Raw genomic sequence first — 92,375 nt, forward strand, 5'->3', positions numbered from 1 at the left:
CCGTGTGTAATATGAGTATCGAAATGGGAGCAAGAGGAGGTATGATTGCTCCTGATAAAACCACTTTTGAATATATTAAAGAACGTGAGTTTGCACCAAAAGGAGACGAGTTTGATAACAAAGTAGCTTATTGGAACACATTAAAGACTGATAAAAGTGCAAAATTTGATAAAGAATACACTTTTAAGGCAGAAGACATAGAACCAATGCTTACTTACGGAACCAACCCAGGAATGGGTATAAAAATTTCAGAAAACATTCCCAAATTTAATGATGCTTCCTTTGAAAAGTCGTTACAGTATATGAACTTTAAAAAGGGAACATCATTAATTAATACACCTGTTAATTATGTATTTATAGGAAGTTGTACAAACTCTAGGATAGAAGATTTTAGAGTAGCAGCAAACTATATAAAAGGAAAGCAAAAAGCAGTGAATGTAAATGCGTGGTTAGTACCAGGATCACAACAAGTAGCAAAACAAATAAAACGAGAAGGTTTACAAGAAGTTTTTGAAGCAGCAGGATTTCAGTTACGACAACCAGGTTGCTCAGCATGTTTAGCAATGAATGACGATAAAATACCAGAAGGAGAATACTGTGTATCAACTTCAAATAGAAACTTTGAAGGACGTCAAGGACAAGGAGCAAGAACCATTTTAGCAAGTCCGTTAATGGCTGCTGCAACAGCAGTAGAAGGAAAAATAACTGACTTTACAAAACAATTAAACTAATGGAGAAATTTGTTAAACTAATAGATACGGCCATACCATTACCGACGGAGAACATAGATACCGATCAAATTATACCCGCACGATTTTTAAAATCAACCAATAAAGAAGGATTTGGAAACAATGTGTTTAGAGATTGGCGCTACAATAAAAATGGTAGTTTAAATGAAGACTTTGTTTTAAACAATACAAATTATACAGGAAGCATTTTAATAGCAGGAGATAATTTCGGATGTGGCTCAAGTAGGGAACATGCTGCATGGGCATTAGCAGGCTACGGATTTAAAGTAGTTATCAGTAGTTTTTTTGCAGATATTTTTAAAGGAAATGCGCTTAATAACGGAATATTACCAGTACAAGTACCCAAAGAATATTTAGCAAAACTATTAAAAAAAGTAACTGAATTACCAGACACAACTATTATAGTTGATTTAGAAAATCAAAAACTAAAAACCCCCATAGGTAATGTAGATTTTGAAATAAACCCGTACAAAAAACTATGTATGATAAATGGTTATGACGATATAGATTTTTTAATCAGTAAAAAAGATACAATAACAGCTTTTGAAGCAACAATGATATAAAAAGTAAAAAGATGAAGTACAATATAGCGGTAATACCAGGAGATGGAATAGGACCAGAAGTAACAGAGCAAGCAAAAAAAGTGCTTAGAGCTGTTGGTAATGTGTTTGATCACACATTCTTATTTAAAGAAACATTAATGGGAGCCTGTGCTATTGATAAAACAGGAAATCCATTGCCTGATGAAACCATTGAGTTGTGTAAAAAGAGTGATGCTATTTTATTTGGAGCCATTGGAGATCCAAAATATGATAATGATCCTACAGCAAAAGTACGTCCAGAGCAAGGATTACTACGTTTAAGAAAAGAGTTAGGACTATTTTGTAATATTCGCCCTGTAAAAGCGTATGACACGTTAATTCATAAGTCACCTTTAAAGAAAGATAGAATTGAAGGAACAGATATTGTTATTTATAGAGAACTAACAGGAGGAATCTATTTTGGTATTAAAGAACTGAGTGATGATGGAAAGCATGCTTTTGATGGTTGTTCTTATACTGTAGAAGAAATAGAGCGAATGGCACATTTAGCTTTTCAAGCAGCTCAAAAAAGACGTAAAAAACTAACGTTGGTAGATAAAGCCAATGTATTAGAAACCTCAAGGCTGTGGCGTAAAACTGTTGGAGATTTAGCAACTCAATATCCTGACGTTGAAGTAGACTATTTATTTGTTGATAATGCAGCGATGAAGTTAATTTTAAACCCAAAAGATTTTGATGTTATTTTAACCGAAAACCTTTTTGGAGACATTCTTTCTGATGAAGCAAGTGTTATAGGAGGTTCTATAGGTTTGTTAGCTTCCGCTTCAGTAGGAAAAGAAAATGCGTTATTTGAACCTATTCACGGATCTTTTCCACAAGCAAAAGGAAAAGACATCGCTAACCCATTGGCATCTATACTATCATCTGCGTTATTGTTAAGACATTTAGAATTACATACAGAGGCAGATACAGTAGAGAGTGCTGTTCAAAAATCATTAGAACTGGGTATTACTACAGAAGATATTAATTCAGAAAACCCATTTTCAACTTCTAAAGTAGGAGATTTTATAGCAGACTATATCTATAATCAAGAAGATAGTGATATGAATTTCCAAAACATACATATGGGGCAAAGCACCATTATATAGGTAGTAAAAACTATAAATAATTATGTAAACTTCCTTTAACCACCATGGTTAAAGGAAGTTCTGTTTATAAGTGTTTGGTAGTCTGTTTGTTAGTTGTTTAAAATTATTATGTATTGTTTAATATTTAATATTTTATGATTTTTCTGTTTAAATATTCTTTTTTTTAACGTTTTTTTTAGTTTTGTTTTAAAAACATGAATCTAAAGTGTAGATTTACAGCGAATTAAAAAACCCTTCATATTATGAGAAAAGCAAAGTTAGCCCTAATTATGGGCTTGTCTGCAGGTGTATTCTTCACCTCATGTTCAAGTGAAAACGAACAAATTAAAAACCCTGAAGCTATAGAGCAATCTGGCGACAACCCAGGACTTAAACCAATACCTCAAGAGGTAGTTGATGCAGTAGCCAAATTAGAGCTAAATGTAGATCATATTCGTTATGACAATTTTTACTTCCCTGATGGAACTTCAGAAGTACGTTTATTTTTAGAGGAAGATGTAGTAATGACAGAAGATCAGTTGTTTGCTATGGCTAAAGCTAAAGATCAATCTGCTCGTCAATACTCTACCAACAATTTGGTATCTCAGGGTAGAAATATTTCTATCGTAGGATACACAGGTGGTGGTGGATATGGTCTTTCTAGTAAAGAGCAAACAGCATTACAATGGGCGGTAGACAATTACAACCGTTTAAGTGGTGTATCTATTAGCTTTACATTAAGTTTTGGAACCAACTACAGTAACAAAGATATGGTAGTATACCATAACCCAACTCAATCTGGAGCAGGTGGTAGTGCAGGTTTCCCAAGCAATGGTTTACCTTACAAGTTTGTACAAATATATGGTTTGAACAACTACGATACGAATGTTGTTGAGCATGTAATTACACATGAAATTGGACACTCAGTTGGATTTAGACATACAGATTGGTTTAGCCGTCAAAGTTGTGGACAAAATACCAATGAAGGTACTGCAGGTGTTGGAGCTAACCATGTATCTGGTACACCAACAGGATACGATTCAACTTCAGTTATGTTAGCGTGCTTTAGCTCTAACGAAGACGGAGAGTTTAATGGTAACGACATTACAGCATTACAAAACATGTACTAAGAAATAACTAACCTTAATACATAGTGTAAACCACCGATTTTTAATCGGTGGTTTTTTTATTGCTAATATTCCTTAGTTTATTATTTATTTTCCTGAGCTTATAAAAAAATATTTTTAAAAACGTGAGTCCAAAATACTTTTGAGGCATCTAATAATAAAAACATACCATGATGAACACAAAAAGAGAACTTATTTTTTTAAGAACATTTGCAGTAAGTATAACAGCATTAATAGGAGTTTTAACTACTGTAGCCTTTAAAAATAAAGAGAATACACAATTTGATACTATTGATGTAAAAAGAATTAATATCATAGAAAATGATGGAACAGTAAAAATGTTAATTACAAATGCAGCAAACTTTCCTAGTAAAGGCGATAAGATTAATGGAAGAGTTTATCACGAAAGAAAAAAGAGAGCAGGAATGCTTTTTTATAATGAAGAAGGTATAGAGTGTGGCGGATTTATTTATGATGGTAAAAAAACTGAAAAAGGACATAGTTCGGGATTATCATTAACGTTTGATCAGTATGATGGAGACCAAGTAATGCAGCTCATAACTACTGATGCAAAGAGAGATGGAAAAAGATACAAAGCAGGTAGGTTAGTTTTTAATGATAGAGGAGATAATGAAACCCAAGAAATGACTCAAAAAATAAGTAAAGAATTAAGAGCTATTAATAATCCTGCTGAGAGAAGAGCGAAGTTTAAAGAGTATCAACAAAAAGGAATGATAGGTGGAGTGCCAAGAGTAGCTTTAGGGCAAACACCAGGAAAACAAAATGGATTATTTTTATACGATTCTAACGGAAAAACAAGAGCTAAGTTTATTATAGATGAGGATAATAAAATAAAATTAGAAGCCTATGATGAGAAAGGAAATACAGTAAGTACTTGGCCAGGAGTTAAATAGAAATACTAGAGTTTGCGGTGAGATTCAATCAAAAGTTTCATCGCAAATTTGATATATTTGTGAGTACTGATATGAAAACAAACACATCCTTTTTTAGAGAAAATGCTACATTTTTAATCTTTCTCTTTACCTTTTGCTTAATATTTATTTTAAAAAATCAATTTGGGAATTCAGATTCTTGGAAAGATTTTATCTTTTATCCTGATGCTCCCTTTTGGTATTTTTTTAAAGCAGTTTTTATTTTTTGGTGGGTTAGTTTTATCAAAAAGAGTATTAATAAAAGCTCAAAAAAACAAACTTCATTAAGTAGAAGATATGTGCATTTTTTTGGAATAGGTTTGTTAACATATTTAGTGATAGGAAATAGTTTCGGATTAATTGTTGCGTTCATTTTTGATACCTATTCCAGAAACTTTGGTTCTGTTTATCATGTAATATATGTCAATATAAATTCTGTAATTGACTTTATTATTTTTGGAGGATTTTCATTAGCCTACTTGTATTATAAAGAAAATGTTGCTTATCAAAAACAGGTAGCTGCCTATGAAATAAGTAAAGCTAAAAATGAAATAACACAATTAAAAACACAATTAAACCCTCACTTTTTGTTTAATAATCTAAATATTTTAGATCAACTTATTGAAGAAGATACTCAAAGAGCTTCTTTATTTTTAAATCGTTTTGCAGAATTATATAGATATAGCTTACATAGTGCAGATAAACAACTGGTTACATTAAAAGAAGAGTTGTTTTTTACAGAGGGATACTTTAAGCTAATGGAAGAAAAGTATGAAGGTTATTATAAACTAAATATAGCACCAACTTTATACACAAAAAACATTGTAGTACCCCCATTTTGTTTACAAGTTCTTATAGAAAATGCAATCACTCACAATAAAGGAACCTCCGAATCACCTGTAGATATTACTATAACAGAGGATGAAGGAATTAAGGTAACAAATAATAAAGCACTATACACTACAAGAAGAAAAGGTAATGGAATGGCGTTGATTAACTTATCAAAACAATTTGAGTTACTTGCTGAAAATACTATTAAAATACGTGAAACTAAAAAGGAGTTTGAAGTCGTTTTACCATTAATACCATCTCATAAATCTGTATAAAAATGATAAAAGCACTTATTGTTGAAGACGAATTACCAGCTAGAAAAAAGCTAAAAAAATATATAGAAAGTTATCATGAACCTATCACTGTGGTAGATGAGTTTGAAACGGTAGAAGAGGTGCTTCAGTTTTTTGAATCAACTTCTGATATTGACTTAATTTTTTCTGATATAGAATTACGAGACGGCAATGTTTTTGATGCTTATAATAAGCTACAAATTCAAGTACCAATTATTTTTATAACAGCATACAATCAATTTTGGATGCATGCTTTTGAAACCAGTGGTATAGAGTATTTATTAAAACCTTATTCGTTTGAACGTTTTGAAAAAGCAGTAAATAAGTATTCAAACTTAAAGAGTTCAATGAAGGATGAAAGTAACCATAATGTTTTGCAAAAATTAGATGCTTATCTAGCAAATCAAACAACTCAAACACCTAAAAGCTATCAAGATTTTATTGCTGTTAAATCTTCTCAGTATACCTACTTCTTAAAGATGGAAGAGGTAATGTATTTTCAAGCAGATTATGGAATTGTAACAGCATACGATATAAATAATAAAAAACATGTATTAAATCAATCTTCTTTAAAAGCATTAGAAGAAATAATAAACCCTAGCGTGTTTTTTAAAATTAATAGAGGCGAACTACTTAATAGAAACTATATAGAAAAGATAAGTAGGTATAATAAAAATGTAGTAGCCATCAATCTAAAAAACAGCAAAACAGTTTTAAAAACCAGTCAAAATAAAACAGCAGAGTTTACGAAGTGGTTAGGATTATAAAATAGGCGATTACCGTCATTCCGAAAGATAATGAGGAATCTCTCTCAAACGAAAAAAATTATTTGGCTTGTTGTTCATAATAAAAACAAAGCAGCTTAGATAAACACCCAAACTGCTTTTGTTTATAGCATTATTCTACATGCGTAAAAATCTTAGCTACAATTTTCCAATCATTTCCTATTTTAGTTAGAGATAGGTAGTCGTAATAATTATAACCCAACATAGGTACATGTAACTTTGCCATGGCAATTTTCCCCATAATATCAACTCCAATAATTTTCATGTTAAAAGATTCCTTCAAATCATTTGGACTTTGTCTGTTGGCAACACCTTCAATATAGGCTTCAGCACTTTTAAAATAGTCAGTCCCTTTAATATCTCCATAAATAGGAGTATTGTTATGAAAGCATGCTCGAAGTTTTTCAGTATCTTCATAAAAAATACCCTCAAAGTAGTTAGTTACTAAATGTTCTATTGCTGTTATATTCTCTTTATACATCTTTTTTAGTTTTTAAATAGCATGTCCAACAGTATGTCCACCAGCCACATTCATAGTTTCACCTGTAACAAAATTTGAAAAAGCTAAATAATAAGCAGCTTCAGCAATATCAGTTACCTCACCAATACGGTTTAGTAAGTGTAATCCTGCCAAACTATCAGCATCTTCAATACCTATTTTACTTTGCAACGGACTTCTAATAATACCAGGAGCAATAGTGTTTACTTTAATATTATCATTCCCAAACTCAGCAGCTAACTGTCTGGTTAAGGCATGAATTGCACCTTTGCTCATTAAAGGAGCAGTAGCAGGAAAACCAGCAATAGCATGGTCTACCAATACGGTTCCTATATTTATAATCGCCCCGTTTTTTTGTGCTACCATACTTGGAATAACAGCTTGAGAAGCAAAGTAAGTTCCTTTTAAATTTACGTTCCAATACAACTCTAAATCGCTTTCTTCAACCTCTAAAAAAGGTTTAGGAGCAAAGATTCCAGCGTTGTTAATTAATACATCTATACTGTTGAATTTTTCTAAAGCTAAGGCCACTAATCGCTTACTTGTTTCTTGTTTACTAATATCTCCAACAAGAAGCGCTGCGTTTGAAGGACTTCCTAACTCTTTATAAGCTTTTTGTAAGTTTTCTTCGCTAGAAGCATTCATTACCACATTGCATCCTTTTTCTATAAAAAGTTTAGCAATTTCTTTACCAATACCAGTTGAAGCTCCTGTAATAATTGCAGTTTTATTTTTCATGAGTCTTATTTTTTAGTTCCTAAATATTGTTTACCATCATGTCCCCAATTACCCATAGGAACTTCTTCAATAACAATATGGGTAGTTGCAGGATTTTTCTGAAGTACATCAACTAAAAGCTGTGTAGTTCCTTCAATAAGTTGACGTTTTTGTTCTTGAGTTACTTGTTCGTCAGTAACTTTAATGTTTACAAAAGGCATAATAATATGTTTTAAAATTATTTTACAAAGTTGCAATGCAAGCACAACTTTACACAGGAGCTATGTCACACCTTTAAAGTGATGTATGTCACATACAAACAATAAGAAATATTAAAAACTAAGAATTAAGCCTGCTAAGAGTTTCTCTAGAAACCCCTAAATAAGCAGCAATCATTTTTTTAGGAACACGTTGAAAAAGGGTAGGGTATTGTTCTAAAAGTTGGTCATATCGTTCTTTTGCAGAATTTTGTAAGAGCGATACAATTCTTTTTTGAAGAGCTATTCTACCCATTTTACTCTTTTTAGCCCAAAAGCGTTCCATTTTGTGCATGGTAGCAGTAAGTTTATCACGGTTTTCATAAGTGATATATAGTAGCTCAGAATCCTCAATGCAATCAATAGCCGTTTTAGACGGTAGTTGCTTTACAAATGACTCGTAATCAGTAATCCACCAATTTTCCATAGCAAACTGTAAAATATGTTCTTTACCGCTATCTTCAATAAAATAACTCTTTACACAACCTTTTATCACCCAATACTCTTTATTGGCAGTTTCGCCTTCTTGCAGTAAGTATTGATGTTTACGCTTAGTAACAGGCTGAAAAAAACTTAGGATATAAGTAAATTCCTCATCGGTAAGAGGAATAATTTCTTCAATATGTTGTCGTAAAGGATGTGTCATTTAATAAAGAGTATGCTATTTTCTTTTTATTGTATGCAAATATACTTGTAAAGTAAGTAGTATTTAGAAAATGTTTTTACATACCGTCATTACAATGAGGGATTTATTTAGAACTCCAAACAAAAAGATTACCACGCTTTATTCATAATGACTATATATTTTATGACCTTCAAGAAAATCTTTGAAAATCAAGACAGCAGCGATGGATGTAAGATAAAAAGCTGTTTGAGCGATAGCGAAATCGTTAGATTCGTGAGTTCTTTGATAAAAAATAAAAATAACACGAACAATTCTTTTTATCAGGGGTAGGTGTCGTAGTATTTTCTTACGATTTTATTGTACGTCTTGATTTTTGCTTCTTTTTATCAAGAAAAAGAATATAAAAATCCTTTTTATCGTTATCACTCTCAATGACGTAAACCTATATATACAATAGTATACGGTCATTCCGAACGATAGTGAGCAATCTCACTCCAAAGTATTACACTTATTCTTTTATTATAATCACTGTCAGTTCGAGTGATTTTTATTGAGTGATAACGAAGTAAAAATTGTATCGAGAACTATTAGAAAACTTCTCGATACAAAATTATTTTTATTTCATTTCAATAATTTTACTCGAAGTGACACTGGATGATAAAAAGAATATAGAAAAAAGAGAATAGAACAAAGACCTATAAATAAGTCAATACTCTAACAGCGAAGTAGTCTTTTGTTAAAGATCGAATACTAAAACAGAGTTAACAAAAGTACCTTATAAGTACAAACAAAGTACACGCTCCGTATTTACTTAGTACAAAGAGATTTAATGAAAAATATTCTAGTTTTTTAAGTGGAAAAATTGTAGGTTTGATACGTTGAAATTGCTAAGGATTACTTCAACAAGAAAAAAATATAACTAAAAAGCGATGCTATGAAATATAGAACTATGCTGTTGTTTAACAACAGAGAGATAGAAGTACTAACCTATAACTTTGGTTTTAATAGAAACATCAATACTTCTGATCAACCTACAAGCTCTGCTAACTTTGCAGGTTTAGAATTAGAAATTGAATCTGGTGGTAATACAGATATTGAAGAATGGGCATGTAAAGAAAATGCTATAGACCAATTAGAATTAAAAATCTACTATCCGTATTTAAAAGGAGGCTCTAAAACAATGACTTTCTTTGATTGCTATCTTAAAAAGTTTGAAACTATTTTTTCTAGTACAAACGATCAACCGATAAAAGACCGATTAATTATTACATGTGCTGGAGTAAAAACACCTAACTCTTCGATAGAATATACAACACATTGGAGAAAAACACTATCTGGTACACAAAATGAAGTAACCAATAATGGTAGTACTGTTTCAAGTGACGGCACAAACTTTAGTGTAACCCCAAAATTATCGTAATATGCCAAGTTTTGTCCCCCTAGGAATTGCTGATTACAGCGGAAATAGTGAAAGAGGCTTTGTACAATTTACTTACCAAATAGCCGATAATAATGCCAAAGAACTAACGCTACAAATTAGAGATGGAAGCTCGGTGATATATGAAGAAAAAATAACCGATGCCAACAAACTAAAACAAGGAGAACACATTTGGAAATGGGATGGGTTTGATAGCGGCGGAATTTTAGATACTGCTAAACTAACACAATACGAAAATTTAAACCTGTATACTATTGGCGTAGATAACTCAAATAACTACAGTAGAAAAAAGTTAGATTTTAGTATGCGTTATGATGAGGTTAAATGGGTAGATGTAAAGATTGATAAAAACTCTAAAAGAATAGATGTTACACTACGTGTTAACCTAAAAGATGGAGGAGCAAAAGGAATAGAGTGTTATGAAAAAGATATTGACCCTGATCCAAAACTTAGAGTTCCAATGAAAGTATGTCCGTGGGATAAAATACCACAGGGAGACTTAATTACTGGTAAACCTCCTTTAACAGCACGTACAAGAAGTTTTGAAGATTTAGAAAGGTTGGCTTTAGAAGGCTTAAATTACCATTGGGGAAGAAACAGGAACCATTACGTAGCCAAAGATGTTGATATTGATGGAGAAAAATATGAAGTTTATGTAAACGCAATAAATACAACGGAGAAAACAATGGATGATGTTAGTTTAATCTTTAATACAAATGGTGATTGGATGCGCTCAGGAAACCCAGGAACTGTGGAAGACCCTATTTCTTTTGTAGGAAATATTGTTTCTAGAGAAGCTGTATGCTATAATGTAGGGTATATTTATGAGTATTTTTATTTAGAAAATTGGGATTATCAAACTTTAGCTAATGAAGATAATGAGTTTAGGGAGACATCTGCACATGAAATAGGACACACTATTTTAAAAGCATATGGAGGAACTTTTTATAGCTATGGTCATAAAGGAAGCGTAAATACTATTACTCAAAAACAAAAATCATCAGCCCCAGCTTACCCAGTTTCTGGAGAAATTGATATTATGCCATATTTGAAAAAGAATAAATATGGAGGAAAACGAAGACAACCTAACATATATAAAAGACTTGTAGCTTCAGAAAAAGATGTGTTAAGTTTACTTTGGTTAACTAAATTAAAATTGAAATGAGAAAGCTGTTTTTAATAATTTTATTGATTGTAATAACTCAATCTTGTTCAACAAAATATCACGGTTATGTTTATGATTTTGATAAAGAAACCCCTTTAAATAAAGTGAAAGTTTATTATAAAGATTCTACAGATTTTGTTCTTAGTAATAAAGAAGGATATTTTGAGGTAAAAAAAAGCGCTACAATAAAATACCTTCTCTTTGAAAAAGAAGATTATCGAAGATTTAGTTTAAGTACATTCGATAGACAAAATGAATTTATAAAAGAACAACCATTTGGAGATACTATCTATTTAATATCAAAAAATAGTAAACATAGAAGACCTCAAATAGCATTACCTATTAAAAACTAAAAAATGAGGCTTTGTTACTTACTAATAATGACGTTTATTTTAAACTCATGTTCATCAAGAATAGAAAGACCCGAAATTAAAGGAACACTATACGATTCTTTAACATACAAATCAGTTAAAGGTGTATTAATACAGATTGATGATGAACAAATAAAGTCCGATAACCAAGGAAAGTTTACCATACAGAGAGTAAAGAAAAGAGTGATGTTTAATTTTGAAGGAGGGCGTGTTCCTTTATTTTATTCAATGGAATTAAAACATCCAAAATATAAGAGTATCAAAATTGAAAAAGGAACAAGAGGGAGTTTTGGAGAAGAAACAATATTGTATGATTCAATTTTCCTAAAGCCACTTGAAAAGTAAACGTATTCTACAGATGTTATGCAGCTAAAATGAAAAAACTAATTATTCTCTTCAGTCTAATTTATTTAGCAAGTTGTACTAATCATGTAAATGTGAAGATTAAAGGACATATTACTACAAGTAATGACTATAAAATAAAAAAGATAGAGGTTGGTCAAAAAATAGTACACTCTCCGATGGATTCCAGTTATTCAAAAATATTAGATATAAAGTTAACAAAGGATGGTTATTTTGAATTTGAAATTCAAAGAAAGGAAATGAAAGGAGACAGTAATTTTGCTGTCATATTTAAAGAGGAAAGATATGAAACGGAATACAAGTTTGTAGATATAAGAAAAGAGAAAGAAATTGATTTAGGTACAGTTCTTTTAAAATTAAAAGGATAACATTAATGTGGTATGAAAATGAGAAGAATAGTTTATGTATGTATCCTTTTACTCGCTGTATCTTGTTCTAAACATAAGTATTATTTCTCGCCTTTTATTCAAGGAAGTATTTATGATGCTAAATCTAAGAAGCCTATAGATAGTGTGAAGTTATCAATAAATTTATTAGAGAAAAGTACTTTAAAAGTAGTTTCACAAAGGGAGACTTTATCTAACAGCGATGGTTTTTTCTCATTAAACTCAGACCATATACTGTATACAGGAGATGGAAGAGAAGAATCTTCTCTTTTTGATGGGAGGTATACGAGTTTTTTAATACTTGAAAAAAGAGGATGTAAAAAAGACACTATACAAATAGAAAAATACTGGAAACGAAATGACACAATTGCTAAACTGGATTCAATCTTCCTAAAGCCAATTGAAAAGTAAGTGTGTTCTAGGCATGTCATGTAGCTAAAATGAGAAAACAAATATTATTAATAGTATTAATTACATTTTTTACTTCTTGTACTGAAGGTACAAAAGAGTATTTTGAGGGGTATGTTTATTATAAAGAAATTCCCCTCAAAGGTGCAGTAATAACTGAGGGACACTCTGAGCCTAATAACGTGTTTTCAACAACAGATAGTTTAGGGTATTTTAAACTAAAGCGATTTTCACAAACTTATGCAGATAAACTAATATTTAGTAAAAAAGGATTTAAAACAGATACCGTTTACCTATTAAGAGGTAGAAACTCCCCACCTCTATATACACTATTTTTACGTGAACAATCAGACACTTTATTTATGAAGAGGATAGAATAAAATGAAAAAAGTAGTATTCATATTTATAATAGTAACATTAACAAGCTGTTTTGTTAAAAGAGTTAGTAGACCTCCTATAATAGGTTATATATATAACTCTAAAACATTACAAAAAATAGATAGTGTTGATGTAGTAACTTGGGATTCAGTAAAAAAAGATTATTCTACTGAAACCATTAGTGATGTAAACGGGAGCTTCTTTTTAAAAATGAAAACTTACTACGATAAAATGGCTATAGGAGGTGAAGCTCCCATGGGCTTTTTTAAGTTTAGTTTAATAAAAAAAGGATATGAAAAAAGAAGTATTGAGAGAAGAGGTAGGTATGGTTTTACAAAAGACACTATAAGGTTCGACTCAATCTTCTTAAAACCACTTGAAAAGTAATAGTTACAACTTAAAAAGGCAACTAAATTAATGGTTAATGTAATTATTCTAAAGTCTATATTTTAACAGTAAACATTCTTTCATCTAACTTCAAAATCAACCGTCATTCCGAACGATAGCGAGAAACCGTAAGGTTCAGCGTAGCTAAATCTAACTCAAAAGAGTTACCCTTGTTCTTTATATTATAATCACTGTCAGTTCGAGTGATTTTTATTGAGTGATAACGAAGTAAAAATTGTATCGAGAACTATTAGAAAACTTCTCGACACAAAATTATTTTTATTTCATTTCAATAATTTTACTCGAAGTGACACTGGATGATAAAAAGAATATAGAACGAAGACCTATAAATAAGTCTTTACTCTAACAGCGAAGCGGTCTATTCTCTTAGCTCTAAAATAACCGTCATAACGAAGAACGATAAAACACCCTATAAAACATTGAGAATTTTGTTAGTTATACTAGTTAACATCTCATACCCATTAAAAAACATAACAAAAAGAGTATAAAACATAAAAAAGTACGAGCATATAGCTCGTACTTTTTACGTTATAAAATTTTGTTTGAAACATCAAACACTACTGTTGCCTGTTACATAACAGTAGTGTTTGGTGTTAAACAACAGTACTGTTATTACTTAAGCAACAGTAAGACTAAATGTAGAATCACCTACCATAATATCTTTTAAAAAGCGTTCAGAGTTTCCTGTTGCCTGCGTTTTAACCCTAACACGATAGTTACCAGCAGCAAGAGCAGGAGCTTGACCAATAATCTTCTTATAGCTGTTTTGTGCTAAATAAGAAACTTTGGTTTCGGTACCATCTTCGGCAACAAAATACAAACCAACCTCAGGTAAGTCTCCAGCAACTTTTAAACGCAAACCATTCAGCTCAAACAATCCGTTGGCAGATAAGATAGTATTCGTAGTTGCTGTGGTAATATCTTTTAAATTATTAATAACCGTGTTGGTAATAGGAGCAGTTACTTTTTGTAGCGGAATATCGTCTTTAATTTCGTTGATTAGCTTTCCGCTGTTGAGGTTAACGTGTAGTTTATGAGTTTCAGGATTAAAACCATCTTCCTCGGTATCAAAAACCCCAGAAATAGAGTACCCAATATTTAATAAAGGTAGATTAATGTTATCACCATCTTCTATCGACTCGATAATTTCTTCATAGTAAGAATTAAGCACCGCCACAATATCGGTTTTACTTACTAGGTTACGTTTGCTCAACATTTTATCTATCAACTCGTCTTGATTAATAGTACGCTCTGTTAATACGCGTGCTGAGTAGTTAGTTTCATCGGTTAACTTGTTTTCAATTAAATAGTACTTCATCATATCGATTTTTAAAATTACTTACTTTTTCTTTTGAATCCTTTTTGGGGTAGTAACAGCTAGCGTATTGGAGCAATAACCAATACATGCCAAAACAATTACTAACCTTGGTGTTATTCATCACCAAATAGTCAGGTATAAGAGTACCTTAATAGCATTAACTTCGTAAAGATGTTGTAAAATTGAATGTGATTGAATAGTAATAAGAGATAGCAATTTACTTTTTACAAACAATTTTTATAGCTGACACTAAAATAGTTTTTTTTCGTTTTAACCCTCTGACTTTATGAGTTTTTTAACGTTTTAGGAAGCGTAGGGGAGGTATGGAAAAAGAAAACGCGGATGTGGAATCCGCGTTTTCAGTTATAAAGCGATTTTTATTGAGTAAAATAGACTGTTGAGGTAACTTAATCATATGTGTTTTTAGAAACCTAATAGAAGTAGAGTTAATTTGGATTACTAAAATAAATTATTGGCTATTTTCTTTTTAATAAGAATCGTTTAGGTATTTGTGATCTTTGTTCAATTTTTTGATGCTCTTTAAATCCCATACTGTGAGTTTGACAATGGTTTACTATTTTATGTTCCATTATGCGTTTAGCTGTTTTTGAAAAACCATCAGAATCAATTTTATCGTATATTTCATCGATTTGTAAACTTTTATTATACCACATTAGAATTCCATGTTTAATGATGAAAGTGGAAGGAGTATTTTCTAAGTCACAAACATTCTCAACTACATTTGTTAGTCTATTTGAACCTAAAGAATGGATGATTTTACTATTAAAACCATAGATAATACCGAAATTTAGATTCCAGAATATATTCCTTGCTATTTTCTTTAGTTTTTCTTCATTTCCTAGTAATTTCTTTTTTTCTTCTTCTGTCTCTTTTTCATGAATTATTTGTTCTAGTTTCTTTGTTATGAGTTCTTCAACAAAATTCTGAGAATCTTTGTTTTTTATTAATTCTATAAATGATGTCAAAACTCTGAGATGTACATTCATCCCTTCTTTAAAAATAGATTCTAGTTGTTCTTTTTTTAGTGAACCTGCACGATTTTTTATAATCCTACCCATTACTTCCACAGTCTTAATGCTTCTGCGTAATTCTATGGCTAGTTCATCATCTTCAAATTCATTATCAATTTCACTCTTTTGATTTGTTGAATGAGATTTTTCAATTTCATCTTTCATTTTTAACTCTTCATTTCTTTGATTTTCAGCTGATTCTGATGCTTGTGGTAATACTGCTTGAACTACTTCGTCTATCCGATCATCAAAAAAATTCAATTCGTCAGCACTAAGGGTGGCTGGAGAATATTTTTCAAATAGTGTCATTGCATTCAAAATAACTTCATCAAGGACAGTAGTGCTTTTATCATGATGCGAAATAAATATTGCGATATAAGCAAATTCATCAATATGTAAGTTGCTAAGAATTTCATTAATGTTTTTTGATTGTTTACTAGCGTTGTCGGCAAAATACTTTGCAGCAAAGAAGTAATATAAATATGGGTAACTAAAAGAGTAGTTACCTAAACCGTCCAAGTGAAGAATATTGGTGTTTCTAAGATTTCTAATTACTTCTTCTATTCCTATAGTAAGATTGAAATTAGATTTATACACTTCAATATATTTTTCAAATTCTATTTTATTAACTACTGTTTTTCCTTTTTCAAAATAGAAAAAAGCTAATTCTGTAAGGAAATTAAAGTAAGTGTCAAAATCATCATTTTTCACTCCTTCTTTTCGGAGATATATGTATACTAATGTTTGATAAAAATATCCTTGTGATGTAATATTTTGGTCTAATGGTTTACTAACTGTATCGGAGCTACTTATAAATGATAAAATGAAAAAAGGATAAGAAGGCATTATTCCTTTACCAATAATTTTTCCTAAAGCGGAATCAACAAGTTCAGTTTTATTATCTATTTCCTGATATATTTCATTGTCTGTTGTCCAATTATTTTCAGAAAGTAAAACCCAATTTTTGATTAATTCATTCCGTTGAGAAGGACTGAATTCATTAATCTTGTATTGTTTATACTGGTCCATTAATGTTTCATTCTTAAAGTTGAAACCAAAAATATCATCAACTATTATGACTTGCTTTTCAAAGTTAATGATTTGACTAACTATTTTTTCTTTGTGTTTAGCGAAATGAAAATCGTCTAATATTAAAACAACTTTGTGTTTGTCAATTTCTGAAGGCTTAATATCTGAACCACTATACTGTTCTTTAAATGCTTTCTCAATTTTTGAATATATAGATCCAAGATAGTTATTTTTACCATCAGAAAGATAAATGGGTACTAAACCTTGATTAAATAATTTCAAGAACAAACGTTTACACAATGTAGTTTTTCCGGATTGACCTTCACCTGCGATTAGAATTTTTTTATTCTCACTTAGAGTTCCAATCATCTCGCTACAATTAATGTCATCTAATTCATCCTTTGAATCATCAAATTCTTTTAGTAGTGGAGATACATAAATATCACTCAGTAATACTGATTGTTTGCTTGAATGCGCCTTTGATAGCATTTCACTATCTTCTAAGAATACCTGAAACTCGTCAGTTAATTTTATATCTATTGATTCATTTGTTTTTATTGGTTGTTGCATAGCTTTGATTGTTAAATCGTAGAGTAATTCAAATAATAGTAGATGGCTTTTTTGACTAAGAGTGTTTTTTTCTTTAGAATTACTTCGTCCACCATTTCTGTCGTCAATCCAAGTATATAAATCTAGATACTCTTCAATATTTCTATTTAATCTGAGGTTTTGCTTAATAAAGTCACAACCAAAAGATGTGTTTAGTTCATCTCCAAGTTTATAGCTTTCTTCGAAAAATGAAGCTGTTTTTGCAGCTTCTCTAGCTAGTGTTTTTGGAATAATATCTTCTCCTTCCCATTCTAATTTTTGATAATCCACCATGGCTGAATTAGTGAGATAACTATTTCTAGCTTTTTGAATACTTTTAAGCACCTGAATAATAAATTCACTTTCACAGACTTTGAATTTAAATTGCTCGCACCCCTTGAATATAGTTTTTGTGTCAATATCCAGAAATTCGTTTATTTCAAAAAAGTTTCTTGTTTCACCTTTGTGAATATTATAGTCTAATTCAGTTTTTGTTATTGGAACAATACTTACAATTTGTTCATTGGTATCTTCTTTTTGTAGTAAAAACAAAGCATTCTTTTCTAGTTTTTTTTTGTGTATTTTAATTTTTTCTATCCAATTTCTTCTTTCAATAGCGTCTTGGATATTTTCAGGAATAAGGACAATTAAATCTAAATCACTTTTACTTGGTTTAAACATCCTGCCATCCATATAAATCGAGCTACCGAATAAATATATGGCATCAATCCTAACATCTTTAGATGTTTCTTTTTTCCAGTCTTGGATTAGTTCAATTATTTCGTTTTTCATTTTTATACTATTAGGTAATATATGAATAAGCACAATTGTGTTTATCCTAAATAATTATAAATAAGTCGACAAATTATAAAACTAAAGACGTAAGGTCTTACGGTTTTCCGCAACCCAAATTGCAGATATCCGCAAAACATACATTATTACACATATAATTACCATTTAATAACACAATAGTTGTTATTACTAATGATATTTTACTACTTTTAAAATGTTAATATGCAGTTATATAGTGTTTTAATACATGTTGTACTACCAACATAAAAACAAGTATAGTTGCATATAACAACAACCAACAAACTAAACTTTATAAATATTATGAAAACCCTAAGCACTTGCTTAGCACTCTTTTTTTATGTGCTATGCATTAACGGACAAACACAAACTATTAACTGTGAATCCGAAATAAAAAAGTTGAGTAGTACCTATGAAAACTACAACAAAACATTAGAAAAAAAGAAGCAAGAAATAGACGAAACTAAAAAGTCGATAACCCAAGAAAGCTTAGACAAGCTCAGCCTATTAATTAATGACAGAAAAACGTATATAGATTCACTAAACCTTACGTACGCTAAATTTACTAGCTATAAAAACGTGTGTACCAATATTCATGCTGATTCAATAGCTAGTTGGTTTCCTCATAAAGAACCACCAACACAAGAAACCATAGCAAGAGATACAGCGCAAGAAGAAACGGTAGAAGAACCTGTAACCTATAGCTATTTTAACGAAGATGTAATTATTAGTGAAGATGTTAACGGAGTCGAGAGAACGTCTAGAGAGAAAAAAGTGTTCAATCAGGTATTAAAACAAGTAAACCAAGAAGCTTACTTTGGAGACATTACCATACCTAAAGAAGGGCAAGAGTTTTGTTTTTATAACAATGAGCATAAGCGTCAAGATACCCTAAAGTATAAGTTTAAAAAGATAGATATTGAAATCCGCGATGGTAGCTTAGCTGATATTCAAGTATTGGTAGAATACAAAGGAAGCATGCTGTTGTTTGAAAACTACGTAGGGGTAAGCTTTTTACGATACGGATATTGGGCATCTAAAAACTATCTTTTTTACTCACAAAAACAACCAACAACTAATGTTGATGAAGCCGAGTTTGAAAACCTTCGTATTCGTTTAAGCGATGTATTAATGTATAAGTATAAAATAGGAAACAACTACGTGCCACACGACTTAACGTTGGAACTGCCTAAAGAAGATATTGACGGAAACGAAACCAACCTAACAGCACCGGCAACCTACCAAATAAAACAAGACACTTATTTAGATAAAATAGTAGAATTACGTGCTTATACCGACTTTTTAGCACTCTTTGGAGAGTCTGACAACGGATTGGTGCAGTTAGAAGGAAGTGCAAAGTTTTATGTATTTCCTTTTTCAAGACAAATCTTTAGTTCCTCAATGCAGTTTGAGTTTTTAAAGTCGATTACACCTTATGTACACTACGCTAAGTTTGAAGAAGATAAAGGATTGGTTGCTGCAACAGGTGGTGTAATAGGAAATACGTTAGATTTGGTAGAAAAACGTTTTTTAACCGTTGGTGGAGAAGTGAACCTATTTGAAGTATATCAAAAAAATTACCCGATGAAAATGAACTTCTTTGGTACGGTAGATTACAACCTAACAAGAGTTCAAAACGACAACCAAGGAGTAGAAAACCTAAAAGCATTGAGTTATGGAGGAGGAATAAGCTTGTCATCAAAACGATTTAACAACTTCGGATTCAATTATAAATTAGGACTTCATTGGTTTGATTATAAAAGCTATAACGGATCTAGCGCCATAGATTTAGACTTTAAAGTACCTGTAGTAAAGAACCAAGCAGAAGTATTTTATCATCCTAACAAAAACCCAAACCAAGCCATTTTTGCAAGATTAGTAACCTATAACTACAAAGGAAACGAAAGCGATGAAGCTTTTTATCAATTTCAATTTGGATATAAGTTCTCCATAGGGTCAAGAACAGTAAAGAAATAAAGTAAAAAGAGGTTATTTGTTAAGAATAACCTCTTTTTATATAACAGTTTTATGAGTTCTATTAAAATCTAACAAAATTCTAATTTCATCGTGTCACCTCGAACCTGTGGGAGAGGTCTCAAGGTTATGAGTTACTTCTTTTAATAAGATTTAGTTACGCTGAACCTTACGGTTTCTCTCTATCGTTCGGAATGACAGAAGATTTAAAACCAAGAAGCAAGACCGCTTCGCTGTTAGAATATAGATTTATAAGCGTCATTTCGACCAGCGGGAGAAATCTTATAATTGTATGTTAGGTACTGTTAAGAATGTTCTAGACTTAAATTAAGCAGATTCCTCTCTATCGTTCGGAATGACGACTTTTTTTAGTATTTACCACTAACCAAGCTTCTCACGTATTTTATCCAAACACAAATTATCAATACTCCCTATATGTGTATGTTTTTTAGAAGTATCAGGAGTATATGTACCGTTGACAACTTCGCCACCAATTTTTTGGTAAGCCTCTCTAAAACTCATTCCATTTTCTACTAAAGTATTCATGTTATCTACCGTAAATAAGTATTTATACTTTTCATCCTGTAGGTTAATATCCTTCACAATAACTTGCTGAATAGCATAATCAAAAATATCTAGCACATCTTTTAACTCTTCAAAAGCATTGATGATATTTTCTTTTAATAACTGATAATCTCTATGATAACCACTTGGTAAATTGTTAGTGATTAATAAGGTTTCGGTATACAACGCTTGAATTTTATTGCACTTACCTCTAATGAGTTCAAACACATCAGGATTCTTTTTATGCGGCATAATGCTGCTGCCTGTGGTTAATTCATCAGGAAAAGAAATAAAATCAAAATTCTGACTCATATACAGGCAAATATCCATGGAAAAACGAGCTAAGGTGTTACTTACACTTCCTAATGCCATGGTAAGCGTACGCTCACTTTTTCCTCTGCTCATTTGTGCTGCCACTACATTGTATTTTAAGGTTTCAAACCCAAGTTCTTTAGTGGTAAACTCTCTATCAATAGGGAAGGAACTACCATAACCAGCCGCAGAACCCAACGGGTTTTGATCTACCGTTTTTAGTGCAGCATCTACCATGTACAAATCGTCAATTAGCAATTCAGCATACGCAGAAAACCATAACCCGAAAGAAGAAGGCATTGCCACTTGTAAGTGGGTGTACCCAGGTAATAACTTGGTTTTATGTTCTTCTGCCAACTGTAATAACGTATTGAAAAGTGTTTTAGTTTTATCAGAAATCAGCTGTAAATTGTCTTTATAATACAACTGCAAAGCCACTAAAACTTGATCGTTTCTGGAACGTGCTGTGTGTATCTTTTTACCAACTTCACCATATATGTTGGTTAATTCGAACTCAATTTTAGAATGTACATCTTCAAACTGAGGATCAATTACAAAAGTACCGTCTGCCACTTTCTGTTGTAGTGTAGCAATTCCACTAGTTACTTGCGCTAATTCTTCCGAAGTAATAATACCGATGGAAGCCAGCATTTTTGCATGTGCTAGTGATGCTTTCAAGTCGTACGGTGCAATGTGTATGTCTATTTCTCTATCGTTTCCAACAGTAAAATGCTCTATTTTTTTATCTATGGATAATCCTTTGTCCCAAAGTTTCATGTTTTTATATTTTTTAATTAGTACTGAGTATTGAGAAGTTAGTATTGAGTGTTAAACACTATAACTAACAAAATTCTCATTGTTTGTTTGTCACCTCGAACGTATGTGAGAGGTCTCAAACTTATGAGTTACTCTTTTTAATGAGATTTAGCTACGCTGAACCTTACGGTTTCTCTCTATCGTTCGGAATGACGATTGTTTTTTAGAGCCAAGAGAATAGACCGCTTCGCTACTAGAATAAAGACTTTCTATAATTAAGTCTTTTTTCTTTTCTCTTTTTTCTCGTTTCTTTCTTATAATACTTTCTCTAATAATTGAATATACAATTCAATCCCTTCCTCAATTTCTTGAAGGTAAATAAACTCATCAGCGGTGTGTGAGCGAGTACTATCACCAGGTCCTAATTTTAATGACGGACAACTCAACACTGCTTGGTCAGATAGGGTAGGAGAACCATAGGTTTTTCTTCCTAAAGCAACACCTGCTTGTACTAATGGATGTTCTTTTGGTATTGATGATGAATTCAAATTCAAACTTCTTGGTTGCATGTTACAAGGTGCATTTTGCTGTAAATAATCGCTAACTTCTTGATTGGTGTATTTATCGTTTACGCGAACATCTACCACTAATTTTACTTCGGAAGGAACAGCGTTGTGTTGTTTCCCCGCATTGATTTGTGTAACTGTTAACTTAACCTCACCCAAGGTTTCCGAGGTTTTTTCAAACGACACTTCTTTAAACCACTGTAATACATCAATGGTGTTATAAATAGCATTATCGTGGTTCGGATGTGCGGCATGACTTGGGGTTCCTTTTACCTCAGCATCAAAAACAACCAAGCCTTTTTCGGCAATAGCTAATTGCATTAAGGTAGGTTCTCCCACAATCGCTACATCAATGTTAGGTAAGGTTTTTAGTAATCCATTTAAACCGTTAGGACCGCTGCTTTCTTCTTCGGCAGTTCCTGCAAATACCAAATTATACGCTAAGTTTTCTTTTTGATAGAAATAGGTATAGGTTGCTAGTAATGATACCAAACAGCCTCCCGCATCGTTACTTCCCAAACCATAGAGTTTTCCTTCTTCCACAATCGCTTTAAAAGGATCTTTGGTATAGCCGTTATTAGGTTTTACGGTATCGTGGTGAGAGTTTAGTAACAGCGTAGGTTTGCTATCATCAAAATGTTTGTTTACCGACCATACATTGTTCTGTGTTCTGGTATACGGAATATCAAATTCTTGAAACCAGTTTTCCAATAGTAGGGCAGTAGCATTTTCTTCCGAAGAAAAAGAAGGTGTTTCTATCAAGTTTTTTAATAGGCTGATAGCTTTTGTAGTGAGTCTCTGTATCATGATAGTTGTAATGAGGTGTGTTTGTTTTTTGAGTTAAATACCATAGCTGTATTGCCTATGTGTACTTTTTGAACATTGTTTTTGAGGGCATGAAAGCAATTGTCTAACTTAGGAAGCATTCCTTCAAAAATGATTCCGTCAGTTTTTAGTTGAGTATAGGTTTCTAACGTGATTTGTTCAATAACAGAAGTATCATCAGCTACATCACTTAATACTCCTGGTTTTTCAAAACAGTAGTACAATTCTGTATTAAAATCAGCAGATAATCCTATAGCCAATTCAGCAGCAATAGTATCGGCATTGGTATTGAGTAATTGTCCGTTTGCATCGTGCGTAATTGCACAAAATACTGGAGTTACTTCATTATTAATTAATATCGTTACTACTTGCGGATTCACGATAACAACGTCGCCTGCAAATCCGTAATCTATAGGTTCAGCAGGACGTTTGGTTGATACAATGGTGTTTCCGTCAGCCCCTGTAAATCCCACAGCATTTGTATTGTTTGCTTGTAACTGCGCAACAATTTGCTTGTTGATTTTACCTGCATATACCATAGTAATTAAATCTAAAGTTTGCGTATCGGTTACACGCCTGCCATCAATCATAGTTACAGGAATATTCAATTCTTTAGCCAATTCAGAAGCTAATTTTCCACCACCGTGTATCAATACTTTAGGTCCTTTTAACTGAGCGAAATCAGCTAAGAAGCTATGTAGGGCTGTCTCATCATTAATGATGTTTCCGCCAATTTTAACAATCTTTATGGTTTTCATTTTTAGTTTTAAGTTTAATTTATTGTTCATTTTTTCTTGATAAAAAACGAACCAAAAAATCAAGTCTGTAAAGAGGAAATTGCTACGCACCACTCATTTTCAAAGCTTCATGCTTAAAGCTACGCTTAGCACTTCCGCTTTTTCACTCGTTATTTCTTTATACAGACAGTTTTCATATTTTAATTCTCTTTTAATTAAATGTCACGTCGAGTGATTTTTAGTACTGAAAGGGAGAAAAATTGTATCGAGACGTTTTCAAGTAGTTCTCGATACATCTCCCTCAGGTCGACACTCGAACTGACAAGTCAAAATTTAAATTCAGCTTAAATGAGTTAAAATCTCTTTTAATACTATTTGAGTTGCAAAAGTTCTGTTGTTGGCTTGTTCAATAACAAGAGAATTATCACTATCTAAAACAGCGTCTTCCGCTACTACATTTCTTCTAATAGGCAAACAGTGCATAAACTTAGCATCTCCAATTTTTTCTTTGGTAATCATCCAGTTGGGGTCTTCATTTAGTATGTTACCATACTCATTAAAAGAACTCCAGTTTTTAGCATAGATAAAGTCGGCATTTTCAAAAGCTTTCTCTTGATTGTATTCTATAGGAAACTCTTTCGTAATTTCAGAATCTAACTCGTATCCTTTTGGATGCGTTATAACAAATTCTACATCCATTTTGTGCATCAAGTGAACAAAAGCATTGGCAACCGAATGTGGTAATGCTTTCGGGTGTGGAGCCCAAGACAACACAACTTTAGGTTTGTCAACTTTTTTAGTTTCCGTAATAGTAATCGCATCTGCCAAGGCTTGCAACGGATGGTCAGTAGCGCTTTCCATATTGATAACAGGTACCGTAGCGTATTTTATAAAACTGTTGAGTACAATTTCAGAAGTGTCTTTTTCTTTGTCTTTCAACGTTGGAAAAGCTCTTACTGCAATCATATCTGCATACTGAGAAATTACCATGGCAGCTTCTTTAATATGCTCTGAAGTGCTTAAATTCATCACAGTACCGTCTTCAAACTCCATATTCCAAGCATTGGTAATGTTTAACACGCTTACCTCCATACCTAAGTTTTTAGCCGCTTTTTCGGTACTTAACCTTGTACGTAAACTAGCATTGAAAAAAAGGATGACTAAAGTTTTATGTTGTCCTAAATCAGCAAACTGATGGGGATTTTCTTTTAATTGAATTGCCTTTTGAATGGTATCTGAAAGGTTTTCAATGTCGTTTAGGCTGGTGTATTTTTTCATGACAGTTCCTTTTTTAAAGCTTCAAAAAACACATTGATATGTTGCTTTTGAATGGTTAATGGGGGAAGGATTCTTAATAAGTTAGGGTTCTTAGCGCTCCCTGTGAAAATATGATGTTTGAATATTAGGTTCTTTCTTAGCTCAGCAATAGGGAAATTGAATTCTAATCCTAACATTAAACCTCTTCCTTTTACAGTTGTTATCTGCGGAATAGAAGCTGCTTGTTCCATAAAATACGCAGCAATTTGTTGTGCATTTTCCATCAATTGCTCTTTTTTAATGGTTTCAAGAACAGCTAAGGAAGCAGCACAGGCTAAGTGATTTCCACCAAAAGTAGTTCCAAGTAAACCGTAAGATGCCTCAATACTTGGATGGATTAAGATTCCCCCAATAGGGAATCCATTCCCCATTCCTTTTGCCATGGAAATGATATGCGGAGTAATGCCGTGTTTTTGAAAAGCAAAGAAATCACCCGTTCTACCAAATCCGCACTGAATTTCATCAGCAATAAGTAAGGTGTTGTATTGTTTACATAGGTTTTCTAATCCTTGGTAAAAAGCAGTTGAAGCTTCGTCCAATCCGCCAATACCTTGAATAGTTTCTATAATAATAGCACAAACATCGTTGCCTTGTAACGCTTTTTCAACACCTACTAAATCTTCAAATTCTAAAAAGATAACTTCTTGCTGCGCATTTATGGGTGCTACAATCTTAGGATTGTCGGTTGCTGCTACTGCAGCAGAAGTACGCCCGTGAAACGAGTTCTTAAAAGCGATTACCTTTTGTTTACCAGTATGAAAAGACGCTAGTTTTAAAGCATTTTCATTGGCTTCAGCTCCCGAATTGCATAAAAATAGTTGATAATCTTTACAGCTAGATATGTTTTCTAGTTGTGAAGCTAACTCAACTTGTAACGGATTTTGAATCGCGTTGCTATAAAAGCCTAGTTTGCTTACTTGCTCACTGATGTTTTTTACATAGGTAGGATGTGAGTGCCCGATAGAAATTACGGCATGTCCGCCATATAAATCTAAATATTCTGCGCCTTTATCGTCGTACACATATACATCGTTGGCGGTTATTGGGGTTATATCAAATAGAGGATATACATTAAATAAACTCATTAGTTTTCTTTTTTTATGGTGTTAATCTTGTTGAATGAGGCTACCATCCCTTGTATTAAAGCGGCACTTAAGCCTTTGTGTTCCATTTCATTCAAACCTTCAATGGTACAGCCTTTTGGAGTGGTAACTTTATCGATTTCTTCTTCAGGATGATTTCCTGTGGCTATGAGTAGGTTGGCAGCACCTTCACTGGTATGCATAGCGAGTTCTTGTGCTTCTTTTGCATCGAAACCTAACTGAATAGCGGCTTGTGTAGTTGCCCGTATTAAGCGCATCCAAAAAGCAATTCCACTAGCACATATTACGGTGGCTGCTTGCATTTGATCTTCAGGAATAATCATAGAAGTTCCTAGCTGATTGAAAATAGCTGTAGCTATTTTTAAATCTTCCTTCTTTTGAGTATTACCACTAAGACAAGTCATCGATTTTCCAACGGCAATAGCAGTATTAGGCATGGCTCTGATAATAGTAGTATCTGAACCAATCAGCGTTTCCATTTTTTCAATAGAAAAACCAGCAACTGTAGAAATTACTTTATGATTGTCTGATAACAGAGGAGCAGTTTCTTTTAAAAGAGCTTCTAAATGTGTTGGTTGTACAGCAAAAATTAATACATCAGATGCTGTGATTGCTTCCTTGTTATTAGAACTAATGAAAACGTTGGGTACCTCTTTAAGTTCATTGAGTTCTTCAATATTTCTCTTGGTTAAGAAAAGTTGAGAAAACGAATTGTTTTGTATTAATCCTTTAGCGATTGATTTTCCTAAGTTACCTGTTCCTATAATTGCTATTTTCATTTGAGAAAGTTTAGATTATATATTTTGTATTATTCATTTCTTGTATTAAGACATTCATCTTGGTTTACCTAATCCCTCTGTGAGGGTTAGAAATAAGTTGCCTTTAACTGTAAACCCGTATCTTCTTTAAAACTAAACATTAGGTTCATATTCTGAACTGCTTGTCCAGAAGCTCCTTTTAATAGGTTGTCAATAATACTTGTTATCAGTAGTTTATCTTCATGTTTGTGTAAGTGAATTAAACACTTATTTGTGTTTACCACTTGTTTTAAATGCAGGTCATTATCAGCAACATGCGTAAAAACTGCATTCTTGTAATAGTCAGCATACAGTTGCTGTGCCTCTTTTAAACTCCCTTCAAAATGTGTGTATAACGTAGCATAGATACCTCTAGAAAAGTCCCCTCTGTTAGGAAGAAATAATACTTCTGAATTAAAACTAGATTGAAGTGTATCTAACGTCTGATTAATTTCTCCCAAATGCTGATGGGTAAAAGGTTTGTAATAGGAAAAATTATTATCTCTCCACGTAAAATGTGTGGTAGCTGATAATGAAGTTCCCGCACCCGTTGCACCAGTAACTGCATTGATGTGTACATCACCTTGTAACAAATTAGCATCTGCCAGTGGAAGCAATCCTAATTGAATTGCGGTAGCAAAACACCCCGGATTTGCTATGTAAGAAGCACCTTGTATCGCTGTTTTTTGAAGTTCAGGTAAACCGTATACAAACTCTTTTCTTTGAAAAGAGTTATCAGTTTTTAATCTGAAATCATTTCCTAAATCAATAATCTTTGTGTGGTCTGAAAAGGTATGAGCTTCTAAAAACTTTTTAGAATTTCCATGTCCTAAGCATAAGAATAGTACATCTATGTTCTCATTGATTGTATTTGTAAATGTTAGCTCAGTGCTACCCACTAAATCCTGATGTATGTTCGCTATTTTATTACCAGCATTGGAAGTGCTATACACAAAATTGATAGTAGCTTTTGGATGTTGTAACAATAGTCTTACTAACTCACCAGCTGTATATCCTGCACCACCTATAATTCCTACTTGTATCATATTGTTTGTTGTTTTAAATAGTAGAATCAGTTTCCATTTATAAGATCATCACGTCGTTATCACTCCTCATGATGACAGTTTTGTCATTGTGAGCCTTTCGACTGTCGCTCAAGACAGGCTCAAGCGTGGCAATCTGCTCATTGTTTATCGATAACTGTTTACTGTCTATTGATTCACTTGTTGATATATCTTATTTTGGTTTCCTAAGATTTTAATAAAACCTTTAGCATCTTCAGCGGTCCAACCTTTGTTAAGCTCTCCATAGCTACCAAATTTGGCATTCATTAAATCGTGTGGAGAAGCAATTCCGTCTAATGTAAAGTGATAAGGTTTTAGTGTAACAAAAACATCACCCGTAACTTTTGATTGACTGCTTTCTAAAAAAGCTTCCATGTCTCTCATCACAGGGTCTAAATATTGACCTTCATGCAAGTGCATTCCGTAAAAATTAGCCAAATACTCTTTGTGTTGTAATTGCCATTTGGTTAAGGTGTGTTTCTCTAACAAATGATGCGCTTTGATAGTAATTAACGCAGCAGCAGCTTCAAAGCCAACTCTTCCTTTAATTCCTACAATGGTGTCACCCACATGAATATCTCTTCCAATCCCGAATTTTGAGGCTATAATATTTAGCTCCTCTATATTTTGTACAGGGGGCTTTTTGTCGTCATTAATAGCAACGAGTTCGCCTTTAACAAAAGAAAGTTTTACCTGTTCTGGTGTTGTTTTGGTTATTTGTGAAGGGTAGGCATATTCAGGTAATGGTAGTTCAGAAGTTAAAGTTTCCTCACCACCAACACTAGTTCCCCACAACCCTTTATTTACAGAGTATTTAGCCTTTTCCCACGAAAGATCGATTCCATTATTCTTTAAATATTCAATTTCTTCCTGTCTTGAAAGTTGTAAATCTCTAATAGGTGTGATGATTTCAATTTCTGGAGCTATCGTTTGAAAAATCATATCAAATCTTACCTGATCGTTTCCTGCACCTGTACTACCATGAGCGATACAGTCAGCACCTATACTTTTGGCATAGTTTACAATTTCAATAGCTTGTACAATTCTTTCAGCACTTACAGAAAGGGGATAGGTATTATTTTTTAATACATTTCCAAAGATTAAATACTTTACTACCTTCTTGTAAAAATCATTAACAGCATTAATGTTTTTATAGGTAGCTACTCCCATTGTATAGGCATTTTCTTCAATTTTTTTAATTTCTTCGGAAGAAAATCCACCAGTATTCACACTAACAGCATGAACTTCGTATCCTTGTTTTGATAAGCTTACCGCGCAGTATGAAGTATCTAAACCTCCACTGTATGCAATTACTAATTTTTTCATTTTTTGTCTTTTTTTAGGAAGATGCTCTCCTTAATTCTTTTAAGTCTTTGAAAGACTTTCTCCTTTACTTTTATGTTTTGAGATTTTTTGTTAGGATCGTATAACATACCAGTACACAAGCACATTTTTTGTTGTGTACGTTGTAAGACATCGTAGTTTTTGCAGGTTTGACAACCATTCCAAAAAGATTGATCTTCTGTAAGTTCAGAAAAGGTAACAGGCTTATAACCCAATTCGCTATTGAGCTTCATAACTGCTAAGCCTGTAGTGATACTAAATATTTTAGCGTTAGGGAATTTTGCTCTGGAATGTTCAAAAACTACTTTTTTTATTTGCTTGGCTAAACCAATACCTCTGTAATCTGGATGAACAATTAATCCTGAATTAGCTACAAATTTGCCATGACTCCAAGCTTCGATATAGCAAAAGCCAGCAAACTTATCGTCATCTAAAGCAATAACTGCGTTACCATTTTCTAGTTTTGTAATAATATATTCTGGTTTTCTTTTAGCAATTCCTGTGCCTCTAACCAGAGCAGCTTCGTCAATAGTTTGACAAATAATTTCAGCATACTTACTATGCGATTGATCAGCAATAACAATTCTCATTGAAATTGATTTTAGATAAACATTTTGTTATAAATCGGTGGTTTGAAAAGAAGAACCGGACGCACCTAGGTTCCCAAAAGAAGTAGCACCCTTACGGGCGACGTCGGATAAAAATAGGTCGTACAACAACTGCGTTATTGAAAACAATAACAAGAGTTAGTAACGATATAAAAATGTAGATTATAGAAATCAAAAGGATAAAAATAAAATTATACAATACTCAGTTTTGTGCAAGGAAAGACTAGCGTCGGTTGAAAAACCGCACTAAGAAACTGGGTATATTGTTGTATATTTTATTTGTTTGCATAATGGCGCAAATCTATAAAATAAATTTTGATTAATGCTATATAAAAAATAAAAAGTTTTATAAGTGTAAGTAATACAGAGGGTTAGTGAGTGTTTTTTCTAGAAGGGGAATAAAAAAGTTAAAAAAATATTAGGATAACTAAAAAATAATTTCAAATATTTGTGGCAACAGATGAAAAAACAAATTTTAAATATCATTTCTATTATTGTCATTGTGATTATTTCACAAGGATAAGGAAGCGGTATTTAATAGTTTAACATATAAATTATAAGAAGGCTTCCTAAATTTAGGAAGCCTTTTTTGTTGCAAAAAGCATGAATCAATTTTTTAACATCGTGGTAATTATTATTGTCATTATTAGCTCTCCACCGAGTTGATACAGATGGTTATTACCTATAAAAAAGCCTGTATCTAACTCAAGATACAGGCTTTTTTTATGCTTCTGAATATCATAATGAATAGGTGTTAAATATTTGGTTTTGAGTTTTTTAAGTGTTTTTGTGAGTAAATGAGAATCATTGAAGCCTTAAAATAGAAGAAAGTAAAGTAAAAAGCGAAAAATAATTTTGAACAGTAAAAACAACTAAAAATGTACTATAACGAGGAAACAGTAATTTTTTTCAACGGAGAGTTTATCAAAGCAAAAGATGCTAGCGCTAATTTGTATAGCCAGAGTTTACACTACGGAAACGGAGTTTTCGAGGGAATTAGAGCTTACAATACAACCGAGGGAGCTAGAGTCTTTAAGTCTTATGAGCATTACAAAAGACTAAAGTTTGGCGCAGAAGTAATGAATATTCAATTAGATTATTCAGAAGAAGAACTCACACAAATTACGTATGAATTATTAGAGCGTAATGGTTTGAAAGATGCATACATCCGTCCGTTAGTCACTACTGGAGCCGATATGAGTTTGTTGACTTCTAAAGAAACAAACCTAATTATCCAGTGTTGGGAATGGGGAAAATACATGGGCGATAAATTACTACGTGTAAAAACGTCTTCATTCCAACGCCCGAATCCGAAATCATGTTTTGTAGAGGCTAAAGTAACAGGACACTACACAAATTCAATATTATCAACCAACGAAGCAAAAAATAATGGGTATGATGAAGCACTATTATTAGACATGAACGGTAATGTAGCAGAGTGCTCAGGAGCCAATGTTTTTATGCAAAAAGATGGAAAGTTATACACTCCACCAAGAGGTCATATCATGGCTGGAATTACACGTGCTACGGTTATCGATTTGTGTAAGGAAGAAGGAATACCTGTTGAAGAAAAGCACTTTAAGTTAGAAGAATTAAAACAGGCAGATGCTTGTTTTTTTACAGGAACAGCAGCCGAAGTAGTAGGATTACAATCGTTAGACGATTATCAATTTCCACTAGCGTGGGAAAAGTCACACGGACACAAATTAATGAAATTATATAAAGACGAAGTATTGGGCTTACGTCAAAAAAGAAAAGCAAGTTAACATGGAACTAAACAAATTTAGTAAACAAGTAACACAAGATGATACACAACCTGCTGCACAAGCAATGTTGCATGCCATAGGCTTATCAAAAGCAGATTTAGAAAAACCGTTGGTAGGAATAGCAAGTACAGGGTATGAAGGAAATCCGTGTAATATGCACCTAAACGATTTGGCAAAATTGGTAAAAGAAGGAACCGAAAATGCTGATTTGGTTGGATTGATATTTAATACCATTGGTGTTTCTGATGGAATTTCTATGGGAACTCCGGGGATGCGCTATTCACTACCATCTCGTGATGTAATTGCCGACTCTATGGAAACCGTAGTGCAAGCAATGTCGTATGACGGACTGGTAACCGTAGTAGGATGTGATAAAAACATGCCAGGAGCATTAATGGCAATGTTGCGTTTAAATCGCCCTTCTGTTTTAGTGTACGGAGGAACAATTGCTTCAGGGTGTCATGAAGGAAAAAAATTAGATGTAGTATCAGCTTTTGAAGCATGGGGAGAGAAAGTTGCAGGAACGATTACAAAAAAAGAATATCAAAGTGTAATTGAAAAAGCATGCCCAGGAGCAGGTGCTTGCGGAGGAATGTACACTGCAAATACCATGGCATCAGCGATTGAAGCGTTGGGAATGAGTTTACCATACAATTCATCCAATCCTGCAATTAGTGATAACAAAGAGCAAGAATGTGTAAAAGCAGGTGAAGCACTACGTGTATTACTTGAAAAAGATATCAAACCATCAGACATTGTTACTAAAAAATCTTTAGAAAATGCGGTACGATTGGTAACAGTTATGGGAGGTTCTACTAATGCGGTATTACACTTTTTAGCGATAGCAAGAGCTGCAGGAGTGAAGTTTACCTTAGAAGATTTTCAACGTATTTCTGATGAAACTCCATTTTTAGCCGATTTAAAACCTAGTGGGAAATATCTAATGGAAGACGTACACAGAGTAGGTGGAACACCTGCAGTTTTAAAATATCTACTAGAAAAAGGTTTGTTGCATGGAGAGTGCTTAACAGTAACAGGTAAAACATTAGCCGAAAATTTAACTGCAGTTCCGAGTTTAACAGACGGACAAGATGTAATTAAACCTACAGAACAGCCTATCAAAGCTACTGGACATTTACGAATGCTCTACGGAAATTTAGCTAAAGAAGGTTCTGTAGCAAAAATAACAGGAAAAGAAGGATTGTATTTTTCTGGAAAAGCAAAAGTATTTGAAGGAGAATATGAAGCTAATGACGGAATACGAGACGGAAAAGTAGCAAAAGGTGATGTTGTAGTAATCCGTTACGAAGGCCCAAAAGGAGGTCCTGGAATGCCAGAAATGCTAAAACCAACTGCTGCTATTATGGGAGCAGGGTTAGGTAAAGAGGTTGCTCTAATTACTGATGGTCGTTTTTCAGGAGGAACTCACGGATTTGTAGTAGGGCATATTACACCAGAAGCACAAGAAGGTGGTGTAATTGCTTTGGTAAAAGATGGAGATACCATAACCATCAATGCAGAAACCAATACAATAAACTTAGCTGTTTCTGAAGAAGAATTAGCAAAGAGAAAACAAGAGTGGACAGCTCCTCCTTTAAAAGTAAAAAGAGGAGTACTATATAAATATGCAAGAACAGTAGCATCAGCGTCCAACGGATGTGTAACAGACGAATTTTAATCGCAGGGCGATAGCCAGAGTCTTGCCTAAAAGTTTGATTTTTAGAAAAAGACATGAGAATTAAGATTCAATACTAGACCTAGTAGTCTTAAAAAATCAATAAAATAACTAAGCATATAGCTAAAAGCTAAAAGCATAAAGCTGAGTTTATGGAAACAAAAACGAAACAACAAACAGAACAAGAAACAACACAAAAAGTAACCATTACAGGTGCAGAAGCTGTAATCAAATGTTTATTAGCTGAAGGAGTCGACTTGTTATACGGATATCCTGGTGGTGCTATTATGCCAGTTTATGATGAGTTGTATAAATATCAAGATAAATTGCATCATGTATTAACACGTCACGAGCAAGGAGCCACACATGCAGCACAAGGATATGCAAGAGCTACAGGTAAAGTTGGTGTAGCCATGGCAACTTCGGGTCCAGGAGCAACGAATTTAATTACAGGTATTGCCGATGCACAAATTGATTCTACTCCAATGGTATGTATTACAGGGCAAGTAGGAGCACACTTATTAGGATCTGACGCGTTTCAAGAAACGGATATTGTAGGTATTTCTACTCCTGTTACCAAATGGAATTATCAGATAACGAAAGCTAGTGAAATTCCTGAAGTAATGGCGAAAGCATTTTACATTGCTCGCTCAGGACGACCAGGACCGGTGTTGGTTGATATCACTAAAAATGCACAGTTTGAAGAGTTTGATTTTGAATATAAAAAATGCACTTCAGTGCGAAGTTATCAACCTGTTCCAAATATGGATATTCTAAGTGTTGAAGCAGCGGTTGAGTTAATTAATAATGCAGAAAAACCGTTTGTAGTTTGGGGGCAAGGTGTGATTTTAGGTGAAGCAGAAGAAGAATTTAAAGCGTTTATAGAAAAAGCAGGAATTCCATCAGCAAGTACTTTGTTAGGCTTATCTGCTTTACCAACTAAGCACCCGTTACACGTTGGTATGGTAGGAATGCATGGTAATTATAGTCCGAATAAACTTACCAATGAGTGTGATGTGTTAATTGCCATAGGAATGCGTTTTGATGATCGTGTTACAGGTGATTTAAACCGTTATGCGAAGCAAGCAAAAGTTATTCACTTTGAAATAGACCCTGCGGAAGTTGATAAAAATGTAAAAACTGATGTAGCTGTTTTAGGAAATGTAAAACAAACTTTAGCAGCAGCGCTTCCTCTTTTAGAAGAAAATTCACACAAAGAGTGGTTGCAAGAGTTTAGAAATTTAGATGCGGTAGAATTTGATAATGTCATAAAAAACGACCTGTTTCCAACCAAAGATGGTTTAACAATGGGAGAGGTTATCAAGCAAATTAATGAAGCATCAAAAGGGAAGGCTATCGTAGTTACCGATGTAGGGCAACATCAAATGATAGCGAGTCGCTATGCAGAATTTAACCAAACTAAAAGTAATATTACTTCAGGCGGATTAGGAACCATGGGATTTGCTTTACCTGCAGCTATTGGTGCTAAAATGGGAATGCCAGAGCGTGAAGTAGTAGCAGTAATAGGTGATGGTGGTTATCAAATGACCATACAAGAGCTAGGAACTATTTTACAAACCAAAGCAGCAGTTAAAATTGTGGTGCTAAACAATGAGTTTTTAGGCATGGTACGTCAATGGCAACAGTTATTTTTTGATAAACGATATGCTTCAACTGTAATGACCAACCCTGATTTTGTTGCGATAGCTAAAGGGTACCATATGGCAGCGAATAGAGTAACTAAAAGAGAAGATTTGGCAACTGCTGTTCAAGAAATGATACAATCTAAAGAAGCTTACTTCTTAGAGGTTTGTGTAGAAAAAGAAGATAATGTATTTCCTATGATTCCAACAGGGGCGTCAGTATCAGAAGTTCGATTAAAATAAGAAAATATGAATACAAAAAACACCTATACAATCTCAATATACACAGAAAATAATATTGGATTATTGAATAGAATATCAGCAATATTTCAACGAAGACATATTAATATAGAAAGTATTAATAGTTCTTCATCAGAAATAAAAAGTGTTTCTAGAATTACACTTTTAGTAAAGATTACTGAAGAACAAATGAAAAAAATTATCGGGCAGATAGAAAAGCAAGTGGAAGTAATTAAAGCTTTTTACCATACTGATGAAGAAACGGTGTATCAAGAATCGTGTTTGTTTAAACTAAGTACAGACTTATTGACCGATAACGACGATATCCAAACAATTATCAATCAAAGTAAATCAAGAGTCATTAATGTGAACAAAAACTTTTTTGTCCTTGAAAAATCAGGAAGTAAAGAAGAGGTAGAAGAACTCTATCACATTTTAGACAAACATGGTATTAAGCAATTTGTTCGTTCAGGAAGAATAGCTATTACGAAAGAAGAAATGCCAGTATCAAAACTATTACAATTAATAACAGCATAAACAAACAACACAAATAAAAATGAAAAATTATTTCAACCAATTATCATTAAGAGAACAATTAGAACAATTAGGAAAATGTAGATTTATGAAAGCTGATGAGTTTTCAGACGGAACAGCAGCATTAGAAGGTAAAAAAGTGGTAATTGTAGGATGTGGAGCACAAGGATTGAATCAAGGATTAAATATGCGCGATTCTGGTTTAGATATTTCATACGCATTACGAGAAGCAGCAATTAAAGAACAACGTCAATCGTATAAAAACGCAACTGAACACGGTTTTACTGTAGGAACTTACGAAGAGTTGATTCCAACTGCTGATTTGGTGTGTAACTTAACACCAGACAAACAACATACGCAGGTAGTAAATGCAGTAATGCCATTAATGAAATCTGGGGCGACTTTATCATACTCTCACGGATTTAATATTGTTGAAGAAGGTATGCAAGTACGTAAGGATTTAACAGTAATTATGGTAGCCCCTAAGTGTCCTGGAACAGAAGTAAGAGAAGAATACAAACGCGGATTTGGAGTACCAACGTTAATCGCTGTACATCCTGAAAATGATCCTGAAAATAAAGGTTTAGCACAAGCAAAAGCCTATGCATTTGCTACAGGTGGTAATAAAGCAGGTGTGTTAGAATCATCGTTTGTTGCTGAGGTAAAATCAGACTTAATGGGAGAGCAAACCATTTTATGTGGGGTGTTACAAACAGGGTCTATCTTATCATTCAATAAAATGGTTGAAGAAGGAGTAGCACCAGCATATGCTTCTAAATTAATTCAATACGGATGGGAAACTATTACCGAGGCTTTAAAACATGGAGGAATTACCAATATGATGGATCGTTTATCGAATCCTGCAAAAATTAAAGCCTACCAACTTTCCGAAGAATTAAAAGAGGTACTAGAGCCTTTGTTTAATAAACACATGGATGATATTATGTCTGGTCATTTTTCAAAAACGATGATGGAAGATTGGGCGAATGACGATGTAAATTTACTAACATGGCGAGCAGCGACAGGAGAAACTCAGTTTGAAAAAACAGCGGCAACTTCCGAAGAAATTTTAGATCAAGAGTATTTTGATAAAGGAACTTTGTTAGTAGCTTTTGTAAAAGCAGGAGTAGAATTAGCCTTTGAAACCATGGTGAAATCAGGAATCATTTCTGCATCGGCTTATTACGAATCACTACATGAGTTACCACTAATAGCAAACACTGTTGCTCGTAAGAAATTATTTGAAATGAACAGAATTATTTCTGATACTGCTGAATACGGATGTTATTTATTTGATCATGCAGCGAAACCGTTGTTGACTGATTTTATGAAACAAGTAAGTACTGATGTTATTGGAAAAGAGTACAGCACTTCCAATGAAGTAGATAATCTTGAATTAATTAAAGTGAATAAAGCAATTCGAAATCATCCTATTGAAGAAGTAGGAGCAGAGTTGCGTGAGGCAATGACTGCAATGAAAGTAATCAAAACAAGCGTCAATCAAGAAGAACCTGTTTTAGCATAACACTATGGAAGTTCAAAAAGAAACTTATTTTCCAAAATTAGAAGCAATACAACAAGCTGCTGCGACTTTACAAGAAGTCGTAGCAGTTACCCCGCTGCAAGAAAACTTTAACTTATCGCAACAATTCAATGCAAATATCTTTTTGAAGAGAGAAGATTTACAGCAAGTCCGTTCATATAAAATAAGAGGAGCCTATAATAAAATTAGTTCCTTAACAGAAGATGAATTAGCAAACGGAATCGTATGTGCTAGCGCAGGTAATCATGCACAAGGAGTTGCCTTAGCGTGTAGAAAAAAAGAAATCTATGGTACTATATACATGCCAGCACCTACACCAAAACAAAAGGTAGAACAAGTAAAAATGTTTGGTGGCGATTTTGTAGATATTCAGTTAATAGGAGATACATTTGATGATGCTTACAAGGCAGCAAAACTTTTATGCGATAGTTTACAAAAGACTTTTGTACATCCATTTGATGATGAAAAAATTATAGAAGGACAAGCAACCGTTGGCTTAGAAATTTTAGAGCAATCACAACAACCTATCGACTATGTTTTTGTACCTGTTGGAGGTGGTGGATTGGCTTCTGGTTTGTCAAGTGTTTTTAAATTATTGTCTCCAAAAACGAAGATTATAGGAGTAGAGCCTGCTGGAGCACCTTCGATGAAAAAATCGTTAGAGGAAAATAACAATATTAAGCTTGATAGCATTGATAAGTTTGTAGATGGTGCAGCAGTTCAGCAAGTAGGGGAGTTAACCTACAGAATTTGTCGAGAAAATTTGTCAGATATGATTACCGTTCCTGAAGGAAAAGTGTGTCAAACGATATTAGAAATGTATAATAAAGAAGCCATTGTAGTAGAACCTGCAGGAGCTTTGACCATAAGTGCACTTGATTTTTACCAAGACGAATTAAAAGATAAAAATGTAGTATGTGTTATTAGTGGAAGTAATAATGATATCACTCGTACTGCCGAAATAAAAGAACGCGCATTGTTGTACGGTAAATTGAAGCATTATTTTATTGTTCGTTTTCCACAACGTGCTGGAGCTTTAAAAGAGTTTGTAGCTGAGGTGTTAGGAGAAAATGATGACATAACTTTTTTTGAATACTCTAAAAAGACGAACAGAGAAAACGGACCAGCTGTGGTAGGAATTGAGTTAGAGAAAAAAGAAGATTTGCAACCATTAATTCGTAGAATGAAAGAGCGCAGTTTTTATGGTGAATACCTAAACGATAAACCGAATTTATTTGAGTTCTTAGTGTAATTTTTATTAGGACTGTCTAAAAAACAGCGTCATTTCAAATGAAATAAAGCAATCTTATGTAAAATCCAAAATAGGATTAACAGATTACTTCGAAATTAAAATTTCTCGTAATGACAGTAGAAACAATGTTTATTAGACAGTCTTATTTTTGACCAAGATATACCCAATGGTCATTCTCTTTACAAAAAAGAGAGTTTTCGTGAATCACATCGATATTGCCATTCTCCATAAAGAAAGCCTTGAATTCAACTGTAGTTTCTGTTGTGTGTAGCACCTCTAGTTTTATCCAGTTAACAGATTTTGTCCATGCTAAAATTTCTTTCTTTTCTCTTTTAGAAGGTCTGGTGCTACTATGGTGACTTTTTTGTAGGTAGTCAATGTTAGCTAGTACAAAAGCACTGTATCTTGAACGCATTAAAGCTTCAGCTGAGGTAACTGAATGAATGTTTTGATGTGCTTTTTGGCAGCAATCACTGTATTTTTTATTTGAGTTGCAAGGACATTGCATAGCTTAAAATATTTGTTTCAAAAGTAGGTGAAAAAAGTAAAAAATCAATTCGTCTATAGTAAAGCGCATTTCATCTATAGATAAATAGTTCTTTATCAAAGAAAAAAATTATAACTTTAGATTTGATTTATTTTTATCAAGTTAGTTTTTAATCTAAGGTTTTGAATAAAAAAATAAAAATACTTTTAATAGAAGATGATAAGATAGAGGTGCTTAAGTTTAATAGAGCTATTACTCCTGTTTTAGAAAATCATATAATCACACAAGCTAATAATGGAAAAGAAGCCTTATCTTTATTGGAAAAAGATTTACCAAATATAATTTTATTAGATTTGAATATGCCTGATACTAACGGGATTGAGTTTTTATCCATTCTAAAAAACGATGAAAAGTTAAAACATATTCCCACCATAGTACTAACAACATCAGATAATGATAAAGACATTACAGAATGTTATAGATTGGGAATAGCAGGGTATGTTTTAAAGCCTTTAAAGTATCAAGATTATGAAAAAAAAATAGGAACAATAATAGAGTATTGGAGCCTTAATGAATTTAAAAAATAAAATATGAAAGGGATTGTTTTTACAGAGTTCTTGGATTTAGTTGAAGATAAGTTTGGTATCGAAATGGTAGATAAAATTATAGAACAATCTGAGTTAGATTCTGGTGGAGTATACACTGCTATTGGTACATACAAATTTTCTGAAATGCTACAATTATTAGAGAATTTGAGTAATAACACAGGAGTTTCAACAGATGATTTGTTGTTAGTATACGCAGAACATTTCTTTTCAGTTATAGAAGACAGTTACCCTGGACTTTTAGCTACATATAATGATCCTATAGAGATGCTGTCATCTATTGAAGATCATATTCATGTAGAAGTAAAAAAGATTTATCCAGATGCAGAATTACCAACATTTCTTGTAGAAGAGAAAACCGAAAATTCACTTGTAATGCTATACAAATCAAGCAGAGCAATGCATCATTTTGGATTAGGTTTAATGAATAAAACGTTTGAACATTTTAATAGTTCAGCAGAAATTATTTTAGAAAAAATTAAAAATGACGGAACTGAAGTAAGGTTTATTATCAATAAAAATTAGTGAGTATAAAAGAAATAGAAATACTACAAAGAGCGCTAGAAAGACAAAAAAAAGCTAGAAAACAAGCAGAGAAAATACTAGAAGAAAAATCGCTAGAATTATTTAATATTTCTCAAGAGCTAAAGGTAGTTAATGAACAATTAGAAGACCTTTTAGATGAGAAAGATTCACAATTAAAAGGAATTTTTGAAAATATTAATGATGCTTATCTAGTAATGGATATTAATGGCAATGTGTTAAAAATGAACGATGTTGCCGTAGAGTTATTTGGTTTTGATGTAAATGAAGAAGATGTAAATGTTGTAAGCCTTATTTATCCTGAACAAGAAGATTATGATTATGCGATGAATTCTTACGCACAATTATTAAAAAATGGATACTTCACCAATTATGTAGCTAGAGTTATTACTAAAAAAGAAGAAGTAAAATGGGTAAATATTAACTCAAGCGTAGTTTTTGATAAAAATAATACTCCAATAGCTGCACAAGGAATTATTAGAGATATAACTAACCAAAGAAAAGAACGGCAAGTAATTGAAGTTATAAATAACACAGCCAAATCAATTTTAGGAAAAGAAGATATCTACGAAATAGCATGGGAAGTATCAAACAGCGTTGCTAACTATTTAAATACTGACGATTGTGTTGTTTACTTAGTAAACGAGAAGAAAAAACAATTAGAATTAGTAGCTTCATTTGATAAAAGAGAAAGAGAGAGCAAAGAAATTTACGAAAAAATGCGATTACCTTTTGAAAAAGGTGTGGTTGGAAGCGTAGCAAAATCAGGTGTTTCAGAAATTATAGATAATACAAATTTAGATGATAGATACGTGGTTTATATTACCCCAAAACTATCAGAATTAACAGTACCTATAAAGAATGAAGATAAGGTAATAGGAGTTATAAATGCAGAGCATCAAGAGAAAAACTATTTTACAGAAGAGCACTTAAAAACGATAGAAGGTATTGCAGGTTTAGTATCGCTTCAGTTAAAAAGTGCAATAAACATAAAAAAACGTAAAAAAGTAGAAAAGAAAAATACTGACTTATTAAAAAAGGTAGCAAAAAGTAATCAAGAGCTTGAAGAATACGCACACATAGTATCTCATGATTTAAAATCTCCTATTAGAAGTATTCATGCGTTAACCAGTTGGATTAAAACTGATAATGAAGGAGTTTTTGATGAAGCTAGTCTCCAAAATTTTGAGCATATTGAAAATACTCTTGAAAAAATGGAACAACTCATTACTGATGTGCTAGAATACTCTAGTGTAGTTAATGGAGTTAAAGAAGACGATGATGTAGATTTAAATTTGCTAATTGAAGAAGTTAAGAAAGTAATATATGTACCAAAAAACATTTCAATAAAAGTTTTACAGAAATTACCCATTATAAAAGGAGACAAAACAAAGTTTTTACAATTATTTCAAAACCTGATAAATAATGCAATTAAGTTTAACGATAAAGAAAAAGGGATTATTGAAATTGATGTGAAAGACCAAAACTCTTTTTATAAGTTTTCAATAAAGGATAATGGAATTGGTATTGAAAAAGAACACTTTGATAAAATTTTTAAAATTTTCCAATCTTTAAAAAAGTCTAAAGACTCTTCGGGTATCGGTTTATCTATCGTCAAAAAAATTGTAAATCTATATAAAGGAGAAATATGGTTAGAGTCTGAAATAAATAAAGGAACAACCTTCTTTTTTACAATAAAAAAGTAATTATGGAGCAACCAAATTTATCGTATATAAATGCACTTTCTAAAGGAGATGAGGAGTTTAAAAAACAAGTTACAGCAGTTTTAAAAGAGGAGCTTTCAGGTGAAATAGAAAGCTATTTTTTATACATTAAAAATAACGATTTTAAGAAAACTAAAGAAATTGTTCATAGAATTAAGCATAAAATGAGTATTTTAGGCTTAGAAAAAAGCTATAAAATAACCAACGAGTTTGAAAACAACCTTGCAGACAATAGCATAGAAAACAAAGAACATTTTGAAAGTGTATTGCCTGTAATGCTTGCTTTTTTAAAGGAACTTTAAAAGATTAACTATGAACTGTATTGTTATTGATGATGAACTAATGTCAAGAATGATTCTCAAAAAAGTGAGTGAACAAGTAGAAGGATTAAAACTTGTAGGAGAATTTTCTAATGCAATACAAGCAATAAAATTTTTAAACAATAATAAAGTAGATGCTATCTTTTTAGATATTCATATGCCAGATTTTACAGGGTTTGACCTTATTCAAACGTTAAAAGATCCACCTAAAATTGTTTTGACTACCTCTGATAGAAATTTTGCTGTTGAAGCTTTTGAGTATGATTTTGTTGTAGACTACATAGTAAAACCAATAGAGTTAGAACGTTTTAAAAAATCAGTAGAGAAAATTATTGCAGCCATAGAAAAAGATAATAATGTAAAACCAGTAAAGAAAGATCAACCCACAGATGTAAATACACTATATGTAAATATTGATAGACGATTAGTAAAAATTGATATTCCGAGTATTTATGTTGTAGAAGCTAAAGGCGATTATATTAAAGTTAAAACAGAAGAAAAAAACTACATTGTTCATAGTCCTTTAAAAAAGATTGAAGAAAAACTACCTTCAGAGTCATTTTTAAAAGTACACAGGTCTTATATTATAAATACAAATGAAATTATAGATATAGAGGATAATAGTGTGCTTATAAAACAAGATGTAATTCCTGTAAGTAGATCTAATAGAAATGAGCTTAAAAGAAGACTAAACTTACTATAATTACCTTATTTAAGTTAATTAACTAACTCATTTTGTTCTTGAACTCTAAAACAACGTTCTTCTCCAAGAAATAATGGGTTTCCGTGCTTTTCAGACCAAAACCCGTCTAAAATATTTTTAGAAAGACAAGAGTATACAGCAACACCTTTGTAGGTAGTATTGTCGTCACCATTATAATTAAAGTTGATAATAAGAATATTATTCTTAAAAAAGCCAGTTCCAAACTGTTCTTGTTCGTTGTTAATTATCCATTTTGCAATAATTCTACTATTTTCATCAAGAGTTAAAGAAAGAGTACCTTTATAAGTGTTCTCACTTTCATCTTGGTTACTACCAATAATATTGTATGTTCCTACTAAATCTTCTACTGTCATTCAATCTTCAAATAAAGGTGCAAAAATACATTAAAAAGAAGTAGGGTTAAAGCATTGGTTTTATGTTATTAAATTTCGTAATTTTAGTGTGTTAGGTCAATCGAATTGATATGGAATTTATAGATTATTACAAAGTTTTAGGAATAAATAAAAAAGCAACTGCTGTCGATATAAAAAAAGCCTATCGGAAGTTAGCAAGAAAATATCATCCAGATACAAACCCGAATGATGAAGAAGCTAAAAAGAAGTTTCAGCAAATAAATGAAGCCAATGAAGTATTAAGTAACCCTGAAAATCGTAAAAAGTACGATGAGTACGGAGAAAACTGGAAACATGCAGAAGCATATGAGGAGGCTAAAAAACAACGCGCTAGTCAAAGTGGATTTGGAAGAGGAGGGGCTTATCAGCAATATTCATCCTCAGATTTTGATGGAACTGATTTTTCTGATTTTTTTAATGCTGCCTTTGGTGGTGGAAGAAGTTCAGGAAGACGTACAGCACAATTTAGAGGTCAAGATTTTAACGCTTCATTACAATTAAACTTAAGAGATGTTTATACTTCGCAAAAACAAGTATTAACTGTAAATGGGAAAAAAATACGAATAACGATTCCTGCTGGGGTAGAAAATGGTCAAACAATTAAAATAAAAGGGCATGGAGGAGAAGGTATAAACGGAGGCCCTAAAGGAGATTTATACATCACTTTTGATATTAAACCTGATATTAATTTTAAACGTGATGGCGCTAATTTATACACGGAACAGGCTATTGATTTATACACCGCAGTATTGGGTGGAGAGGTAGTGATTAATACTTTTGTTGATAAAGCTAAATTAAAAGTAAAAGCTGGTACCCAAAATGGAACCAAAATTCGATTGAAAGGAAAGGGATTTCCGAAGTATAAAAAAGAAGGTCAGTTTGGAGATTTATATGTTACTTACAAAATAGAGATTCCAACCAATTTAACAGATGAACAACGAGAGTTATTTACAAAACTTTCTAAATTGAAATAAATATGGGCAATACAGAACTAATAAGTGTACAAAAAGTTATTGTTCATCACAATTTAGATGAACAATTTATAGAAAGTATTGAATCTTTTCAGCTCATAGAGTTTGTAGTAAAAGATTCCAATAAATATTTATATACAGAACAGTTACCTATTTTAGAGAAAATAATCAGATTACACTACGATTTAGAGGTAAACATGCAAGGTATAGACGTGATTAACAATATGCTTGATAGAATGGATTCTATGCATAAAACAATTAAACAACTAGAAAATAAATTAAAATTATACGAGTAAATTTTTATGAATTGGATTTCTTATGAAGAACTCCCTCTATTTTATCATAGATATTCGGATTGTGTTTTTTAATTTTAATTTTAATATGTTTTGAAGCTGGCATATTACTTCCTTTTACGGTATTATGGATTGAAACAAGTACGTTAGTTTCAGGAAAATAAGTAACCGTGTTTTTTTCAGGGATAGGATATTCAACAATAATAAATAGCGGAGCGATACGCTCTGTGTCATTATCATAATTATATAAATCTACCTTATCACCAGATGTAAAACCTGCTTTTTCAATATCTTTTTTATTCATGAAAATTACACGACGCTCATTATGAATTCCACGGTAACGATCATTTAATCCATAAATAGTAGTATTGAATTGGTCGTGAGTTCTTACTGTGGCCATTAAATACTCATCATCAGCTAATGTGTTTTGTGGTAATGTGGTTATAGAAAATGGAGCACGATTTCCAAACTCTTTTGTTTTAAAGTTCCCTTCACGAGCCGCATTAGGTAAGTAAAATCCGCCTTTTTGTTTTACACGAACATTGTAGTTGTCAAAACCAGGAATACATTTTTCTATATCATCTCTTACAGCATTGTAACTATTCATATATCGATCCCAATCAACCACACTTTTATTTCCTAAAGTAGCTTTTGCCATACGACACACAATATGAGTTTCGTTGATAAGTTTGTCAGATATTGGTTTTAATACTCCTTTAGACCACTCTACAATTCCCATGGCATTTTCAGCACTTGTATACTGATGCTCACCATTAACGATATCAATTTCACTTTTCGAAATAGTAGGTAAAATTAAAGCTTCTTTTCCATGAATCAAATGGGTTCGGTTTAACTTAGTTGAAACAGAAACAGACAAATCAAGCTGTCTCATTCCATTTGCAGTATATGTGGTGTCAGGAGTTGCTGATAAGAAATTTCCACCCATGCTAAAATGGACTTTAATTTTTCCTTCATTCATAGCCTTTATGGTATTCACAACATCATAACCATTATTTCTTGGTGGATTAAAGCCGAAAACCTCTTGTAATTTATCAAGTTGCTCTACAGAAGGACTGTGGTTAATAAGCATTGTTCTATTCCCTTGTACATTACTATGTCCACGTACAGGGCAAGAACCAGCTCCAGGCTTACCAATACTTCCTTTTAAGAATAACAGGTTTAAAACTTCTTTTAAAATATCAACACCGTTAGGTTGTTGCGTAAGTCCCATACCCCAGCAAATAATAATTCGGTTTTTGTGAGCTAGTATTTCTGCAGCTTTTTGAATATCTTCTTTTAAAACACCAGATGCATTTGCTAATTCATCTATGTCATAATTTTCAATTTGCTTAATTAAATCTTCATAACCAACTGTTTTATTTTTGATAAATTTTTGATCAAAAACTTTACCCGGGCTTTCTTTTTCAAAATGTAATAGTAATTGTTCAATTGCTTTTAAGAGAGCTAAATCTCCATTAATTTTAACAGGAAGATGTAAATCGGCAAGTTGGATCCCTTTTCCTAAAATACCACTTATTTTTTGAGGATCTCGGAATCCCATTAAACCAGCTTCGGGAAGAGGGTTAACAGCAATAATTTTAGCTCCGTTCTTTTTTCCTTTTTCTAAAGCACTTAACATTCGTGGAGAGTTCGTCCCTGGGTTTTGACCAATAATCATAATGATATCGGTATCGTAGAAGTCTTTTAAAGTAGCAGTTCCTTTTCCTATACCCGTAACTGAGGCTAAGGTAAAACCAGATGTTTCGTGACACATATTAGAACAATCAGGGAAGTTGTTTGTTCCAAATTCACGTACGAAAAGTTGATATGCAAAAGAAGCTTCATTACTTGTTCTTCCAGAAGTGTAAAAAGCAGCATTATCTGGAGACTCTAACCTATTTAAGTGTTCGGCAATTTTTGCAAAAGCATTGTTCCAGCTAATAGGTTCATAATGTGTACCATTTTTAGGAAGGTACATAGGCTCAGAAAGTCTACCTAGATGTCCAATTTCATAATCAGTTAATTGAGAAAGCTCATAAATAGAATTTTGTTTAAAAAAATCTGAAGTAATTCTTTTACTGGTAGCTTCTTCAGCTATAGCTTTTGCACCATTTTCGCAATATTCAGCAATAGTTGATCGCTCATCATCAGGATCAGGCCAACCACAACTAGGACAATCAAAACCATCAAACTGATTCATTTTAAACAAAGCTTTTCCACCTCTTACCAATGCTCTATCATTGATTAAACTCTTTATAGTATTTGTAACTCCAGGAATACCTGCAGCCCAATCTTTTGGTTTACCAGTTCTTAAGCTTAATAATTTGTATGGAGGTTCAGCAGAAGGTTGTTTATTGGCTTGTTTATTGGGTTTGTTATCCATTGTTTTTTCTATGATTTGAGAAGTATAAAGTTAAGAAAAAAAGAGAATAAGCAGAGTGTGAATATTTTTGTTAAAAAAATGTAAATTTTTTTATTCTTCAACTTTGGATAACAGTAAATTACTGCATATGTTTGCACGGCTAAAATGAAATTGTTAACCCCTTATTGCTTATGAAAAAAATTACTTTTTTCTTTTTTATTGTATTTTCTCAATTAGTTTTTTCTTCAACAGATAATCCTTTAGATAGTATTTCTAGGTCGGAAAAAGCACTTCCTAAATTAATAGAGTTTTCTTCTAAAGCAAAAGGAGAGTTTGATTTTGATTATGTAAAAGAAAATTACTCTGATCCTAAGATAGATACACTTATAAGTAGAGCAACCTCTGTTTTTGAGGCGATAGAAAAAACAGGTAGCTATGTAGATGTTTTAGGCTCTGATGATATGATTACTTTACCGGTTGGTGTTAAAAAAAGATTCGGTAAATACACAGCTTTATTAGGTGTAAGTAAAGCTAAGTTTTATCCAGATTACACAGAGGTAACTCTTTTTGCAAAATTAACAGTTGGTCAACTTGGTGCAAACGGGAAGCAACAAGAGCTATTTTTTGGAGCAGATAATATAAAAATATCTCATAATGGGGGAATTTATGGTGATACCAATATATCCTTGTTTGGTGATGTAGCAATACCAATACAAGGTAACAAAGGTTTACTGGAATTGAAGGGAGGTTTTAATATGAAAACAGGTATTGTAGAAAACAAAACCTATATAACCATTGATTGTTCTGGAATTAAAGAAATAGGGATAGCGGCCGATGTATTGTTCTCAAGAGAACTATTAGAGCCATTGGACGCCAACTACAAAGTTATTCAAGATACAAAAACAAGGGTTAAAGGCTCTTTTAAAACAGTAGTGTCAGATTGGAACGATATTATTGCAGAGATAAATTTAAGTCATCCATTTCAATTAAAAGATAAAAAATCTACAACAGGTAGAGGTAAAGGAGGGTTAGTCTTTGAAGTTAAAAATGCTGTTTTTGATTTTAGTGATTTAAGAAACTCTACAAATATGAGTTTTCCTAACTCGTATAAAGAAAAGTACCTAGTTCCTGGGAATGAAGAATTGTGGAGAGGAGTATCTATAGAAGAAATAAAAATTATTGCACCTAAGGAGTTTATGAAAAGAAATGAACAAAATAGGCTTAGCTTTTCAGCAAAAGAATTTTTAATTGACGGCGAAGGAATAACGGGGCAATTCTCAGTAGAAAATCTTTTTTCTATCGAAGAAGGAATAGCTTCAGGTTGGCCTATTTCTGTAACTGATCTGCATGCTTCTTTTATAGCAAACAAAATAACAGGAGCTGGCTTTGGTGGGCATATAGCTTTGCCTACTTCAGGAAAAGTTACAAAGGAAGATATTATTAATCAAACAGAGCTTGTTAAAGGAGTTAGGAAAGCTATTAAATATACAGCTATAATTGATGTAGGGAATGATGATTATAGTTTAGCTCTGGAACCCATAGCAAAAAAAGGATTACACTTTCCTGTTTTTATGGCAGAGGCACACTTAAAATCAAATTCCAGTGTAACTCTTAAAGTTAAGGAGGGTAAGTTTAGACCGAAAGCTAATTTACATGGTAGTTTAACAATCAAAGGAGGTAGCGGAGCAGCGAGTAAAATGATTAATTTCAAAGGCATCACTTTTGAAAATTTACAATTACAAACAGAAAAACCTTTAATATCAGTAGATCATATGGGGTATGAAGGTGAGGCTTTTAGTTTTTCAAATTTTCCTGTCACCATATCAGATATCAATGTAACAGCAAACGATCAAAAAGCTTCTTTAGGTTTTACTCTTGATGTCAACTTAATGGGAAAGGGATTTTCTGGAAACACTCAATTAGAAATTATAGGAAAGTTTAAAGAAGAAGAAAAAATTCATAGTTGGAAATTCGAAAAAATTAAAATACATAAAATTGATGTTGCTGCTGATTTAGGAAGTGTTAAGTTTAAAGGACTAGTTGAAGTTAAAGATAACGACCCAGTTTACGGTAATGGTTTTTACGGAGAGTTAGAAGCAGATTTTAATAGCATTAATGTAAAAGCAACAGCTTGGTTTGGTAAAACAGATGTAAGGTATTGGTATGTTGATGCCTATGCAGATTTATCTTCAATGAGAGCAAAACCTATGATAGGACCTGTTGAAATTAACGGTTTTGGAGGTGGTGCTTATTACCATATGAAAAAGACATCTAATCCGCCTAAATTAGTATACCAGGGAGAGTTAGATGAAAATGGAAATCCTGTGCCAGTTAAGACTCCAAAACCTCCTTCAGGAATGGATTATACTCCAGACGCTAACTCAGGCCTAGGGTTCAGAGCAATGTTAGGATTTGCATTAGCGAACGAAGGTGCTTTTAATGGTAAGGTTGGTTTTGAAATGGCTTTCAATACTCATGGAGGTTTGAATAGGATATTTTTCTTCGGGGAAGCTCATATAATGCAAGGCTATAAATTAGAGTTTACAGATAAGTTCAAAGAAAAACTTAACAAGCTTGAAAATAAAATAAATGATTTAGCCGATAATCAGTTAGTTAAAGACTTAAAAGAAACAAACCTAGTAGAATACAGTAAGGTCTCTTTTCCACAAGATGGATTAACTTTTGATGTGGGGATTGATGCGCATTTTTCTATGGAAATGGATTTTGTAAATAATTCTTTTCATAGTGAGATGGAAGTATATGTAAATACACCAGGAAACTTTTTTAGTGGTGTAGGGCCTAGAGGAAGAGCAGGATGGGCGGTTTTCCATACTGGGCCAGATGGCTGGTATTTACACATGGGAACTCCAAAAGATCGTATAGGTCTTCGAGTAGGGATAGGTGGTTTTAGTGTATCAGCAACAACCTATTTAATGATTGGAGATAATATACCGGGTAGCCCACCACCACCACAAGCAGTAGCTGATATTTTAGGAGTAAACCTAAATAGTCTAGACTATATGAGAGATTTAAATGCATTAGGAGATGGAAGAGGTTTTGCTATAGGTATGGACTTTAGTCTAGACACAGGAAATATGAATTTCTTAATGTTTTATGCCCGATTTAGAGCTGGATTAGGGTTTGATATTATGATTAAAGATTATGGGGAAACCGCTTGTAAAGGAAGTGGACAAATAGGTGTTGATGGTTGGTACGCAAACGGGCAAGCTTATGCATATTTAGAAGGAGAATTAGGGATACGAATTAACCTATGGTTTTATAAAGCAAAAATACCAATAGTAAAAGCAGGTGCAGCGGTATTGTTACAAGCAAAACTGCCAAATCCTAGTTGGTTTAGAGGATATGTAGGAGGTCATTTTAGTGTTTTAGGAGGGATGATAAAAGGACGCTTTAGATTTAAAATTGAGTTAGGAGAAGAATGTGAGATAATAGGAGGAGCTCCATTAGGAGGGATAAAGATAATTTCGGGAGTTACACCTGATAATGATGCTACAGAGGTCGATGTTTTCACGGCACCACAATCAGCATTTAATATGAAAATAAATAAATCTTTTGAACTCGAAGATGATAAAGGAGTAAAGACTTATAGAATTTTACTAGATGAGTTTACCGTAAAAAGTGATGGAAAAGTAATTGAAGGAGAATTAGAATGGAATGAGTCACAAGATGTAGTGAATTTTATTTCTTTTGATGTTTTACCTCCCCAAAAAGCTATTCAGGTAAAAGTGGCGGTTAGTTTTCAAGAGTTAAAATCAGGAAGTTGGATTACATTAATGCACAACGGTAAAAAAGCTCAAGAAATAGAAGAAAGAACTTTTACTACAGGTATAGCGCCAGATTATATTCCGGTTGAAAATATAGAATATACATACCCTGTAATAGATCAGAAATATTTTTATCAAGATGAAAGTACAACTGGTTATGTGAAATTAAAAAGAGGTCAACCATACTTGTTTGCGCCTGAAACAAATTGGAAACAAAATGTAGTTTATAGTAACGAAGAAGGGCATAGTTTTGTAAATACTGCATCTTACAATAAAGGTGAAAGACAAGTTAATTTTAAATTAGGAGAATTCAATAATCAAAAGAAATATACATTGAAATTGATTAGTTCACCAGATGCAGGAGAAGGTTCTGTAAATGAAACTTCTTACACTAAACAAGATACCGGTTATGAAGGTAATACGGTAGAGGTTAAAAATAAAGAGGTACAAAGTGTTGTTAATAACGAAGCAGTAACTGAGTTATTGACCTATGAGTTTACTACAAGTGAATACAATACATTTGCTAAGAAAGTAGATGATAAGAGAGTAGTGAAACACTATCTAGAGCCTATTTATTCAGATGTACATGCTATTCAAACAGATGTTAGAGAATCTGAAAGATTTGATAGAATTGAATTAGAAGGAGGTAAGTATTCAGGAAAGCAACCTTTAATTGAAACTGAAGCAGTTCTTGATGATAATTATTATGAAGATAGAATTTATCAGTTAATATATGAAAAGTACCCTTTAGAACCTGAATTTACAGTAGACAGAGATGTAAAAGATTTAGGTATTCCACCTAAAAAGGGAATTGATATCTTAACTTGGTATGTACCATATTTAAGAAATAACCCTACATTTTCATTATTAAGCAAACGAATTCCTTATAGATATAATTTACCTTATCATTATAAAAGAGATTTTATGGATATACAATATAAAGTGGTAAATAAATATTTAAATGATCCTACTGAATATGCATCGAAAATTCAGAAGTATAATTACATCATTAATGGGGTATTCCCAGCGATATGGTCTGGTAAATATAAGGTTAAAATGCAATATGTAATGCCAGGAGGAGTATTAGGAACAAGTACAGTATTTAAATATAAAAATCCTTTTTAATGCTATTTATTAAGAAAAGAAATATAATAGTACTATTAATTTTTGTGTTCTCAACTTTAGTAGCTTTTTCACAAGTTAAAGAAGTAAACAAGAATGCCATTAAAGTATTAGCAAGACCCCATAGTAGCCATAAAATTATGTTGAGATGGGGAGCAACAACTCCAATGTCGTTTAGAAAATTGGCAAAGTATGGTTACAGGTTAAAACGATATACTATTAGTATTAGTGGGCAAACATTGTCAAAGCCTATAGAGAAAGATTTAGGAATTTTTAAACCAGCAGAACCACAAAAATGGATTAGTATAATAGAGAAAAATAACAATGCAGCTATTATGGCTCAATCGTTATTTGGAGAAAGTTTTGATGTGGAAGGAGTTGGTTCTTTACAAGGAATTATAAATATGTCTCAAGAGCAAGAACAGCGATTTACTTGGGCATTATATGTGGCTGATCAGGACTTTGAAGTAGCAAAATTAGCAGGACTAGGTTTCGAAGATTTAAAGGTGAAGTCTACAGAAAAATATGTTTATAAAGTTTTTCCTTTAGTACCAAAAGAAGAAATGAAAATCAAAGACGGAGGAGTTTTTGTAGGGCTTCAAGACTATCAGGATTTACCTAAACCGTTAGACTTAGCTGCTATTTTTGATGATCAAAAGGTAATGTTAAACTGGAACTATGCAATCCATAAAAATGAATTTAATAGTTATTTTATAGAACGTTCAGAAGATGGAGTAAATTTTAATCAACTTAATAAGCTGCCGTACACTACATTAAATAGCGGTGGTAGGGTAGATACTAAGAGAATTTACTACACAGATTCCATTAAAAATAACAAAACCTATTACTATAGGGTAAAAGGGAGAACCCCTTTTGGAGAGTTAAGCCCACCTTCTGATATTATTTCAGGAAAAGGAGTGAAAGTTTTGCCTTATGTGCCCAAAATATCAAGTAAAAAAGTAGTAAATAATAATAAAAGTGTAGTTCTAAAATGGGAGTTTTTAGAAGAGGGGGGTGAATTTATCAAAGGCTTTGAGCTTAATAAAAGTAATAAAGCGAATGGTACGTATAAAACCGTTATTAAAGGTATATCTACAAAAACAAGAAAAATTCAATACGATGAATTAGATCCTACGAACTATTTTACAATTACCGCTATAGGTAAGCAAGGAAATAGTAGAACATCATATCCAGTGTTGGTACAACCAGTAGACTCTATTCCTCCAGTTAAGCCTACAGGATTAGAAGGAAAGGTAGATAGTTTAGGAGTGGTTACCTTACAATGGAAAAAGAATATTGAACCAGATATGTTAGGGTATCGAGTTTTTAAGGGAAATAATGCTAAAGAAGAGTTTTCTCAAATTACAGTTAGTCCGCATCTTGCAGCAACTTTTTATGATAGTGTTTCAGTAAAAAGTTTAAATGATAAAGTATATTATAAAATTGTAGCGGTAGACAAAAGATATAATATGTCTGAATATTCAGATGTTTTAGTATTGAAAAAACCAGACTTTATTCCGCCAGCACCACCTGTAATAACATCTTATAATGTTAAAAAAGAGACTGTGAATTTAACTTGGGCTAACAGTCAGAGTAATGACATAGCAAAACATGAAGTATATAGACGAGTTAGGGATAGTATTCAATGGAATTTAATAGCAACTTTACCAAAAGACACCTTACATATTGAATATACAGACTGGAAAGATACCAATGTAGAAGGGGCTACAGCTTACCAATATTTAATAAAAGCGGTAGATGATAGTAATTTACAATCTATCAATACAAAACATACAACTATAGAAGTACCAAGATTTACTTTGCTTAAAGGTATTAAGGGACTGAACACTTATGTTGACAGAACGAATTCTTTTATAGAATTGTTTTGGAAAACAGTAAATAAAGAAGCTATTGTTGAAATAATGGTTTATAAAGGGAAAAAAGATGAAAAAGTTTCCTTGTTAAAAAATGTTTTACCGAGTACAAATAGAATAGTGGATGAAAATGTAAAACCGAATAATATATACACTTATATATTACGTCCAGTATTTATAGATGGTAGCTTAGGACAGATAAGAAAAATAGAAGTGAAATATTAAAATTGCCTATGAAAAGAAAATTACTATTAAGTGCAGCTTTCTTGTTAATCAGTTTTTTAAGCTATTCTCAACAGTATAACTATCAAGTCAAAATTACTGATTTTAATTATTGGTATAAAGCTAAAAGTGGTTTATGTGGAGATGCTAAGCATATAACTTTATCAATAACATTTGAAGATAACACAACAAACACACTTTATAAAACTTCTAATATCAAAAAAATTGATAAAGCTGATTTTATAGATAGGTTTTTTGTGAAAAAACCTAAAAGTATTCATGTTTCTTCTTTCATTCATGAAGAAGATAAGGTAGGTTTGTGTAATGGGTATACAGCTAAAGTAACAGAAGATACAGGAAGTCTTAGTTATATAGGTGGGGTTGCTTCTGGAAGCTTATCCGGTTATGATAATGGAGGTAATCAAGCGATTATTGATGTTAAATTTAATTATGAAGTTTCAAAAGTAGAAAAAAACTACAATTACAAAATTGAGTATGATATAGATTTGTATAATGAGTCTTTGAATACTCATATGGAGTACGATAATTATTCGGGTACATATTCTCTTTATTTAAAGGGAGATAAAGAGAGTAAGAGAGTTTACAGAGGAAGAGTTATGGAGTTTATTCCTGACCCCTTAACAAATACAAAGTATGACAGTATTGTTCGTTTCATGGAGCCTTTAACTAAGTTAAATGGGAAAATGAATATATCTTTTAGGACGAGTTCCCAATTAAGGTGTGAAGGTCAAGTGAATGAATTTGGAGATTTCTATAGCATAGATACAGAGCAAAACACAACCATAAACGATGTAAATGGATGTTTGAGTCAAAAATACTTGTTTCCTTGGTGCGGTACAACAAAGATAAATTATTTCAATTTTTATAGAATTTATAAAAAGCTTGGAGATATAGAATTAAATAAACCAAACTTTGGAGAAAAAGGTATTAGTCCAGAATTGAAGGACTGTGAACCTTTTAGAGTTTATGTAAATGATTGTAATGAAGAATCTAGTTATGCTGTTGAATATTCGATAGGAGGTAATTTTAAAACCTATTTACCTTATGCAAGGAGAGAGAGTTATTTTGATTTAGACTATAGTAAATTAGAAGGAGTTGAAATAGGGGGTGGAGTAAGTCTGAGGATTAAATATTACAATTCAGGCGATTATTCGAGTAATCCTTATTTGTATTCTGATTTAGTAAATTTTACAATATTTGGTTGTTCACCAAAACTAACACAAGAACCTACTCCTATAAAAACCACCTGTAGTTACACAGAAGATGGTAGTTTCACATTTACTGTAGGACGAAATTTGATTGAGAGTGAAAATGAAAAAATGATCGCAACACTATATTATGAATTTACTTCTAATAATTATGATGTAGCAGAAAATGGTCAAGAAGAAATTACAAGTTTAATAGATAATAAAAATGGTACTTATAGTTATACTTGGAAAGGTGGTTTACCTCCTGGAAATTACAAGTTAAAGTATCAAACTTACAATGGTACAGGAGGAATTTCACCAGATGATTCAAGTTGGGACGATTTAAGATTTTCAGAAATATTTGAAATAAAAGCACCCCTAAATATCATATTTGAAGCTGAAAGGTTTAGTGATGAAAACTGTGTAAAATCAGGAGATGGAAAGATAAGAGTTTTCAATGTTAGTGGAGGAACAGGAGAAGGGTATGAATATGAATTGAATGAAAGTACTGATTGGATTCCTTTTGATCCTTCTAATATAAAAGCAAATGAAGTAATAATAGGAGGTCGAGGGAAAGGAACTTATAAAGTAAAAGTAAGAGACAGTAAAAAATGTGTAGCAAAAGAATAATATTACAGTTTATAATTATAATTTTTTCTACTATCAATGCTTTTGGGCAATCTGATAAGTATGCTCTTTTATTTAAGTCTACTCTAGAAGAAGAAAGTTCTTATTATGACTCAGAGTTTAGTTGTCAAATAAAATATAGTTGGAGGACTTTTAGTTTTCAATATAAATCAACTTCTTTAAATAAGAAAGAACCACAGTATGATTTTTACTATTTACCAGATGATTTTACTGAGGTGAATTTACTATTTGAAGGAGAAGTTGATTATAGGGAATACTCAGTACCAGATTGCTTTATGATACCTGAAATATCTTTTGATAAAACAAACTTTAATATAATGCCTTTATTTGGCTGTAATTTTACAGTTATAGTTTACCCTCTTCATGTTGAAGGGACAGATAATACAGAGCCAGTTTGTTCAATTACAACTTTAGAGTTAAAAGGAGGCTATGATTGGGAATATCTTATAGGTGATGTAGATAATAAATTATTAGAATGGAAAACTTTAGCTATTTCAACTCCATCAATAAGCCCCAATATAGGGGATATTTATACTAGTGAGAATATTAATATTGATGAGCTAGATGTTAATTCACCAAAAAGAAGTATTCATTTTAGGGCTGGTCATATTGCTAGTGACAAGTATGTGGCGCCAATAACTTATACAGTCACGGGGTGTTCACCAACATTTGAAGGATATTATGATCAAATAAAAACATCATGTTCATATTATAAAGATGGTAATATATCTTTAAAAATAGGAAGAAATTTAGACCCTTCCGAACAGTTAGCAGTAACTTTATTTAAGGAAGATAGTAACGGAGATATATTAGTAAGTCAATACAGTACCAAACAGCTCAGTGCTACAGATCCAAACGTTATAGTATTAAATGATCTCGGAGAAGGTATTTTTGGGTTTAAATGGCCCGGAGGTATCGATGTAGGTACATACTATTTTAGGTACCAAACATTAAACGAGGTAGATATGCCACCTAAACCAGATGCTTCAGATTCATCGTTTTGGGATAAGTTAGTAAAAACAGAACCTTCCTTTACCATCGAGAAAGCAACAAATGTTGATTTTACAGCTGCACCCTTAAATGATGAAAATTGTTTTAAAGCTGGAGACGGTAAAATCCAATTGAATGTTACGAGTGGAGAAACAGGAAGATCGTACCTCTACATAGTGTATAAAATAGAAGGAACAACAGAGACCTTAGAAAGAGATTGGACAAGTTTTTCAGGAATCACAACAGTAATAAGTGGATTAGGAAAAGGAGAGTATAAAATAAAAGTAAAAGACAGCCAAGGTTGTTTAGCAAAATAAAGTTGTATGAAAAAAAATAGTTTATTAAATATTGTGAAGGTAAAAAAGCTATTAGTACTAGCTGTGTTTTTATTGTTAGGAATAAATTCTTGGGCACAGGAACCAGTTGATAAATTTGAGTTGGTAACCATTGAAGGACCACAAGATTATTTGTCTTTAAAATCTGAGGTTTCAGAAGAAATTTTATTTTTTGGAGGTGAAGGGAAAATAAGTATTGTACCAAAAGGAGGAACTTTACCTTATACTTATTTCTTGTATGAGGTAACTTCTGGTGGAGACGTATTATTAAACTCAGGAGGTACTGAAATTAATCAAGCGGTAGAGAAAACACTATTTGCAGGGAAATATAAAGTAGTACTCCGAGATGCTAATTACGATAGTAATAGTACAAGAACCTGTAATGAAGTAACGAGTGTTGAAATTCCGTTAATAGAACCAGATAAATTAGAAGTAACTCCAAACGTAACCCAAATTAAATGTAACGACGGAATAGGAAATATATCAATTGGTGTGTCAGGAGGAAAAACACCTGACTATACTTATACATGGTATGTGAAAAATGCATCTGGAAATTGGGTTGAGGATCAAACTTTATCAGGAAAAGCCAATGATTTAGATGCTGGTACTTATAAAGTAAAAATAGACGTTAACTATAATGGAGGAATTGTAGAAACAGAAGAAACAGGTTTATTAATAATAGGAGAAAGGCCAGAGTTAATAAATATTGAACCAAGTATAACTAATGTTTCTTGTTTTAACAAAGCCGATGGAAGTATTAACTTAAACGTTGTAGGAGGAACACCAGGAACAGGAGGTTATACTTATAAATGGTCTAATGGAGAGGAAACAAAACAAATTAATAAATTAAAAGCAGGTAAATATACAGTAACGGTAAAAGATAGTAATGAGTGTTCAGCTACAAGCGAAATTACAATATCACAGCCCAGTGAAATAAATGTTATAAAAATAAATGATGGTACGACGACAAAAAAAGATGGAGTAGATGGATTTGTAGAGCTAAAAGTCACTGGAGGGGTACCAGGGTATTCATATTCGTTTAAAGGAGCTTCCGAAACAGACGATAAAACTCGAAAAGGAACTATTAGTACCGAAGGAGGTACAGTAAAGTTTGAGGGGTTAAAAAAAGATATGTATACATTTTTAGTAGAAGATAAGAATGTTGGTTGTATTGTTTCAGAAGAAGTTGTGATAAATGACCCTACTCCATTAAGTATTGTCTTAGATAGTACAAATGTAAAATGTTATGGAGAAAAAACAGGAACCATATCTGCAACGGTTAAAGGAGGGTATAGCTCTTTTTATGAATATATATGGGAGAAAAAAGAGGGAACTTCATGGGGTACAATATCAGGAACAGCTTCTATAATAGATAATTTACCAGCAGGAGAATATAGAGTACATGTATCAGTAATTTATAATGGTGATGTTGTAGAAGATGGGTATTCAGAAAGTAAGATCATTTCACAACCAGCAGCTCCATTGTCAATAGGAGAAACTATAAAAAATGTTGCTTGTAAAGGAGGTAATGACGGAGTGATAACGTTAACTGTTGATGGAGGAACTTCACCATACACCTATGCATGGTCAAACGGAGCTACTACAAAAGGTTTATCAGGATTGTCAATAGGTTCATATACGGTAACTGTAACGGATGCAAATGACTGTACTTTAGAAAAAACATATAATGTAACTGAACCTTCGGAAAGTTTGAGTGTTTCTTATGTAAGTCACGAAGACCCGTTGGCCTTTGGAAGTGAAGATGGAAGTATTACTATTTCTGTATCAGGAGGAACTCCGCCATATTCCTATAAATGGTTGAACGAAGCAGATAATGTAGTAGGAATTTTACAAAATATTTCAAAAATTGGAGATGGTATTTATAGGGTATTAGTAACGGATGCAAAAAGATGTACTAATGAGGAAGACATGTTTTATTACACGCTTATACAACCTGGTAAACTTATAGGAACTATAAACATTCCAGATGATGGAATACTATTTTGTAATGGAGATACCGATGGTAAATTAGAGGTAGCTGTTGAGGGCGGTATTTCTCCTTATACATATCATTGGTATGAAATAGATAGTAGTGGTGGAAAAGTATTTATTTCGGGAGCTACTAATAATACTATTGGAGGTTTATCTGCAGGAGATTATGGTGTAGAAATAACAGATAGTAATAATATAAAATCGTATGCTGATGGAATTGTAGTAAATCCAACTAAAGTTGAAATTAGTAATGTTACTGTAAATCACGTTGCTTGTTATGGAGATTCAACAGGAAATATAGATGTTGATGTAATTGGAGGTACAGATACTTATATTTATAAATGGTATAAAGTAGGAAATAGTACTGTAATAGGAACAGAAAAAAACATATTAAATCTTAGTACTGGAGAGTATAAAGTGGTAATTACAGATACCAATAACTGTCCAAATCCGCCAATTGAAAGAATAATTACAATAAATCAACCAGCTGCACCTTTAACCATTGTTAAAGATTCTCAAAAAAACTTAACTGGTTTTGAAACGGCAAACGGAGAAATTAATATTGAAGAAGTATCAGGAGGAACTGCCCCTTATACCTATGAATTTAGAGTAAAAGGAAATACAACAGTTATCAGTAACCTAAGCAATTCAACAGGATTGGACGCAGGTACTTATGTCATGACCATTCTTGATGCTAATAACTGTTCAATAGAAAAAGAATTTACACTTATTCAACCTGACAAATTAGAACTAAACTTAGCAGTTACAAAAGCAATAGCTTGTAACGGAGAAACAGGAACGATTGGTTCAACAGTAATTGGAGGATATGTATTATCAGGTGAAGACTATAACTATCAATGGTATAGTAGTAGTGATTTAACAAAAGTTATAGGAACAGAAGCTACTTTAACAGCTTTAGTAGGAACGTATAGATTGGTAGTTACCGACTCTAACGGAAATACAACTTACAAAGAACAAGAGCTAAGAGAAAATCCTCCTCTTGCAATCACTTTCACAAAAACAGAAGTAACCTGTTATAATGGTAATGATGGAAGCATTGATATTTCTGTTACAGGAGGTACAGGAGTGTATACTTACGAATGGAGTAATGGTGATAAAACAGAAGATGTTACTGCTTTACGAGAAGGAGTGTATACTGTAACTGTAAAAGATGAAAATGGATGTGAATTACAAGAAGCAATTACCATAACGCAACCGAGTATATACAGAGTATTAGTAACAACTTTTGAAGAACCTAGCGGAGCAGGGTTGTCAGATGGAAGTATATCAGTAGATATTGAAGGTGGGGTAGCACCGTATACATATGAGTGGAAAGATGAAGTAACTAATAGTATAAGCAATACTGCTTCAATAAATAATGTACCTACCGGAAAGTATTATTTAAAAGTGGTAGATGCTAAAGGGTGTGAGTTAAATGAAGTTTATAACTTAGATGAACCAGACCCATTAGTAGTTGTAATCGAACAAGTAGAAACGATTAAATGTAATGGAGACATATCGGCAGTACTAAATGCGGTAGCAACAGGTGGTGTTGGAGGTAATAATTATGTATGGTATGATGCAACTACAGGAAATAGCATAGGAAGTTCTCAGGTTATTTATAATTTACCAATAGGAAGATATTTTGTAAAAGTAACCGATTTAAAAGGGATAGAGGATACTAGTGAAATTTTCACAGTAGTACAGCCTGAGATACTAGAAGTTGCAGGGGATGTGTCAAACGTAACTTGTTCTGGTAATGATTACGGCGTAATAAGTTTAAATGTTGAAGGAGGAACACCACCATATTCTTATTCATGGAGTTCAGGTGAAACAACAGCAGAAATTACTGTAGCAGCAGGAAGTCATTTCGTTTTAGTTACCGATGCAAATGGTTGTCAAACTACAGGAAGTTTTACAGTAGAAAAAGCAAGCTCATTAACAATTACAGAAACTATAAAAGATGTTGTTTGTTATAATAGCTGTACAGGAGAAATAGACTTAAATATTGAAGGAGGTATTGCCCCATATAATGTAACATGGAATACAGGACAAATAGGAAGTAATGTAACAGGACTATGTGCAGGAATGTATACTGTTATGGTTACTGATCAAAAGGGCTGCCAAACAACGAAAGAAATTTTAGTTAAAAATGCAGAAGAGTTAATATTTGATGTTGTTCCAAGTGAAGTAACCCTTTGTTATGGAGAAACTATAGAGTATGATGTAACCATGGATGGAATATCAGAATATACATGGACTTCAACAAATGGTTTTACAAGCAATGAGAGTGTTGTGTTATTATCTGAAGAAGGAGTTTATACATTAACAGTAACAACGGTTGATGGATGTAAAGTATCTAAAGAAATAATTATACATAAGTCAAACACTGTTATAGATGCTCAATTGATATTAACTTCACAAGCTTTTGTAGGCGAAGACATTATATTAATTAATGTATCTAATCCTATAAGTGAAAAAGTTGAATGGAGTATTCCTTCAAATGTAACCATAGTTCAAAAAACTGATGAAGGTTTGGTTTTACGTTTTCCAGCTCCAGGAAATTATGATATATCTCTAATTTCAAATGAAGGAAATTGTAAAAAAGTAGCAACAAAAACAGTAAATGTTTTAAAAGCAAGAGACTTAACAGACATAGGAGAAACGAAGAATCCATTTGTAAAAGAGTTTGTAGTCTATTCAAACCCTAATAAAGGAAAGTTTACTGTTGATGTAGAACTAGAAAAGGAATCAGAAATTTCTTTACGTCTTTTTAGTTTAGGAGCAAATTCAGTTATAGCAGATAAACTACTAAAAGGGCAAAAAGAATATGAAGTATTGTATGATATGAATGTATCAGCAGGGGTATATGTATTACTATTAGAAACTCCAAAAGCAAAAAGAATACAAAAAGTAATTGTTGAGTAATGAGAAAGGTTTTATTTTTTATAATAATGCTATTAGGTTTATATGCTTGTGTTAATGAAGTGGCATTACCAGTTACTGTTGATTTTAGTACAGAAATTGTGAACCAGGATTATACAGTTCCTGTAAAGGTGAAAATCACTAACGATACAGAAGGAGCAGATACCTATAAATGGACTTTTGAAGGAGGAGAACCCAATAGCTCGTCAAGTAGAAATCCAGGTGTTATAACGTATAATACAGAAGGAGAATATCTTATTACTTTAGAAGCTTCTAATAGAGATGGAAGTGTAGATGTAAAAACTCAAAAAATAACAGTTAAACCAACAGTTTTAACAAATTTTGATGTTGAAGTGTTAGAAAATAATTACTCGCCAGTTGAAGTAAAAATCACTAACAAAACAACCGGTGCGACAACTTTTGAGTGGTTTTTTGAAGGAGGAAACCCTGAAACATCAACAGAAGAACATCCACAAAATGTAATTTTTACTACTTCAGGAGAGCATACAATAAGATTAAAGGTAAGTAATGGTGAAGAAACCTATATCCAGGAGAAAAAGATAGAAGTTGCACCTTATTTAGTAGCCAATTTTGACTATGCAGTAGCTTTTGAAGATGATGATTATCAAGTTCCTGTAAAAGTAACATTGACTAATAAAAGTGTAAGTTCAACTAGTTATGATTGGACTTTTGAAGGAGCCACTATAACAAATAGTTCAGCAGTAAATCCAGAGATAGAAATTCAAACACCAGGAACGCATACATTACAGCTAAAAGCAAGTAATGGAAAAGAAGAGCAAGTGTTTTCAAAAACAATAACAGTATATGAAAACACCAATTTAAGAAGTTTTGAAAACGTAAAATTAGGAATTAATACAGCTCATAAAGAGAATGTTATTGGAGCTTTCTTTTCAACCAAAACAAGAAAAGTATATACGAAGAATGAAGTTACTAATGAGACAGGAAAGGATATAGATCTTGTTTTTTTCGGATTAAATGAATCCTTTTCATATAATAAGTTTGTAAGTCCGGATCAAGCTTCAACCGTAGCTTTTTCTTCTATTCCTAATGCACAAACAACCCAATTGATTAATAATCAGGAATCGTGTAGTTGTAGTACTTCATTGTCGGTAGCAGATTTTAATAGTATGACAAATGATGAGTTATTAGTAGGATTAACAATAGATGAAACCAACGAAGGATTAAAAGAGTTTGACGACACTATAATACCAAGAATTATACCTTTTAAAACTTCCGATAACCGAAAAGGAGCTGTAAAAATAAAGCAGTTTGTAAAAGACGGAACAAACTCATACATAGTAGTTGATATAAAAATTCAAAAAGAAGCTAAATAAGAAAAAGCAGATGAAAATCAAGCCAAACGATAGCAATATATTTAAGAAAATAGCGATACTTTTTACTCTATTTGTAAGTACAGTACTATATTCTCAAACCTATCCTGTACAAGTTACTCCACAGTTAATACCTCCGTATAGTTTAAAATTGTCAGACTATGCTACAACGACGAGTGAAAAATTATACACAAACATCTTATTAACCGATGTAAACGAAGTAGGGCGTAGGATACGATTAAAAATGTACATAGAAGGACAAGGGCTTTCTATTACTACACGTGATGTAATTGCAGGAGAAACACCTATATATGTTGATGGAGGAATAAATTTAAGACTCTCTAACTTAGATTTACAGGCTTATTTTCAATTAAATAATTTAGTAGGAATCACGCCAGGGCAGTACAATGCACCGTTACCGAATGGAGGATATGATTTTTGTTTTGAAGTGTATGACTATTTTACAAACAGAAAACTATCATCTAAAAGTTGTACCACAGTATATTTATTACAAAACGATCCACCTATCTTAAATTTACCGTTTAAGGATAATATTGTAAATGCAACCAATCCGCAAAACATATTATTTACGTGGACACCTCGTCATAGTAATGTAAGTAATGTACAATATGAGTTTACGTTAAAAGAATTATGGGATGTACAAAATCCGCAAGCTAACTTTTTAGCATCAGTTCCGTTTTATCAAACAAATACATATACCACAACATTACTGGTAGGACCTGAAGCTCCTCAACTACTTTCAGGAAAAATTTACGGATGGCAAGTTCGTGCTTTTGTAAGTGACGGAATTAATGAAACGGCTGTGTTTAAAAATGACGGGAAGAGTGAAATTTTTTGGTTTAAATACTTAGAAGATTGTCAATCACCAAGCTTTGTTATTTCGCAAGCATTAACAGCAGAGTCGGTACAGGTGAATTGGCAAAGTTCAGAACATTTACGCTATAGAATTCAGTATCGTAAAAAAGGATTTGGAGATGATGATTGGTTTGAGGTAAATAGCTATACTAACGAGGGTAAAATACGTAATTTAGAACCAGCTACTATATACGAATTTCGTGTAGGAGGAGAGTGTACTCAGTTATCAGGGTTTGCGTATTCAAATATTCAAGAATTTACCACGCCAAGTAACGATGAAGCTGCGTATTACAACTGTGGATTAACTCCGCAGATAAACATTACAAACAAAGAGCCTTTACCAAAATTAGGTGTCAATGAAACTTTTACTGCAGGAGATTTTCCAGTAATTACACGAGAAGTTACAGGGAGTAATGGAACGTTTAGCGGTTGGGGGTATATTACCTTACCTTTCTTAGAAAACCTGAAAGAAATGATTGATGCGGCAAACATAGCTTCAGGAGGTGAGATTAACATAGGGAAATACACACGTATTAAGGTAGTATTTGAAAACGTTCAAGTAAATAGTAGCTATGAGCTCATAGATGGTGTGGTAGTTACTGACTATGACCCTGATTGGAAAAACATATTGGATGCCGACGAAGTTATTGAAGATTTAGGAGACCTAGTAGATGACATCTTTAAAGAAGACGAACCAGTAGAAGAGAATTCAGATACAACCAATAGTGAGACTACTACAGGAGAAAGCCCAACAACAGGAGATAGTACAGATAATAATTCAACACCAGACACTAATAATTCTGATACGACGGATACTACTAATACTGATACAACTAATCAAGGAGACAATACAAGTACCGGAACAAGCAGTGGTACAGATACAACTAACAATACAGAAAGTGATACAAATACTACTAATAATTCTTCAAATAATGAAAGTGAAAATACAGTTATAGAGCATAACGGTAAGAGTTATAAAAATGGAGATACAATTGAGGTTCCTTATTCTAGAGAGCAAACAAATTTTGCATTTTTACTAAAAAGATATCCTAAAGATGCGAAAATTAATTGGCAAGTATTAAAGTTAGGGACAAATAATACTTCTGATTTTGCAACAAATGAAACTACACACGATAATTTAGGTATTAACATGAAAGATATTCATGTATTAGATGTGGTTGCTAATTATAATGAAGAAAAAGTTAAAGTAACAATTAAAAGAATAGTTAAAGAATTTGAGTTTTTGGAATTGGTTGCTAAAGAAGATAAAAATGAAAAAAGAGCTGCAAAATCAGGACAAATTCTTTATTTGATAAACGAACCTTCCATCACAAAAGATTCTAAAATAATAGACTATGAAATAGAAATATCACCAAATTTAAATGAAGATATTATTTCTAAAAGTGATATTAAATGGTATTTCAATGATAATTTAGAAGCTGAACATCAAGGAAAGAAAACCACATTTAAATGGTTGTATGAAGATACAGAAACTACTACAACAACTGTAAACGGAGGAGTTTCAAATAAAATAGATAAAAGTGTAACCGTTAAATGGGTAAATAAAGATTTTCAAAAATGGAAGTTTAGTTTAGGAAATGAAAACTTTGGCTCAAAAACAATAGAAAAAGCTTTTGAGGCTACAAAATTGATTGAAAAGTATGGAAAAAAATTAGAAAGTCTTTCTTTTATTAAAACTACACCAACATCAAGTCCAGTAGGTATTAATTGGTTTTATGAAATTGTTCCTTTTGAAAGTATTGCTGAGAATAAAGAAGATATTGAGTCTCGTTTATATTATAGAGAAAAGAAAACCAAAGGAGGATTTAAAGTAGGTTTAAAAGGTAAGGTTACTGTATGGAAATGGGGATTGCCTATAGATGAGTTACCCATACCTGATTGGGCAATAAAAAAGGCGAAAGAATATATTACTGCTGAAGTAAAAATTGAAGCTAAAGCCAATGCTTTTGGAGAGGTAAAAGTAGTTAGTGAAGAGAGAAAATATGTAGAGAGTGATAAGTGGATTGAATATAAAAAATCAATAGATCCTGCTATAATAGGTTTAGACGTTGCTTTTGGAGCAAAAGGAGAGTTTAGTTTACTTAAAAATAATGATTGGTTTGCTATTAGTGGTTACGCAAGTGGTGAAGCAGGAGCAGAACTTTTAAGTATTGGCTATTTTAATGGGGAATTTGGAGTATTTCCTTTAAGAAAAGGTGTGTATTTAGATTTAAATGCAGGTGCTTATCTGAAGTTTTTAGGTAAAAAATTAGAAACTTCACCTTATTATGAAAGAATTCAATTAGTTGATCCAATAAAATTATAGAATATGAATAAAACAATAACTTTAATAATTATAATAATAAGTTTTTTTGTATGGGTATCAGAATTTCATCATGATTTTAAACAAACTAAGTTTTTGTATGCTCTGTATTTTGAGAGAAGTACAATTCAAAAAGATGTATTGATAGAGGAGAAACGTTATAATGTAGATGGTAATCCAACGGACTTATATTATGTTGAAGGGTGTTTAAAAAATAATAAAGTAGAAAAAATAATATCAGGTTATATGCCTTCTTTAGATAAAGATGAAAATGGTGATTTTTTGGTATGGTATTGTAATTTTAAAGATATTAGTTACATATTGACAAGAGAAAAAGAAGAAAATCAAATACCTTTTTTTTACTTTAATCCTTGGTTTCATTTTGTTTTATTGGTACTCTTCATCCCATTACTGCTTTACTATCTGAAATTAAAAATAGAAAAAAATAAAAAATAAAATAATGAGAAAATTAATAACATCTTTATTATTAACTATAGTAACAATTAGTTATTCGCAATTTAAAAAAGGAGAAGGTATAGCTATTCGTTTTTCAAAAGAAGTAATAGCTACTTATAAAATATACGAAACACCTTTGCGTGTAAACCAAGTAGGTTCTCAAAAAGAAATTGATTATTCTACTTATGAAGGTTTAATACAGTCTTTTTTTTCTGCTTCTAATAGAAAATGGGCATTGAGTGAATACTTAGATGGAAGAACTAAAATAGTTAGGGATGAAGAACACTTTGAAGCAGTTAAAAAAAATGATACATCTAAAAATTATATACAAATAGAAACTGTATATGAGTACAATTATAATGGGAGGAATATGGCTTTTCTAAAATACTCATTTATTATGGAGAAGATACCATTTCCTATTATAGGGGTAATTTCCATAGAAAAAGTTAAAGATAGATGGTATATAAGTGATTTATTGAATCAAGAATATATGGTAAGTATTTTTTCTAATTTTGAGCCAATTGTTTTGTTAGAGTTGTTAAAAGGGGAGTCCAAAGATGATTTTATTAAAGATTTAATAAAAAGAACAAGAGGGAAAAATAAAGGCTTGGACTTTGAAAAGCTAGCAAATATTTTTAGAGGTTGGTATAAAACCAAGAATGAAGAAAGTTTATATAAAGTAAAAGATAAACGACTGATTGTTGAGGGATATAATTATCCAAAAGCGAAGCTGAGGCAAACACCAGAAGTTTTTAAAATTAAAACAGAACAAGATTTTATATTAGAGAAATCTTTTTTTTCAGAATATTTATCAAGTGATAATAAGCTAGTTTCTAACGAGAAGACAAAGAAAAGGTATGAAGGAAAACCTGAGTTTAATTTAATAGATAAAGACATTACAACATTAATTTCAAAATTTACATTTGAAGATAATAACAATACATACAGTATAATTAAGTATAGTAGAAATAATATTAATAAAGCCATTCTATATAAGAAAGATAGTAATGGTTATGTTGAGATTAATGATAGGTTTACTAACTGGGTAAGTTTATTTGAAAATATTAAGCCACAATTACTTTATGACTTATATGAAAACAACAAACTTATTGAATTAAAAAGAGAGGTTTTAGATAAGAATAAAGTATTGAATTTAGATAAACTGGCACCAGTTATAAAGGAGAATAGATCTTCATTAGCTAAATACTTAGATGAGTAACTGCTGTAAATTGCTGTGAAAAAGAAACTACTACATATAATTTTTTTACTGTGCAGTGTGCTTAGTTTTAGTCAACATACTTATTTATTTAAGTATAAGGCTTCTTTTTCATCTGCCGTAACTAGTAATGCCTTGTATTTTGAAAATACCATAACTACTAATGCAGGGGAGTTGTTTAGTGTAAACTTAACTAGGCCATCAGTTGTAAACATCGATGAGTTTAAAATAGTAACTTTTACAGAAGAAATAACTACGGTAAACTCAAAAGGAAGGTTTTCACCTGGTTTTGTAGTTGGTTGTAATAATGTAACTAATAATTCAGATTCCATGAGTTTTGATGGTTGTATGCTGGGAGCACAACTAATTACAGCAACATTTTCACCAATAGGTTGTTTGAATAAAAGTATTGAGGAGTTTAAATTAATTAAAATAGAAGATTTTAAAACCATAAATAATTACGGAGTTACAGGAAACGAGTTAAAATCTTGTGAACCAAAAAGCTTAAATATTTCTACACATTGTTCATATTATGCTTTAGAGTATAAAATACCAAGTAATCCAAATTGGGAGGAATTATTACCATATGGAAATAATCCAAGTATAGTTGAAATATCACAATCAGACTTTGCGGGGTTAAAAGTAGGAGAAAACCTTCAAATAAGAGTTCGATACACTTCATTAAAAGGCGAAACAAACACCAATGCATACTCAGGCACTTTAAGTTATAAAGTAGTAGGGTGTTCTCCACAACTACAAAAACCAGTAGTAACTCAAAAAACAAGCTGTAGCTATAAAAATGATGGAGGTTTTACTTTAAATTTTAATAGAAATTTAAACTCAGAAGAAGAGTTGGTAATGACGTTATATGATGGTACAGATGACAGTGTATTGTTTGGACAAGAATATACATCAACCTTAACCAATAATTCTGGAGTTTATAGTTATACCTGGGCAGAACCTTTAGATGCTGGAAGTTATAGAATAAAGTTTCAAACACACACAGGTTCAGGAGGAATAGATGATGCAGACGATACATGGAAAAGCCTTGAGTTTTCTGATCCATTCACTATTGCTCCAGCAACAGCGGTTGATTTCCAAGTAACAGGCTCAGCAGATCAAAATTGTTTTACGGTTAATGATGGGTATATAGATATTAGTGCGACAGGAGAAAGTAGTAGAACATTTTTATACCAACTAAAAAAAGATAATGTAATACAAATTTTTAATGGTACGAATTGGGTTAATTATACAGGAAATAATGCTGATAATGAAACATGGTTTCCGTTTACCAATGCAAAGACAACAAGAATAAGTAAGTTAAATAAAGGAGCGTACAGCGTAAAAGTTAGAGATTCACAAGGGTGTTTAGCAAAACAATAAGGAAGAGAAAAATGAAAAAGGGGTTATTTATACTACTATTTTTTTATAGTTTTTTGGGGTTTGGGCAAGAATTGTATGAAAAAATAAAAGTAAAAATAATAGAATACGGTATACACGATGATGATGTTTTAAACATTGTTCAATTCAATCAATATATCGATTTTACAAAGCCAATGACAATGACTTATACAGGTGCAGCTGCAGGAACAAGTTCAATAGAAACGACTGACACTACCTGGTATCTTAAAGATAATGATGAAGATGGGTTTCCTGATGGAATTGGATTTGAACAAATACAGACATATACTGATGATATCAATAGTGGTGGAGGTAGCCCAGAATTTATAGATTTTAAAATGACAGATTTTAAAGAGTTTAATAAAGACTTATTCTGTAATGGATATTTAACGTTTCATTTGGTTAAAGGAGATGCTGAAGCATATTATAAACTTTTGTTTGAGCCTTTAATAACAATTAATCAATCTTCAGTTCAAAATGATATAGCTTGTAATGATGTAGTTATTAATACTAATGAAGTTAGTCAAGGTTTTTCAAATAATAGCTATATATGGCAATATCATTTAGGAGATAGTAATTGGATTAATTTTCCAAATTCTTATCAAGGAAATAGTTCATTAACTGTAAATTCCTCTTTTTTTAATAATTATTTAGGGAATGTTTTTATACAAGTTAGTTCGTGTTCATTGGTGTCTAATACAGTTACATATAATGTTATTTCTTGTTCTCCCCAATTACAAAAACCAGTGGTAACCCAAAAAACAAGTTGTAATTATAAAGCAGATGGAAGCTTAACTTTAGACTTTAAAAGAGATTTACACACAACAGAAAAGTTGGCAGTTATTATATATCAACAGAACACAGAATCTGGAGAGTACGATGTTATTTTAGATCAAAAACTTGATATAGAATCTCTAGAGAAAATAAACGAAACTACCTATAGGTATCGATGGGTAAACAATTTACCTCATGGAACTTACAAACTTAAATATCAAACAGGAAAAAAAGGAGTTGGAATAAATCCCGAAGACATTTCTTGGTCAAATTTAGTTCCTGTAGAGTTTATTATTGAAGAAACAGCAAAAGTTGATTTCCAAGTAACAGGATCAGCAGATCAAAATTGTTTTATGGAGAATGATGGGTATATAGATATTAGTGCGACAGGAGAAAGTAGTAGAACATTTTTATACCAACTAAAAAAAGATGATGTAATACAAGTTTTTAATGGCACGAATTGGGTTAATTATACAGGAAATAATGTTGATAATGAAACATGGTTTCCGTTTACGAATGCAAAGACAACAAGAATAAGTAATTTAAATAAAGGGGCATACAACGTAAAAGTTAAAGACTCAGAAGAGTGTTTAGCAAAACAGTTATAAAAAAGAAAAGAATATTTTAATGATTACAATGAGGGGGCAAACACTAAAAGTAGTAGTGTTTATTTTAAGCATATTTTTTGCTGAAAGTATAGTAGGACAACAATTAGATTTTGAGAATATAGGAAGAGGAAAACCATTTAAAGTTAGCGGAAACATCGCTGCTAACTCTGTGTTTTATTCATCAAACCAAAATAGCGCGAGAGCACCATTTACCTATTTTTTACAAGGAAGCTTAAATTTTACTATTTATGAATTTTCAATTCCTGTAAGCTATAGTTTTTCTAATCAAGGAGATGATTTAGAGTACCAGTTACCGTTTAGTTTTAATCGTTTGAGTTTGCACCCTAAATATAGATGGATACAAGCTCATATTGGGGATGTGAGCATGAGTTTTTCTCCGTATACCTTAGCAGGACATCAATTTACAGGGGGAGGAGTTGATTTAACTCCAAAAGGAAGTTTTACATTTTCAGCAATGTACGGGCGATTGTTAAAAGCCACAGAAGATTCAGAAGATAACAGAACACAACCTGCTTTTAAACGTATGGGATATGGTGCTAAAGTAGGATTTAAAAAGGAAAGATATAGCTTAGAATTAATTGGTTTTTATGCAAAAGACAAAATAAATTCCATAAGTGCGGTTCCAGAAGAAAAAAAGGTATTACCTAAAGAAAATTTAGTATTAAGTATGTCGGGAACTGTAACAGTAACTGATGGACTTCGATTTAAAGGAGAGTACGCCTCAACAGCGATAACACAAGATTTAAGAGCAGAACGAGTAGACCACAGTAGCGGTATAGCAGGTTTATTATTTAATAATAGAGCTTCAACAGAACATTACAAAGCGTTTAAAACAGAAATGGAATATAGCTTTGATAAGTATCGATTTGGAGTAGGCTATGAGCGTATAGATCCAGGATACCAAACATTAGGAGCTTATTATTTTAATAATGATTTTGAAAATATTACTTTAAATGGTAATACGTCTTTATTTAATAACAAAATAAGTTTAGGATTCAATATAGGGTATCAACGAGACGATTTAGCCAATCAAAAAGAGACCAATACTAGTAGAACAGTAGGGAGTATAAATGCTACTTACGCGATGAATAAAAGAGTAAATATAACAGGAAGTTACTCTAACTTTTCTACCTATACTAATAACAAACTAGATCAGTTTGAAATTATAAATGATGATAACTTATTAGATAATCAAGCAGAACGGTTTAATTACAAACAATTATCTCAGAATGCCAATGTTAATGTGAGCTATATTTTAGAGAATAGTAAAAATAGAAGACAAAATTTAAATACAAATTATTCGTTAGCAACGGTTGCCAATGCTGAAAATGGAATTGTACGTATAGGTAATGGTTCTACCTTTCATAATTTTAATACCTCCTATACATTAGGGTTACCACAAAGGAAAATAAATATAACCTCTGCTTTAAATACTACCTATAATACCATAGGAAGAGATGAGTCGTATACATGGGGACCAACAGTTGCTGTCAATAAAAAATTTCTAAAAGACAAATTAAACACAACATTTAGTACTTCTTATAACCAAAATAATAGTAAAACAAATAAAGCAAGTGCCACAAACTTTAGATTAAATACAAATTATGTGTATAGAGAAAAGCATAATTTTAACTTAAGTGCTATTCAGTTATTTAGAAATACCTCTTTAAAGAATACTCAAGACTTAACAGTTACTTTCGGTTATAATTACGCTTTTGATTTATCTGCAAAAAAGAAGGCTAAAGAAGAAAGAACTCGAGGTGTATTTAGTTTTTCTTATAAAGAACATATGTTTAAAGGAGAGCCTCATGAAATAACTCCAGAAGTATTAATTATTGGGAAAGCAAAGAGATTTGAAGAGATAAAAAAAATAAATAAAATAGCAGATAAACTTTTGGTATTAGAACAAGAGTTAAAAGATGCTGAACTAAAATCTAAAAATAAGTATAAGAAAAAGGCAATTGAGTACTTAAGTCATTTACATAAGAATCAAGATTATATAAATACATATTATGATTTAGCTTTTAATGGACTTAAGAAATTGTATAGAGATGCCAAAAGGGTAGAATGGTCGGTAGAACAGAAGTATAAAACAGCTTTATCTATGTATAATAAATCAAGCAAAAAAGAGAATAAAAAGATGCAACTGTTTTTAAATAAAAGAAAATCAGCTTACAAAGCAAATAAATATATGCTTGAACAGCTAGAAAACTTAAAGAAGGAAGATTTATATAAAGAAGGAGGAGATTTTTATAATTTCAAGCATACACATTTAAATACTATTTTAAAAATGTTAGAAGAGGGTAAAACGAACATGGAGGTTTCTATTTTTCTTGAAATTGCTTTTGCAAAAATGTTTCACACATTAAGTGAATAAAGCATAAAGAAAAATTAAATTTTCATAGATTTTCGGAAGCATAAAGTTAAGTGATATTATCTGAGAATTATTGTTTTTAGCAAAAGTAATTTAAGTTAAATAATTAGGAGATATTATCATAGCAAGATTTTATTAATTACAACTTGTGTTAAATTCTTGGTAATCAGATTTAGAAAACGTGGGGATATTTTGACCATTATGTATCTTAATACAGAATAAGCTAGGATTTGCATTAACAGTTAAGCGACCCAAATTAACCAACCCACTTATATCGAGTGATGTAAGTAAATTACTGGAACAATATAATACTTCAATATTACTGTTAGATTTCAAGTTTATATTTTTAAGCTTGTTATCAGATAAAGCTAAAACCTCTAAAGCTTTATTAGCGGTAAAATCTACTTCTGAAATCTTATTATTTTGTGCTAAAAAGGTTTTTAAGTTTATTGCTTTTTTAACATCTAAAGACACTAGGAAATTATCTCTAACATTTAAGGTTTCTAAATTAGGGTTGTCAATACTTAACGTTTCTAATGAATTATAGTATAGACTTAACGATTTTAGATTAGTAGCATTTTTTAACCCAGTAATAGCTCTTAATTCATTTACATCAAGGTCTAACTTGATTAATTCTGTATTGTTACTCAAATCAATATTTTTAAGGGAATTCCCAGCAAGTACCAAAGTATCTAACTGTTTATTAAACCTCAAGTCTATTGTGGTTAAATTGTTTCCTGTTGCATGTAATTTTTTTAGATTAGTAAATCCTTCAATACCTGTTAGATCTGTAATTATACCATCATTAGATGAGTTTAAATCAAGACTGATAACTCCTAATGCGTCACTTTTTAATAGTTGTTGGTTGATAATGCCATCAGAATCTATACCCAGATTGATTAGTTTAGTCTCAAATTGTGCATCTGGAATGTTTAAATATTTTTGCTCTTCGATATTATCATCACTTGAACATGAAATAAATAGGAAACATGATATAAGAAGAAAGCTTAATGGTTTTAAATAACGTTTCATAGGTAAGATTTTATTTTTTTGAGACAACAAAATTCGCAAATAAACTGCTTAAAAAAATTAATTTAACTTAATTTTTTAAGTCTTATTAATTATAAACCAAATAAGATTATAAGTCTTTGTTTTTTAGTGGTAAAACTGTATTTAAGAAGACGTTTTAGATACTTTCTTAAGTAAAGCTTTTTTCTTTTTTAATGCTTTTGAATGTCTAATAAGGTTATTTAGTCCAATAGTAACTAAAATAGATATACAAGCAGCCGTTCCTAACGCACCTCCATAACCATTGAAAAAAGTAGGGCTAACTGTATAAATAAAACCAAAAACAACTCCAGCGAAAACAATTGAAGTATAGTTTCGAGTAAGTTTTTCAGAAGTCATACCAACAAATGAGGCTCCAAAGAATACCCAAGGAATTTGTTTAGTTACATCTTCTGAAAATAGTTCAGGAAAAAGAAAGCAAAAGCCAGCAACAATAAGAGTGAGTAGAGCAGAGGCTCTTACAGGGCCTTGTTTATATTTAGTACTTACTAAAAACGTTAAAAAAGCTCCGAGTATACTTGTTAAGTATATTGATATTGTAGGAAGCATTATGAAAGGATTAAAAGCAATAAAGAGGATATAACAACACTACCAAAAGCAAAAGTACCCAGTTTGCCGCCGACCCCATGAAACAGATTTTTTGAAAACATATAAAAGATGCTAGCTATTGTACTTGAAATAACTATAAAGCTATAATCAATTGCAACATGCTTTTGCGACATTCCTACAAAACAACCACAATACATGGCATTAGGGATATTTTGAAGAAATGTTGATTTCTTGTTTAGGTTAGGTAAAAAGGAAGCGATTGTTCCTATAAATGCTGCTGCTAATACAGAATTAAAGTTAGTGAAAAGATGCAAGAAACTTGTAAGTAGAGCACCAGTTATAACAAAAATCATTACATAAAAAGGCTCAAAATCTATTTTTGTTACCTTAAAAAATTTTATATAAGTGTAAATTATGAGAGCACTAATAAGTGTTATTAGAGATATTACCGTAAAAATGTTCATATATTCCAATAATAACGCAGTAATAAATGCGAATTGAGTAAGAACTATAAAAACAATTGAAAAAAAGTGAAAATATTTATGTCTCAAATCTGAGTAATCCTGCTTTACAATAGAGCAGCAAATTTACGATATATAAAGGGATTACTCAGTTAATTTCCTTGAATTCTTATCCATAAGTCTTTTAATAATTGTTTTGCTTTTTCACGATTTCTAGGAACTTCATTTATAATAGTTTTACCTTGTTTTTCAGCTATTTCAAAGCTAAAAGCAAATTGTTGAAAGTTAGGAGCTACGCTTAAAAGGCCGAAACGAAGATCGTTTAAGTATAAACTATTATTTTTATCAGAAATGGTATACCAACCTTTGGTGATTTTAATGAGTCGTTTTACTGAAATATCATCTTTGTAATTACCCAATAAATGATGGTTTTTAGGATAGGAGTAGAACTCAATTGGTTGGGTATCAAAAAAAGAATAATAACCAATAAGGTAAGCATCTTCAGTTTCAACATTTGCTGACCATAAAATGGTATTAAAGGGGGTTGGTTTGGTTTCTATTTCTTTATAAGCTATTCCTTGTTCTTTTAAAGCATGTGCAAATTTAGTATAAGTAATTCCCTTGATAATAATGGTAATTGCCATATAAGAACTACTTACTATAAGACCTAAGTTGTTATATTTTCTTCTTTTTTTAGATCCTTTTGATTGAAACATAGCCATCAAAAGAAACATCAAAAAAGGTAGTGTATATATTGGATCGATAACAAAAATATTTTTGAAAGCTAACCGTATGTCTAAAGGCCAAAAAAGCTGAGTTCCCCAGGTAGTATGTGCATCGAGAATTGGGTGTGTAAAAAATCCCCAAAACATAAGTTGTGCCCATTCTTTAGTGGAGGCTTTTTTCTCATACAAGGAAATGAACCAACCGAAAATCCACCCAAAAACAATTGCAAAAAAAACAGAGTGAGTAAAACCCCTGTGTATTTCAAGCGCTGTAACAGTGTCGAAAAACTTACCAATGTACACATCTAAATCAGGGATAGTACCTGCAATAGCTCCATAAAGCATTGCTTTATTTCCTACCTTTTTTCCTAATACAGCTTCTCCAACAGCCGCCCCAAGAACAATTTGTGTGAGTGAATCCATAAAGCAAAAATACTTATAAAACTACTAGTAAATAGAGTTATAATATTCGTCAACCCATTCCGCAGGATATTTATTATATAAGTCGTTAAGAAGTAGCTTATTTGCTTCGGAAGTTTTAAAGTCTTTATAAAAACTACCAAGAACCCAAACTGTTTCTCTAGGTAAATCTGTTTTATGATACTCTAAAAGAACTTGTTTTGAAGTTTTTGAAGAGTCAACTAATAGTAGAACCAATGCTCCAGCTGTTTCAAAATTAAATTGATTAAAGAAAGGAGTCATTTTTTGAGCTCTTCTTAAGAGTATAGGATTCTCTAAGAAAAGTGTTGCTTTTAGTTTTCTTCTTAGACTAGGATAACTTGTATAAGAATTAACTTTGGTAACAAACTTTAAATTTTCTAAAAACTCGTTATATTCTGTATTGTATAAGTTTTCTATATCATTAATTGAATTCACTCCAAAGAGTAAAAATACCTTACTAGGTTTTAAAACATTAATATTATATCCTTTTCCAATTGAGGATAGTGCTCTTTCAATACCTTTTAATAAAAGTGGGTAATTGTTTTCTTTTACTTTTATAATAATGCCTAATCTAGATGAGTGAAAAAAAGCGTCAATAATTTTTTGTTTGTCAATTCCTTTTAATGCTTTAGTTAAAGTTGAGGTAATATCATAATGACGATAAGGGTAAAATTTACCTTGAAATTCATGTTGTAGAGCTTCATTTTCACTTTCAACAAAATGGTCTATAATTTTACTAGTTGTAAGTTTACCTATAGTTTGATATTTTTTTTCTTGTGATTGTGTTTTTATGTTTCTTTCCATGCATGAGATGTATTTATGATTGTTTGAATATTAGAAAAGCAGACTACACCATATAACCTTTTGAGGTAAAGGCCAATCTTTATAGTGCTCCGCTAGTAATGTATAGTCCCATTTTTTTAGTTTACAATTTGTAGTAAAATTATAAACCTATGTAAGTAGATAAAAATTTGTTTTATAAGCGTAGTAAACCGTTATAAATTTGAAGCAAAAATAGAAGAGTATTTTTAACTGAAGTTATAATTATAACAAGAAATCATCAAGTAAACTCTTCGTTTAGATTAGGTGATAAATTTTTAATTCTATATTTCAAACTTTGTGTTTTGGTTTTTACACTCTAACCTAATCATTTATTATTTTTTAATAAAAACTAGAATAAGTGTCAGTTAAAAGTTATTAAAATTAATTTTACTAGATTTAACTCCGCTATTTTGCTATAAACCAGCTATAAAAATTTTATGAAATTCATCAAGTATATTCTTACACTATCTGTTTTCTTCATTTTTACTGTGAATATTCATTCTCAAAACAAAAAAATAGATAGCCTAAAAATTGAATTAGAAAATAATAAAGCAGAAGATTCTATAAGAGTTAATCTTTTAATAGGTCTTTATTATGAGATTCAAGATTTAGAAATAGAAAAAGCTAGACTATTATTGAATGAAGCCGAAACAATTTCAAAAAAAATAAATTACTCTACAGGTAAAGCAGATGTTATCTACTACAAGGGGCATATAGATGTTAAAAAATCTAATTATAAAGAAAGTATTCTGAAATTTAAAGAAGCTATTAAATTATACAGATCTTTAAATAATAGTAAAGGAGAATCTTATGCAAATAATGGTATAGGAATGGCTTATTATTATCAAAGTGATTTTGCCAATGCTATAGTGTATTATAAAAAATCCGCAGAGATAGATGAATCATTAAATGACTTAAAAGGTGTTGCCGGAAGTTTAAATAATATGGGTAATATCTATGCTGACCAAGGAAATTATGTAGAAGCTATCAGTAATTATACTAGGTCTAAAGAGTTAAAACTAAAAGTCAAAGATACTATGGGTGTTGCAAGAGCATACACTAACATTGGAAGCATATTTGGAGAACAAGGAAATTACCCTAGAGCACTAGAGAATTTTAACACAGCAGTGGATATTTATGAAAAGTTAGGGCTATCTAACCATACAGCAGGATTAATGTTGAATATAGGAATGGTGTATGATAATCTAGGGAATGTTGAAAAGGCATTAATTTATGTAAATAAAGCTTTAGAAGTTTCTAAAAAACAAAATAACCAAATAACTATTGCTATCTGCTTAAGTGTTAAAGGAAGTATTTATAAAACCCAATTGAACTATGTAAATGCGCTGGAAGAATTTCAAAAGGCATTACAAATACGTGAAAGCATTAATAATAAGAGAGGAATAGGTATAAGCTTAAATGATGTAGCAGATGTTCAAATTTTAGTAAATCAAGAAACGAAGGCTCTAAAAAACTTTAAAAAAGCTGAAGTTGTAAATCAAGAAATAGGTTCTCAAATCGGTTTATGTCGTTCCTACTTAGGATTAGCTAGGTGTTTCAACTCTCAGAAGCAATATCAGAAGGCGCTCAATTATGTATTGAAAAGTCAAGAAATAGCTGTTGAAATGAAGTTACTAGAACTGCAAAAAGAAACCGCAGAGCTTCTTTCTATAATTTATAAGAATACAGGTGATTATAAAAAATCTCTTACAAACTATCAGCAATACAAAATATTAAATGATAGTATTTTCAACAAAGAAAATATTGAAAAAATTACCCAATTAGAATACGAGTATAAATATAAACAAGCTTTAGACTCAGCTAGTATTCGAGAGTTAAAATTAACTAAAACAGTACTTGATACTTCTCAAAATTTAAAAAAGTCACAACGAAATCTGTTTTTGGGGGTTGTTGCTTTTTTAATTATAACCTTGGCTTTAGGTATCATCATTCTACTCTTAAAACTGAGAAACGAAAAATCAAAAACACAAAATGTAATTATTGAACAAAAACTGTTGCGTTCGCAAATGACTCCGCATTTTATTTTTAATTCACTTTCAGTTTTGCAAGGCATGATTTTGAATAAAGAACAGAAAAAATCGGTTTCTTATTTATCTAAATTTTCAAAATTACTCCGAACCATTTTAGAAAACTCTAGAGATAGAACCGTGTTACTTTCTCAAGAATTAATTGCTGTAGATAACTATTTAGCGCTTCAAAATTTAGAAAACGAATCATATGCTTACACTATTTCTGTAGAAGACAGTATTGATACATCTAGCTTTAAAATTCCTCCAATGCTTATTCAGCCATTTGTAGAAAATGCTATAGAGCATGCTTTTGTGAACCAGACAGGAAATAAAACTATTAATATAAAACTTACTTATTCAAATGAAGAATTAATTTGTGTTATTAAAGATAACGGAGTAGGTATAGATTATTTGAAAGAGGGAAAAAATCAAGATAAGAAATCATTATCAACAACTATTACATCAGAACGATTACAAATACTATCAAAAGACTTTAAAAAGAAAGGTTCTGTTACTGTAGAAGACAGGAAAAAATATAACGAACAAGGAACTATTGTTACTTTGACAATCCCTTATATAATCATTGAAAGTAGTGAAAACATTAATAATAGAGGATAAAGAATATATTAGAAAAGGTTTACAAAACTTATTACAGTTACTGGATACAGAAATAACAGTATTGGGTGAATGTGAATATGTAAAAGAAGCGGTTGTAGTTGCCAATGCCTGTAAACCAGAGTTGGTTTTTTTAGATATAAACCTTACAGATGGTACGGGTTTTGATTTTTTAGAGCAAACAGAAAATCTCGATTTTAAAGTAATCTTTATTACTGCTTATGAAGAGCATGCTCTACGTGCTTTAAAGATTGGAGCTGTAGATTATTTATTAAAACCCGTTGATATAGACGAATTACAAACAGCACTAGAAAAAGTAGCACAACTCCCTATAAAACAACAAAAGCAACAAGTACAAATCACAAAACAAGCATGGAATAATGAAGATTCGAAATTAATTTTATCATTACATGATAGTTTTCAGGTAATTGATTTAAACGAATTGTTATTTTGTGAATCAGATAAAGGCTATACTACATTTTACTGCTCTAATAATAAGAAACATCTGGTTTCAAAAACCTTAAAAGAGTTTGAAGAGCGACTTTCTAATGCTAATTTTACACGTCCTCACCAATCCTATATAGTCAACTTAAAATTCATAGATAAGTACGATAAATCGGGGGTTATTCATCTAAAAAATGGTAAAAAAATACCAGTGTCTACTCGAAAAAAAGAACAGTTTTTAAACACTTTCTTAAACTGGACAAATAATTAAGTTATTGCTTTTACGAATATTCTGTAAAGTATCACGTTTATTTATTCAAAAACTCCAGAAATAGATCTTCTATTTCCTATTTCACTTTTGCTATATACTTTTAGTGGTGTAATAATAAAAAACACGAAAATGAAAGTATTAAAACTTATAGCAATCATTGCAATATTTACTTCGTTAGTTTCTTGCGGAAAATCAACAAGTAAGCAAGCAGCGAATAAAGAAGGATTTGCCGCTATAGAAAAAGAACTCAAAAACGAATTTGGTAATAAAGCATATTATACAGATTTAACAATTACTCATAATAAGTCAATAGGAAATATTATTGGAGTAACCGTTACCTCAGCACCTGAATCTCTAAAAATGGGACAATGGAACCAAACACAAGGTAAGTGGAAACAAAACTCAGAAATTTCATTAGAAGTACCTCAAGGAAGTAAAGCAGCAGACTTTATGTTTCAGCTAAAAAACAATATCAACTTGTCTAAATTAGGCGAACTAGTTGAAAAATCGAGCACTCAATTAACTGCTGAAAAAGGTATAGATAACCCTGTTTTAAACATGGCATATATCAAGTTTCCAAAAAATGGAAACATCACTAAAACTGAATACGTTGTGATGTTGAATCCTGAAAACGGAGGCACAACATTTACATTCCGATATAAATTAAACGGAGATTTTATCGAGATGGATTATTAATAAATTAAACATAAATATAACTCATTTAAAGCTTAAAATTATGAAAAAAAAGAATTTTAGAATTATTTTTACACTATTGTGCATTATTGCTTTCAGTAGTTGTGAACAACAAATTATTGAATTAGATTCAAGCTCATTAAATACTGAACATCAACAAAGAAAAGAACTCCCTGAACATAAACAGGTACAAGAAAAAATTCCGCCTGAGAGAAAACCTTTATCAAAAGAAGAATATGAACAAATTGTTATTTCATTTCAAGCAAAAAGTGAATTTAGTTTGAATTACAATAAAGATTGTTTAAATTATAACTTTTCAGCCTGTGTTCCATCAGGTGCGGATATATACGATTTTTTTTTATTTAAAGATGATAATCTATATGCTTATGTAGGAACAACGTATGGACCATTTAACAATTGTTTAGATTTTTATCAATATGATTTACCAGATGGTACTTATACCGTTAAGGCCTACATATATATATGGGATTATGTTAATGGAAATGGTTACCTCGAATGGTGGACAGCACCAACTCCTAGTATAACCATAAGCAATAATTACAATTCTTGGACAACTGCCAACAATGGAGATGATGGATGGTATGTAGGAGATTTTGATGGAGATGGCAAAGATGATATCTTTAGGTATGTTCTAGGTACTAGCGGAGCTGATGTATTTTTGTCTACAGGAAACAACTTTGTCCAGTCTGGAAGTTGGACAGGAGCTCATAATGGAGATGCAGGATGGTATGTAGGAGATTTTAATGGAGATGACAAAGATGATATTTTTAGGTATGTTCCAGGTACTAGTGGAGCTGACGTATTTTTATCTACAGGAAGTAGTTTTGTGCATTCTGGAAGTTGGACAGGAGCTCATAATGGAGATGCAGGATGGTATGTAGGAGATTTTAATGGAGATGGTAAAGATGATATTTTTAGGTATGTTCCAGGTACTAGTGGAGCTGACGTATTTTTATCTACTGGAAGTAGTTTTGTGCATTCTGGAAGTTGGACAGGAGCTCATAATGGAAATGCAGGATGGTATGTAGGAGATTTTAATGGAGATGGTAAAGATGATATCTTTAGATATGTTCCAGGTACTAGTGGAGCTGACGTGTTTTTATCTACAGGAAATAGTTTTATTCAGTCAGGAAGTTGGACAGGAGCTCACAATGGTAGTACTGGATGGCATATAGGAGATTTTAATGGAGATGGTAAAGATGATATGTTTAGATATTTGCCAGGTACTAGTGGAGCTGACGTGTTTTTATCTACTGGAAGTAGTTTTGTTCAGTCTGGAAGTTGGACAGGAGCTGGTAATGGAACTGATAGATGGTGCATAGGAAATTTTAATGAAGATGGTAAAGATGATATTTTCAGATATATCCCTTGTGAAACAGGAGCAGATATGTTTCTTTCTACAGGTTCAGCGTTTATGAACTAATTATCATTGTCAATAATAATTATAGTTTCAAGAAACACAAAAAAGCAAACCGATTTTTATATAATAAGTCGGTTTGCTAATCATTAAATTAAAAATAACCTAATCTTTATATCAATGGAGAAAATAATCACACTAAGAAACGAATATAATTCATTAGATACGCTTTATAATTATTTTAAAAACAAATCAACTTTTGATTGTGCTAAGGAATATGACAAATGGGAAATGAGAACTGACGAAAACGGACGAATAGCACAATGTATTGTACTTAAGAAAAGTGGAATGCATGCTATAAAACTCCATTTTGTAGAAGATAATACAGTAAAAATAAATCATGTCATACCAAATTCGATTATGAATGCTTATTTTGGTAAAAGCCATGAGGCACGACAAAATATTATTGAAATAATTACGGGCAAAATAAAAAATGCTTTGTTAGCTCCTGCTCAGCAAAGAGCTTTTCAAGAGTTAGAAGCAGAAGTAAATACTTTAGCTATATGATTTAATTAGATCTAATAGTTAAAAAAACAACTGTTTTATTTAGTTGTGATTGTGGATATTATTTATTAATTAACAATAAATTATAACAATTCTACAAGAAAACTAGAAATATGAAAATACTAAAACAAATTGCTACATATACTTTATGGGCAATAGTTTCCATAGTGTTAGGTATAACGTATATGCGGATTGTTTTAGGAGCTAATAATATGCCTAAAGAAGGATTGGGATATTTAGCTCATATGTTTTATAATTGGGGCTTGTTTCATATTGGATTGGTAGTTGGACTCGTAATTACTTTTTTGCTTATCCTTTTAGATGTTTTTTATCTAAAAAAGAAATTTAAAAAGAAAGGTAAATTAATTATTGTTCAATTTGGAGCTCTTTTTATAATTACTATCGTAGTGGCCATCATACATTATGTGTTAGAAAAAGTAATCGACATAATTTAAACAAAATCACAAATGGAAATAGTATTTATCTTCTTTCTCATTTTACTTTTTGGTATAGTCCTATTCCTGAGTTACAAAATTGTAAAATGGGTTATTGCAAGAAAAGGAAGAGTTGTAGGTGTGGTATCAATACTGTTTGTCACAATTGTTAGCGTTACTATTTACCAGTTGTTTTTTGTAAAAATGGAATTCATTCAATCGAACGTATATCCTAATTTATATTTGGTAAAAAATGAGATTAAAAACCAAGATTCTTTAAACAATATCATTAAAAAAATAGTTGTCGAAAAAATAGATCTCAATTTTATAGCCAATGGAAAAAAATACACAGAAAACACACACAAAGCACCTTACGCAGCGTTAGCTTTTTATAACTATTCCAAAAGTTCCAGACTATCTATATTTCAAGATTACGGTACTGCCTATTTTATAAATCATGAAGAAGATTTAGGCGGTTTTTCGGTAGAAGATTTGAGCATGTATCAGAATGAAAAACTAGCCATTTTCAATATCCGTCTTTATAAAAATGACAGTACACAACATTATGGTCTATTGGAGTATTATGAAAAAGGTGATGTTGTAAAAATAGATACCATTATATTACAAAAAAAATAAACTTAAAATGAAATATAGCTATCTACTGATAATATTTTTACTTCTCGCTTGCGTAAAAAGCAATAAAGAAAAAACGCCAGTAAAAGGAGCCATAGAAATACAAGAAATAGAAAATGCTGTAGAAACAGTAGCTGATGAAATTGAAGCTGTAGCCCAACCATCAGAACATTTTACTACAACCTTTAAAGAAGAACTATTGAAGCTAAAATTAAAAACGGTTCCTTTGGTGGATAGCACTTCGTTTGATAACCTTATAGATAAGGGCGATTATCAAAAAATAAATACCGAAGCCTTAAAGCTTGCTAAGGTTTATAAAAATTGGAAAGAACTCAAGCCTAATTACCGTGCCATTGATGCATACCGATTAAACTTATCCAAAGACTTTTACACTGTAGTCATAACAGCATTACAAAGCGATGAGGAAATAGAATCTAGACTTATTAATTATGACTTAGAAGGTAATGTGATTGCTTATGAGATAATAGCTTATGATGAGATTGTTGAAAGCTGGGCTCGAACAAAATCAATAATAGAAACAGATCGTATTACCATCAACTATCAATACAAGGTGAGCGAAGAAACAGATGTTGTTAAAATTGAACCTAACGGAAAATTTAGAATGCTAGGCATTAGCGATATATTTTATGAATTGGTAATAGACGAGTTAAATATAGATCGCTCTAAACTAATGCCCGCCTTACAAGCATTTAAAATACTGCCCAACCGCCCACATGAAGCTATTGTGGTTATTCCCGAAATCGTAGAAGGTAGCGAAGAAGAACATTACTTTTCGCTCAATACACATATTGCCTATGTTAATATAGAAAACAAACAGGTTTTATTTCACTATTTTGAAAGTGCTGAAACAAACGGCTGGACCTCAGATGCTATAATGCTAACAGAAATAGTTATAGATACTGCACCTTATACCATTACGGAAAATGAACGTGCTTTTGGAGTTAAGACTCATTTTGTTGGTAGTTCACGTGTAAATCCTTATGAAAATGAAAGTCTTTCCTTGTTTATAATAGCTAATAACAATTTGCAGAAAGTCCTACATAATTTTGAAATAATAGACAATGGAGGTGAATGGGATGGTAATTGTCATGGTGAATTTATAACCGAAAAAAGAACACTCATTATTTCAGAAGAAAAAAACAATGGTTATTTTGATATTTTAGTAAAACATAAAATCATCAATAATATAGCTTTTGAAGATGAAAATGGAGATTGTAAAAGTAAAGATACCATCACTACCAAAACATCGGTGTTAAAATTTGATGGTAAAACCTATAAATAAATACATGAAACTAAGCGAATCATTTAGCGGAGCACTTAGAACCTTTGCATATTTTATGGCAAGTGGTACACACTACCTGTTAAAAGGTGTTGATTATCTAAAACTTTATGGCGAAGAGCCCAGTGCAATTGAACAAGCCTTTGCCATTTTTGCCAATGTCATAGAGCTGGATGAAAATGGAGAAGTACTCAATGCAAAGCATGCCGAAAAAAGAGCGGTAGATTATATCCGTTCGTATTGTGACCCTAATTTTAAAGTAATGCCTCCATACGAAGACTGGGAATTAGAGTTACATTAATTTTTAAAAAAATATGAAAAATAAAATTACACCACTTTTTTTACTGGCTATTTTACTGAGTCTTTATTTAGCCTCTTGTAAAAATACACCTGAAAAACCTGTAAAAACAGAAATCAATACAGTGTTTAAAGTAGAAGCAGATAATAAAGACATTATAAAGTCTTCAGAAGAAGAAAGTAAGACTCTTGATAGTTTTAAAAGCCGTTTAAGGCCAGATGAAGAATTGCACCTTGGAAAAATTTACACCGATACAGTTGCCTATGTAGATTTTAACAATATTGATTATGACGAAGTGTTATTTACTGTAAAAAGCAATGATGATACAGTTGCATTGATTAGTGATGATAAATGGGAAGGAACATTTTTTAAAGAACAAATAATTATTATAAACTGGAAAATAGACAGTATTAGACCTGCTGGTGACCCTGAGTATTTAGATTTTAAAGAATTTTTAGTGTCATCAACAAAAGTAAAGACTTCCGAACTTAACAATAAAAACGTAAAAATTTTATGGCGGGATACGGTGTATGACGAAGAATTAAAAACAGATATTAACATTATCGTGCTTAATAAAGATTATCAAAAAAACATCACTGAACCCGAAAGAGCTGCTTTGGGTTATATTTCTACTTTTGTAGGGAATGAATGCGAATGGGATGGAAGAAATCCTAATGAAAGCAGAAGCAACTTAGAGTGTAAACTGCTCACTTACTTAGATTTAGGTTACCAATGTTCCGACAGACATTTAGACTTTTTAAACCAATGGTTTTCAAAAGATTCTGTGTCGATAGAAAAATTGAAACGCTGTACCACAATACCAAATGGCGCTACGATGCAATCAACATTTGATGAAATTTTATTGGAAACAAATACTCAAAATCAAATAATAACAATCACCTATAAAGTTAAGGTTATAAATGTCCGAGAGAGTAGTGTAATTCGTTACATCACAACAGATATCTTTAAATATAATTCAGAAGGAATAATTTTAGTAGATTCAGAAAGAAGAGCAAATAATTCTTTTGTTATTTCCTGTGGTTCTGGTTGCGCAATGATCTATACAGAAAACAAAATTGTAACTAACAACAATTTTAGTGAAGTAACTTTTAAAGTAGAAATGTTTGTTAACGAAGTTCTGTCAAAAGAATACGAGGAAACCTATAGCTATATATGCAACCCTTCAAATAATGAGACTGAAATAAAATTAAAGGGAGATGATGATTATAATATAGAAAATCAACATCCAGAAATTCAGAAACAACTTAAACTATATATACCTAAAATATGTACAAACTAAAACAGTAGAATGATCATACAAGAAGCAAAAAACTAATTCATAAAGAACAAAATAGAAGAATACTATGCTGGAAAACCTGTCATTGAGAAAAAATTAGCTTAATGTATTGATTTTATTGGGTTTTGTTTCTTTTGGTTTCCTTTGTTTTCGTTTCTTACTTCCCAATACAGAAATTCCCAAAAATATGTCCTAGAATATCTTTATCAACATCATATTCACCAGTAATATTTCCTAAGTGTCTTAGACACTCTCGAATATCAATAGCAAATAAATCAGAAGAAATATCTAAATCAATTCCATTTTTTACCGAATTAATACTTTCTAGAGCATGGTTTAGTGCTTCAAAGTGACGTGAGTTAGTAACAATTGTTTCATTGTTACTTAAAGCACCTGTGTTCACTAAAGAAATAAGTTCTTGTTTTAACTCATCAACACCAATATTTTGTTTAGCAGAAAGTAGAATTAAGTTTTCAATTTCTGATTGTAAAATAGAAGAATCATGGCAAGATAATGTATCTATTTTATTAGCAATAACTAATAAACGTTTATTAGGAAAACGCTGTTTAATAGTCTCTATTTCTTCTAAAAATAATTCTTTTGAGTGTATGTATTTATTAGAATCAATTAAAAAGATAATTAGTTGTGCATTTTCTGCTTTTTCATAAGCTTTTTTAATCCCGATGCTTTCAACAACATCTTCTGTTTCACGAATCCCGGCGGTATCAATAAAACGGAAAACAACACCATCAATAATTAGTTCATCTTCAATAGCATCACGAGTAGTACCAGCAATATCAGATACAATAGCTTTTTCTTCGTTTAGTAAGGCATTTAACAACGTAGATTTACCAACGTTAGGTTCTCCAATAATGGCAACAGGAATTCCATTTTTCATAGCATTTCCAAAAGCAAAAGAATCAATTAAACGCTTTAAAACAGCTGATATCTTAGCAACCAATTCTTTAAATTTGGTTCTATCAGCAAACTCAACATCTTCACCAGAAAAATCTAGTTCAAGCTCAATTAACGCAGCGAAATCTAATAGTTGAGCTCTTAATTCTTTTAATTCATTGGTGATACCTCCACGCATCTGCTGAATTGCCATTTGATGAGAAGCAGCAGAATTAGAAGCAATTACATCAGCAACAGCCTCAGCTTGCGATAAATCCATTTTACCATTTAAAAAAGCACGCATAGTAAACTCGCCATTATCAGCCATTCTACAATCATTTTGTAAGAAAAGTTGAATGATTTCTTGTTGAATAAAACTAGAACCATGACACGAAATTTCTACTACATCTTCACCAGTATAAGAGTGCGGGTTTTTAAAAATAGACACTAAAACTTGATCAATAACCACTCCATTATTTACAATATGACCTAAGTGTAGGGTATGAGATTTTTGATTTAATAATGATTTATTTTTCTTTATAGAAGAGAAAAATGAATCTACAATTTTTATCGATTTCTCCCCAGAAAGTCTAATAACAGCAATAGCACCAACCCCTGCTGGTGTTGCTAAAGCAATAATTGTATCGTTTTGTATCATACTGCAAAATTACCTAATTAAAAAAGAAGTATTATAAAATATATAGAACATATTTTTTACCTGTATGAGCATAGGGGAAAACACCCTTTTTTAACATTTCATTTTTTAAACCTAAAAATAAGTGCTACTTTTGGTATAACAGTTTTTAGAACTTAAAAAACGTTAATCCCTCAAAATAATACTATTCCCACTCAGTATTATTTTAGTTTCCTCAAAAAATTTATTGTATACCCATTGTGTATTATTGATGTATTACATTCTTGTAATACTCAGAAATGCGTAACCCTTAATTACCCCAACCACCCCCATTTTACCCTATCCCCGTAAAATGGTTTTAGCTAACACTAAGACTTGATAAGAGTAATACCTAAAGAAGTTTAGAGTATTTAAAAGTTAAATTTTAAAAGTTAAGGTATGGGAATGAAAACTACTCATTTAAGAAAATTAATGCTGATACTTTTGTTGTTTAGTGCTAACTATATTTTTTCACAAACAACGGTATCTATGCAGAGTCCCTGTAGCCTTTCTGGGTGTGGAGCTCAGGATGTTGAAATAGGGAGTGTTTATATAGGAGACATAAATGGAAATCCAATAAGCACGTGTACAGTAGGGCAACAGCTCTCTAACGTTTATTTATATGTAGATATTTCAAAAGCAGCAAGTAAAATTGACCTATACATGCAGTTTTACTTGATGAATGGTACAGATAAAATTGATAAAGACGGAAATGTTTATGTAGGTACTGATAAGATTAGTATTGGAATCCCAGGTTCAATTAGTCCAGGTACTTATCAAATGTTTGAATTAATAAATTACACTTGTGGTGAAGAATTAACTTTAACAGACGTTTATCTTTCTTGGCAAACACCTGGAAGTGTTGTAGGACCAGGATGTGCTACACAAACTTCCAAGTGTTCTGGTGAGAACTTACCACCAATTGATGTACAAACACCAATAGCACCAGATTTTACATTTGAATATAATTGTGGAACTAACGATAGCGGATTTCAAGGAGCAACATTTACAAATACTTCTACAGGAGGAGATGGGGTGTTAACTTATGAATGGAGTTTTGGAACGGATGCTTCTCCGACGGTGGCAACATCAGAAGGGCCTCATCTTGTTAATTACACGAGTGCAGGATCAAAGATGGTAACATTAATTGTGACCGACGAAGATGGTGATACAAACTCAATAATAAAAAATATTACCATTGATAGTACTCCTACAGCTGTTATTGTTGGAACGAATATTACTTGTAATGGGGTTAATGATGGCACAGCTGATTTAACAGTAACAGGAGGAAAAGCTCCTTATACCTATTTATGGAGTACGGGAGCCACTACAGAAGATGTAAGTGGCTTAGGAGTAGGAACACATAATGTTATTGTAACAGATGCCAATGGTTGTATAGCATTAGCGGATGTTACTATAACAGAACCACCAATATTATCTCTTTCTCTTTTAGGAAGTGATTTAAGTTGTGGAGGAAGTGATGGAGCTATTGATTTGACAGTATCAGGAGGAACAGCAGATTATACTTACTTATGGAATACAGGAGCAACTACAGAAGACCTTAGTGGGTTAACAGAGGGGACTTATACAGTTACCGTTACTGATGCTAATGGTTGTCAAGAAGTAGATTCTATTACCTTAGTATCAAATGATGATGAGGATCCTGTAATAAGTGTTCCTGAAACTTTAGACTTAGAAGGTTGTGATGAAAACGATATTACAAATACTAATGCTAGATACTCTTTTAGTTTAGTAGAATCTTCAGATATAAAAGATAGCTTTTTTACCACTGGTTATACGGCTTCAGATGATGGAACAATAGCAAATATAACTTATATAGATGCAATTAGTTCTGATGATGGATGTATTACTACAGTTACAAGAACGTTTACTGTAACAGATACTTGTGGTAAAACAGGAACAGATTCAATTATAATTACTATTCAAGACACAGAAAATCCTGTATTATCATCAGAACCAGCCGATGTAAGTGTAGACTGTGAAGCAATTCCAGTAGTACCAACCATCACTGCAACAGATAATTGTAATAATGCTATAGTAGTATTCACTGAAGTAAGTAATACGGTAGTAGATGGCTGTGGAGAGATTGTACGTAAATGGGATGCTACAGATCAGTGTGGAAACACAGTAAGTCATACCCAAACCATCACTGTAACCGATACTACTGCACCAGTCTTATCATCAGAACCAGCTGATGTAAGTGTAGACTGTGAAGCAATCCCAGCAGTACCAACCATCACCGCAACCGATAATTGTGATACTGTAGTAGACGTAGTGTTTACTGAAGTAAGTAATACAGTAGTAGACGGCTGTGGAGAGATTGTACGCCAATGGGAATCAACCGATAATTGTGGAAACACAGTAAGTCATACCCAAACCATCACTGTAACCGATACTACTGCACCAGTCTTATCATCAGAACCAGCTGATGTAAGTGTAGACTGTGAAGCAATCCCAGCAGTACCAACCATCACCGCAACCGATAATTGTGATACTGTAGTAGACGTAGTGTTTACTGAAGTAAGTAATACAGTAGTAGACGGCTGTGGAGAGATTGTACGCCAATGGGAATCAACCGATAATTGTGGAAACACAGTAAGTCATACCCAAACCATCACTGTAACCGATACTACTGCACCAGTCTTATCAGAGGAACCAGCTGATGTAAGTGTAGACTGTGAAGCGATACTAGCAGTACCAACAATTACCGCAACCGATAATTGTGATACAGTAGTAGATGTAGTGTTTACTGAAGTAAGTAACACGGTAGTAGACGGCTGTGGAGAGATTGTACGTCAATGGGAATCAACCGATAATTGTGGAAACACAGTAAGTCATACCCAAACCATCACTGTAACCGATACTACTGCACCAGTCTTATCAGAGGAACCAGCCGATGTAAGTGTGGACTGTGAAGCAATACCAGCAGTACCAACAATTACCGCAACCGATAATTGTGATACAGTAGTAGACGTAGTGTTTACCGAAGTAAGTAATACGGTGGTAGATGGCTGTGGAGAGATTGTACGCCAATGGGAATCAAC

The 92,375-nt window shown here is 32.0% G+C and carries 77 protein-coding genes (1 of these 77 running past the window's edge); 52 read left to right on the plus strand and 25 right to left on the minus strand.

Annotated elements, in window-relative coordinates; genetic code table 11:
• The 7 genes from leuC to C8N27_RS10160 all read left to right on the plus strand — a co-directional run.
• A protein-coding gene (leuC, locus tag C8N27_RS10130) for a 3-isopropylmalate dehydratase large subunit (RefSeq protein ID WP_121147253.1) crosses the window boundary here: on the plus strand, positions 1-731 show its 3' portion. The gene continues 652 nt to the left of window position 1, outside the view; 731 of the gene's 1,383 nt are visible here — the last part of the coding sequence; its start codon lies off the left edge, out of view; its stop codon occupies positions 729-731.
• Positions 731-1,312, plus strand: a complete 582-nt coding sequence (gene leuD, locus C8N27_RS10135) for a 3-isopropylmalate dehydratase small subunit (RefSeq protein WP_121147254.1) — start codon at positions 731-733, stop codon at positions 1,310-1,312. Before leuC ends, leuD begins: the two co-directional genes overlap by 1 nt.
• 11 nt (positions 1,313-1,323) lie before the next feature.
• Positions 1,324-2,439: a 3-isopropylmalate dehydrogenase gene (gene leuB / locus C8N27_RS10140; protein WP_121147255.1), complete on the plus strand. Its 1,116-nt coding sequence runs from the start codon at positions 1,324-1,326 to the stop codon at positions 2,437-2,439.
• 242 nt (positions 2,440-2,681) lie between these two features.
• On the plus strand, positions 2,682-3,548 hold the full coding sequence (locus C8N27_RS10145; protein WP_099216196.1) for a M57 family metalloprotease: 867 nt from the start codon (positions 2,682-2,684) through the stop codon (positions 3,546-3,548).
• A gap of 167 nt (positions 3,549-3,715) precedes the next feature.
• Positions 3,716-4,459 carry a hypothetical protein gene (locus C8N27_RS10150; RefSeq protein ID WP_121147256.1) on the plus strand — a complete coding sequence of 248 codons (744 nt, stop codon included), beginning with the start codon at positions 3,716-3,718 and terminating at the stop codon, positions 4,457-4,459.
• Positions 4,460-4,530: 71 nt separating this feature from the next.
• Positions 4,531-5,583 (plus strand): sensor histidine kinase, encoded by a 1,053-nt coding sequence (locus C8N27_RS10155; RefSeq protein ID WP_121147257.1) that lies wholly within the window; start codon positions 4,531-4,533, stop codon positions 5,581-5,583.
• 2 nt (positions 5,584-5,585) lie between these two features.
• Entirely contained in the window at positions 5,586-6,368 is a 783-nt protein-coding gene (locus tag C8N27_RS10160) for a LytR/AlgR family response regulator transcription factor (protein WP_121147258.1), read from the plus strand.
• A gap of 130 nt (positions 6,369-6,498) precedes the next feature.
• Here the strand turns inward: C8N27_RS10160 and C8N27_RS10165 are convergent, their stop codons facing one another.
• The 4 genes from C8N27_RS10165 to C8N27_RS10180 all read right to left on the minus strand — a co-directional run bounded on the left by C8N27_RS10165 (position 6,499) and on the right by C8N27_RS10180 (position 8,505).
• Entirely contained in the window at positions 6,499-6,867 is a 369-nt protein-coding gene (locus C8N27_RS10165; RefSeq protein WP_121147259.1) for a nuclear transport factor 2 family protein, read from the minus strand.
• Between the two features lie 12 nt (positions 6,868-6,879).
• Positions 6,880-7,623 (minus strand): SDR family NAD(P)-dependent oxidoreductase, encoded by a 744-nt coding sequence (locus C8N27_RS10170; protein ID WP_121147260.1) that lies wholly within the window; start codon positions 7,621-7,623, stop codon positions 6,880-6,882.
• A 5-nt stretch (positions 7,624-7,628) separates the two neighbouring features.
• Positions 7,629-7,823: a tautomerase family protein gene (locus tag C8N27_RS10175; protein ID WP_073183706.1), complete on the minus strand. Its 195-nt coding sequence runs from the start codon at positions 7,821-7,823 to the stop codon at positions 7,629-7,631.
• 118 nt (positions 7,824-7,941) lie between these two features.
• A complete protein-coding gene (locus C8N27_RS10180; RefSeq protein ID WP_121147261.1) occupies positions 7,942-8,505 on the minus strand; it encodes a Crp/Fnr family transcriptional regulator in 564 nt (187 codons plus the stop codon).
• A 913-nt stretch (positions 8,506-9,418) separates the two neighbouring features.
• Here C8N27_RS10180 and tssD point away from each other — a divergent pair.
• The 8 genes from tssD to C8N27_RS10220 all read left to right on the plus strand — a co-directional run bounded on the left by tssD (position 9,419) and on the right by C8N27_RS10220 (position 13,380).
• The gene (gene tssD, locus C8N27_RS10185) at positions 9,419-9,904 is read left to right on the plus strand and encodes a type VI secretion system tube protein TssD (protein WP_124591113.1); all 486 of its coding nucleotides are present in this window, start codon (positions 9,419-9,421) and stop codon (positions 9,902-9,904) included.
• Position 9,905: 1 nt separating this feature from the next.
• The gene (locus tag C8N27_RS10190) at positions 9,906-11,087 is read left to right on the plus strand and encodes a hypothetical protein (RefSeq protein WP_121147263.1); all 1,182 of its coding nucleotides are present in this window, start codon (positions 9,906-9,908) and stop codon (positions 11,085-11,087) included.
• Positions 11,084-11,440, plus strand: coding sequence for a hypothetical protein (locus C8N27_RS10195; RefSeq protein WP_121147264.1), 357 nt, complete (start codon positions 11,084-11,086; stop codon positions 11,438-11,440). Before C8N27_RS10190 ends, C8N27_RS10195 begins: the two co-directional genes overlap by 4 nt.
• 27 nt (positions 11,441-11,467) lie before the next feature.
• Complete coding sequence (locus C8N27_RS10200; RefSeq protein ID WP_121147265.1) at positions 11,468-11,803, plus strand: hypothetical protein; 336 nt, start codon at positions 11,468-11,470, stop codon at positions 11,801-11,803.
• A 92-nt stretch (positions 11,804-11,895) separates the two neighbouring features.
• Positions 11,896-12,189, plus strand: coding sequence for a hypothetical protein (locus tag C8N27_RS10205; RefSeq protein WP_141554066.1), 294 nt, complete (start codon positions 11,896-11,898; stop codon positions 12,187-12,189).
• Between the two features lie 18 nt (positions 12,190-12,207).
• A complete protein-coding gene (locus C8N27_RS10210) occupies positions 12,208-12,618 on the plus strand; it encodes a hypothetical protein (protein WP_121147266.1) in 411 nt (136 codons plus the stop codon).
• A 29-nt stretch (positions 12,619-12,647) separates the two neighbouring features.
• Positions 12,648-12,995 carry a hypothetical protein gene (locus C8N27_RS10215; protein ID WP_099216183.1) on the plus strand — a complete coding sequence of 116 codons (348 nt, stop codon included), beginning with the start codon at positions 12,648-12,650 and terminating at the stop codon, positions 12,993-12,995.
• A gap of 1 nt (position 12,996) precedes the next feature.
• Complete coding sequence (locus tag C8N27_RS10220; RefSeq protein WP_099216182.1) at positions 12,997-13,380, plus strand: hypothetical protein; 384 nt, start codon at positions 12,997-12,999, stop codon at positions 13,378-13,380.
• Between the two features lie 637 nt (positions 13,381-14,017).
• Here the strand turns inward: C8N27_RS10220 and C8N27_RS10225 are convergent.
• Positions 14,018-14,719 (minus strand): HU family DNA-binding protein, encoded by a 702-nt coding sequence (locus C8N27_RS10225; protein ID WP_167444744.1) that lies wholly within the window; start codon positions 14,717-14,719, stop codon positions 14,018-14,020.
• 476 nt (positions 14,720-15,195) lie between these two features.
• Entirely contained in the window at positions 15,196-18,159 is a 2,964-nt protein-coding gene (locus C8N27_RS10230; RefSeq protein WP_147431719.1) for an STAND family AAA ATPase, read from the minus strand.
• Between the two features lie 321 nt (positions 18,160-18,480).
• Between C8N27_RS10230 and C8N27_RS10235 the strand changes: the two genes are divergently transcribed.
• Positions 18,481-20,154, plus strand: a complete 1,674-nt coding sequence (locus tag C8N27_RS10235) for a hypothetical protein (protein ID WP_121147269.1) — start codon at positions 18,481-18,483, stop codon at positions 20,152-20,154.
• Positions 20,155-20,532: 378 nt separating this feature from the next.
• Here the strand turns inward: C8N27_RS10235 and argH are convergent, their stop codons facing one another.
• The 9 genes from argH to C8N27_RS10280 all read right to left on the minus strand — a co-directional run bounded on the left by argH (position 20,533) and on the right by C8N27_RS10280 (position 30,126).
• Positions 20,533-21,804: an argininosuccinate lyase gene (argH, locus tag C8N27_RS10240; RefSeq protein WP_121147270.1), complete on the minus strand. Its 1,272-nt coding sequence runs from the start codon at positions 21,802-21,804 to the stop codon at positions 20,533-20,535.
• A 293-nt stretch (positions 21,805-22,097) separates the two neighbouring features.
• The gene (locus tag C8N27_RS10245; RefSeq protein WP_121147271.1) at positions 22,098-23,156 is read right to left on the minus strand and encodes a M20 family metallo-hydrolase; all 1,059 of its coding nucleotides are present in this window, start codon (positions 23,154-23,156) and stop codon (positions 22,098-22,100) included.
• On the minus strand, positions 23,153-23,932 hold the full coding sequence (gene argB, locus C8N27_RS10250) for an acetylglutamate kinase (protein WP_121147335.1): 780 nt from the start codon (positions 23,930-23,932) through the stop codon (positions 23,153-23,155). Before argB ends, C8N27_RS10245 begins: the two co-directional genes overlap by 4 nt.
• Positions 23,933-24,250: 318 nt before the next feature.
• Complete coding sequence (locus C8N27_RS10255; RefSeq protein WP_121147272.1) at positions 24,251-25,189, minus strand: Rossmann-fold NAD(P)-binding domain-containing protein; 939 nt, start codon at positions 25,187-25,189, stop codon at positions 24,251-24,253.
• A complete protein-coding gene (locus tag C8N27_RS10260; protein WP_121147273.1) occupies positions 25,186-26,313 on the minus strand; it encodes an aspartate aminotransferase family protein in 1,128 nt (375 codons plus the stop codon). The genes C8N27_RS10255 and C8N27_RS10260 overlap by 4 nt, the downstream gene beginning before the upstream one ends.
• Complete coding sequence (gene proC / locus C8N27_RS10265) at positions 26,313-27,110, minus strand: pyrroline-5-carboxylate reductase (protein ID WP_121147274.1); 798 nt, start codon at positions 27,108-27,110, stop codon at positions 26,313-26,315. Before proC ends, C8N27_RS10260 begins: the two co-directional genes overlap by 1 nt.
• A gap of 86 nt (positions 27,111-27,196) precedes the next feature.
• Complete coding sequence (gene argC, locus C8N27_RS10270; RefSeq protein WP_121147275.1) at positions 27,197-28,174, minus strand: N-acetyl-gamma-glutamyl-phosphate reductase; 978 nt, start codon at positions 28,172-28,174, stop codon at positions 27,197-27,199.
• A 165-nt stretch (positions 28,175-28,339) separates the two neighbouring features.
• Entirely contained in the window at positions 28,340-29,518 is a 1,179-nt protein-coding gene (gene argG / locus C8N27_RS10275; RefSeq protein WP_121147276.1) for an argininosuccinate synthase, read from the minus strand.
• Positions 29,515-30,126: a GNAT family N-acetyltransferase gene (locus C8N27_RS10280; RefSeq protein ID WP_121147277.1), complete on the minus strand. Its 612-nt coding sequence runs from the start codon at positions 30,124-30,126 to the stop codon at positions 29,515-29,517. The genes argG and C8N27_RS10280 overlap by 4 nt, the downstream gene beginning before the upstream one ends.
• An 896-nt stretch (positions 30,127-31,022) precedes the next feature.
• Here C8N27_RS10280 and C8N27_RS10285 point away from each other — a divergent pair.
• From C8N27_RS10285 to ilvA, 6 genes are all read left to right on the plus strand, one after another.
• Complete coding sequence (locus C8N27_RS10285) at positions 31,023-31,910, plus strand: branched-chain amino acid transaminase (RefSeq protein WP_121147278.1); 888 nt, start codon at positions 31,023-31,025, stop codon at positions 31,908-31,910.
• Position 31,911: 1 nt separating this feature from the next.
• Entirely contained in the window at positions 31,912-33,588 is a 1,677-nt protein-coding gene (ilvD, locus tag C8N27_RS10290; protein WP_121147279.1) for a dihydroxy-acid dehydratase, read from the plus strand.
• A 149-nt stretch (positions 33,589-33,737) separates the two neighbouring features.
• Positions 33,738-35,471 carry a biosynthetic-type acetolactate synthase large subunit gene (gene ilvB, locus C8N27_RS10295; RefSeq protein ID WP_121147280.1) on the plus strand — a complete coding sequence of 578 codons (1,734 nt, stop codon included), beginning with the start codon at positions 33,738-33,740 and terminating at the stop codon, positions 35,469-35,471.
• A gap of 6 nt (positions 35,472-35,477) precedes the next feature.
• Positions 35,478-36,005, plus strand: a complete 528-nt coding sequence (gene ilvN, locus C8N27_RS10300; RefSeq protein WP_121147281.1) for an acetolactate synthase small subunit — start codon at positions 35,478-35,480, stop codon at positions 36,003-36,005.
• Positions 36,006-36,024: 19 nt separating this feature from the next.
• Entirely contained in the window at positions 36,025-37,527 is a 1,503-nt protein-coding gene (ilvC, locus tag C8N27_RS10305) for a ketol-acid reductoisomerase (protein ID WP_121147282.1), read from the plus strand.
• A gap of 4 nt (positions 37,528-37,531) precedes the next feature.
• Positions 37,532-38,797, plus strand: coding sequence for a threonine ammonia-lyase IlvA (ilvA, locus tag C8N27_RS10310; protein WP_121147283.1), 1,266 nt, complete (start codon positions 37,532-37,534; stop codon positions 38,795-38,797).
• A gap of 142 nt (positions 38,798-38,939) precedes the next feature.
• Here ilvA and C8N27_RS10315 read toward each other — a convergent pair whose 3' ends face one another.
• A complete protein-coding gene (locus tag C8N27_RS10315) occupies positions 38,940-39,305 on the minus strand; it encodes a YchJ family protein (RefSeq protein ID WP_121147284.1) in 366 nt (121 codons plus the stop codon).
• Positions 39,306-39,466: 161 nt separating this feature from the next.
• On the opposite strand from C8N27_RS10315, the gene C8N27_RS10320 reads away from it, so the two are divergent.
• From C8N27_RS10320 to C8N27_RS10340, 5 genes are read left to right on the plus strand one after another with little or no spacing between them, the layout of a single operon-like run.
• Positions 39,467-39,871, plus strand: a complete 405-nt coding sequence (locus C8N27_RS10320; protein ID WP_099216162.1) for a response regulator — start codon at positions 39,467-39,469, stop codon at positions 39,869-39,871.
• Between the two features lie 3 nt (positions 39,872-39,874).
• Positions 39,875-40,414: a heme NO-binding domain-containing protein gene (locus tag C8N27_RS10325; RefSeq protein ID WP_099216161.1), complete on the plus strand. Its 540-nt coding sequence runs from the start codon at positions 39,875-39,877 to the stop codon at positions 40,412-40,414.
• Positions 40,414-42,138, plus strand: coding sequence for a GAF domain-containing sensor histidine kinase (locus tag C8N27_RS10330; protein ID WP_121147285.1), 1,725 nt, complete (start codon positions 40,414-40,416; stop codon positions 42,136-42,138). Before C8N27_RS10325 ends, C8N27_RS10330 begins: the two co-directional genes overlap by 1 nt.
• A 2-nt stretch (positions 42,139-42,140) precedes the next feature.
• On the plus strand, positions 42,141-42,458 hold the full coding sequence (locus C8N27_RS10335) for an Hpt domain-containing protein (protein WP_121147286.1): 318 nt from the start codon (positions 42,141-42,143) through the stop codon (positions 42,456-42,458).
• Positions 42,459-42,468: 10 nt separating this feature from the next.
• Positions 42,469-43,179, plus strand: a complete 711-nt coding sequence (locus tag C8N27_RS10340) for a LytR/AlgR family response regulator transcription factor (protein WP_121147287.1) — start codon at positions 42,469-42,471, stop codon at positions 43,177-43,179.
• Positions 43,180-43,193: 14 nt separating this feature from the next.
• Here the strand turns inward: C8N27_RS10340 and C8N27_RS10345 are convergent, their stop codons facing one another.
• Complete coding sequence (locus C8N27_RS10345; protein ID WP_121147288.1) at positions 43,194-43,553, minus strand: hypothetical protein; 360 nt, start codon at positions 43,551-43,553, stop codon at positions 43,194-43,196.
• A 110-nt stretch (positions 43,554-43,663) separates the two neighbouring features.
• Here C8N27_RS10345 and C8N27_RS10350 point away from each other — a divergent pair, with 110 nt between their 5' ends.
• Both C8N27_RS10350 and C8N27_RS10355 read left to right on the plus strand, forming a co-directional pair.
• The gene (locus C8N27_RS10350; protein WP_121147289.1) at positions 43,664-44,566 is read left to right on the plus strand and encodes a DnaJ C-terminal domain-containing protein; all 903 of its coding nucleotides are present in this window, start codon (positions 43,664-43,666) and stop codon (positions 44,564-44,566) included.
• A gap of 2 nt (positions 44,567-44,568) precedes the next feature.
• Complete coding sequence (locus tag C8N27_RS10355) at positions 44,569-44,859, plus strand: chaperone modulator CbpM (protein WP_121147290.1); 291 nt, start codon at positions 44,569-44,571, stop codon at positions 44,857-44,859.
• A 4-nt stretch (positions 44,860-44,863) separates the two neighbouring features.
• Here C8N27_RS10355 and C8N27_RS10360 read toward each other — a convergent pair whose 3' ends face one another.
• The gene (locus tag C8N27_RS10360; RefSeq protein WP_121147291.1) at positions 44,864-47,239 is read right to left on the minus strand and encodes an FdhF/YdeP family oxidoreductase; all 2,376 of its coding nucleotides are present in this window, start codon (positions 47,237-47,239) and stop codon (positions 44,864-44,866) included.
• A gap of 170 nt (positions 47,240-47,409) precedes the next feature.
• Here C8N27_RS10360 and C8N27_RS10365 point away from each other — a divergent pair, with 170 nt between their 5' ends.
• Genes C8N27_RS10365 through C8N27_RS10405 form a run of 9 tightly spaced genes read left to right on the plus strand, consistent with a single transcriptional unit; the run spans position 47,410 to position 68,545 of the window.
• Positions 47,410-52,128: a hypothetical protein gene (locus C8N27_RS10365; RefSeq protein WP_121147292.1), complete on the plus strand. Its 4,719-nt coding sequence runs from the start codon at positions 47,410-47,412 to the stop codon at positions 52,126-52,128.
• Positions 52,128-54,224 (plus strand): fibronectin type III domain-containing protein, encoded by a 2,097-nt coding sequence (locus C8N27_RS10370; protein WP_121147293.1) that lies wholly within the window; start codon positions 52,128-52,130, stop codon positions 54,222-54,224. Before C8N27_RS10365 ends, C8N27_RS10370 begins: the two co-directional genes overlap by 1 nt.
• Positions 54,225-54,232: 8 nt before the next feature.
• On the plus strand, positions 54,233-56,059 hold the full coding sequence (locus tag C8N27_RS10375) for a hypothetical protein (protein ID WP_147431720.1): 1,827 nt from the start codon (positions 54,233-54,235) through the stop codon (positions 56,057-56,059).
• Positions 56,041-57,384: a hypothetical protein gene (locus C8N27_RS10380; protein WP_121147295.1), complete on the plus strand. Its 1,344-nt coding sequence runs from the start codon at positions 56,041-56,043 to the stop codon at positions 57,382-57,384. Before C8N27_RS10375 ends, C8N27_RS10380 begins: the two co-directional genes overlap by 19 nt.
• Before the next feature lie 6 nt (positions 57,385-57,390).
• Positions 57,391-62,322 (plus strand): T9SS type A sorting domain-containing protein, encoded by a 4,932-nt coding sequence (locus tag C8N27_RS10385; RefSeq protein ID WP_121147296.1) that lies wholly within the window; start codon positions 57,391-57,393, stop codon positions 62,320-62,322.
• Complete coding sequence (locus tag C8N27_RS10390) at positions 62,322-63,674, plus strand: PKD domain-containing protein (protein WP_121147297.1); 1,353 nt, start codon at positions 62,322-62,324, stop codon at positions 63,672-63,674. The genes C8N27_RS10385 and C8N27_RS10390 overlap by 1 nt, the downstream gene beginning before the upstream one ends.
• A 10-nt stretch (positions 63,675-63,684) precedes the next feature.
• On the plus strand, positions 63,685-66,873 hold the full coding sequence (locus tag C8N27_RS10395) for a fibronectin type III domain-containing protein (protein ID WP_121147298.1): 3,189 nt from the start codon (positions 63,685-63,687) through the stop codon (positions 66,871-66,873).
• Positions 66,874-66,876: 3 nt separating this feature from the next.
• On the plus strand, positions 66,877-67,326 hold the full coding sequence (locus C8N27_RS10400; RefSeq protein ID WP_121147299.1) for a hypothetical protein: 450 nt from the start codon (positions 66,877-66,879) through the stop codon (positions 67,324-67,326).
• A gap of 4 nt (positions 67,327-67,330) precedes the next feature.
• The gene (locus tag C8N27_RS10405) at positions 67,331-68,545 is read left to right on the plus strand and encodes a hypothetical protein (RefSeq protein ID WP_121147300.1); all 1,215 of its coding nucleotides are present in this window, start codon (positions 67,331-67,333) and stop codon (positions 68,543-68,545) included.
• An 80-nt stretch (positions 68,546-68,625) separates the two neighbouring features.
• Here C8N27_RS10405 and C8N27_RS10410 read toward each other — a convergent pair whose 3' ends face one another.
• Positions 68,626-68,874 carry a hypothetical protein gene (locus C8N27_RS10410; RefSeq protein WP_121147301.1) on the minus strand — a complete coding sequence of 83 codons (249 nt, stop codon included), beginning with the start codon at positions 68,872-68,874 and terminating at the stop codon, positions 68,626-68,628.
• On the opposite strand from C8N27_RS10410, the gene C8N27_RS10415 reads away from it, so the two are divergent.
• The 3 genes from C8N27_RS10415 to C8N27_RS10425 are packed head-to-tail and all read left to right on the plus strand — an operon-like array spanning position 68,873 to position 73,723.
• The gene (locus C8N27_RS10415; protein WP_121147302.1) at positions 68,873-69,925 is read left to right on the plus strand and encodes a hypothetical protein; all 1,053 of its coding nucleotides are present in this window, start codon (positions 68,873-68,875) and stop codon (positions 69,923-69,925) included. The two genes, C8N27_RS10410 and C8N27_RS10415, sit on opposite strands and share 2 nt — an antisense overlap.
• An 11-nt stretch (positions 69,926-69,936) precedes the next feature.
• On the plus strand, positions 69,937-71,325 hold the full coding sequence (locus C8N27_RS10420) for a hypothetical protein (RefSeq protein WP_121147303.1): 1,389 nt from the start codon (positions 69,937-69,939) through the stop codon (positions 71,323-71,325).
• Positions 71,326-71,344: 19 nt separating this feature from the next.
• Positions 71,345-73,723, plus strand: a complete 2,379-nt coding sequence (locus tag C8N27_RS10425; protein ID WP_244174743.1) for a TonB-dependent receptor — start codon at positions 71,345-71,347, stop codon at positions 73,721-73,723.
• 132 nt (positions 73,724-73,855) lie between these two features.
• On the opposite strand, the gene C8N27_RS10430 is transcribed toward C8N27_RS10425, so the two are convergent.
• The 5 genes from C8N27_RS10430 to C8N27_RS10450 form a co-directional block, all read right to left on the minus strand.
• The gene (locus tag C8N27_RS10430; protein ID WP_121147304.1) at positions 73,856-74,752 is read right to left on the minus strand and encodes a leucine-rich repeat domain-containing protein; all 897 of its coding nucleotides are present in this window, start codon (positions 74,750-74,752) and stop codon (positions 73,856-73,858) included.
• 141 nt (positions 74,753-74,893) lie between these two features.
• Positions 74,894-75,337: a hypothetical protein gene (locus C8N27_RS10435; RefSeq protein ID WP_176550604.1), complete on the minus strand. Its 444-nt coding sequence runs from the start codon at positions 75,335-75,337 to the stop codon at positions 74,894-74,896.
• Positions 75,337-75,690, minus strand: coding sequence for a hypothetical protein (locus tag C8N27_RS15800; RefSeq protein ID WP_147431721.1), 354 nt, complete (start codon positions 75,688-75,690; stop codon positions 75,337-75,339). Before C8N27_RS15800 ends, C8N27_RS10435 begins: the two co-directional genes overlap by 1 nt.
• Positions 75,691-75,950: 260 nt before the next feature.
• On the minus strand, positions 75,951-76,946 hold the full coding sequence (locus C8N27_RS10445) for a metal-dependent hydrolase (protein WP_121147306.1): 996 nt from the start codon (positions 76,944-76,946) through the stop codon (positions 75,951-75,953).
• A 24-nt stretch (positions 76,947-76,970) separates the two neighbouring features.
• Positions 76,971-77,768: a hypothetical protein gene (locus C8N27_RS10450; RefSeq protein ID WP_121147307.1), complete on the minus strand. Its 798-nt coding sequence runs from the start codon at positions 77,766-77,768 to the stop codon at positions 76,971-76,973.
• Positions 77,769-78,223: 455 nt separating this feature from the next.
• On the opposite strand from C8N27_RS10450, the gene C8N27_RS10455 reads away from it, so the two are divergent.
• The 10 genes from C8N27_RS10455 (at position 78,224) to C8N27_RS10500 (ending at position 87,746) form a co-directional block, all read left to right on the plus strand.
• Positions 78,224-80,434 (plus strand): tetratricopeptide repeat protein, encoded by a 2,211-nt coding sequence (locus C8N27_RS10455; RefSeq protein ID WP_121147308.1) that lies wholly within the window; start codon positions 78,224-78,226, stop codon positions 80,432-80,434.
• Entirely contained in the window at positions 80,409-81,146 is a 738-nt protein-coding gene (locus C8N27_RS10460) for a LytR/AlgR family response regulator transcription factor (protein ID WP_121147337.1), read from the plus strand. Before C8N27_RS10455 ends, C8N27_RS10460 begins: the two co-directional genes overlap by 26 nt.
• Before the next feature lie 129 nt (positions 81,147-81,275).
• The gene (locus C8N27_RS10465; RefSeq protein ID WP_121147309.1) at positions 81,276-81,842 is read left to right on the plus strand and encodes a hypothetical protein; all 567 of its coding nucleotides are present in this window, start codon (positions 81,276-81,278) and stop codon (positions 81,840-81,842) included.
• A 40-nt stretch (positions 81,843-81,882) separates the two neighbouring features.
• A complete protein-coding gene (locus C8N27_RS10470; protein ID WP_121147310.1) occupies positions 81,883-83,283 on the plus strand; it encodes an FG-GAP repeat domain-containing protein in 1,401 nt (466 codons plus the stop codon).
• Between the two features lie 114 nt (positions 83,284-83,397).
• A complete protein-coding gene (locus C8N27_RS10475; protein ID WP_121147311.1) occupies positions 83,398-83,784 on the plus strand; it encodes a hypothetical protein in 387 nt (128 codons plus the stop codon).
• 110 nt (positions 83,785-83,894) lie between these two features.
• Positions 83,895-84,236, plus strand: a complete 342-nt coding sequence (locus C8N27_RS10480; RefSeq protein WP_121147312.1) for a hypothetical protein — start codon at positions 83,895-83,897, stop codon at positions 84,234-84,236.
• 12 nt (positions 84,237-84,248) lie between these two features.
• Complete coding sequence (locus C8N27_RS10485; RefSeq protein ID WP_121147313.1) at positions 84,249-84,851, plus strand: hypothetical protein; 603 nt, start codon at positions 84,249-84,251, stop codon at positions 84,849-84,851.
• 7 nt (positions 84,852-84,858) lie between these two features.
• Positions 84,859-86,151, plus strand: coding sequence for a PA3715 family protein (locus tag C8N27_RS10490; protein ID WP_121147314.1), 1,293 nt, complete (start codon positions 84,859-84,861; stop codon positions 86,149-86,151).
• Between the two features lie 4 nt (positions 86,152-86,155).
• The gene (locus C8N27_RS10495) at positions 86,156-86,449 is read left to right on the plus strand and encodes a DUF7677 family protein (RefSeq protein WP_120187696.1); all 294 of its coding nucleotides are present in this window, start codon (positions 86,156-86,158) and stop codon (positions 86,447-86,449) included.
• Between the two features lie 13 nt (positions 86,450-86,462).
• Positions 86,463-87,746 (plus strand): hypothetical protein, encoded by a 1,284-nt coding sequence (locus tag C8N27_RS10500; protein ID WP_121147315.1) that lies wholly within the window; start codon positions 86,463-86,465, stop codon positions 87,744-87,746.
• 154 nt (positions 87,747-87,900) lie between these two features.
• Here the strand turns inward: C8N27_RS10500 and mnmE are convergent, their stop codons facing one another.
• Positions 87,901-89,295, minus strand: coding sequence for a tRNA uridine-5-carboxymethylaminomethyl(34) synthesis GTPase MnmE (mnmE, locus tag C8N27_RS10505; RefSeq protein ID WP_121147316.1), 1,395 nt, complete (start codon positions 89,293-89,295; stop codon positions 87,901-87,903).
• A 504-nt stretch (positions 89,296-89,799) separates the two neighbouring features.
• On the opposite strand from mnmE, the gene C8N27_RS10510 reads away from it, so the two are divergent.
• On the plus strand, positions 89,800-92,375 hold a 2,576-nt coding region (locus tag C8N27_RS10510; protein WP_449453303.1), incomplete at its 3' end, for an HYR-like domain-containing protein.

This window comes from Tenacibaculum discolor (assembly GCF_003664185.1).
Classification (GTDB): Bacteria; Bacteroidota; Bacteroidia; order Flavobacteriales; family Flavobacteriaceae; genus Polaribacter; species Polaribacter discolor.

Coding starts and splice junctions, on each gene's coding strand:
- leuD (WP_121147254.1), top strand. CDS start 731: ATGGAGAAATTTGTTAAACTAATAGATACGGCCATACCATTACCGACG.
- leuB (WP_121147255.1), top strand. CDS start 1,324: ATGAAGTACAATATAGCGGTAATACCAGGAGATGGAATAGGACCAGAA.
- C8N27_RS10145 (WP_099216196.1), top strand. CDS start 2,682: ATGAGAAAAGCAAAGTTAGCCCTAATTATGGGCTTGTCTGCAGGTGTA.
- C8N27_RS10150 (WP_121147256.1), top strand. CDS start 3,716: ATGATGAACACAAAAAGAGAACTTATTTTTTTAAGAACATTTGCAGTA.
- C8N27_RS10155 (WP_121147257.1), top strand. CDS start 4,531: ATGAAAACAAACACATCCTTTTTTAGAGAAAATGCTACATTTTTAATC.
- C8N27_RS10160 (WP_121147258.1), top strand. CDS start 5,586: ATGATAAAAGCACTTATTGTTGAAGACGAATTACCAGCTAGAAAAAAG.
- C8N27_RS10165 (WP_121147259.1), bottom strand. CDS start 6,867: ATGTATAAAGAGAATATAACAGCAATAGAACATTTAGTAACTAACTAC.
- C8N27_RS10170 (WP_121147260.1), bottom strand. CDS start 7,623: ATGAAAAATAAAACTGCAATTATTACAGGAGCTTCAACTGGTATTGGT.
- C8N27_RS10175 (WP_073183706.1), bottom strand. CDS start 7,823: ATGCCTTTTGTAAACATTAAAGTTACTGACGAACAAGTAACTCAAGAA.
- C8N27_RS10180 (WP_121147261.1), bottom strand. CDS start 8,505: ATGACACATCCTTTACGACAACATATTGAAGAAATTATTCCTCTTACC.
- tssD (WP_124591113.1), top strand. CDS start 9,419: ATGAAATATAGAACTATGCTGTTGTTTAACAACAGAGAGATAGAAGTA.
- C8N27_RS10190 (WP_121147263.1), top strand. CDS start 9,906: ATGCCAAGTTTTGTCCCCCTAGGAATTGCTGATTACAGCGGAAATAGT.
- C8N27_RS10195 (WP_121147264.1), top strand. CDS start 11,084: ATGAGAAAGCTGTTTTTAATAATTTTATTGATTGTAATAACTCAATCT.
- C8N27_RS10200 (WP_121147265.1), top strand. CDS start 11,468: ATGACGTTTATTTTAAACTCATGTTCATCAAGAATAGAAAGACCCGAA.
- C8N27_RS10210 (WP_121147266.1), top strand. CDS start 12,208: ATGAGAAGAATAGTTTATGTATGTATCCTTTTACTCGCTGTATCTTGT.
- C8N27_RS10215 (WP_099216183.1), top strand. CDS start 12,648: ATGAGAAAACAAATATTATTAATAGTATTAATTACATTTTTTACTTCT.
- C8N27_RS10220 (WP_099216182.1), top strand. CDS start 12,997: ATGAAAAAAGTAGTATTCATATTTATAATAGTAACATTAACAAGCTGT.
- C8N27_RS10225 (WP_167444744.1), bottom strand. CDS start 14,719: ATGAAGTACTATTTAATTGAAAACAAGTTAACCGATGAAACTAACTAC.
- C8N27_RS10230 (WP_147431719.1), bottom strand. CDS start 18,159: ATGAAAAACGAAATAATTGAACTAATCCAAGACTGGAAAAAAGAAACA.
- C8N27_RS10235 (WP_121147269.1), top strand. CDS start 18,481: ATGAAAACCCTAAGCACTTGCTTAGCACTCTTTTTTTATGTGCTATGC.
- argH (WP_121147270.1), bottom strand. CDS start 21,804: ATGAAACTTTGGGACAAAGGATTATCCATAGATAAAAAAATAGAGCAT.
- C8N27_RS10245 (WP_121147271.1), bottom strand. CDS start 23,156: ATGATACAGAGACTCACTACAAAAGCTATCAGCCTATTAAAAAACTTG.
- argB (WP_121147335.1), bottom strand. CDS start 23,932: ATGAAAACCATAAAGATTGTTAAAATTGGCGGAAACATCATTAATGAT.
- C8N27_RS10255 (WP_121147272.1), bottom strand. CDS start 25,189: ATGAAAAAATACACCAGCCTAAACGACATTGAAAACCTTTCAGATACC.
- C8N27_RS10260 (WP_121147273.1), bottom strand. CDS start 26,313: ATGAGTTTATTTAATGTATATCCTCTATTTGATATAACCCCAATAACC.
- proC (WP_121147274.1), bottom strand. CDS start 27,110: ATGAAAATAGCAATTATAGGAACAGGTAACTTAGGAAAATCAATCGCT.
- argC (WP_121147275.1), bottom strand. CDS start 28,174: ATGATACAAGTAGGAATTATAGGTGGTGCAGGATATACAGCTGGTGAG.
- argG (WP_121147276.1), bottom strand. CDS start 29,518: ATGAAAAAATTAGTAATTGCATACAGTGGAGGTTTAGATACTTCATAC.
- C8N27_RS10280 (WP_121147277.1), bottom strand. CDS start 30,126: ATGAGAATTGTTATTGCTGATCAATCGCATAGTAAGTATGCTGAAATT.
- C8N27_RS10285 (WP_121147278.1), top strand. CDS start 31,023: ATGTACTATAACGAGGAAACAGTAATTTTTTTCAACGGAGAGTTTATC.
- ilvD (WP_121147279.1), top strand. CDS start 31,912: ATGGAACTAAACAAATTTAGTAAACAAGTAACACAAGATGATACACAA.
- ilvB (WP_121147280.1), top strand. CDS start 33,738: ATGGAAACAAAAACGAAACAACAAACAGAACAAGAAACAACACAAAAA.
- ilvN (WP_121147281.1), top strand. CDS start 35,478: ATGAATACAAAAAACACCTATACAATCTCAATATACACAGAAAATAAT.
- ilvC (WP_121147282.1), top strand. CDS start 36,025: ATGAAAAATTATTTCAACCAATTATCATTAAGAGAACAATTAGAACAA.
- ilvA (WP_121147283.1), top strand. CDS start 37,532: ATGGAAGTTCAAAAAGAAACTTATTTTCCAAAATTAGAAGCAATACAA.
- C8N27_RS10315 (WP_121147284.1), bottom strand. CDS start 39,305: ATGCAATGTCCTTGCAACTCAAATAAAAAATACAGTGATTGCTGCCAA.
- C8N27_RS10325 (WP_099216161.1), top strand. CDS start 39,875: ATGAAAGGGATTGTTTTTACAGAGTTCTTGGATTTAGTTGAAGATAAG.
- C8N27_RS10335 (WP_121147286.1), top strand. CDS start 42,141: ATGGAGCAACCAAATTTATCGTATATAAATGCACTTTCTAAAGGAGAT.
- C8N27_RS10340 (WP_121147287.1), top strand. CDS start 42,469: ATGAACTGTATTGTTATTGATGATGAACTAATGTCAAGAATGATTCTC.
- C8N27_RS10345 (WP_121147288.1), bottom strand. CDS start 43,553: ATGACAGTAGAAGATTTAGTAGGAACATACAATATTATTGGTAGTAAC.
- C8N27_RS10350 (WP_121147289.1), top strand. CDS start 43,664: ATGGAATTTATAGATTATTACAAAGTTTTAGGAATAAATAAAAAAGCA.
- C8N27_RS10355 (WP_121147290.1), top strand. CDS start 44,569: ATGGGCAATACAGAACTAATAAGTGTACAAAAAGTTATTGTTCATCAC.
- C8N27_RS10360 (WP_121147291.1), bottom strand. CDS start 47,239: ATGGATAACAAACCCAATAAACAAGCCAATAAACAACCTTCTGCTGAA.
- C8N27_RS10365 (WP_121147292.1), top strand. CDS start 47,410: ATGAAAAAAATTACTTTTTTCTTTTTTATTGTATTTTCTCAATTAGTT.
- C8N27_RS10370 (WP_121147293.1), top strand. CDS start 52,128: ATGCTATTTATTAAGAAAAGAAATATAATAGTACTATTAATTTTTGTG.
- C8N27_RS10375 (WP_147431720.1), top strand. CDS start 54,233: ATGAAAAGAAAATTACTATTAAGTGCAGCTTTCTTGTTAATCAGTTTT.
- C8N27_RS10380 (WP_121147295.1), top strand. CDS start 56,041: ATGTGTAGCAAAAGAATAATATTACAGTTTATAATTATAATTTTTTCT.
- C8N27_RS10385 (WP_121147296.1), top strand. CDS start 57,391: ATGAAAAAAAATAGTTTATTAAATATTGTGAAGGTAAAAAAGCTATTA.
- C8N27_RS10390 (WP_121147297.1), top strand. CDS start 62,322: ATGAGAAAGGTTTTATTTTTTATAATAATGCTATTAGGTTTATATGCT.
- C8N27_RS10395 (WP_121147298.1), top strand. CDS start 63,685: ATGAAAATCAAGCCAAACGATAGCAATATATTTAAGAAAATAGCGATA.
- C8N27_RS10400 (WP_121147299.1), top strand. CDS start 66,877: ATGAATAAAACAATAACTTTAATAATTATAATAATAAGTTTTTTTGTA.
- C8N27_RS10405 (WP_121147300.1), top strand. CDS start 67,331: ATGAGAAAATTAATAACATCTTTATTATTAACTATAGTAACAATTAGT.
- C8N27_RS10415 (WP_121147302.1), top strand. CDS start 68,873: ATGAGTTTTGATGGTTGTATGCTGGGAGCACAACTAATTACAGCAACA.
- C8N27_RS10410 (WP_121147301.1), bottom strand. CDS start 68,874: ATGGAATCTGAATTATTAGTTACATTATTACAACCAACTACAAAACCA.
- C8N27_RS10420 (WP_121147303.1), top strand. CDS start 69,937: ATGAAAAAGGGGTTATTTATACTACTATTTTTTTATAGTTTTTTGGGG.
- C8N27_RS10425 (WP_244174743.1), top strand. CDS start 71,345: ATGATTACAATGAGGGGGCAAACACTAAAAGTAGTAGTGTTTATTTTA.
- C8N27_RS10430 (WP_121147304.1), bottom strand. CDS start 74,752: ATGAAACGTTATTTAAAACCATTAAGCTTTCTTCTTATATCATGTTTC.
- C8N27_RS10435 (WP_176550604.1), bottom strand. CDS start 75,337: ATGCTTCCTACAATATCAATATACTTAACAAGTATACTCGGAGCTTTT.
- C8N27_RS15800 (WP_147431721.1), bottom strand. CDS start 75,690: ATGATTTTTGTTATAACTGGTGCTCTACTTACAAGTTTCTTGCATCTT.
- C8N27_RS10445 (WP_121147306.1), bottom strand. CDS start 76,946: ATGGATTCACTCACACAAATTGTTCTTGGGGCGGCTGTTGGAGAAGCT.
- C8N27_RS10450 (WP_121147307.1), bottom strand. CDS start 77,768: ATGGAAAGAAACATAAAAACACAATCACAAGAAAAAAAATATCAAACT.
- C8N27_RS10455 (WP_121147308.1), top strand. CDS start 78,224: ATGAAATTCATCAAGTATATTCTTACACTATCTGTTTTCTTCATTTTT.
- C8N27_RS10465 (WP_121147309.1), top strand. CDS start 81,276: ATGAAAGTATTAAAACTTATAGCAATCATTGCAATATTTACTTCGTTA.
- C8N27_RS10470 (WP_121147310.1), top strand. CDS start 81,883: ATGAAAAAAAAGAATTTTAGAATTATTTTTACACTATTGTGCATTATT.
- C8N27_RS10475 (WP_121147311.1), top strand. CDS start 83,398: ATGGAGAAAATAATCACACTAAGAAACGAATATAATTCATTAGATACG.
- C8N27_RS10480 (WP_121147312.1), top strand. CDS start 83,895: ATGAAAATACTAAAACAAATTGCTACATATACTTTATGGGCAATAGTT.
- C8N27_RS10485 (WP_121147313.1), top strand. CDS start 84,249: ATGGAAATAGTATTTATCTTCTTTCTCATTTTACTTTTTGGTATAGTC.
- C8N27_RS10490 (WP_121147314.1), top strand. CDS start 84,859: ATGAAATATAGCTATCTACTGATAATATTTTTACTTCTCGCTTGCGTA.
- C8N27_RS10495 (WP_120187696.1), top strand. CDS start 86,156: ATGAAACTAAGCGAATCATTTAGCGGAGCACTTAGAACCTTTGCATAT.
- C8N27_RS10500 (WP_121147315.1), top strand. CDS start 86,463: ATGAAAAATAAAATTACACCACTTTTTTTACTGGCTATTTTACTGAGT.
- mnmE (WP_121147316.1), bottom strand. CDS start 89,295: ATGATACAAAACGATACAATTATTGCTTTAGCAACACCAGCAGGGGTT.